At 30.2% G+C, this 84,852-nt stretch carries 64 protein-coding genes and 1 pseudogene; 49 read left to right on the top strand and 16 right to left on the bottom strand.

The window, feature by feature from the left end; all coding sequences use genetic code 11:
• The first annotated feature begins 476 nt into the window (after positions 1–476).
• The 6 genes from ACJDTP_RS17880 to ACJDTP_RS17855 all read left to right on the top strand — a co-directional run bounded on the left by ACJDTP_RS17880 (position 477) and on the right by ACJDTP_RS17855 (position 8,498).
• Complete coding sequence (locus tag ACJDTP_RS17880; protein WP_406762002.1) at positions 477–2,084, top strand: xylulokinase; 1,608 nt, start codon at positions 477–479, stop codon at positions 2,082–2,084.
• Between the two features lie 661 nt (positions 2,085–2,745).
• Positions 2,746–3,018, top strand: coding sequence for a hypothetical protein (locus tag ACJDTP_RS17875; RefSeq protein ID WP_012060607.1), 273 nt, complete (start codon positions 2,746–2,748; stop codon positions 3,016–3,018).
• Positions 3,019–3,225: 207 nt separating this feature from the next.
• On the top strand, positions 3,226–4,365 hold the full coding sequence (gene chvE / locus ACJDTP_RS17870; protein WP_406762001.1) for a multiple monosaccharide ABC transporter substrate-binding protein: 1,140 nt from the start codon (positions 3,226–3,228) through the stop codon (positions 4,363–4,365).
• A 70-nt stretch (positions 4,366–4,435) separates the two neighbouring features.
• A complete protein-coding gene (gene mmsA / locus ACJDTP_RS17865; RefSeq protein WP_012060605.1) occupies positions 4,436–5,971 on the top strand; it encodes a multiple monosaccharide ABC transporter ATP-binding protein in 1,536 nt (511 codons plus the stop codon).
• A 12-nt stretch (positions 5,972–5,983) separates the two neighbouring features.
• Entirely contained in the window at positions 5,984–7,180 is a 1,197-nt protein-coding gene (mmsB, locus tag ACJDTP_RS17860; RefSeq protein WP_406762000.1) for a multiple monosaccharide ABC transporter permease, read from the top strand.
• A gap of 484 nt (positions 7,181–7,664) precedes the next feature.
• On the top strand, positions 7,665–8,498 hold the full coding sequence (locus ACJDTP_RS17855) for a DegV family protein (protein ID WP_017210077.1): 834 nt from the start codon (positions 7,665–7,667) through the stop codon (positions 8,496–8,498).
• 203 nt (positions 8,499–8,701) lie between these two features.
• On the opposite strand, the gene ACJDTP_RS17850 is transcribed toward ACJDTP_RS17855, so the two are convergent.
• On the bottom strand, positions 8,702–9,562 hold the full coding sequence (locus tag ACJDTP_RS17850) for an AraC family transcriptional regulator (RefSeq protein ID WP_023973618.1): 861 nt from the start codon (positions 9,560–9,562) through the stop codon (positions 8,702–8,704).
• A gap of 450 nt (positions 9,563–10,012) precedes the next feature.
• On the opposite strand from ACJDTP_RS17850, the pseudogene ACJDTP_RS17845 reads away from it, so the two are divergent.
• From ACJDTP_RS17845 to ACJDTP_RS17810, 8 genes and pseudogenes are all read left to right on the top strand, one after another.
• Positions 10,013–11,305, top strand: a pseudogene (locus ACJDTP_RS17845) (ABC transporter substrate-binding protein).
• Between the two features lie 73 nt (positions 11,306–11,378).
• Positions 11,379–12,299, top strand: coding sequence for an ABC transporter permease subunit (locus tag ACJDTP_RS17840; RefSeq protein WP_023973616.1), 921 nt, complete (start codon positions 11,379–11,381; stop codon positions 12,297–12,299).
• Positions 12,300–12,315: 16 nt separating this feature from the next.
• Positions 12,316–13,146, top strand: a complete 831-nt coding sequence (locus ACJDTP_RS17835; RefSeq protein ID WP_023973615.1) for a carbohydrate ABC transporter permease — start codon at positions 12,316–12,318, stop codon at positions 13,144–13,146.
• Positions 13,147–13,204: 58 nt separating this feature from the next.
• A complete protein-coding gene (locus ACJDTP_RS17830; RefSeq protein WP_238858934.1) occupies positions 13,205–15,418 on the top strand; it encodes an alpha-galactosidase in 2,214 nt (737 codons plus the stop codon).
• 209 nt (positions 15,419–15,627) lie between these two features.
• Positions 15,628–17,724, top strand: coding sequence for a glycoside hydrolase family 36 protein (locus ACJDTP_RS17825; protein ID WP_406761999.1), 2,097 nt, complete (start codon positions 15,628–15,630; stop codon positions 17,722–17,724).
• A 350-nt stretch (positions 17,725–18,074) separates the two neighbouring features.
• Complete coding sequence (locus ACJDTP_RS17820) at positions 18,075–18,326, top strand: TM1266 family iron-only hydrogenase system putative regulator (protein ID WP_012060596.1); 252 nt, start codon at positions 18,075–18,077, stop codon at positions 18,324–18,326.
• Between the two features lie 135 nt (positions 18,327–18,461).
• The gene (gene hydG, locus ACJDTP_RS17815; RefSeq protein ID WP_017210084.1) at positions 18,462–19,880 is read left to right on the top strand and encodes a [FeFe] hydrogenase H-cluster radical SAM maturase HydG; all 1,419 of its coding nucleotides are present in this window, start codon (positions 18,462–18,464) and stop codon (positions 19,878–19,880) included.
• A gap of 274 nt (positions 19,881–20,154) precedes the next feature.
• Positions 20,155–21,867, top strand: a complete 1,713-nt coding sequence (locus tag ACJDTP_RS17810; RefSeq protein ID WP_406761998.1) for a methyl-accepting chemotaxis protein — start codon at positions 20,155–20,157, stop codon at positions 21,865–21,867.
• 83 nt (positions 21,868–21,950) lie between these two features.
• Here ACJDTP_RS17810 and ACJDTP_RS17805 read toward each other — a convergent pair whose 3' ends face one another.
• The gene (locus ACJDTP_RS17805) at positions 21,951–22,550 is read right to left on the bottom strand and encodes a tyrosine-type recombinase/integrase (protein WP_017210085.1); all 600 of its coding nucleotides are present in this window, start codon (positions 22,548–22,550) and stop codon (positions 21,951–21,953) included.
• A 390-nt stretch (positions 22,551–22,940) separates the two neighbouring features.
• Here ACJDTP_RS17805 and ACJDTP_RS17800 point away from each other — a divergent pair, with 390 nt between their 5' ends.
• The 12 genes from ACJDTP_RS17800 (at position 22,941) to ACJDTP_RS17745 (ending at position 40,265) form a co-directional block, all read left to right on the top strand.
• Positions 22,941–24,359 (top strand): putative bifunctional diguanylate cyclase/phosphodiesterase, encoded by a 1,419-nt coding sequence (locus ACJDTP_RS17800; RefSeq protein ID WP_051144781.1) that lies wholly within the window; start codon positions 22,941–22,943, stop codon positions 24,357–24,359.
• Positions 24,360–24,387: 28 nt separating this feature from the next.
• Entirely contained in the window at positions 24,388–26,094 is a 1,707-nt protein-coding gene (locus ACJDTP_RS17795; RefSeq protein WP_023973610.1) for a methyl-accepting chemotaxis protein, read from the top strand.
• Between the two features lie 675 nt (positions 26,095–26,769).
• Positions 26,770–27,840 (top strand): galactose ABC transporter substrate-binding protein, encoded by a 1,071-nt coding sequence (locus ACJDTP_RS17790; RefSeq protein ID WP_012060590.1) that lies wholly within the window; start codon positions 26,770–26,772, stop codon positions 27,838–27,840.
• A gap of 88 nt (positions 27,841–27,928) precedes the next feature.
• Positions 27,929–29,428, top strand: coding sequence for a sugar ABC transporter ATP-binding protein (locus ACJDTP_RS17785; protein ID WP_077856089.1), 1,500 nt, complete (start codon positions 27,929–27,931; stop codon positions 29,426–29,428).
• A 223-nt stretch (positions 29,429–29,651) separates the two neighbouring features.
• Positions 29,652–30,878 (top strand): galactose/methyl galactoside ABC transporter permease MglC, encoded by a 1,227-nt coding sequence (gene mglC, locus ACJDTP_RS17780; protein WP_017212605.1) that lies wholly within the window; start codon positions 29,652–29,654, stop codon positions 30,876–30,878.
• A 336-nt stretch (positions 30,879–31,214) separates the two neighbouring features.
• A complete protein-coding gene (locus ACJDTP_RS17775; RefSeq protein WP_406761997.1) occupies positions 31,215–32,831 on the top strand; it encodes a response regulator in 1,617 nt (538 codons plus the stop codon).
• Between the two features lie 11 nt (positions 32,832–32,842).
• Complete coding sequence (locus ACJDTP_RS17770) at positions 32,843–34,651, top strand: sensor histidine kinase (RefSeq protein ID WP_406761996.1); 1,809 nt, start codon at positions 32,843–32,845, stop codon at positions 34,649–34,651.
• Positions 34,651–35,631, top strand: a complete 981-nt coding sequence (locus ACJDTP_RS17765; RefSeq protein WP_406761995.1) for a substrate-binding domain-containing protein — start codon at positions 34,651–34,653, stop codon at positions 35,629–35,631. Before ACJDTP_RS17770 ends, ACJDTP_RS17765 begins: the two co-directional genes overlap by 1 nt.
• A 77-nt stretch (positions 35,632–35,708) precedes the next feature.
• A complete protein-coding gene (locus ACJDTP_RS17760) occupies positions 35,709–36,767 on the top strand; it encodes a galactose ABC transporter substrate-binding protein (RefSeq protein ID WP_406761994.1) in 1,059 nt (352 codons plus the stop codon).
• Between the two features lie 655 nt (positions 36,768–37,422).
• Positions 37,423–38,484: a galactose ABC transporter substrate-binding protein gene (locus ACJDTP_RS17755; protein WP_406761993.1), complete on the top strand. Its 1,062-nt coding sequence runs from the start codon at positions 37,423–37,425 to the stop codon at positions 38,482–38,484.
• 56 nt (positions 38,485–38,540) lie between these two features.
• A complete protein-coding gene (locus tag ACJDTP_RS17750) occupies positions 38,541–39,584 on the top strand; it encodes a galactose ABC transporter substrate-binding protein (protein WP_406761992.1) in 1,044 nt (347 codons plus the stop codon).
• Between the two features lie 108 nt (positions 39,585–39,692).
• Positions 39,693–40,265, top strand: a complete 573-nt coding sequence (locus ACJDTP_RS17745; protein WP_078114473.1) for a beta-class carbonic anhydrase — start codon at positions 39,693–39,695, stop codon at positions 40,263–40,265.
• A 23-nt stretch (positions 40,266–40,288) separates the two neighbouring features.
• On the opposite strand, the gene ACJDTP_RS17740 is transcribed toward ACJDTP_RS17745, so the two are convergent.
• From ACJDTP_RS17740 to ACJDTP_RS17705, 8 genes are all read right to left on the bottom strand, one after another.
• Positions 40,289–40,498, bottom strand: a complete 210-nt coding sequence (locus ACJDTP_RS17740; RefSeq protein WP_078114474.1) for a hypothetical protein — start codon at positions 40,496–40,498, stop codon at positions 40,289–40,291.
• A gap of 563 nt (positions 40,499–41,061) precedes the next feature.
• Positions 41,062–41,808, bottom strand: coding sequence for a TIGR03915 family putative DNA repair protein (locus ACJDTP_RS17735; RefSeq protein ID WP_406761991.1), 747 nt, complete (start codon positions 41,806–41,808; stop codon positions 41,062–41,064).
• Between the two features lie 2 nt (positions 41,809–41,810).
• Positions 41,811–43,235: a putative DNA modification/repair radical SAM protein gene (locus ACJDTP_RS17730; protein ID WP_406761990.1), complete on the bottom strand. Its 1,425-nt coding sequence runs from the start codon at positions 43,233–43,235 to the stop codon at positions 41,811–41,813.
• A 515-nt stretch (positions 43,236–43,750) separates the two neighbouring features.
• On the bottom strand, positions 43,751–44,764 hold the full coding sequence (locus ACJDTP_RS17725) for a LacI family DNA-binding transcriptional regulator (protein WP_406761989.1): 1,014 nt from the start codon (positions 44,762–44,764) through the stop codon (positions 43,751–43,753).
• A gap of 12 nt (positions 44,765–44,776) precedes the next feature.
• Positions 44,777–46,276 carry a UDP-glucose--hexose-1-phosphate uridylyltransferase gene (gene galT, locus ACJDTP_RS17720; RefSeq protein WP_406761988.1) on the bottom strand — a complete coding sequence of 500 codons (1,500 nt, stop codon included), beginning with the start codon at positions 46,274–46,276 and terminating at the stop codon, positions 44,777–44,779.
• Between the two features lie 183 nt (positions 46,277–46,459).
• Positions 46,460–47,452 carry a UDP-glucose 4-epimerase GalE gene (galE, locus tag ACJDTP_RS17715; RefSeq protein ID WP_406761987.1) on the bottom strand — a complete coding sequence of 331 codons (993 nt, stop codon included), beginning with the start codon at positions 47,450–47,452 and terminating at the stop codon, positions 46,460–46,462.
• Positions 47,453–47,559: 107 nt separating this feature from the next.
• The gene (locus ACJDTP_RS17710; RefSeq protein WP_012060575.1) at positions 47,560–48,729 is read right to left on the bottom strand and encodes a galactokinase; all 1,170 of its coding nucleotides are present in this window, start codon (positions 48,727–48,729) and stop codon (positions 47,560–47,562) included.
• Positions 48,730–49,026: 297 nt separating this feature from the next.
• Entirely contained in the window at positions 49,027–49,470 is a 444-nt protein-coding gene (locus ACJDTP_RS17705) for an RNA-binding protein (RefSeq protein WP_077842123.1), read from the bottom strand.
• A 361-nt stretch (positions 49,471–49,831) separates the two neighbouring features.
• Between ACJDTP_RS17705 and ACJDTP_RS17700 the strand changes: the two genes are divergently transcribed.
• The 10 genes from ACJDTP_RS17700 to nspC all read left to right on the top strand — a co-directional run bounded on the left by ACJDTP_RS17700 (position 49,832) and on the right by nspC (position 60,280).
• Positions 49,832–50,659 (top strand): hypothetical protein, encoded by an 828-nt coding sequence (locus tag ACJDTP_RS17700; RefSeq protein WP_077842122.1) that lies wholly within the window; start codon positions 49,832–49,834, stop codon positions 50,657–50,659.
• A gap of 249 nt (positions 50,660–50,908) precedes the next feature.
• Positions 50,909–51,472 (top strand): HDIG domain-containing metalloprotein, encoded by a 564-nt coding sequence (locus ACJDTP_RS17695; protein ID WP_173709045.1) that lies wholly within the window; start codon positions 50,909–50,911, stop codon positions 51,470–51,472.
• Between the two features lie 393 nt (positions 51,473–51,865).
• The gene (locus ACJDTP_RS17690; protein WP_406761986.1) at positions 51,866–52,468 is read left to right on the top strand and encodes an HAD family hydrolase; all 603 of its coding nucleotides are present in this window, start codon (positions 51,866–51,868) and stop codon (positions 52,466–52,468) included.
• A gap of 200 nt (positions 52,469–52,668) precedes the next feature.
• The gene (locus tag ACJDTP_RS17685; protein WP_406761985.1) at positions 52,669–53,013 is read left to right on the top strand and encodes a DUF3892 domain-containing protein; all 345 of its coding nucleotides are present in this window, start codon (positions 52,669–52,671) and stop codon (positions 53,011–53,013) included.
• 222 nt (positions 53,014–53,235) lie between these two features.
• The gene (locus ACJDTP_RS17680) at positions 53,236–53,928 is read left to right on the top strand and encodes a hypothetical protein (RefSeq protein WP_065419008.1); all 693 of its coding nucleotides are present in this window, start codon (positions 53,236–53,238) and stop codon (positions 53,926–53,928) included.
• Positions 53,929–54,216: 288 nt separating this feature from the next.
• On the top strand, positions 54,217–55,035 hold the full coding sequence (speD, locus tag ACJDTP_RS17675) for an adenosylmethionine decarboxylase (RefSeq protein WP_170816507.1): 819 nt from the start codon (positions 54,217–54,219) through the stop codon (positions 55,033–55,035).
• Between the two features lie 18 nt (positions 55,036–55,053).
• Positions 55,054–56,511, top strand: coding sequence for an aminotransferase class I/II-fold pyridoxal phosphate-dependent enzyme (locus ACJDTP_RS17670; RefSeq protein WP_406761984.1), 1,458 nt, complete (start codon positions 55,054–55,056; stop codon positions 56,509–56,511).
• Positions 56,512–57,366 (top strand): polyamine aminopropyltransferase, encoded by an 855-nt coding sequence (gene speE / locus ACJDTP_RS17665; RefSeq protein ID WP_406761983.1) that lies wholly within the window; start codon positions 56,512–56,514, stop codon positions 57,364–57,366.
• Positions 57,367–57,509: 143 nt separating this feature from the next.
• Positions 57,510–58,712 carry a saccharopine dehydrogenase family protein gene (locus ACJDTP_RS17660; protein ID WP_077838883.1) on the top strand — a complete coding sequence of 401 codons (1,203 nt, stop codon included), beginning with the start codon at positions 57,510–57,512 and terminating at the stop codon, positions 58,710–58,712.
• Between the two features lie 428 nt (positions 58,713–59,140).
• Positions 59,141–60,280, top strand: coding sequence for a carboxynorspermidine decarboxylase (gene nspC / locus ACJDTP_RS17655; protein WP_406761982.1), 1,140 nt, complete (start codon positions 59,141–59,143; stop codon positions 60,278–60,280).
• A gap of 86 nt (positions 60,281–60,366) precedes the next feature.
• Here the strand turns inward: nspC and ACJDTP_RS17650 are convergent, their stop codons facing one another.
• Positions 60,367–61,584 carry a DUF5105 domain-containing protein gene (locus ACJDTP_RS17650; protein WP_406761981.1) on the bottom strand — a complete coding sequence of 406 codons (1,218 nt, stop codon included), beginning with the start codon at positions 61,582–61,584 and terminating at the stop codon, positions 60,367–60,369.
• Positions 61,585–62,468: 884 nt separating this feature from the next.
• Here ACJDTP_RS17650 and ACJDTP_RS17645 point away from each other — a divergent pair.
• Together ACJDTP_RS17645 and splB are read left to right on the top strand one after the other, a co-directional pair.
• Positions 62,469–62,987: a hypothetical protein gene (locus ACJDTP_RS17645; protein ID WP_406761980.1), complete on the top strand. Its 519-nt coding sequence runs from the start codon at positions 62,469–62,471 to the stop codon at positions 62,985–62,987.
• Positions 62,988–63,117: 130 nt separating this feature from the next.
• Positions 63,118–64,140, top strand: coding sequence for a spore photoproduct lyase (gene splB / locus ACJDTP_RS17640; RefSeq protein ID WP_406761979.1), 1,023 nt, complete (start codon positions 63,118–63,120; stop codon positions 64,138–64,140).
• 269 nt (positions 64,141–64,409) lie between these two features.
• Here the strand turns inward: splB and ACJDTP_RS17635 are convergent, their stop codons facing one another.
• Entirely contained in the window at positions 64,410–64,730 is a 321-nt protein-coding gene (locus tag ACJDTP_RS17635; RefSeq protein WP_171772576.1) for a YddF family protein, read from the bottom strand.
• A 274-nt stretch (positions 64,731–65,004) separates the two neighbouring features.
• Here ACJDTP_RS17635 and gtfA point away from each other — a divergent pair, with 274 nt between their 5' ends.
• Positions 65,005–66,423 carry a sucrose phosphorylase gene (gene gtfA / locus ACJDTP_RS17630; protein ID WP_406761978.1) on the top strand — a complete coding sequence of 473 codons (1,419 nt, stop codon included), beginning with the start codon at positions 65,005–65,007 and terminating at the stop codon, positions 66,421–66,423.
• 124 nt (positions 66,424–66,547) lie between these two features.
• Here the strand turns inward: gtfA and ACJDTP_RS17625 are convergent, their stop codons facing one another.
• A complete protein-coding gene (locus ACJDTP_RS17625) occupies positions 66,548–67,408 on the bottom strand; it encodes an AraC family transcriptional regulator (RefSeq protein ID WP_171772574.1) in 861 nt (286 codons plus the stop codon).
• Positions 67,409–67,651: 243 nt separating this feature from the next.
• Here ACJDTP_RS17625 and ACJDTP_RS17620 point away from each other — a divergent pair, with 243 nt between their 5' ends.
• The 5 genes from ACJDTP_RS17620 (at position 67,652) to ACJDTP_RS17600 (ending at position 74,198) form a co-directional block, all read left to right on the top strand.
• Entirely contained in the window at positions 67,652–69,838 is a 2,187-nt protein-coding gene (locus ACJDTP_RS17620) for an alpha-galactosidase (protein WP_406761977.1), read from the top strand.
• A gap of 481 nt (positions 69,839–70,319) precedes the next feature.
• Positions 70,320–71,603 (top strand): ABC transporter substrate-binding protein, encoded by a 1,284-nt coding sequence (locus tag ACJDTP_RS17615; RefSeq protein ID WP_077869579.1) that lies wholly within the window; start codon positions 70,320–70,322, stop codon positions 71,601–71,603.
• A gap of 90 nt (positions 71,604–71,693) precedes the next feature.
• Complete coding sequence (locus tag ACJDTP_RS17610; protein WP_077869580.1) at positions 71,694–72,626, top strand: carbohydrate ABC transporter permease; 933 nt, start codon at positions 71,694–71,696, stop codon at positions 72,624–72,626.
• Between the two features lie 17 nt (positions 72,627–72,643).
• Positions 72,644–73,471 (top strand): carbohydrate ABC transporter permease, encoded by an 828-nt coding sequence (locus ACJDTP_RS17605; RefSeq protein WP_077842397.1) that lies wholly within the window; start codon positions 72,644–72,646, stop codon positions 73,469–73,471.
• 112 nt (positions 73,472–73,583) lie between these two features.
• Positions 73,584–74,198, top strand: a complete 615-nt coding sequence (locus tag ACJDTP_RS17600; RefSeq protein WP_406761976.1) for a YczE/YyaS/YitT family protein — start codon at positions 73,584–73,586, stop codon at positions 74,196–74,198.
• Between the two features lie 278 nt (positions 74,199–74,476).
• Here ACJDTP_RS17600 and ACJDTP_RS17595 read toward each other — a convergent pair whose 3' ends face one another.
• Positions 74,477–75,307, bottom strand: a complete 831-nt coding sequence (locus ACJDTP_RS17595; protein ID WP_171772569.1) for an AraC family transcriptional regulator — start codon at positions 75,305–75,307, stop codon at positions 74,477–74,479.
• A 251-nt stretch (positions 75,308–75,558) separates the two neighbouring features.
• Between ACJDTP_RS17595 and ACJDTP_RS17590 the strand changes: the two genes are divergently transcribed.
• Both ACJDTP_RS17590 and ACJDTP_RS17585 read left to right on the top strand, forming a co-directional pair.
• Positions 75,559–77,745, top strand: a complete 2,187-nt coding sequence (locus tag ACJDTP_RS17590; RefSeq protein ID WP_406761975.1) for an alpha-galactosidase — start codon at positions 75,559–75,561, stop codon at positions 77,743–77,745.
• Between the two features lie 37 nt (positions 77,746–77,782).
• The gene (locus ACJDTP_RS17585) at positions 77,783–79,216 is read left to right on the top strand and encodes a PTS transporter subunit EIIC (protein ID WP_406761974.1); all 1,434 of its coding nucleotides are present in this window, start codon (positions 77,783–77,785) and stop codon (positions 79,214–79,216) included.
• A 70-nt stretch (positions 79,217–79,286) separates the two neighbouring features.
• Here ACJDTP_RS17585 and melA read toward each other — a convergent pair whose 3' ends face one another.
• Positions 79,287–80,612 carry an alpha-glucosidase/alpha-galactosidase gene (gene melA, locus ACJDTP_RS17580; protein ID WP_406761973.1) on the bottom strand — a complete coding sequence of 442 codons (1,326 nt, stop codon included), beginning with the start codon at positions 80,610–80,612 and terminating at the stop codon, positions 79,287–79,289.
• A 525-nt stretch (positions 80,613–81,137) separates the two neighbouring features.
• Between melA and ACJDTP_RS17575 the strand changes: the two genes are divergently transcribed.
• The 3 genes from ACJDTP_RS17575 to cysK all read left to right on the top strand — a co-directional run bounded on the left by ACJDTP_RS17575 (position 81,138) and on the right by cysK (position 84,025).
• Positions 81,138–81,977: an AraC family transcriptional regulator gene (locus tag ACJDTP_RS17575; protein WP_406761972.1), complete on the top strand. Its 840-nt coding sequence runs from the start codon at positions 81,138–81,140 to the stop codon at positions 81,975–81,977.
• A 149-nt stretch (positions 81,978–82,126) separates the two neighbouring features.
• Positions 82,127–82,648, top strand: a complete 522-nt coding sequence (locus ACJDTP_RS17570; RefSeq protein WP_041899835.1) for a nitroreductase family protein — start codon at positions 82,127–82,129, stop codon at positions 82,646–82,648.
• Between the two features lie 441 nt (positions 82,649–83,089).
• Positions 83,090–84,025, top strand: coding sequence for a cysteine synthase A (cysK, locus tag ACJDTP_RS17565; RefSeq protein ID WP_077838876.1), 936 nt, complete (start codon positions 83,090–83,092; stop codon positions 84,023–84,025).
• Between the two features lie 76 nt (positions 84,026–84,101).
• Here cysK and ACJDTP_RS17560 read toward each other — a convergent pair whose 3' ends face one another.
• The gene (locus tag ACJDTP_RS17560; RefSeq protein WP_406761971.1) at positions 84,102–84,512 is read right to left on the bottom strand and encodes a hemerythrin domain-containing protein; all 411 of its coding nucleotides are present in this window, start codon (positions 84,510–84,512) and stop codon (positions 84,102–84,104) included.
• Between the last annotated feature and the right edge of the window lie 340 nt (positions 84,513–84,852).

The following is an 84,852-nucleotide window of genomic DNA, read 5'->3' as shown; positions in this document are numbered from 1 at the left end:
ATTAATCTATAAATATATTAAAACCAATTTATTCATTATTATAAAAGTTAAAATTATTAAAAGATATGTATAAAGATATGTATAAAGATGTGTGAAAAGAATAGTGTGAAATTATGTAATTACAATAATAAATCATTGGTTAGAAATATATTTATAGATTTTTTATAAATGTATATAAAATTAATATGATAATGAAGCAGTTTTAGAAGTTAATAAAATCATTTATCTAATGTCTAGTCATTATTGCATTCCGATCTTACATTAAGCTGGAGACGGTGATGGTATCAGGGCGGGACATTAGGTGATTATAAGAGTTATTTTGTATTAGATTTAGTAATATTACAATGGAATGATATTCGGAAGAAATTAGAAATTATTTTAAAATTAAAATTTATTTAACTTAACTATAATAAGAATATAAATTTATCACATAATAAGTAAACGATTTAAAAAAATTACACGTAGTGGAGGTTTTTATGGGATTAGAGATGAATAATATAAAAAATGCCATTATTAATGGTAAGACAGTGCTTGGCATTGAACTAGGTTCAACTAGAATTAAAGCAGTTTTAATAGATGAAAATAATACTCCAATAGCTTCAGGTAGCCATGATTGGGAAAATAAATATGTTAATAATATTTGGACTTATGGTTTAGATGAAATCTGGACTGGTGTTCAAGATAGTTATAAGAAGATGGCTGAGGATGTCAAAGAAAAATATGGAGTTACTATTCAAACAATAGGCGCAATTGGATTCAGTGCTATGATGCATGGATATATGGTTTTTAATAAAGAGGGAGATCTTTTAGTACCGTTCCGTACATGGCGTAACACTATTACTGAAAAAGCCTCAGAAGAATTAACAAAATTATTTAACTACCATATCCCTCAAAGATGGAGTATTGCTCATCTTTACCAAGCAATATTAAATGGTGAAGAACATGTGGCTGATATAGATTTCCAAACAACTTTAGAGGGATATATTCATTGGAAATTAACAGGTGAAAAAGTTATAGGTGTTGGAGAGGCATCTGGAATGTTCCCTATTGATATAGATACAAAGAATTATAATGCACGTATGATTGATCAATTTGATGAGTTAGTAGCTCCTAAGAATTTTTCGTGGAAACTTGGAAATATTTTACCAAAGGTATTGTTAGCTGGAGAAAATGCAGGTGTACTTACTGAAGAAGGTGCAAAGCTTTTAGATGTTACAGGACAATTAAAAGCAGGTATTCCATTCTGCCCTCCAGAAGGCGATGCAGGAACAGGAATGGTTGCAACTAACAGTATTGCAAAGCGTACAGGTAATGTATCAGCAGGAACATCTGTTTTTGCAATGATCGTACTTGAAAAGGAATTATCAAAAGCATATGAAGAAATAGACTTAGTTACAACTCCTACTGGTAATTTAGTAGCTATGGTTCATTGTAATAATTGTACTTCGGATCTTAATGCTTGGGTTGGATTATTTAAAGAATTTGCAGAGGCATTTGGTGTAGAAGTTGATATGAATAAGTTATTTGCAACTCTATATAATAAGGCACTTGAAGGGGATTCGGATTGTGGCGGATTATTAGCTTATAATTACTTCTCAGGTGAGCATATAACTGGTTTTGAAGAAGGACGCCCACTATTTGTACGTTCAGCAGAGAGTAAATTCAATCTAGCTAACTTCATGCGCGTACATTTATTTACATCATTAGGAGCACTAAAAACTGGTTTAGACCTTCTTCTTAAAGAGGAAGGTGTTAAGGTCGATGAAATGTTAGGACATGGCGGTTTATTTAAGACTAAAGGTGTAGGACAAAAGATAATGGCAGCAGCTATAGATGCACCAGTTTCTGTGATGGAAACTGCTGCCGAAGGCGGAGCGTGGGGAATTGCAGTACTTGCATCTTATATGATAAATAAAGATGAAAATGAGACATTAGACGATTATCTTACAAATAAAGTGTTTGCAGGACAAATAGGTACAAAAATAGATCCAGATTCTAAAGATGTTGAAGGATTTAATGAATTTATAAAACGTTACACTAGTGGGCTTGCTATTGAAAGAACAGCTATAGATAGCCTTAAATAGAAAGTATGATTAATAAGGTTGAATTCAATAAAAAGGATTTAACCTTATTATCTATTTCCTATAAATAATAAATGTATGGACAAACAATATAGAGTTTATGTTTATATTATAACTCACCTCAATTATAGATATTTGGATTCATAAAAATTGTAAAAATATCATTGAAGTGGCTAAGAATCAGTTTATATATACTTTATCATGCTCTGATTTCTAGTTTAACAAGTTAAAATTGAACAGTCTATTGCAATGAATCGTAGATGTATGCACATTGGTAAAGAAATATAATAAAATTGTACATACAATATAAAAAAAACTATTGCTATACTGATGAAAACAATATATAACAAATACATGAAGTACGTACAACGTATTAACAAGTGCTATCTTCTAAAATTATAGTACATTAAGAGTTATAGTATGTGTATCATATAGAAGTGACAAAATAAGTTATTCTTAAATTGTACAAGCAGGATACATATATAAATAAATGTTAATGTAAATTTTTATTATGATAATAAAGAAGAATATTGCTGTACTTACAAGATATATATCATAGAGCATATATAGGAAAATGTATTTTCCATGATATATATTCAAATTATATGAATAATATCAATCAAACATTAAACAATAATATTTACTAGGATAGGGGAGGAATTTTATGAATGAAAAGCACATTACTTTATGTAACAAATTATTATACTATCTAGTAGCTCCTGGCTTATTACTATATTTTATTTCTATCGATTCAGGAATAATTACTTCTTCTTTTGGTGTACTAGCTATATTTGGATTAGCCATTTTACTTGGAGTAGGAATACCAATGATTTATAAGAGAAAGAATCCAGAGTATAAATTCAATATTAGTAGTAAATATGCTAATGCTATGGCTATATTAGTTATTCTTGAGTTAACTTACAATATGTCAAAATAAATAAGAATATGACTAGATTTGATGAAAACGTATTGATAAGGTTGAATTTTTGTTTATAAGCATATTAAAAAATTATATTGTTTTTAATAATTTAGAATATTAACTTTTAGTCCACTTTAATTTATCAGAAATGATAACGATTAAGCAGATTAAAAGAAAATATAAATTTATAATTTATTATATGGGAAGTTGAAGGGAGAAAATATTATGAAGAAAAAATTAATGGCTATGTTATTATCAATGGCATTACTAGGTTCTATCGGTGGATGTAGTGTAACAACTAGTGCTCCAAACTCAGATGCAGATAATTCTAAAACAGAGTCACAAACAAAAACTGACGGGGGATCAGGAAGCGGAAAAACAATAGGTATTTTAATGCCAACTAAATCTTCTGAACGTTGGATAAATGATGGAAATGATATGGTAAAACAGTTAAAAGATCTTGGCTATAATACAGATCTTCAATATGCTGAAGACGTTGTAGAAACTCAAGTATCACAAGCAGAAAACTTAATTACAAAAGGTGTTAGTGGTTTAGTAATTGCAAATATCGATGGTGAATCTTTAACTGATGTTTGTCAAAAAGCTAAAGATGCAGGAATTCCTGTTATAGCTTATGACCGTTTAATTAAAAATACTCCAAATGTAGACTACTATATTTCATTTGATAATAAACTTGTAGGAACTCAAATGGGTCAATATATCGAAAAGAAATTAGATTTAAAAAATGCACAAAAATCATTTAACATAGAATTATTTGCTGGATCTCCAGATGACAATAATGCTCATATGTTCTTTGAAGGTGCAATGGAAGTACTTCAACCATATATAGATTCTAAGAAATTAACTGTAGTTTCAGGTCAAACTAAATTCGATGAAATCTGTACATTAAGATGGGATGGAGCTTTAGCACAATCAAGAATGGAAAATATATTAACTGGTAACTACTCAGGTGGTAAAAAAGTTGATGCTGTATTATCTCCTTATGATGGTATAAGCCGTGGTGTTGTAGAAGCGTTAAGAAGTGTTGGATATGGTTCAGGGGATCTTCCATGGCCAGTAATTACAGGGCAAGATGCAGAAACAGCTTCAATTAAATCTATAATTGCAGGAGAGCAAACATCAACAATATTCAAAGATACAAGAAAATTATCAGCTCAAGCTGTTAAAACAATCGATGCAGCTATTAAAGGTCAAAAAGCTGAAGTTAATGATGAGAAGACTTACAACAATGGAGTAAAAGTTGTACCATCTTACTTATGTCAACCTGTATCTGTAGATAAAACAAACTACAAAGAAGTTCTAATTGATTCAGGATATTTAAAAGAAGCAGATCTTTCTAAATAAGATTAACAGCAGTAATGATAGTGCGGACAACTTTGTTCCACTATCATTCAAATAAGGAGGGGCGTGACGTATGTTAAAAGACAATGATATTATTCTTGAAATGATAAATATAACTAAGACATTTCCTGGTGTAAAAGCACTAGATAATGTTAATTTAAGAGTGCAATCAGGAGAAATTCATTCTCTTTGTGGAGAAAATGGAGCAGGTAAATCAACTTTAATGAAGGTATTAAGTGGAATATATCCTCACGGATCATACGAAGGTGCAATTCTATATAATGGAAAGGCATGTAAATATAAAGGCATAAAAGACAGTGAGGCAGATGGAATAGTTATTATACATCAAGAATTAGCTTTGAGTCCACATCTTAGTATAGGAGAAAATATATTTATAGGAAACGAAATTGCAAGTCATGGAGTTATAGACTGGCAAGAGGTAAGAATTAGAACTAAAGAATTACTTAAAAAGGTCGGATTAGATGAAGACCCAGATACAATAGTTAACACACTTGGTGTTGGTAAACAACAATTAATTGAAATTGCAAAGGCATTATCAAAGAACGTAAAATTATTAATTCTAGATGAACCGACTGCATCATTAAATGAAGATGACAGTGAAAATTTATTAAAATTAATGTTAGAGTTAAAATCACAAGGAATTACATGTATTTTAATTTCACATAAGTTAAATGAGGTTTCAAGAGTATGTGACTCTATAACAGTACTACGTGATGGAGCTAGTATTGAAACATTAGATGCCTCTGGAGGGCAAATCTCAGAGGATAGAATTGTTAAAGGGATGGTTGGTCGTGAACTTACAGACCGTTATCCAAAAAGAACTCCTAAAATTGGAGATGTGATGTTTGAAATAAAGGATTGGAATGTATATCATCCAGATTATCCGGATAGAAAAATGGTTGATAATGTAAATATAAAAGTTAGAAAAGGCGAAGTACTTGGAATTGCAGGGCTTATGGGTGCTGGAAGAACTGAACTTGCAATGAGCATTTTTGGTAGAACATATGGACAAAAGATTTCTGGTAGCATTTTAAAAGAAGGTAAAGAAATTCATATTAAGACAGTTAAAGATGCAATTAATGCAGGTATTGCTTATGTAACTGAAGATAGAAAAGAAGCAGGTTTAAACCTAATTGATGATATTCGTCACAACATTTCAATAGCATCATTAGGCAAAATTTCAAATAATGGTGTTATAAATGAACAAGTTGAAATTTTAGCTGCAGAAGAATTTAGAAAATCAATGAAAATCAAAACCCCAAGTATATTACAAATTACAGGAAACTTAAGTGGTGGAAATCAACAAAAAGTAGTACTTTCAAGATGGGTTTATGCAGAGCCAGACTTACTAATTCTTGATGAACCTACTAGGGGAATTGACGTTGGAGCAAAATACGAAATATATACAATTATAAATGATTTGGTAGCTCAAGGAAAAGCAGTTATTGTAATTTCATCCGAATTACCTGAAGTCCTTGGATTAAGTGACAGAATCTATGTCATGAACGAAGGAAAGATTATTGGAGAATTAGATAAGAAAGATGCTACTCAAGAAGTTATCATGAGTAAAATTGTTGCATCAAAATAGGGAGGTAGTAAAATGAGTGAAGCAAGAGTTGAAGAAAAAAAAGTTGCAAAAAATACATTTAATAAATTTATGAAAGACAATGGTATGCTAGTTGCATTATTGGTGGTAGTAGTTATATTCTCGATTTTAACTAAGGGAGTTATGTTAAAATCACTTAACATAACAAATTTAATTCAGCAAAATGGTTACGTACTTATTCTTGCAGTTGGAATGCTTTTAGTAGTTATTGTAGGTACGGTCGATCTTGCGGTTGGTTCAGTGTGTGCCTTTGTTGGAGCAATAGCCGGTGTTCTTATGGTTAATAAAGGAATGAATCCGGTAGTATCTGTTGTTCTATCACTTTTAATAGGTGCAGCTGTTGGAGCTGTACAAGGATATTGGATTTCGTATAAAGCAATTCCAGGATTTGTTGTAACATTAGCGGGACAATTAATCTTTAGAGGATTCTCAATGATAATATTAAATGGTAAGACAATAGCTCCATTCCCAAATGAATTTGCGAACTTAGGATCTGGATTCATACCTCCACTATTCTACTTTAAAATGGGTGATATTTACTTAGTAGGATCAGCAATGATTATAGGTGTTATACTATCAGCAATCATGGTGTTTAATAATATAAAAGGAAGAAAGAAACTTCAAAAATATAATTTCAATGTTGATCATAATTCAATGTTCCTTGCTAAAAATATAATATCAGTTGTAGTAATTATGGGTGGAAGCTTTGTATTAGCATCTTATAAAGGTATACCAAATATATTAATAATAGCAGGAGTATTAATAGCAATTTACTCATTCATTACTACTAAAACAGTATTTGGTAGACAAGTATATGCAGTTGGTGGTAATAAAAAAGCAGCAGCTTTATCAGGTGTAAACGTTGATAAGATTACATTCTTAGTATTTGTAAATATGGGATTGATGGCAGCATTAGCAGGACTCGCTTATGCAGCACGTGTTAACTCAGCACAACCTAAAGCAGGTGTTAACTTCGAATTAGATGCTTTAGCAGCTTGCTATATGGGTGGTGCATCTACAGCAGGTGGTACTGGAAGAATTTTAGGAGCAGTTGTTGGTGGACTTGTAATGGGAGTACTTAATAATGGTATGTCTTTAATGGGAGTTGATAATAACTGGCAACAAGCTATCAAAGGATTTGTATTATTATTCGCTGTAGTATTCGACTTATATTCAAAGAAAAAGAAATAAATATAGCAGCAATATAATAAATGGTTTCTTCAAACTTTAAAACATAGTCTGTTAATAAAATGTGTTAAATAAATTAAGGAAAAGAAAATGTATGAGGTTAAGGCAAGTTTTGCACTAAATATTTTATATATAGTGCAGAACTTGCCTTTTACTATTACGTATAATTTGAAAGATATATCGTTAAGAGTAAGTATTAGATAGTACTACTTATAATACTTTGTTTTTAGATATGTATATGTGTTGAAATTCACAATTCACATTTCAACGATTCACAATTGCGGCTAAAATTCTTGTGATATTTTTAGAATTATAATGAAGGATTACTTTTTCAATATATATGTTAAGAAAAAAAGAACTACTAATAATAGTAAAATTAATATATAATTTAGTGGACAATTATATATTAATTTAGGCAAGCGTTATTAATTAAATGAGTTGATAGATAAAGTATTAGAACTACAAATGAAAAAGATGGAGGAATAAAATGAATACTAGAATAATAGTAGACAGTTGTGTTGATTTTAATAATGAAGTTTTTGGAAATGAAGAGTATATGGAAAGAATTCCATTTAAAATTATTATTGATGATGAAGAAATCGTTGATAAGAATGTAAATATAAATGATCTACTTGAAAAAATGAAAAGCAGCAAAAACAAAATTAAAACAGCATGCCCATCGCCACATGATTTTCTAGAAGCTTTAAAAAAGTGTAAAAATAATTTTGTTGTAACCATTTCTGGTAAATTAAGTGGATCACATAATAGTGCTGTATTGGCAAAGGAAATGTTTCAAGAAGAGTTTCCAGAAAGTTTCGTTCATGTATTCGATTGTAAGACAGCAGTATCTGGAGCTGATCTAGTTGTTTTAAAAATAAAAAAGTTAATTGAAGAAAAAGCACATAATTCTCAGATTGTAGAGCAAGTTACTGAATACATAGAAAATATGAAGACATTATTTGTTTTAGATAAATTGGACAACCTAGTTAAGAATGGTAGGATAAGCAGTGCAAAAGCTTTAATGGGATCACTTCTGCAAGTTACTCCAATTATGACTGCTAACGATGGAGAAATTGTGCTAAAAGAGCAAGTAAGAGGGAAGAAAAAGGCATTTAATAGACTAATAGACCTAATAGGTGAAGAAGGCAGCGATTTTAAAAATAAGGTTCTAGGAATAGGGCATATAAATGCAAGAGAAAAAGCAGAAAAGCTTAAGGAAGAAATAAAAAACAAATATAACTTTGAAGATATAATAATTTTTGAAGGAAGCGGATTAAGTACTGTTTATGCTGATGATGGTGGGATTGTAATTTGCTACTAACGCTAAATTATAAAATATTAATTATATAATTTCACAGTTAGCTATTTTGATTTATGAGAATGTCATTACATAAAATATTTAGATGAATGATATCAGTAGATAATCCTAAGAAAATATTTAATAAAATAAGAAATATAAAGAAAGCTTTGCATTAGTTAATATAGTTAATGTAAAGCTTGCTTATTTTTTGAATATAGAAGAAGTTATAACTTAGTTTTATTTTGATTTCTCCATTGCCTAGGAGATATATTATAGAATTCTTTGAAGGATCTAGAAAAGTGAAACTGATTTGGATATCCAGTTAGTTCAGAAATTTCTCTAATAGATATATTATTATCCTTCAACATTTCGCATGCTTTAGATAACCTATACTTAATTAAAAACTCCTGAGGAGTAGTTTTCATAGAGTTTTTAAATATTTTACCAAAGTAACTTCTATCTAAGTTACACCATTTTGCGATATTTTCAACAGAAATATTATTGTTATAATTCTTTTCAATGTAATTTATAGCTTCTCTTACATAAAATTCTTGAAGATTACTAGCACTTTTGGTGTTATTAAAACTTGAATTTTCTAGTAGAGCATAGAAGAATAAATAAAGATGACCTAAAATAGCTGAATCAGGAGCACTTGGGTTATTTAATAAAAACATTAGATTGTCCTTTATAGAATTATCATCATTATTATATTCTTTAGGTGTAAAAATTGGATTTTTGCTTGATAGACCTATTTCTTCAAGATATCGTTGGGCTTTTAAGCCTTCAAATTCTACCCAAACATAATTCCAGGGATCATCTTTATCAGCCTCATAAGTGTTAATTATATTTGGGGTTAATAAGAAACCTTCCCCCGCTTTTATAGTATAAATGGAGGAGTCATTTTGTGTTCCTTTATTAAATGAGTAGAGTCTTCCTTTTCCAGATAGAACATAATGGAAAAGAAAATGATTTTTAACCGTGGGGCCAAATGAATGTAGGGGATCACAACGTTCTGAGCCAAATTGATAAAGTATAATATCTACATAATTTATGTTATTAAAAATATAACTTTTAAAATCGGCCAAATGGTATACCTCCTTTTGAAAACGTTAAATGGATAAATTTTCTTCCATTATAACATAAAATATATACTTTTGCGTTTATAGTTGAACAATAACTAAGTAATATAGCAAAAGTATATATTATTAGCTTGTTTATTCTATGTATTCCGGAATTTTTTAATGATAATATTTAATTATAGAAAGTGAATAAAGTCCAAAGAACGCTTTATACTGCAGTAATAGCATCTGATGTGCAAAACAACAAAATTATATAGAAATTCTATATAATTCGTTTTTAGCTAATTTTTGAAAAGCTTTACTTAAATCCTTTTAACGATAATAATATATATATTTGCTTATAATTTGAACAAATTAAAATGATGAATGTGATTTTAATATTAGTGTTGCAAACTACATATTAAAAATATATTTGTTTACAAAATCGAATATGTACAAAAATAGGAGGGAAATTTAATGAAAAAGAAAATTGTTTCTTTAATCTTAGCTAGTATGATGGCTGTTACAGGACTTGCTGGGTGTGGTAGTTCAAATTCTGCAGCAACTGGTGGACAAGACACAGCTAAGGGATCTAGTGGGGGAGATGTACACATTACTTATGGAATTTGGGATTCTAATCAGGAAAAAGGTCTTAGGAAAATGGCAGATGAATTTGAGGGAAAAAATCCAGGGATAAAAATTGATATACAAGTAACGGGTTGGAGCGATTATTGGACAATGTTAGAGGCGGCAGCTACAGGAGGATCTCTGCCAGATACCTTTTGGATGCATTCAAACGAAATTTATAGGTATGCATCAAATGGAATGCTTATGGATTTAACAGATAAAATTAACAAAAGTGATGATGTGAAATTATCTAATTATCCAGAAGGGTTGGTGAAGATATATAATTTGAATAATAAACAATACGCTATTCCAAAGGATTATGATACTATAGGTCTTTGGTATAACAAAACAATGTTTGATAAAGCTGGTATTTCATACCCTGATGAAACATGGAACTGGGATAAGCTATACGAAGCAGCAAAAAAATTAACAACAGGTGATGGAAAGCAATATGGATTCCTAGCACCTTTACACAATCAAGAAGGATATTATAATTTTGTATATCAAAATGGCGGAACAATCATAACTGATGATAAAGTATCAGGATATGATAACCCTAAGACAATAGAATCAATGAAATATTATGTGAGATTTGTTAGTTAGGGATTGTCACCTAAAATTTTTGATGATGCAGCACGTGCAGAGACACTACAAAATGGACTATGCGCAATGGGATTCTTTGGTTCTTGGAATTTAAGTGGATTTGCAGCAAATGACTATATGACTAAGAATTTTAATGTTACAGTGTTACCTTCAGCAAATGATGGAAAGAGAGCTAGTATCTTCAATGGACTTGGAAATGCAATTTCTGCTAATACAAAACATCCAGAAGAAGCTTGGAAATGGGTTCAATATTTAAGCTCAAAGGAGGGACAGACAAAGCAAGCTGAACTTGGAGTTGCAATTTCTGCGTATAATGGCACAGCAGATGCATGGATAAATTCAAACAAAACATTTAATATAAAATGCTTTGTTGATATGGTTAAATATGCACAAATAAGACCATATTCTAATACAACTGCAAAATGGGAAGATAAGGCATATGAAATGTTAAAAGGTGCATTTACTGGAGAAAAGACAGTAGAAGATGCTTGTAAAGATACTGCTAAAATGATGAATGATGCATTAAAAGAGGAAAAATAAAATAATTATTTATGATTACGGCAGCAAGTATGTTGCCGTAATCTTTAAAATAAATATGATAGGAGATGAATATATGGCAAAAAATATAACAGTAAATATAGGAAAACCATCAAAACGAACAGTTAATGAGTGGAAATGGGCATATTTTTTAGTCGCTCCTACTATTATTGGACTTATAATATTGAATATTATTCCTATTATTGAAACCCTATATTTAAGTTTTTTCAAGAGTGGAGATTTTGGAAAGGGAAATATATTTGTTGGCTTAAGTAACTATAAAAAGATGCTTGGAGATGTCCAAGTATGGTACGCAGTAGGAAATACTTTAAAATATACAATTATAGTTGTACCAGTAACAGTAATAATAGCAATGGTCTTAGCTGTATTATTAAATTCCAAGATTAAGGGAAAAGGTATTTATAGAACAATATATTTCATTCCAATGGTTGCTGCACCGGCAGCAATAACAATGGTTTGGAAATGGTTATATAATAATCAATTTGGTCTTATTAATTATATTCTATCTAAAATTGGAATTGGACCTGTAGATTGGATCGATAACCCTAATATTGCTCTTTATTCTATAGCTATTATTGGAATATGGAGCACAGTTGGATATAGCATGGTTTTGCTTATAGCAGGCCTTCAGGAAATACCAAAAGACTATTATGAGGCTTCAAGTATTGATGGTGCAAAACCAGTACGACAATTCTTCAATATTACCTTACCCCTTGTGTCTCCAACCTTATTTTTTGTTGTTGTTACTAGTATAATTCAGGCAATGCAAGTATTTGATGTCATTTATATGATGATTGATGTAGCTAGTCCTGCATATGATAAGACAGTATCGTTAGTTTATTTATTTTATAATAGCTCATTTAAGTATGCAGATAAAGGATATGGTTCAGCTATAGTAATGTTACTTCTTGCTATTATTATGATAATTACAGTATTTCAAATGAAAGCACAGAAGAAATGGGTTAATTACATGTAGAAAGGGGAACTATATTATGAAAATGAAAAGAGATGCTTCAAAATTATTTATACATTTACTTCTATTGCTTGGAGTAGTAATTATGATATTGCCATTTGTTTGGATGATACTTACATCATTTAAAACTGTATCAGAGTCTACTTCAATGAATCCATATGTAATTTTTCCATCAGATTGGAAGATTGAAAATTACTTTGAAGCAATAAGACAAAACGATTTTCTTATATTATATTTTAATACTTTTGCAATGATGTTTTTAAGGATATTTTGTTCAGTGGCTTTTAGCGCTATGGCAGCTTATGCCTTTGCGAGATTAAAATTCCCAGGAAGAGATTTTTTATTTGGAATTGTGTTATTTCAAATGATGGTTCCAGTTCAACTTTTTATAATTCCACAATATTTGATGGTAGATAAAATTGGAATGAGAAATTCAATATTTGCGCTTCTTTTTCCAGGACTTGTAAGTGCATTTGGTACATTTTTGTTAAGGCAATTCTTTATGGGATTGCCAAAAGAATTAGAAGAATCTGCAAGGCTTGATGGTTGCAATATAGGACAAACCTTTTTAAAAGTTATGTTACCCTTAACTAAGTCTGGCCTGGTTGCACTTGGGATATTTACAGCATTATTTGCATTTAAGGATTTAATGTGGCCGCTAATTATTAATTCTAGTGCTGATTCCGCAACTTTATCATCGGCACTTGCAAAAATTCAAAGTGCATATTCTGTTAATTATCCTCAATTGATGGCTGCGTCTGTACTTGCCATTTGGCCAATGCTTGCAATTTATATTGTATTCCAGAAACAATTTATAGAGGGTATAGCAACTTCAGGTGGAAAACTTTAATTCAATAATTCTAATGAACAAAGATAATTTGCAGAAATACATGGGGAGGAGTAGTAACATGGCAATTAAATTCAACGCAAAATCAAAGGAATTTCATTTATACAATAAAGAGATAAGTTATATCATAAAAATACTAGATAATAATGAGCTGGGAAATTTATATTATGGGAAGAGGATACATCATAAAGAATCATTTTCATATCTTTTTGAAGGAGGGATGCGTCCTTTAGCAGCATATGTATTTGAAGGGGATACTTTCTTCTCATTGCAACATACTAGGCAGGAATATCCTTCTTATGGGACAACAGATTTTCGGTATCCTGCATTTGAGATAAAGCAGGAAAATGGAAGTAAAATTACTAATTTTCAATTTCAATCCTATAATATTTTTCAAGGTAAAAAGAAGTTAGAACAACTTCCAGCTACCTATGTGGAAAATGAGAAAGAAGCACAAACTTTAGAAATAATATTATATGATGATTTGATTAGTACAAGATTAATATTAAGTTACACCATATATGAAGATTTTCCAATAATAACAAGGAATACAAAGTTTATGTATGAAGGAGAAGATAAAGTTACATTAACAAAGGCGATGAGTTGTAGTATAGATTTACCAGATTATGATTACGAAATGGTGCATCTTTCTGGAGCTTGGAGTAGAGAAAGACATATAAGAAATAAAAAATTAGACCATGGAGTTCAATCAATTTACAGTTTAAGAGGGACAAGTAGTGCAGAGCATAATCCATTTATAGCCTTGAAGAGACCAAGCACAACTGAGTTTGAGGGCGAAGTGTATGGATTTAGCTTGGTTTATAGTGGGAATTTTTTGGGTGAAGTTCTTGTTGATACGCATGATACATCTAGAATTATGTTAGGAATTCATCCAAGTATGTTTGAATGGATACTAAATAAAGATGAAAGTTTTCAAACTCCAGAAGTTGTAATGGCCTATTCAGATAAAGGAATAAACGGAATGAGTCAGGCTTACCATAAATTATATAGAACCAGACTTGCTAGAGGCTATTGGAGAGATAAGGCAAGGCCAATTCTAATAAATAATTGGGAAGCTACAACATTTGATTTTGATGAAGAGATAATATTAAATATTGCAAAAACAGCAAGTGAATTAGGCATAGAGCTATTTGTGTTAGATGACGGATGGTTTGGAAGTAGAAATAATGATAAAGCAGGGCTTGGAGATTGGTATGTAAATACTAAAAAGCTTCCAGATGGAATAGTTGGACTTTCAAAGAAGATAGAAAACATGGGTATGAAATTTGGACTTTGGTTTGAACCAGAGATGGTAAATAAAGATAGTGATTTATACAGAGCTCATCCAGATTGGATTATCCATACACCAAATAGGACGGCATCCCATTGTAGAAATCAGTATACATTAGATTTTTCTAGAAAAGAAGTTGTAGATTATATTTATAATGCAATGTCAAAGGTATTCAGAGAGGCATCAATATCATATGTAAAGTGGGATATGAATAGATATATGACTGAATGTTATAGTGTATCTGCAATTGCGGAAAATCAAGGAAAGGTAATGCATGAATACATTTTAGGAGTGTATGCATTATATGAAAGATTAACATCTGAATTTCCACACATTTTATTTGAATCATGTTCGAGTGGTGGTGCAAGATTTGATCCGGGGATACTTTATTATGCACCACAAGGATGGACAAGTGATAATACCGATGCAGTTGAACGTATGAAAATACAATATGGAACTTCATATGTTTACCCAATAAGCTGCATGGGGGCTCATGTATCTGAAGTTCCGAACCAACAAGTTTTTAGAATAACGCCACTAGAAACTAGAGCAAATGTAGCTTATTTTGGAGCTTTTGGATATGAGTTAGATTTAAATCATTTATCCGAAGAAGAAAGAACGATTGTGAAGAAACAAGTTAAATTTATGAAAGAAAATAGAGAATTAATACAAAAGGGAACTTTTTATAGGCTTATAAGTCCTTTTGAAAATAAATTAAATTCTTGGATGGTTGTCTCAGAAGATAAATCCGAAGCAATAGTTGGTTATTATAAAATACTTAACACAGCTAATGAAGGTTTTAAGAGGATAAAGTTACAAGGATTAGATGAAAATAAAAAATATTATATAAATAATAATAAAGAAGAATCTTTTTTTGGAGACGAATTAATGTTTGCTGGAATTCCAGTAAGATCAGAAGATTTTTGCGAACATGGTGGAGATTTCACTTCAGCAATATATCATTTGAATGAAATAAATAATTAGTTTAGAAGCAGTAGATATGCAAGTTAATCGTGATTTTTTATCTACTGCTTATTTATATAGTAATTTATACACAATAACAGGATGGAATGCGAATGATAATTATATGTAGAGTATGAAGGATCTAAAAACTAGATAAGGAAATAAGCATCTCTGATTAATTACTCCATTGTGTTTTTTAGGGAGCATGTTTAGGAAATGGGGAAAGATAGATGAGTAAATATATAAAAATTAATGAGAATAATTTAAATATTGTATTAGAATTAACTAAAGATAGAGATATAAGATTGCTACATTTTTCATATCTTCCTTTTGAACAGTTTAATAAATTAAGTGAAGATGAAAAAGAAAAATGTAGATTATTAGAATTGCAATTTACAGGAGAAAATCAATTAAATCATAGAGGAGTAAAACATACAGGAACTCTGCCCGGACATAGGATGATTTATGAGAGTCATAATGATGAAATTCTAAAAGAAGGAAGAAGAATTACTATTAACTTAGTTGACAAGATTACAAAAATTGAAGCAAAAGTAATATTTCAATTTTATAATGATTTACAAATCGTTAGAACATGGAGCATTTTAGAAAATAAAGGTGAAAGAAGTGTTGGAATAGAGTATATAACTTCATTTGCTTTAACTGGTATTGATAGAGGCGGAGTATTAGACAGAGAAGATAAAATGAAGATATATATTCCTCATAATGAGTGGTGTGGTGAAGGTATGTGGGAGAAATATTCATTAAAAGATGTTGGAATATTCCATGTGGAAGACGAATCAACAAATAGATTGTTAGTTTCTAATACAGGAAATTGGTCAACCTGTCAGTATGCGCCTCTAGGATTTATAGAAAATACAGAAATAAGTAATGGTTACATGTGGCAAATAGAGCATAATGGTTCATGGAATTGGGAAATCAGTGACATAATGAATATGTTGTATTTAAAATTGAGCGGGCCTTCAGAAGCAGAAAATCATTTCTGGAAAGAACTAAAACCTAATGAAAGCTTTGAAACAGTACAAGTCGCAGTTACAAGCATAAGTGGAGGATTGCAGGCAGGAATAGAAGTTATGACTAAATATAGGCGTAGAATAAGAAGAGAAAATGATGATAATAGAAAATTACCAGTTATTTTTAATGATTATATGAATTGTTTATCTGGTGATCCTACTACAGAAAAACTAATTCCTCTTATTAATACTGCATCACTAGCTGGTTGTGAGTATTTTTGCATAGATTGTGGATGGTATAGTGATGGACCTTGGTGGGATGGTGTTGGAGAATGGCTGCCATCTAAAGAGAGATTTAGAAATGGTATTAAAGAACCTCTAGACTATATAAGAGAGAAAGGAATGATTCCAGGGCTTTGGCTTGAACTTGAGGTAATGGGGATAAATTGTTCATTAGCAGACAAATTACCTGATGATTGGTTCTTTATGAGGCATGGAAAGAGAATAAAGGATCATTCAAGATATCAATTAGATTATAGAAATCCAGAAGTTAGAAAGTTTGCAACTGGAATTATAAAGAGAGTTGCAGAAGAGTATGGTGTTGGATATATAAAGATGGATTATAATATTAATATGGGGATTGGTACTGATAACAAAGCTGATAGTGCAGGTGAAGGACTATTGGGTCATAATAGAGCATATTTAGTTTGGTTAGACGAAATATTTAAAAGATATCCTGACTTAGTTATTGAGAATTGTGGTAGTGGTGGACTTAGAATGGATTATTCCCTATTGCAAAGACATAGTATACAATCAAGCAGTGACCAAACAGATTATAGAAAAAATGCAGCAATTGCAGCAGCGGTACCATCTTTAGTTACTCCAGAACAATGTGCAGTTTGGTCTTATCCATTGCGAGATGGGGATAAAGAAGAAGTAATATGTAACATGGTAAATTCTATGTTATGTAGAATTCATCAGAGTGGGCATTTAGCAGAAATAAATAATGAATCCTTTAAATATATCCAAGAAGGAATTAAATATTATAAAAGCATCAGACATGATATACCAAATGGAATACCATTTTGGCCAATAAAAATGCCATCTCTGGACGATGAATGGATAGCATATGGACTGTTATGTAGCAGGGTATGTTATCTTGCTTTATGGAGGATGCAAAGTGAAAATGATATTATAGAGATTCCATTGGAAAAATTTAATGGAGAAAATATATCTGTAAAAATGGGTTATCCTGAAGACGTAGATTTAAGTTGGAATATAAATAAAATTAAGAATATTTTAATCATTAGAAATAAACATAATTATAGTGGAAGAATTCTCGAGATAAGGTGGTGAAAATGGTATTTATATAGTTTATTGGAAATATATAATTAATAAAGGAGCTATACCTGATAATTTAATTTTTTATAGAAATGATGACTATTGCTAAAATATACTTTTATGATAAAATATATATGTAGTCTGACTTTAAAGGGAAATCCCAAGAAGAAAGACTCTTAACACATGATCGTTCTGAAACACATGAGGGTTCGTCCCAAATGACAAGGCGGTATTATAGATAGAGATATGTACGCTATCCCTGCGCCTTTTTGTGGCACGGGGATTTTTTATTGCAATTGAAAATAGTAATTGCTAATTAATACGGTGAATTTAAAAATATTTTCTTCTTGAAAGGAATAAAGAATATGGATACAAGAATCGCATTGATAGGAATTATAGTGGAAGATATGAATTCAACAGATAAGCTCAACAATATTTTGCATGAATATTCGCAATATATGGTTGGGAGAATGGGTATACCTTACAGAGAAAAGAATGTAGGTATAATAAGTGTAGTGATAGATGCTACCAATGATATAATAAGTTCATTATCAGGTAAACTTGGAATGATCGAAGGAATAAATGTAAAAACAATGTATTCTAAAACTGCTAAATAAATATTAAATATAGTAATAAGTAGATTAGCTTTAATTAATATTTTAGCCTTTGCCAAAATTGGATGAAGAAAGCATTAATCAGAACGAATTAAATTCAAAATTTAAAAATCCAATTATAGAAAGAAGAGTAGAGTAATGTATAATGTTAAATCAAAAATAGCAACAGAATTTATTGATAACGAAGAGATATTAGAAACCCTTGAGTTTGCTAAGAAAAATAAGAACAATAGAGAATTAATTAATGAAATTCTAGAAAAGGCTAAAGAGTGTAAAGGAATTTCACATAGAGAAGCAGCGGTTTTACTTGAATGCGAATTAGAAGATGAAAATGAAAAAATGTATAAACTTGCAAAAGAAATCAAGCAAAGATTTTATGGTAACAGAATAGTAATGTTTGCGCCACTATATCTTTCTAATTATTGTGTAAATGGATGTACATATTGTCCATACCATCACAAAAATAAACATATAACAAGAAAGAAGCTTACTCAAGAAGAAATTAAAAACGAAGTAATTGCACTGCAAGATATGGGACATAAAAGACTTGCATTAGAAACAGGAGAAGACCCAGTAAACAATCCTCTTGAATATGTTCTTGAAAGTATAGAAACAATTTATAGTATAAAACACAAAAATGGAGCAATTAGAAGAGTTAATGTAAATATCGCAGCAACAACTGTTGAAAATTATAGAAAGTTAAAAGACGCAGGAATTGGAACATATATCTTATTCCAGGAAACATACCACAAGAAGACATATGAAGAACTTCATCCAACAGGACCAAAGCATGACTATGCTTATCATACAGAAGCTATGGATAGAGCTATGGAAGCTGGAATTGATGATGTTGGTCTAGGTGTATTATATGGCTTAAATATGTATAGATATGATTTTGTAGGCTTATTAATGCATGCAGAACATTTAGAAGCAGCTATGGGAGTTGGTCCACATACTATAAGCGTACCTAGAATAAGACCGGCTGATGATATAAATCCAGATGAATTTACAAATGCTATTTCAGATGAGATATTTGCTAAAATAGTTGCAGTACTTAGAATTACAGTTCCATATACAGGTCTTATTGTTTCTACAAGAGAATCTCAAAAAACAAGAGAAAAAGTGCTTGAACTTGGAGTCTCTCAAATAAGTGGTGGATCATCTACAAGTGTTGGTGGATATGTTGAAAAGGAAAATGAGGAAGAAAACTCAGCACAATTTGATGTAAGTGATACTAGAACTTTAGATGAGATAGTAAACTGGTTGCTTGAAAGAGGTCATATTCCAAGTTTCTGTACAGCTTGCTATAGGGAAGGAAGAACTGGAGATAGATTTATGAGCCTTGTTAAATCAGGACAAATAGCTAACTGCTGCCAACCTAATGCATTGATGACATTGAAGGAATATTTAGAGGATTATGCTTCTGAAGATACACGAAGAAAAGGTGAGGAAGTAATTAAAAATGAAATTCCAAATATTCCAAATGAAAAAGTTAAGAAGATAGTATTGGAAAATCTTGAAAACTTACATGAAGGAAAACGTGATTTTAGATTTTAGATAGATTAAATTAATTAATAAAGCTATATGCATAGTTAAAGTAGACTTGTGTATAGCTTTATTATTTTTTCTATAATTAAGTTTATAGTTAAAAATGATTAGCAAATACTCAACATTTCGATATAAGAGTAGATTTTTTAGTTGATTATATAAATTAAAAATATTATCATAATAATTAGCAATATATGTTAATTTCAACATCTTGGTAAAACGTTTTCTATTGCAAAAAGGTTAATAAATGGTCGAGATTATAAATTTAGAGAGGGGAAAAGTTATGTTTTTGAGAAGAAGCCTGCCTATAAAATTTAAATTAACTTTATCATTTTTGACGGTAGCAATTTTAATTGGCGTAGTAGGAATAATAGGAGCACTGTCTTTGAAAAATGTAAATAATAAAGCATCAGGAATGTACAATAGAAATTTTAATCATGTCAATGAGATCCTATCTATAAAATCAAATATGACAGAAATTAAAAGTAACATATTAATCATGATGTATGAAAAAGATAAATATAAGGTAGAGGAAGCACAAAAAAATGTTATTACTGCACTTAATGAGAATGATAAATATATAAATGATTATGAAAAATCACAAATGACAAGTAGTGAAACAAAATCTTGGAAGGAATTTAAGGATAATGCGAAGGAATATAATCAGGTTAGAGACAAGGTAGTGAATGCTGTAAAATCAGAAGATTTAGAAGAAGCAAAAAAGAGGTATTTAGAAATGGTTCCTCTACAGACAAAAATGATGTATAGCCTGGATAAAGTTATAGATATAAATATATCTGATGCAAAATCAGCTAATGAGGATATATCATCTACTTATATTAATTCTAATAAAATTATGATTACACTTACTATCTTTGGATTAGTGGTAGCAATTATATTTGGGGCACTAATATCAAAGGCTATAAATATACCATTAAAAAAAATCAAAGGATTTGCAGAGAGATTAGCGTTATATGATTTTTCAACTCCAATTTCAATTAAAAGAAAGGACGAACTTGGACAAACAGGAAGTGCATTAAATAAAGCACAAGGAAATGTGAATAAACTAATTAGAGATATTATTCAAAATTCTCAAGATATAAGTACATCTAGTGAAGAACTTTCTGCAACAGCTGAGGAGCTTTCATCAAAAGCTGCGAGTATAGATGAAGCTGTAAGTACTATTTCATTAGGGATGGAGGAATCTTGTGCTGAGGCAGGAATTATAAGTACGACAGTAGATGAAGTAAACTCAAATATAAATGATTTATATAAAAAAGCTATGGAAGGAAGCCAGAATGCTAATAGATCCAAAGAGAGAGCTATAGAAGTCAAAAACAATAGTAAAAAGTCTATAGATGAAATGGAGAAATTATCAAAGGAAAAACAAAAGAACATGTTAATTGTTATTGAAAATGGAAAGATAGTTGATAATATTAAAATTATGGCTGATACAATTGGAAGTATATCTGAACAAACAAATTTATTAGCACTGAATGCAGCAATAGAAGCAGCAAGGGCAGGGGAACAAGGTAAAGGATTTGCAGTTGTAGCAGATGAAGTAAGAAAGCTTGCAGAACAATCATCAGAGGCTGTAACAGCTATCAAAAATACTATAATTAAAGTTCAGGATGCATTTAATAACAGCATTAACACTGGAAATGATATATTGAAATTTATAAATACAGAGGTGCATGAACAGTTTAATGCCTATGGAAATACAGGAAATATATATTATAGCGATTCTGAATTTGTAAGTAAAATGTCAGAGAATATTGCAAACATGTCAGAAGAAATTACAACCACTGTAGGGAAAGTTAATAAGTTAGTACAAGAGATGGCATCGACAGCGCAGGAATCAAACGATCAAGTAGCTACGATAAAAGAAAGTGTGGATGAAACTTCAAAAGCCATAGAGCAAGTTGCTTTAACAGCACAAAACCAAGCAGGGCTTGCGCAAAAACTCAATGAAATGATACAAAGGTTTAAAATCTAAAGAAGATATGTGATGAAAAATAAAAGACTTATTTTAGTTATTTAGCAGCTAAAGTAAGTCTTTTTTAATTAATTAAGTAAATTTTATACCATTTCACTTTTTCCCTCTAGTTTTGCATACATCTTTTCTTGTTGTTTTGTAGTAAATTGAAAATATATTTCTGTATTGGTAACAGATTTGTGGCCAAGCCACCATTGAAGCTCTTTTATATCCATATCACATTCAGCAAGGTGAACTGCTGTAGTATGTTTAATGGTATGAAAATGGTGCTTTGACTTATCTTGAATACTTGCCATGGAGAAATATTGCTTCGTTAGGTGGTCTAGGGTTTGCCTTGAAATTGGCTTATTCTTTTGACTTGTAAATATAGTTTGAGCTTCAGATGTAATTTCATTTTCAGTAATGTATTTGTCTAAAACGCTTTTTGTTTTCTCATCTAGCCGCAGAGTATTATTCTTACTACCCTTTAATCTTTTACAATATATTTCTCCTTTATTAATATTATAATTCTCCAATTTTAACATTGATATTTCGGAAGCTCTAAGACCGCATCTATAAGCTAATCTAAATATTGCTAAATCACGTGTTGAATGCAGCTTTCCAGAATTTTCAATTGCATTAAATAGTGATAATACTTCTTTTTGCGTTAAATATTTAATTTCAGTTTCATTAGATGCCCTCATATGCACTCTCCTCTAGAAGTAATGATACATAATAAATATTTTGTCCAATTTTATTATATTATAAGTTGTAGTATATGTAAATATTGTATAAAAAAGCTTAAAAAATGTACAAATATAGGTTAAATTGTATTCTTATGACACATTAATATGCAATATTTGTATATTTGCAAAGCTATAAATACATTATTACATAAAATAATAGGACAAAATATTTATTATGTTCAAATAAATGATATATTTAATTTTTTAAAAAGTCAAAGTTTAAAAGTTTGTAGAATAATTACGCAAAAATTATTATTGAAGATGTCATATTTTATTATTAAATAATAGGAGCGAGGTGGAGAGGTTTTACACGTGTTGAGTTGTACTAATTTAAAAAAGGAAGTTATTATGAATAAAATTAATATGCCCAAAAAAGAACTTAAACTTAAGATAAAAATGGTAAATACCACAAGAGGAAAATTAAACAAGGATATACATAGGAGAAAAAAAAGTAAGCCTAATGAAGAATTCTCAAGGTATGATATTCTTACTGGGCTACCAAATAGTACTTATTTTTTTGAAAAGCTTAATAGGAGTTTAGAGATATCAAAAGTTAATTGTAGAAAAGGTGCGATTATTTATATTGATGTTGATGACTACAAAATCATAAATTATAATTGGGGCTATTCTTTTGGTGACTTTATATTAAAATGTTTTTCTGAAAGGGTAAGTAAATGTATTAAAGGAAAAGGGAAACTATTTAGATTAAATGGTGATGAATTTGCAATTTTGATCTATGAATTTAAATTTATAAGTGAAATAGAGGAAATTTGCAAGAAAATTTATGAAAATTTGTCAGTACCTTTTAAGATAGCAGATGATGAATTAGACATTTCTGTAAGTATGGGAATATCTACTTTCCCGGATGATAGCATAAATTCTGATGAGTTGTTAGAGTTTTGTAATTTAGCTATGTACAAGTCTAAGAAAACTGGAAAAAACAATTATACAATCTTTAATAACGAAATATTTGAGACATATTATAGGGACGTATTGATTAGAAGGGAATTAAAGAATGCTATTAATAAGCATGAGCTAAATATTAATTATCAGCCACAAATTGATTTGTCTAATAATGAGATTGTTGGAATTGAAGCTTTATTAAGATGGAATAATGATAAGCTTGGAAATGTTTCACCAGCAGAATTTATTCCTATTGCTGAAGAAAGTGGAGATATAGTTCAAATTGGCGATTGGATAATGGAAAAATCCATAGAGCAAGCGAGTTTGTGGAAGTGCATGGGGTACAAGTTTAATAATATAGCAATCAATATATCACCAATTCAAATCAAGGAAAAAGATTTTAAGGATAAGTTGTTAAAATGCTGTAATAAGTATAATATTTCTCCAAACTTTTTAGAGATAGAAATAACAGAGAGTACTTTATTAGATATATCAGAAAAAAATATAGAAGTATTAAATGAACTTAAAGGGATGGGAATAAATATTGCAATAGATGACTTTGGGACGGGATACTCTTCTTTAAGCTATTTAATTAATATTTCAGTAAGTACATTAAAGATTGATAAAACATTTGTAGATCATGTAGAAAATTATAAGAACATGGTATTAATAAAGAACATAGTTAACTTATCAAAGGACTTGAAATACAAGGTAATAGTTGAGGGAGTTGAAACAAGAGAGCAGATAGAAGTACTTGCTGACTTAGGTTGTAAGATAATTCAAGGTTTCTATTTTAGCAAACCGCTTACAGAAGATGGTATGAAAACTTTATTGGATAGTAATAGAAAAAATAATATGCAATAGCATTTTAACAGTGGGAGGAAATTTTAATATGAATTTATTAAACCAAGTAAGAGCTAAGTTAATATCAGCATTTTTATTAGTGGCTATATTAATTGCAGTTGTAGGCACAATTGGTGGAATAGAAGTAAAAAGAGTAAATAAAAATGCAGAAACAATGTATAGCGTAAACTTACAGAGTGTTAATGAAATTTTGTCAATAAAATCAAATATGTCACAAATAAAGAGCGAAGTTTCAGTTATAATGTATGATCAAAATAAAAAAGAAACGGATCAAGCAAAAAAATATATTACTGACATGGTAGCTGCAGATAACGAATATATAGCTAAATATGAGAAATTAATTACTACAACAGAGGAAAAAGAAAATTGGACGAAGTTTACCGATAATGTAACAAAATATAGAGATGCTAGAAACAGGATAATAGATGCAGCTGATCTAAATGATCCAAATGAAGTGACGAAACAGTACATGATTTTTTTGCCTATAGAAGAAGAAATGATGGCAAGCCTTGACAAGGTTATAGAAATAAATTTGGCGGCAGCAAAAGTAGCAAGTGATAACATTAATATAGCATCTGCACGGACAAACATAATTATGACATTGATGAGCATTGCAGGGGTTATAATTGCCATTTTACTTGGAATATTTATTTCAAGCCATATAAATAAACCTTTAAGGAAGATAAGAGATTATGCAGAGAGATTAGCAATGTATGATTTTTCAACTCCAATTACTATTACTAGAAAAGATGAATTTGGACAAACAGGTATCGCTTTAAATAAGGCACAAAAAAATGTAAATATCTTAGTTAAAGAGATCATGGAAAATTCTCAAGATATAAGTGCGTCGAGTGAGGAACTATCTGCTACGGCTGAAGAATTATCTTTGAGAGCTAGAAGTATTGATGATGCTATATCAAATATTTCTGATGGTATGCAAGAATCTAGTGCGGCAGCCGAGGAAATAAGTGCATCGGTAGAAGAAGTGGATTCAAGCGTTAATGAACTTTCAGGAAAGGCAATGGAGGGAAGTAGTAGTTCAAGTAAATCCAAAGAAAAAGCAACAGAGGTAAAGAATAGCGGTAAAAAAGCTATAGAAGAAACAAGAAATCTATATGCAGAAAAAGAGAACAAAATGTTAGAAGTTATTGAAGATGGCAAAGTAGTAGATAATATAAAAGTTATGGCAGATACAATAGGAAGTATAGCCGAACAAACAAATCTATTAGCTTTAAATGCAGCTATAGAGGCTGCAAGAGCAGGAGAACAAGGTAAAGGTTTTGCAGTTGTTGCCGAAGAAGTAAGAACACTTGCGGAACAGTCATCACAAGCTGTAACGTCTATACAGGAAACAATAAATAGAGTCCGTGATGCTTTTAAAAATAGTATTGATACTGGCAATGATATACTTTCATTTATTAATACTGAAGTACATAGACAATTTAATGCCTATATGCAAACCGGTGACCAATATTATAATGATTCAAATTTCGTCAGCATGATGTCAGAGGAAATTGCAGCTATGTCAGAAGAGATAACAGCTACTGTAGGTCAGGTTAGTGAAGTTGTACAAGATATGGCACAAACTACTCAAAAGTCTAGTGAAGAAGTAGCTACAATCAAAGAAAGTATGGATGAGACAACTAAATCCATAGAGCAAGTTGCACTAACAGCACATAGCCAGGCTGAACTCGCTCAGAGGCTCAATGAAATGGTACAAAAGTTTAAAATTTAGGTATCAAGATGCAAGAAAGAATGATTTTATTCTTATACAAATTTCATTGAGAGAAATATAATTATACATATAATTTATAGAGGATATAAGTTTTGAATTTATATCCTCTTTTTATATATTAATTAAATGTATGCTAAATTGGATTCAACCTGCAATTTAGAACCTTCAGTGATTTTTCATAGTTTTTCGGAATCAAAATATTTATGATTTAGGTAAGTTATCCCATAAGTATAAGTTATATGTTGTTTATAGATAACACAATCATAAACTATATAGGATATGAAATATATCAAAACTAGAAATGGGTAATATACTTTTGTGGAATGTTTCATTGGTAATTTTGAGGGATGTGATTCTTTGGCTATAAGTTGTTCCAAATGTGCTAGTTCAAAGCTAGTTCTTTGAGGCTAGCACTTTGGGGGCAACTTTATGGCATTAGAATCACCCATCAGAATTGCCTAGAAACTGGAATAAAAGTATATTATTCATTTCGGTGTGGTATACGCATAAGTATAGATTATAGTTAGTCCATCTATAACATCTAAGAAATTCGATAAAAAAGTGAAGAATTTCGTATGGAGACTAATTGATAAAACCCCTATAATTAGTAATGTAAACGAAGAACAAATTTGAGTCTTTGTTTTAGGATTTAGATAAGAATATGGAGGGGTAAAAATGAAAAGGTTTAAGAGTCTATTAACAATTGTAATGTCAGCAGCTATAGTTGCAACAATGGCAGGATGTGGAGCAAATAAGAGTGCAAGTTCTGGAGGGGATGCACAAACAAGTACTAAATCTTCAAATACTTTAATTGGTTCTGCAATATATAAATTTGATGATACTTTCATGACAGGAGTTCGTACTGCTATGGAAGGTGAAGCTAAGGAAAAAGGATCAACTATTGAACTAGTGGATTCACAAAATAAACAACCTACTCAAAATGAGCAAGTTGATACATTTATTACAAAAGGTGTAAACGCTTTAGCAATAAATCCAGTTGATAGAACTGCAGCAGGTCCTATCATTGAAAAAGCAAAAGCTAAGAAACTTCCAATCGTATTTTTAAATCGTGAGCCAGAAAAAGCAGATATGGATAGCTATGATAAGGTTTGGTATGTAGGTGCACATGCAGAACAATCAGGAACTTTATCAGGTCAACTTATAGCTGACTACTTCAAAGCACATCCAGAAGCAGACAAAAATCATGATGGAGTGGTACAATACGTAATGCTTCAAGGAGAACCAGGACATCAAGATGCTACTCTTCGTACAGAATATTCTATAAAAGCTATTGAAGCTGCAGGATTAAAAACTCAAAAACTTGCTGCTGATACAGCAATGTGGGACAAGGCAAAAGCTACTGACCTTATGAAAGCATTTATGACAGGGCAAGGCGTTGATAAGATAGAAGCAGTTCTTTGTAACAATGATGATATGGCTCTTGGTGCAGTAGAAGCATTAAAAGCTGAAGGATATAACAAAGGTGATGCATCTAAATATATTCCAGTAGTTGGAGTTGATGCAACAGCACCAGCATTACAAGCTATGAAAGAAGGATCACTTCTTGGAACAGTTCTAAATGATGCACAAAACCAAGGTAAGGCTACAGTTAATATAGCTTTAGCAGCTGCTCAAGGTAAAGAAATTAATAAAGAAAATGTTGGATTTGATGTAACTGATGGAAAATATGTATGGATTGACTATGTAAAAGTTACTCAAGATAACTACAAGGATTATTTAAAATAAGATATATCTGACATAGAAATTGTCAGGGATGCGAGATTATAAAAAATCCCCATCCCTGAATTATTATTTAGAAAAGGAGGATGCTTGTATGGGTGAATATGTACTGGAGATGAATAACATAACAAAGGTATTTCCAGGAGTAAAAGCATTAGATGGTGTAACATTGAAGGTTCGCAAGGGAAGTGTCCATGCATTAATGGGAGAAAATGGTGCTGGGAAATCAACCCTAATGAAATGTCTATTTGGTATTTATCATGAAGATGGTGGAGAGATCATATTAGATGGAAAGAAAATGGAGATAAATACTTCAAAACAAGCATTGGATTTAGGTGTATCAATGATACATCAAGAATTGCACCCAATTCGTTTCCGTCCAGTTATGGAAAACATTTGGCTTGGCAGATTTCCAATGAAAGGAATTGCTGTTGATAAGAAAACTATGATTAAGAAAACAAAGGAATTATTTGAAGAAATTGAGTTAGATATAAATCCTGAAGCATTAGCGGGAACACTTTCACCATCTAATCTTCAATTAGTTGAAATAGCAAAGGCTGTTAGCTATAATTCTAAAATTATTATTATGGATGAACCGACTTCATCATTAACAGAAAATGAAACTAAGCATTTATTTAAGATAATAAAACAACTTCAAAATAAGGGCTGTGCAATTATATACATATCCCATAAGATGGAGGAAATTCTTAAGATATCAGATGAAGTAACAATTATGAGAGATGGTCAGTATGTAGGAACTTGGGATGCTAAGGATCTTACAACAGACTTAATTATAAATCGTATGGTTGGTCGTGATATGACTAATAGATTTCCACCAAGAGAATATACACCAAGTAAAGATGTTGTATTAAGGGTAGAAAATCTTTGTTCTCCAATTAAAAAATCATTCCAAAATGTAAGCTTTGATTTACATAAGGGTGAAATACTAGGAATAGGTGGTCTTGTTGGGGCACAACGTACAGAATTAGTCGAAGCTTTATTTGGACTTCGTGAAGTAGTCTCTGGTACTGTAGAAAAAGATGGGAAGATTATAAAAATAAAAATCCCCAAAGATGCAAAAGAGTATGGTTTTGCACTGTTAACAGAAGAAAGACGTGCTACTGGTATATTTGGAATTCTTTCAGTACTAGATAATACTGTAATTGCAAGTCAAAAAGAATATGCTAAAGCAGGAGTTTTGCAAGAAGCAAAGAGATATAAAGCTGCAAAGCAGTCAAATCAAGAACTTAGAACTAAAACACCAAGCATGGAACAATTGATTCAAAATCTTTCAGGTGGAAATCAACAAAAAGTTTTAATTGCACGTTGGCTTCTTACAAATCCAGATATTCTTATATTGGATGAGCCTACAAGAGGTATTGACGTTGGAGCTAAGTATGAAATCTATTCGATCATGCATGAATTGGTTAAGAAGGGCAAGTCAATTATTATGATTTCTTCTGAAATGCCAGAATTGCTTGGTATGTCAGATAGAGTTATGGTCATGTGTGAAGGTAAGGTTACTGGAATTTTAGATCAAAGTGAAGCAGATTCAGTAAAAGTTATGAATCTTGCTACAAAATTTATGCAATAAGAAATATCTCCTTTATCAAGTGGGACTTGATTCAGGTAGGGGGAATCCATAGCTGAATTTTAGTTGAACTTATGTCCTTAAGTGGCCCAATGTCCATGAGTGTGCAGTCGTTATTTTATCCTACTTATAAAGAGGTGAAAATATTACGGATGCTAGGTATTGGATAAATGAATTTTTATAACAAATGATTTTGGTAGGAGAGAAAGAAAGTGAGGTATGTAATATGAGTGGAGAGAAGATAGTTTCACGAAAAGGCTTTGGAAAAATATTTTTAGGTATTGGTGCTTTTTTGGTGGCTTTAGGAATTGTTTTTAATTTTATTTTAGATCCAAGTGTATTTTATGATTTACCAATTTATGTAGGTGGAGTTGGTATAGCATTACTTGTTTATGGCGCAAAACAGTTTTTAGATAAGAAGAATGCAGACATGGATGTTATTTTTTCATCAAAGACTGTAAAACATTTCTTTACAGATAATGCGATTATTATAGCATTATTATTACTAGTAGTTGTAATTATGATAATTCAACCACGTTTTATGCAATATGCTGTATTTCTAGATATTTTGACACAATCATCAACAAAAATGATTGTTGCTTTAGGAATATGTTTTACATTATTAATTGCTGGTACTGATTTATCAGCAGGACGTATGGTAGGTCTTGCAGCTGTAATATCAACTTCAATGTTGCAAAACCCTGATTATGCAAATAGATTCTTCCCTAATATGCCACAATTAGCAGTTATTATTCCAATATTATTAGCAATAGTTGGATGTGCTATATTTGGAGTTCTTAATGGTTTCTTAGTTGCAAAATATGATATGCATCCATTTATTGCAACATTGGCATCTCAAGTTATAGTATATGGTGTAACATCTCTATACTTTGACTTACCTCCAAACAAATCACAACCTATTGGTGGTATTCGTCAAGACTTTATAGATCTTGGACAAACAAAATTATTTCAAATTGGAAGTTTCCCAGGAATATCAATTCTAGTTCCAATTGCTGTAGTATTCATAATTCTAGTTTGGTTTATTTTAAATAAAACTGTATTTGGTAAGAATGTATATGCTATTGGTGGTAACCGTGAAGCAGCAGTAGTTTCTGGAGTAAATGTATTTGCAACTATTATGGGTATATTCATCTTCGCATCACTTTTATATGGTGTTGGTGGCGTACTTGAAGCAGCTAGAACAGCTGGTGCAACAAATAACTATGGTAATGGTTATGAGCTTGATGCAATCGCAGCGTGCGTTGTTGGTGGTGTTTCATTAAATGGTGGTGTTGGTAAAGTTGGTGGAATAGTAAGTGGTGTTTTAATCTTTACTGTTATCCAATATGGATTACAATTTATAGCGGTAAGTCCTATGTGGCAACAAGTTATAAAAGGTATCATCATAGCAGTTGCAGTTGCAATAGATATGGCAAAATACAGAAGAAAATAATTATTAAATAAATAAAATGCAGGCAAATCATTAGTTTTTTAGCTAGAGATTTGCCTGTATTTTATTTATTTTCTAAATAATAATCAAATTGGTAAGCTTTAGCACTCGTGCTAGTAATAATTTAATACATAATGTATAATAGTATTTAGGCATAATCAAAAAATAACAAATCTATCTGTCAGTATTTTTAAATCATACTTTGTTGCTAAAGTGCCCTAATAGAGCTGATATGAGAGCAATTTGTCTTATTGGCTGATAAAAAATATTCATGGCAGTTCTAATTGTTATTTATTTTAATGTGCCTTATTAAATAATTCATCTATCGGAGGTAGTTAAATGAATTTATATAGAATTATGATTGTAGACGATGAAGAAGAAATACGTCTTGGAATCATAAAAAAGATTGATTGGGAAGCCAATGGATTTATAGTTGTTGGTGATGCTGAGAATGGACAAGATGCCTTGGAAAAAGCAGAAAAACTACAGCCAGATGTTATAATGACGGATATTAAAATGCCATTTATGGATGGGTTGGAACTAGGAAAAAGGTTGGTAGAATTAATGCCATCTACAAAAATTATTGTATTTTCAGGATGTGATGATTTTGAGTATGCTCATAAAGCAATAAAGATAAATGTAGTTGAATATGTTTTGAAACCGATTAACTCCGCAGAACTTATAGAAGTTTTAGTGAGGTTAAAAGAACAGCTCGATCGTGAATATAACGAAAAACGAAATTTAGAAACACTTTATAAGCATTATATTAAAAGTCTACCAGTAATTAGAGAACAATTTTTAGTTGGTGCAATTGAAGGTAGGATAAATGAAGAACAATGGCATGAACAAATGGAGGAGCTGGGAATAGAATTCAAGTATAAGCATTTAACAGTAGGGATTATTCAGGCAGATGGAACACTATCCTTTGAAGAAAACTTAAATAGTTTTTCGGGGCAAAAGGAATCAGCACTTACACCAATTTCTATTAAGAAAATTGTAGATGAAAATATGGATAAGTATTGTAAATTTATTAGTTTTATTTATTCTGGTATGGTAATAGTTATGGGTAACTTTGAAAAAAAGGAAGATATATTATTATTTATAAAAGGTATAAATGAGGTTTGTAAGGTTTATAAGAGAATTATGAGTTTAACAATATCTGCAGGAATAGGGTATGTTTATAGTAATCCTTCGCAAATACGTTTTTCATATAGAACTGCACAAAATGCATTAGATTATAGATTTATATTAGGAGCTGGAAAGGCTATTTATATTGATGATGTAGAGCCAGATAATTCAATCCAGCTACAACTTGATGAGAAAGAAGAACGATCAATGTTAAATGCAATAAAAATTTCTTCAGAGGATGAAATTTCAGAGGCAATTGATAGTTTGTTTAAGAAAACAGAAGATTTATTATTGCCTTTTAATCAATATAGAATTTATCTTATGGAAATTATGACGTCACTTTTAAAACTTGTTCAAACATATGCATTTGATATAGAAGAAATTTTTGGTGAAAATTTTAATGCATATAGTTATTTAGAATCCTTTAATTCTATTCATGAAGTCAAAAAATGGATTATAGAAAAAGCTATTAGGATAAATAGTTATATTAAAAGAGAGCGAATCAATTCATCTATGATGCTTATTGAAAAAGCAAAACAATATATAAAAGAAAATTATAGTGATTATGATGTTTCAGTAGAAAAATTATGTTCTAAATTGCATGTTAGTCCAACATATTTTTCTACAATGTTTAAGAAGGAAACAGGAACAAGCTTCGTAAATTATCTCACAGCAACACGTTTAGAAGAAGCAGTTAAACTTTTGAATACAACAGATGATAAGACATACATGATAGCGGAAAAAGTTGGATATCCAGAAGCTAATTATTTTAGTTATGTTTTTAAGAAACAGTTTGGAGTATCTCCATCAAAGTATAGAAAGAATTGAGTTGATTTACTATGCTTAATTTATTTAAGAGAAAAATACAGAAGACAATAAATTACGTTAACAGCGGAAGTATACAACATATAATATCAATTTCTTTTACCGTAATAGCAGTTATAGGAATGGTTACTGTTGGAGGGGCTCTATATTTTCGTTTTATAACTTCCACTGAAGAAATGGTATCAGAGCATAATAAATCTATGTTAGATCAAGTAAATTTGAATTTAGATTCTTATCTGAGGAATATGATGAAAGTGTCTGACACCACTTATTACAATGTAATTAAGAAGAAAGATTTGGCTACAGATACCATAGATAAAGAAATGGACTTATTGTATGAAACAAATAAAGATTCACTTATAAGCATATGTGCCTTTTCGCAAGATGGGGAAGTTATAGCGGCATCTCCTGTAAAACAATTAAAAAGCTCTATTGATCCACGAGTGAGTGATTGGTTTACTAAAGCGATAGATAAGAAAGAAAATTTACATTTTTCAACACCTCATGTTCAAAATTTATTTGTAGATCCAGATTATAAATATCGTTGGGTCGTATCATTAAGTAGGGCTATTGAACTTACTAATAATAAGAAAACAACATCTGGAGTATTGTTAGTTGATATAAATTTTAGTGGAATAGAGCAGATATGTAAAAATGCAAATATAGGAAAGTCAGGATATGTTTATTTAGTTGATAGAGAAGGCGAAATTATTTATCATCCTAGGCAGCAATTGATTTATTCAGATTTAATAGATGAAAATAATAAAATTGAAGCAGCTTATGATGATGGAAATCATATAGAAACTTTCAGAGGAGAAAAAAGATTAGTTACAGTTAAGACTGTTGGATACACTGGATGGAGAATTGTCGGAATTACACCGATGTTAGATATTACTTCAGATTATTATCAAATGAGTATATTTGCTGTGTTCATTATGTCTTTCGCTATATTTATACTTGTATTTCTTAATATGTTTGTTTCTTCGAGAATAGCTAACCCAATACGATTGTTAGAAAAGTGCGTGAAGAAATTGGAAAATGGAGTAAAAGATGTAGATATTTCGATAAGTGGATCATATGAAGTTCAGCATTTAGGAAAAGCAATTCGTTCTATGGTCAACCAAATGCATACACTTATGGACAACATAATGATTGAACAAGAATCAAAAAGAAAAAGTGAGCTTAATGCTCTTCAAGCACAAATTAATCCCCATTTTTTATATAACACATTGGATTCAATCATATGGATGATAGAAAATGAAAATTATGATGGGGCAATAATTATGGTAACTGCTTTAGCAAAACTTTTTAGAATAAGCTTAAGTAAAGGCAAAAATATAATAACAGTGAGAGATGAAATTGAGCATGCACGAAATTATTTGACCATACAAAATATACGGTATAAAAATAAATTCACATATAATATTGAAGTTGATGAGAAAGTTCTTAATTATGGAAGTATTAAATTAATTATTCAACCGTTAATTGAAAACGCAATTTATCATGGTATGGAATTTATGGGGGGAGATGGTGAGATTTTAGTAAAGGCATATGCAAAAGATAATGAGTTATATATTGATGTTGTAGATAACGGACTTGGAATGCTTCAAGATGTTGCAAATAGCCTTTTAACAGGTGAAAGCAAGATTGAAAAGAAGAGCTCTGGTATAGGTTTGAAGAATGTTAATGAAAGAATACAATTATATTTTGGAAAGAGATATGGACTCGAAATTTATAGCGAGCCAGATGAAGGGACAACAGTTCGCATTCATATGCCATGTGTGGACTTTTATGAAATTAGAAAGAGGGAGGAAGATAAATAGTGAAGAGAAAAAGGAAGCAAATTTTTATTACTTTATTTTTGCTATTAATATTATCTTTCTTACTTTTCTTAAATAATACATTGTGGCATGAAAAAGATATAAGGATATACAACATATCAATTATAACTAGAGGAAGAAACAGTGAAAGCTTAATGATAATGAGACAGGGGATAGAGCAGGCAGCTTCAGAAATGAATGTTAATGTAAGTTTTGTTACTTTGTCGGAAGATAATAGTATTGACGAACAGAAAGAACTTATAGAACGAGAGATAAAAAATAAGGCAGATGCAATAATTATATCGCCTGCAGATTATGAGAAAATGGCAGAACCAATAGAAAATGCTAGAAAAAAGATACCAATTATATTATTTGATTCTACTATAAAATCAGAACATGCTCAGCCCAGTATTTCTTGTGATAACTATAAGCTTGGATCTAGCTTGGGGGAAGAATTAATAAAGAACGGAGATATGAATAAGAATATTTTAATAATCAAAAACAACTTAGAGTGTAGCAGTGTAAAGGAACGATATAATGGATTCATGAGTGTTATGAATCGAACATATAACAAATGTACATTTTGGGATTTTTCAGAAGATAAGCAGACTACTTATTATAATCAAGCTAAAAGTTTGTTAGAGAACAATAATATTGATGTTGTGGTTACATTTGATGCAGGATTATTAGAGAATGTTTCTCAAGCTAAAAAGGATGTAATTGGTATTAACAAAGAAAAAGCATCAATAGAGATATATGGGACAGGAAGTACAAGCAAAATTCTTTCTTTTTTAGAAGATAAGGTTATTAGTGCAACAGCTATTCAAAATGAATTTAATGTAGGATATCTAAGTATAAAATCAGCAGTATATAAGATTAATAAAAAAGATATGCCCAATAACATTATCTCTTCAACAGTTATAAATACAAAAAATATGTATTCGGAAGAAAATCAAAGATTATTATTCCCATTTGTTAGATAAGCACTATAAATGCAAGAATGAACTTTTGTATAAATGTATTGTTGTGCTTGATGGAATCATATGGTGGAGGGATTGTAGTGAGATTAATTAAGAAATTATCAGGGCTTTTAACAGTAGTCTCAATTTTTAATGTATTGTCATCTTGTAGTGCAAATGTGAAATCAGCAAATTATAGTAATGATATTAAGGAAATAAAAATAGGTGTAACCTTATATAAACAAGATGATGCATTTATATCAGAAATTGCAAAGAATATTGAGGATATAGCAAAAGAGAAGGAGAATCAAGGTAAATATAAGATCATTGTGAATGTTGCAGATGCTAAAGGAAATTTAATTAACCAAAGCAATCAAGTAGATAAATTTGTTGCGCAGAATTACGATGTTATATGTGTAAATATGGTTGATCGTACAGCAGCATCTATGATTATTGATAAAGCAAAATCAGCTAATATTCCAATTGTTTTCTTTAATCGTGAACCAGTAGAGGAAGATATGGAAAGATGGAATAAGCTCTATTACGTTGGAGCAGATGCTCAGCAATCGGGTGAGATGCAAGCAAATATCATTATAAATGCTTATAAAAAAGACAATAGAATGGTAGATAAAAATGGAGATGGTAAAATCCAGTATGTAATGCTTGAAGGAGAACAAGGACATCAAGATTCTTTAATTAGAACGGAATATTGCATTAAAACTATAACTCAAAATGGAATTGAATTAGAGAAATTAGCTGATGATACGGCAAATTGGCAAAGTGCTCAGGCAACAACAAAGATGTCACAATGGATTAAAAGTTTTGGAGATAAAATTGAAGTTGTATTTAGCAATAATGATGAGATGGCACTTGGAGCAATAAATGCAATAAATGATGCTAATATAAGCGGTAAAAAACCACTGGTTGTAGGAATTGATGGGCTTCCTAAAGCGTTAGAGGCAGTTAAAAATGGATCTATGATAGGAACTATTTTAAACGATTCGAAAAAACAGGCAAATGCGATCTTCAATCTTGCATATACATTAGCTTCTCATGGAAATGTAAATTCCATTGAGGGACTTGAGAAAGGAAAGTATATTAGGACTCTTCATGCTGAGGTTACTAGTGATAATGTTGATTTATATATAGAAAGCAAATAAAATTATGAATAAACGAACTATAATCTATGCTTATGCGTATGCTACACCGAAATGAATAATATACTTTTATTCCAGTTTCCGGGCAATTATGATGGGTGATTCTAAGACTATAAAGTTGTACCCAAAGTGCTAGCCTCAAAGACAAGCTTTGAACTAGCACATTTGGAACAACTTATAGCCAAGGAATCACATCCATCAAAATTGCCAATGAAACATTCCACAAAAGTATATCACTCATTTCTGATTGGAATATATTTCATAGTCTGAGTATAGTTTATGATTGTGTTATCTATATGTATGAATAATGTAGAAGTATATTTATTACAAAAAAAGAAGTAAGTCTTTTTCGATTTACTTCCTTTTTTGTATAAGCATACTTCTATTTTTATAAATTTTTATCAGAAGAATCTATATTTATAGTTAGATTATATTCAATATGCTTTATACCAGTATAAAGTTATTTATTAGACACATAATAAAATAAATGATTTAAAAAATAAATAATAAATTTAATGTGTTTTTTATATATAGAAACTGACTATGAGGCAAAGTCTTCACAAAGTCCTATGAAAATAGGTCTATCTTCATAGGAACCTTAAGTATCGAGATGCTAGGAAGAGTAGGGAGCTATTTGATAAATAAACGGAGGATAAAAATGAGAAATTCTAAAAAGATATCGGTATTGTGCACTATTATAATTATGATAATAAATTTATTTCTAAATTCTAGTAAAGTAGCTGCTAATTCTAGGTTAACAGCTACTGAAGGAAGGCCAGTAAGAGCAAGCATATTATTACGTACTTTAGAGGATCCATACACCGCATTACTTAAGCAAAGCTTTGAAGAAATTCAGAAAAATAATCCGGGGAATATTGAATTTACTTTTTATGACTGTAAGAATGATCAATCATTACAAAACAGAAATGTTAATTCAATACTTAATGCAGGAAATGCAGACATTATATTACTGAATCTAGTAGATCCAACAGGAGTGAGTACAATTGTAGATAGAGTTAAAGAAAAAAATATACCATTAGGTTTATTCAATATAGAACCACTAAATATGGAACCTGTAAAATCCTATGGCAAAGCTTATTTTGTTGGAACAAATCCGGCAGAAGCAGGAATACTGCAAGGCGAACTTCTTACTAACCTATGGAATAAAGATAAAAACATTATTGATAAAAATGGAGATAATATAATGCAATATGTTATGCTTATGGGACCGCGTAATAACTTGGAGGCAATTGGAAGAACTAAGTATTCTGTTTTATCAATCGATGATGCAGGAATTAAAACAGAAGAAATTGCTTTGAGAGTTTGTAATTGGGAAGAAAACTTAGCTAAAGATGCTATGGATGCATTATTCTTATCAAATGCAAATAAAATTGAAGTTATAATTTCTAATAATGATGCTATGGCAATAGGTGCAATTGAGGCATTGCAAAAGTATGGATATAATAGAGGCGATAAAAATAGGACAATACCAATTGTGGGCGTAGATGGGATACCGAAAGCAATACAGCTCATTAATCAAGGAATTATGACTGGATCTGTTCCTCAAGATGCAGCTAGCATGGCAGAAGCGACTTATCTCATAGGAATGAATTTAGTTAATGGTAGACCTCCACTTGATGGAACTTCGTATAAGTTTGATGATACAGGAGTTTCAGTACGTATTCCTTACAAAGGATATATAAGTAATGATAATATCTAAGGTTATTTAAGTTGATTAAATAACTTGTAGTAAACAGTATGGAGGACTAATAAAAGATGTATAAAAAAATAATTACAACAATTGTTATCATGATTACAGCAGCTACACTAATGAGCATTAATCAAAGTGATATTATGGTGAGTTCAAGAATTGCTGAAGCGAAACCTATTAAGGTAGCTGTACTATTATATAGATTTGACGATGCTTACATTTCTTTAGTTCGTGAAAATCTAGAAAAGATACAAAAAGAAAACGAAGGAAACATTGAATTTATTTTTTATGATGGGAAGAATGATCAATCTATACAGGATAAAGATATTAATAATTTAATTGAAAAGCAAGATGTTGATCTTTTGCTGGTAAATCTAGTCCAAACAACGAGTACACAGTCAGTTATTAATAAAGTAAAGGGAATTAATATTCCAGTAATTCTATTTAATAGGGAACCAGTTGCGATAGATTCTGTAAGATCTTATAATAAAGCTTGCTATATAGGAACAGAGGCGGAGGAAGCTGGACTATTACAAGGAAAAGTTATTATAAATGCATGGAATAAAAATAAAACAGCAATGGATAAAAATAAAGATGATATACTTCAATATGTCATGTTAATGGGAGAGCAAAATAATTTAGAAGCAATTAAAAGAACAGAATACTCCATATTAAAAATTAATAATTCAGGGATAAAGACTCAAGAAGTCGCATTAAGGGTTTGTGATTGGAATGAGGAAGAAGCTAAGAATGTCACTAAAACATTGTTTTTACAGTATGGAAATAAAATTGAAGCTATAATTGCAAATAATGATTCCATGGCTATAGGCGCAATTAAAGCACTGCAAGAGTATGGTTATAATAAGGGGGGGAAGACTCCTAATATATCAGTTGTAGGAGTTGATGCAATCCCAGAAGCACAGGAATTAATTAAACAAGGAGTAATGACAGGGTCTGTTCTACAGGATCCTTATGAATTGGCCAAAGCCCTTTACAGTGTTGGAATTAACCTTGTTTCTAATAAAAACCCGCTTTATGATACTGATTATAAATTTGATCAGACAGGAGTTTCAATTCGTTTGCCTTATCATGAATATATGGGTAAGTAAGAATTAAAAGGTGTATAAAATAACTTTACAATTAAACCAACTTAACTTAATATTAAGTTAATAAAAAAAACGTATTATATTATTAAATTTACGAGGAGTGGGGCTAAAATGAGTAAATTAGAAGAAATAATAAAGTATAATGAAAGTTTTGTGGGGAACAAAGATTATCAGGAATATGTGACAACTAAGATACCTAAGAAAAAGATGGCGATATTATCATGTATGGATACAAGACTAACAGAATTGTTGCCTAAAGCCATGAATATCAAAAATGGTGATGCAAAAATAATAAAAGATGCAGGAGCAACAGTTATGCACCCATTTGGTGGCGTAATGAGAAGCATATTAGTTGCAGTATATGAATTCGGAGCAGAAGATGTTTTTGTAATAGGACATCATGGCTGTGGAATGAGTAATCTAAATACAAAAAAACTTGTTGATAAGATGTTAGATAGGGGAATTAAAGAAGAAACTATTTCAACTTTAAATAACGCAGGAGTTAACGTTGAGAGATGGCTTCATGGTTTTGAATCTGTTGAGGAATCAATAAAAGAAAGTGTTAAAATGATAAAAGATCATCCTCTTTTACCTAATGACGTAAGGGTACACGGTCTCATTATGAGTCCTGAAACTGGAGAACTAGAAATCATAGTAAATGGAGATATTAAAGACGCAAACTAAAGGTATGGCGAAACGCTAGATATCTAGAGTGAACTTAAAGTTATATATGTAAATACCGAAAGGAAGGTCATGCATTTATTCCAGGTTGCTAGAGTATTTAACTGCGAATTTCCAATAGAAGAAGTTGCATCATTTCTGCATGATCCCGAGGCAAGCTCGTGACAAGCAATAAATGAAACAACTTCTGCTAAGGAAATATCTACAGTTAAATACTCAATGCAACACTTCCACAAAAGCATGACCTTCCTTTCTGGTATACTGCAATATATAAAATATTGTTTAACTTTACACTTGGTATCTATGTTAGAAATAACCGAAGGTATATGTGAAATACTTAAAGTGATAGTAAAACAAAGAAGTAGAATACATATATGTGAAGCCAGGAATTGAAAAATCAGCTGTTGGTATGCCTTTCTTGGGAGTTATTACATTTTGCTTGTCCAAATAAATTTGGACAAGCATAAATGGGCGCAACTTACCATTTAGATGTAACAGCGAAGTTTTTCTAGTCCTGTGAAATTTATATGTATTATATTTCGGATGTCTATAGTTTTCATTTCAAATTTACTTCTAATGAAAAGAAAGGGAATATATGCTTTTGTGCAACGTTCATTAGAAGATTTCGCTGGATGTGAATCTTAGAGTAGAAGTTGTTCCAAATGTGCTTGTTCAAAGCTGTGCTTTGAGGCTAGCACTTTGGGCACAACTTGTGCTCTTAGAAATCACCCAGCGAAATCTTCAAAGAACTGAAACAAACGCATATATTCCCTTTCGAGGGTTCAGCAGTAAACCTAAATTATATTTTTGTTTCTAGTATGTGCTTCCAATATCGTTTAGGCATCATTCTACACTGAAGTTTAAGATTTTTTCGTTCCTCTATGGTAGTAGACTTAAAATATGTTTTCCAAAGATTTGTATATTCATCATTATGAAATTTTAGTTTTTCATAAGTTTCCATATCCATATCTATTATTTCGTAAAAATTTGTATTATATATTAAAGCCTTTTGTCTAGAAATATCGTGTATAATAAAATATTCCCTAGGAAATCTATTTTTAAAATGATCTCCAATAAGCTCTAAAATATCATTATCTGGTTCAATAGAAGAGTATAAAAGTTTCTCCTCAATCTGATTAAATCTAATAAACCCTTCAAATCTATGACATTCATTTAAAACTTTTTTTGTAATATTATCTACAAGCCTTATTACATCTAGATTTAAAAAATCATGAACATCTGGTCCGAGTTTAAAGGCTATCTTTAAATAATTAAATATTATTATTCCTTTGTCCTCATAATTACTTAAAAATGCAAAGTATATTTTTTTTAATGAGAGGAAATTAATTTTATTTATAATGGCATTTTTTACTTTTTTGAACTTATTAATATCAGTAGAAATTTCAACTATATTCCCTAGTAGAAGGGGAGTATTTGTTTGGCTTTTTCCATATATAGATGTTGGAGGTGATCCATTTGAGTAGAAAGCATCATATATGGAAGTTAATAGGCCTTCAAAAGTATCATCATATAAATATATTTTCATAATCAAAACTCTCCAGTTAAAGAAGTAATTTTATCACCTAATGTTAATATATTTGATTTAGGAATTATATTATTTAAAGAATTTTCAATTTTTATAGGTGATATATGTGATAAAGAAATATTATCCTTAGGTAATATAATTCCAGAAGGAAGCTTTACGTCATTAAATGAAATATTATCAAAAAATGATATTTGATTAGGATTTACGCTGCCACTTTTAGAAATATCTTGTTCTAGAAGTTTATTTTTTATTTTAATAGTATCAAAAAGAACATCTCCATGATATTTTCCGTTACAGGTAATAAAATATTTAGCTCTTTTAAGTACAACCCTTAGATTTCTCAAGTCATCAAAGGTCAGATTATGAACTCTTCTTATTTTTAAAATTTTCTTAGCAGAAGTAACTCCTATACCAGGTATTCGTAATAATTTTTCATAAGAAACTTTGTTAATTTCAATAGGAAATTCATTCAAATTGGATAATGCCCAATGTGTTTTTGGGTCAAAATCTAAATCAAAGTTATCATCATCATTCTTCAAGAGTTCATTAGCTTTAAATCCATAATATCTAAGAAGCCAATCGGCTTGATAAAGTCTATGTTCTCTAAGCATTGGTGGATGCGTAATGTCAGGAAGCAGGTTATTGTCCTTAATTACAGGGACATAAGCAGAGTAGTACACTCTCTTTAGACTATATTTATTGTAAAGAGCTTCAGAGAGTTTTAGGATTTTTCCATCACTTTCAGGAGTTGCGCCAACGATTAATTGAGTACTTTGACCACCTGGTACAAACAATGGTGTACTTTTTATGCTTTTTTTCATTTCACTATAATTAATTATTGAATTTTTTATAGTTTTCATAGGTTGTAAAATTTTTTCTTTACTCTTTTGAGGTGCTAAAAGTTTAAGACTATTGCTAGAAGGAAGTTCTATATTAACACTCATTCTATCAACAAATTTTCCAGCTTCCTCAATTAAAGCATTATCAGCGCCAGGTATAGCTTTTAGATGAATATAACCATTGAACTTATTTTCTATACGCAGTTTTTTCACAGTTTTAAGTAGAAGTTCCATAGTATAATTAGGATTATAAATAACAGCGGAACTTAAAAAGAGGCCCTCTATATAATTACGCCTGTAAAAATTAATAGCAAGACTGCATATTTCATCAGGAGTAAAGCTTACTCTTAAAAAATCTCTAGATGATCCATTAATGCAATATTTACAATCAAAGATACAATCATTTGAAAATAATATTTTAAGGAGAGAAATGCAACGTCCATCCGGAGTAAAGCTGTGACAAATACCAGCTTCTGAAGCATTGCCTATTCCATTTTTAGCATTCTGTCTCTTTGAGCCAGAAGAGGAACAAGAGACATCATATTTTGCGGCATTAGATAATATTTTTAATTTTTCCATTAAATCCATTTTGATTACACTTCCTTATAAAATGAAACTTTAAAATTAAAATATATGCTCTGACAAAACTTGAATGGTGTATTGGAATTTAGTTTTTGTATTTTTGCATTAACTAAGCACGTAGGGAATAGAATTTTAAAGTTAAATTAATTATCATAAAATATACACGCTCTAAAAAATTTAATTCATAGAAGTTTATTTTAAAATATAAGATAATAAAAAAATAGGTAATTCTATAATGATTGAATCATATTATTTAGAACATATACAAATAGAAAAAGAACATATATTCGTTAAAAATATTATATACGAATATATGTTCTGTGGCAATGAATTCATTTTAAAGTTTTGATAAAAAAACTAAAATGAAAAGTTAAATTCCGTATGTAAGAGTAAATTCTATGTAAATAGAATTCAGTTATAAACTTATTTATGATTAAATTAAAAAAATAATGCTTTGGTATATGTTACATTAAAAATAATCAGTAACTATAACAAATGCATTATTTATTTTAATAAATATATTAAATAGAGGTTACAGTATCGCGCTCAATTAAAGTATTCATAAGAATAATTCTCTTGCTGCAAGAATTATCACATTCTATTTTTTCTAATAGCAGTGTTGCTGCATTTGAGCCAAGAAGAAACATGTTTTGATCTATAGTAGTTAACTTAGGTTCTACAAATTTACTCAAATCTATATTATCGAATCCTATAATAGATAATTTATTTGGTACATCTATATTTAGTTTTTTGCAAGCGTTAAGTACACCAACAGCCATAAGGTCATTGCACGCAAGAACTGCAGTTGCAGTAGATGCTTCAAGGATATTTAGGAAGATATTAACAGTGTTATCAACAGTTTCACTACTATTTCCATTTCCTATGTTGATAATATTTTGTGGATTAAAATTATTTATGTCTTCCATTATTTCTGTATAAACTTTTTCCTTTATGTCATAAGAATAACTATCTTTTCCTCTAACAAATAGTATGTCTTTATGATTTTTTTCTAATAAATAATTTAAAGCCATACTTGCGCCCATAGCCTCATCATTTACAACAGATGAAATATTTGTGGACACTGAATGTCCATTAACAAAAACAATGGGAGTTTGTTTCGAAATATTATGAAAAAATTTAGATTTAATATTTTCTGTATTTGGGTCAATAACTATTATTCCAGATACATTCCTAGATAATAAATTGTTAACGCATAATTTTTCTTCTTCACTATCATTATTACTACATGCTAGAACTAAAGACAAATTATTTGCTTTTAAGCTGCTTTCAATCCCGTTTATAACTTCTGGGAAAAACATATTATTGATACTAGGAACAACAACACCTATAGTAGCTGACTTCTGCTTAGTAAGCTCACGTGCTTGCATATTAGGAATATATTTAAGTTCTTCTATTACTTCAAGTACTCTTTTTCTTGTTTCTTCTTTCACTGGATAATTACCATTCATTACCCTTGAAACAGTCGCAACAGATACATTAGCTTTTTTAGCTACATCTACTATGGTTAATTTCATAATTATTCCACCTTATAATATATTTATAAATTTATCAAAGGCAGCAAATCCTTTTTCATTTCTTTTAAATACTCCAGAGTGAAATAATACTTCTAAGAATTTAAATCCAACTTCTTCTTTTAGAATAGAATCAACGTTTTCTTGAGATATATTAGAGTATTTTTCTAGAAGATATTTATACCAATCAGAATGTTTTGCCACCATTTCATCATCTAAAATGTTGTCTTTTCTATTAATTAAGTATTCCTTTAAAACATTTAATTCTTCTTTTAATCTTGCAGGAAGAACTGCAAGTCCCATGACTTCTATAAGTCCTATATTTTCTTTTTTAATATGATGAACTTCACTATGAGGATGGAAAATACCAAGAGGGTGCTCAGTACTTGTTCTATTATTCCTTAAGACTAAATCTAGCTCATATTTATTATTCCTTTTTCTTGCAATAGGAGTAATAGTATTATGCGGTTCATCCATTGTATGACTTAATATGTTTACAGATTCATCTGAGTAGCTTCTCCATGAAGTTAAAATATGGTCAGCTAAATCTAATAATTTATCTTTATCATTACTTGAAAGCCTAACAACAGACATAGGCCATTTGACTCTACCTATTTCAACATCTTCATGATTTTTAACGGAGTAGTTTTTTTCTATTGGAGCTTTCTCCATAGCAAATGTGTAGTGACCACCTTGATAATGATCATGAGATAGTATTGATCCTCCAACTATAGGCAAGTCAGCGTTAGATCCAGCAAAGTAATGAGGTAGTATATCAGTAAAAATCAATAAATTACTAAAAGTATCCTTATTAATTTTCATAGGTATATGTTCGCTATTTAGAATTATACAATGCTCATTATAATAAGTATAAGGGGAATACTGCAAGAAATATTTTTGTTTATCAAAATCCAAAGGTATAATTCTGTGAGTCTGTCTGGCAGGATGATTTATATGGCCATAAAATCCTTCATTTTCTTTACATAATAAACATTTAGGATATGAACTAGATTTAACTAATTTAGCTTTTGCTATATCCCTAGGATCTTTTTCTGGCTTTGATAAATTAATTGTTATATCTAAGTCTCCATATTCCGTTGGTGCTTTCCATATTATGTTCTTATCAATTCTATCTTTTCGAATATAGTTAGAAGAAATGCTTAAATCATAATAGTACTCAGTAGCTTTAGTTGGAGAGATATTATATAAATTATTAAAGTTATTTATAACCTCAGAAGGTCTTGGCATTACGCAGTTCATAATTAAAGTATCAAATAAGTCTCTTTCAGTTACTGTATTTTCTATTAAATTATTATCACATGCGTAATCTAAGATATTTTCTAAGATAGGAGTTGGAGTTTCTAAAGTTTCATCAACTTCACAAACTTCAAATTCATTTAAGCTTAATACTCCAAGAATCATATTGGTAGAGTAAATTATATCATCATTATTTATAAGATTTTTTTTCAATGCAAAGTTTATAAGTCTACTTATTTCATGATTTATATTTATCATGCTAAAACCTCCTCAATTTTAACAAAAGGTATTAATCTAAGACATATCTAAAAAATAAGTCCATGTTATTTTATTTCATAGACTTATTTTTTTCTATGTCTAGGTGGCGGAAACTTGAACCATATAAGTTTTTGGGTTAGCTCTAGTTTCCCAAGATAAATTTTAAAATTCTATATGATTTTACTATTTGTCATCATATCCGTTAGGATTATTTTTATGCCATGTCCAAGCTGTTTTGATTATAGCTTTTACATCAGTGTACTTAGGAGTCCAGCCTAGAATCTTTTGAGCTTTTTCATTAGAAGCTATTAATCTTGCAGGATCACCAGCACGTCTTTCGCCGACAACAACTTTAATTTCTTCACTAGTTGCTTCTTTAGCTGAATCAATCATTTCTTTAACGCTAAAGCCAATTCCATTACCTAGATTGAAGATGTTACTTTCATTTCCGTTTTGTAAATACTCAACAGCTTTTATATGCGCGTCTGCTAAGTCTAGTACATGAATATAATCTCTTATACAAGTACCATCAGGAGTATCATAATCTTCTCCAAAAACAGTTATAGCTTCTCTTTTTCCAAGTGGAACTTGAAGTATTAGAGGTATTAAGTGACTTTCAGGAGAGTGATCCTCACCGATGCTTCCATCTTCCAGTGCACCAGCTGCATTAAAGTATCTTAAAGAAACGTAATTTATTCCGTTAGCTTTGCTAACCCATTTCATCATTTTTTCCATAGTCAGCTTTGTTTCACCATAGGTATTAGTTGGATTTGTTTCATCATCTTCAGAGATAGGAATTTTCTTTGGTTCTCCATATACTGCTGCAGTTGAAGAAAAAACTATATTCTTAATATCATGTTTTACCATACTTTCAAGTAATATTTGCATACCATATACATTATTATTGAAATATAGTAGAGGTTTTACCATACTTTCGCCAACTAAAGAATTAGCAGCGAAATGTATAATAGCATCGATTTTATTTGCAGAAAAAACTTTATCTAAAAACTCAGAATCTCTTATATCACCTTTATAAAATTTTGCTTTTGGATTTACAGCTTTCATATGACCTGATTGTAAGTTATCAACTATTATTACGTCTTTATTTTGTTTTATAAGTTCATGAACTGTATGAGAGCCGATATATCCAGCACCACCACAAACTAATATTGACATATTAACATCTCCCTTATTTTTATTGATTTGGTTTAAAGACTTATACTTTAAATTTAAACTAAATCTTTCTTATAATCAACTTAATAAAATCTTAAGTAGTAAATCTTTTATCCAATTTTTCTTGTTCCATCTGAAATGCTAACTACATAGAAGCTAGGTTCATAGCCAATTTTGCTTGTATATTCGGCTTTAACTTTTTCTACAAATGAATCTATGCAGTCTTCTTTAACAATATTAACTGTGCAGCCTCCAAAACCAGCGCCTGTCATACGAGCTCCAATTACACCTTCACTTTTCCAAGCAAGAGAAACTAAAGTATCTAATTCTATTCCAGTAACTTCATAATCATCTCTTAGAGAAATGTGAGAATCATTCATAAGTTTTCCGAATAGAGTTAAATCATTTTCTTCTAGAGCTTTTACAGCCTTTAATGTTCTTCTATTTTCATATACTGCATGTTTTGCTCTTTTTGCTTTAATAGGATCTGAAATACAAGATTTAACTTCTTCAAATTCTTCTTCTGTAAGCTCACCTAAAGCATTAATATTCTTAACTTTTTGTATTTCAGCTAAGGCAGTTTCACATTCACTTCGTCTTTCATTGTACTTAGAGTCAGCTAGACCACGCTTTTTATTTGTATTGGCAATTACTATCTTGTAGCCATCCATAGCAATAGTACTGTATGAATATTTCAAGGTATTACAATCTAAAAGAATCGCACAATTTTCCTTTCCCATGCCAATAGCAAATTGATCCATTATTCCACAATTTACACCGATAAATTTATTTTCAGCTTCTTGACACATTTTTACTATATCAACCATGTTGATATTTAAATTGAACAAATCATTTAATATAGTTCCCATCAAAACTTCTATTGAAGCAGAAGAGGACAATCCAGAACCATTTGGAATATTTCCATAGAAAAGTATTTCAAATCCGTTAGGAATATTATAACCATGATTTTCAAAAGTTTTAATTACACCTTTAGGATAATTGGCCCAATCGTGTTGTTTTTCATATATCATATTCTCTAAACTAAATTCTAAAATTCCTAATTCTTTAAAGTTTAAAGAGTTAACTAATACATTTTTATCTTCTCTTTGTCTAACTAAAGCATAAGTTCCAATAGTAAGAGCGCAAGGAAAGACATTACCTCCATTGTAATCAGTATGTTCTCCAATTAAATTAACTCTTCCAGGTGAAAAGAAAACACTTTCAGCATCTTTTGCAAATAATTTTGTGAAATCACTTTTTAATACATTAATATTCTCCATATTTAATACCTCCCTTTTAATTTAATAGTAAGCGATTACTATTAAAAAGTAAAGAGGTAATTAAGAAAATTTAGAATTTTTTAGATATATACAAAATCTGTGGATATACTCCATAGATGAAGGCTTAATAGGACAAGATGGAGAAGCGTAATCTTTCATGAGAAAGATTACAAATAATAATTATTTCTGAAGTGATTATTTGAAAATATATAAATCTAGAATATTTTTATAGAAAAGGCTTACTATTATAAAATTTAATAGGTAGCCTAAATTTTAAGCTACCTATTAGAATGTCCACTATTTTTTTGAATGGGAATGTCTATTTGAATTATTGTTCATATTATTCATCATGTTATTCATATTATTCATAGGCATATTGCCTTGATTTCCCATTAGCATACTTAATAGGGAATTAATATCGTTCATATTTCCCATATTATTCATATTTGGACCATTGCTATTCATATTATTTGCATTATTCATGTTAGGGTTGTTATTTGGATTATTAAATGGAGAACCGTTAGATCCGCCCATATTTCCCATCAACATGTTCATTAATGGATTTCCATTCATAGGGTTCATGCCGCCACCCATGCCACCCATAAGCATGTTTAATAAAGGATTACCACCCATTTGATTTGGACCGCTGCCACCATTTTGGTTAGGCATCATGGGATTTCTAAATCCGCCACCCATTCCATTAAAAAGGGAACTGAGTATCATACTTAATAAAGGATTCATTTTACCACCTTTTTGTTAATTGCTTTATTATAGTTTATTACAGAGGCATATAAAAGGATACTAAAATTTAATCTATAATAAAATATATATGTTGCAATTCACAATGCACATTTCGCAATTCACAATTGCAACTAAAATTATTGCAATATTTTTAGAATTATTATGAAGAATTATTTTTGAAATATATATATTAATGAAAGAAAATATTTTATGTTTAGAATACAGAATAAAAGAGGAAAAAATGAATAAAATAAACACAAGAACGAGGGCTGAGAATTGTAATCTTAGTTCTTTTTTATGTTTGTTGATGAAATAATAAAGACAACTAGAGAATATAAGCTAAGGAACTTAGGAGAATTTTATGAGAATAGGAGAACTAGAGATAGCAATAATAGATATAATTACATTTACTGGAATATTGATAACTCTTTTAACAGGAGTACTTAATTTATTTCAAAATAAGAAAACTCTTTACATAAATAATATTACAAGATTTAGAGTCATATGGATAACTACATTAAGAGCGCATATTGCAAGCTTGAAAGAGCTAAGCAATATAACTAACTTATATATCAGAACTAAAGATGGAAGTAATAAGGTTGAATATAGAAGAGAGTTAGATAAAATAGTATCGTTGATTAAAATGCATTTGAATTTTACAGGAAAACTAGATATTGAGCTAATATCAAAAGTAGAAGAATTAAAAGCTACACTTAATAGTTATTTATTAATATATTATTGTAAAAATGCAATAAAATCTGCAGAAAGAAATGAAGATATAACAACAAAATTTTATGAAGCTATAGATGTGATAAGTGAAAAAAAAATATTAAAGGAATTTTTGGCTATGGCAAATAGTTATAAGAATGTTGAGCATAAAAATAATACACATTTATTAAATTTACTAGAGCTTAAAAATGAAGTCAAATCTGTATACAGAGATGATTTGCAATTAATAAATAATATAGTTGAAAAAAGCGATTATATAGTAAGTAATTATGAAAATGAAATTGAAAGCCTAAATAGAGATATAGATGAGCTTGTGCAAATATGTTTAAAAGCTGAGTGGATTAGATGTAAAGTAGAAACTAGAATATGGCCGTATAATAAATATAATGAAGAAAGAGTAATTACTAAGCTAAAGGATGAATATAAAAATATTAGCCATAAAATGCAGACTTACAAATAGGAAGTCTGCATTTATAAAGTTGAATAATAAATTTACATTTAAAAATGCTAGTAAGAAGGATTCTTACATTTGGGTTAGAATTTAGAAATTTAAGTATAATATATATAATTTTATAACTTAAGTCCTAATAATATTGATTATAAATTTTCATAGTGATATTATGTTTATTAACATGGATATAATTTCATATATAGAAATAAATGTTAATAAAAATAATTTTATATACATATGTTAAGGGGGCTATATAATATGGAAGAAAAAATTGATAGACAAAAGGCATGGGATGCACTTTGTAAGTATAACAAAAGTGATGCACTCAGAAAACATGGACTAGCAGTAGAAGGGGCAATGAGACACTTTGCTAAACTCTATAATGAAGATGAGGATATATGGGGAATAATTGGATTACTTCATGATATAGATTATGAGATGTATCCAGATGAGCATTGTGCTAAATCTCAAGAAATAATGAGAGAAGAAGGATTTACGGAGAGTTATATACGAGCGGTTGCATCTCATGGATATGGAATAGTAAATGAAATAAAGCCTGAAAGTAATGCTGAGAAGGTACTTTATACAATAGATGAACTTACAGGACTTATAGGGGCGGCTGCATTAATGAGACCATCTAAAAGCGTAATGGATTTAGAAGTTAAGTCTGTTAAGAAAAAATTTAAGGCAAAAGGGTTTGCGGCAGGTGTAGATAGAAATGTAATATTAAATGGTTGCAAGATGATAGATATGGAATTAGACAAGGTTATAGAAAATACAATTTTAGGAATGAGAAATGTAGCAGAAGATATTGGCCTTTAGTATGGAATATTAATAGTTAAATTTATCATACAAATATAAAATTATATAGATATCCAAAACAAAACTTAGACTTATGCAATAACTTACCGAAATCATAAATATTTTGATTCCGAAAAGCTATGAAAACATCGCTGAAGGTTCTAAGCAGCAGGTTATACCCACTTTAGCATGCTCCAACTTTCAGTTTGACAAGCTAAAATGGAACAACCTACAGCTAAGAACCTTTAACAGCTCATTTTCAAATGTTTTCTACACAAATATATTTATGATTTCTAGTGAAGATATGAATTTAAATTTTTAGCAACCTTGTAAATATGTCCATCTAATAAGTCCAATTCTTGAATTGTATATCTATAGTTAATAAAATACATTATTAAAATTAGGAGAATTTTTATGATTAAAAATATAATATTTGATCTTGGAAATGTTATTTTAGATTTTCAGCCAAAGATATATGTAAAATCAAAAATTGATGAAGAAAAAGTAGAAGAAATATATAAATGTATATTTCAGAGTGATGAATGGCCGATGCTTGATAGAGGAACAATTTGTGAAGAAGATGCTAAAAGAAATATAATTAATAGAAACACTGAAAGTGAAGAGTTAATTAATAAAGTCTTTGAAAATTGGTACGATATACTGATTCCAATAGAAAGCAGTGTGAATACATTAAAAAAACTAAAGCAAAAAGGTTATAAAATTTATTATCTATCTAATTTTCATCTAGCAGCTTTTGAATATATAAATAATAAATACGACTTATTTAAATTATTTGAAGGAGGAGTGGTTTCTTATAAAGAGAAATTACTTAAACCTGAAAAAGAAATTTATGAGAAGATACTATATAGATATAACTTAGAACCAGGTGAAACTTTATTTATAGATGATATGGAGCAAAATATCGAAGCTGCTATTAAGCTTGGATTAAAAGGAATAGTTTTAAAGGAACCAAGGAAACTGGAAGATGAATTACAAAAATTTGATATCAATATTTAAATAGTAAATAATAGAATGCATTAAAGTATTTTTATTGGACAATATAACACTAAAGGTTTTTAGAATAGGCATATAAAAGAAAATATACTAAAATACTGACTTGCTATATTTTAATTATTCAGCAAGTGTATTTTAAAAAATTAAAAAACAGGGTTTAGAAATATACCCATATGCTTATATAGAAAATAGGAGGTGTTTGTATGGAGGATAAATATAATGTATCTTCAATGGGATTAACATATGACTTTATTCATAATGCTGCTGTAGCAAATACTGACATAAAGTTAAGTGATAATGAAGATTCACAGTCAAATGTGGAAAAAAGCTCTATAAAGGCTATAATAAAGCATTCGGGTGAGATAACAGGATATGAACTTTCAAATGGAGAGAGAATAACTAAAGAAAGAGGCGTGGAACTAGCTAAAGAGGGGGCTATATCTGGAGTATCTGTCTCGACATCAAGAAAAGGTGAGGAATATTTAAGGAGCTTAAGAGATGATGATGAGTCAAACAATTTAAGCGTCTTGCCAGTAGTAGAAGAATAAAATGCTTTTTAAAATAAAATTTGCTTATAAACTCTATGAAATATTTTACTATTAAAATAAAGAAAGAATATTTTTAACTAGAAAACTCATATCATTGAATTCAATGATATGAGTTTTTTCTTAAAAGTGTTAAAATAGTAAAAGAAGCATAATAATGAATAGATATGTGCTTAGAGGAAAAAAATAATAATTATAAGTTGATTAATGTAAGGAGATGTATTCATGAGTGATTTAAGTGACTTAAAGGAAATGACAAAAGCTAAGGCAGCAAAAGAAATGCAAGAATTGAAAGATAAGATATTAGAAAGATTGAGCTCGATTAAAAGAGATGGGATAGATGAATTAATAAAATATCTTTTAGAAAGAACCGATTATTTTACAGCCCCAGCATCTACTAAGTTTCATTCAAACTTTGATGGAGGATTAGCACTTCACTCTGATAATGTTGTTGAATTATTAATTCAAAAAAACAAGCAATATAAGCTAGGTTTGAGTCATGATACAATGTATTTAACAGGATATCTGCATGATTTGTGTAAGTGTAATTTTTATGAGAAAACTATGAGATTAAAAAAAGATGAGATGACAGGAAAGTGGATAGGATATGCAGCCTATGAATTTGACGATAAAATTCCTTTAGGGCATGGAGAGAAAAGTGTAATTTTACTTCAACAATTTGTCAAGTTATCATTAGAAGAATGTTTAATGATAAGATGGCATATGGGTGCTTATGTTCCAAAGGATGAATATAGAGACTACAATAAGGCAATAGAAATGCATAAGTCAGTTTTGGCATTTAGTAATGCAGATGCAGAGGCTTCACATTTCTTGGAAGAAGTAAGAGAACCAGAAGTTTATTCAATAGAAGAATATAATCAATATGTAAAAGAAAGAGCTTTAAGAAAAAATAGTTAATTATTACTTTATTTATATACATGAGAAATAAGAAGGATTTTAAACCAAAATAAAGCATAAGGGACTTTAAATAAATTTATCAAGTATATTAAAGAAATATTGTCATAAATAGTAGCAATTTTAAAGATAATATAGTAAAATGTCAATGTTGTATAATAAAGATGTTTCAAGGTAAACTAGAAGTTGAGTATTTGAAGGTTATAAACATTAGAATATGTATGATTTTAGTGAATAAGTTTTTGAAACAAATTCTAATGCAACTATAATTTAATTTGGGTCAGAAAGGTTGTGATGTTAGGGTTGGAAAACAAGCTGAAGTTATACGGCTTTAACAACCTCACCAAAACACTTAGCTTTAACATCTATGATGTATGCTATGCAAAAAGTGAGCGCGAGCAAAAGGACTATATTGCTTATATTGATGAGCAATACAATTCAGAAAGACTTACAAGAATTCTGTGTGATGTAACGGAAAGTATCGGTGCGCATGTACTTAATATTTCGAAGCAAGATTATGATCCTCAGGGAGCAAGTGTGACTATTTTAGTATCAGAGCAAACGCTAGCAGTCAAAGAAATAGATGCATCTTGTAATAAAGGTGAAATTGACATTTTAAAAACTAGAGATACAGTAGTAGGGCATTTAGATAAAAGCCATGTTACTGTGCATACTTATCCAGAATATCATCCAGATAATTCAATTGCTACTTTTCGTGTTGATATTGATGTAGCCACTTGTGGAGAAGTTTCTCCGCTAAATGCACTAAACTATCTTATAGGAAGTTTTGATTCAGACATCATAACGATAGATTATCGTGTCAGAGGTTTTACCCGAGATGTTGATGGCAAAAAATTATTTATAGATCATAAAATAACATCAATACAAGATTATATTGATGAAAATACCTTGAAAAAGTATGATGCAATGGATATAAATGTATATCAATCAAATATATTTCACACTAAAATGCTAATTAAAGAAATTGAACTTCAAAATTACCTTTTTAATAGAGATGTTTATGAAATCAAGCCAAAGCAAAGACTTGAAATTGAAAACAACTTAAGAAGAGAGATGATTGAGATTTTTAGTGGAACTAATATATATTAACGGGGAGGGATGTATACGATGAAAAACAAAGAATCCCACTCAAGAGCACCAATCTATGAGGCATTAATAGAATATAAGAAAGCTAGAGTGGTTCCATTTGATGTACCGGGTCATAAGCAGGGCCGAGGAAATGATATGCTTAGAGAATTCTTGGGAGAGCAATGTCTTTCAGTAGATGTAAATTCAATGAAACCACTCGATAATCTTATTCACCCGGTATCGGTTATAAGAGAAGCTGAGGAACTTGCGGCTGATGCATTTGGTTCTAAACACGCATTTTTAATGGTTAATGGAACAAGTTCTGCAGTTCAGGCTATGGTTATGAGTGTATGTAAAAAAGGTGAAAAGATTATAATGCCTCGTAATGTGCATAGAAGTGCTATAAATGCTTTAATAATTAGCGGAGCAATTCCGGTTTATATAAATCCAGGAACCAATAAACAACTTGGAATACCACTTGGGATGTCAGTTGAAGATGTAAAAAAAGCAATTAAAGAAAACCCAGACGCAAAAGCGATATTTGTAAATAATCCTACTTATTATGGGATTTGTTCAAATTTAAAAGAAATTACGAAACTTGCCCATGAAAATGGAATGTACGTGTTAGTAGATGAAGCTCATGGAACACATTTTTATTTTGGTGATGATATGCCTTTGTCAGCAGTTGATGCAGGGGCAGATATGGCAGCAGTCAGTATGCATAAGACTGGAGGATCTTTAACTCAAAGTTCTTTTCTACTCTTAAATTGCGATTTAGCAATAGGATATGTTCGTCAAATAATTAATTTGACTCAGACAACAAGTGGTTCATATCTTTTAATGTCATCACTTGATTTGGCAAGAAGAGATCTTGTATTACATGGAAAAGAAATTTTTGATAAAGTAAAGAAAATCTCTGAATATGCTAGAGGGGAAATAAATAAAATAGGCGGGTATTATGCTTTTTCAAAGGAATTAATTGATAATGATGCTGTTTATGACTTTGACATAACGAAGTTATCTGTATTCACTAGAGAAATAGGTCTCGCCGGAATAGAAGTATATGATCTATTAAGAGATGAGTATGGTATACAAATTGAATTGGGAGATATCGCAAATATTTTAGCTATTATTTCTGTTGGAGATCGTAGTCTTGCAATTGAAAGATTAATCTCTTCATTATCTGAAATTAAGAGATTGCATTCAAAAGACAAAATTGGAATGTTTGATCATGAGTATATAGATCCTGAAGTTGTACTAACTCCTCAGGAAGCATTTTATTCTCAAAAAACTTCAGTGCCGCTAAATGAAAGCAATGAGAAAATATGTGCTGAATTTGTAATGTGTTATCCACCAGGAATACCAATTCTTGCTCCAGGAGAAAAAATAACAAAAGAAATATTAGACTACATAAATTATGCAAAAGAAAAAGGCTGCTTTTTAACTGGAACAGAAGACACTAAAATTGAGAATATTAATATTGTGGAGGACAAGTAAATGGAATTATGGTATACAGAACAACACACAGAAAATGTAAGATTTTCAATTAAAGTTGAAAAAGAAATACATACTGAAAAAACTGAATTCCAAAGAATAGATGTACTTGAAGCTAAGGAATTCGGAAGGTTTTTTACATTAGATGGATTAATGATGGTAACTGAAAAAGATGAATTTATTTACCATGATATGATAGTTCATGTACCAATGGCAACCAATCCAAATATTAAGAATGTTTTAGTTATAGGCGCTGGTGACGGTGGAACAATAAGAGAACTTACAAGATACAGTACAGTTGAAAAGATAGATATGGTTGAAATTGATAAAAGAGTTGTTGATATTTGCAGAGAATACTTTCCGGTAACATCATGTAAGCTTGATGATAAAAGGGTTAATGTATTCTATGAAGATGGTTTGAAATTTATAAGAGATAAAGAGAATGAATATGATTTAATCATAGTTGATTCAACAGATCCGTTTGGACCAGGAGAAGGATTATTTACTAAGGAGTTTTATGGAAATTGCTATAAAGCGTTAAAAGAAGATGGAATTTTAGTTAATCAACATGAAAGTCCATACTATGATAATGATGCAGCTGCAATGAAAGAAGCTCATGAAAAAATAACGAAATTTTTTCCAATCATTAGGGTCTATCAAGCACATATTCCAACATATCCATCAGGACATTGGTTATTTGGATTTGCTTCAAAAAAGTATCACCCTATAAAGGATTTTGATGCAAAAGCTTGGAATAAGTTAGGGATAAAAACAAAATATTATAATACAGATCTTCATGTGGGGTGCTTTGCACTTCCAACTTACGTTAGAGATATGTTAAATGGACTTACTGATTAGAAAAATTATCAGATAGGACAATTAAATTTTTTGTTCATGACTTGAAAATAATGAAAAAATAATAAGTCAATATTCTAAATTCAGCTGGAGCATAAAGCTCCATCTGAAAAGTTTCATTTTATAAAGAAATTGGAGGAATTGGAATGGGAAAAGCTTTAATTATTGGCGCTGGTGGTGTTGCTAGCGTTGCTATTCATAAATGTTGTCAAAATTCAGAGGTGTTCGAGGAAATTTGTATTGCTAGTAGAACTTTATCAAAGTGTGATGCAATAAAAGCTTCATTAGAAGGAAAAACTAAGACAAAAATACAAACAGCAAAGGTAGATGCTGATAATGTACCAGAATTAGTAGCACTTATTAATAAATTTAAACCAGAAGTTGTTATAAATCTTGCACTTCCTTATCAAGACTTAACAATTATGGATGCTTGTTTAGAAACAAAAGTTCATTATGTAGATACAGCTAACTATGAACCACTTGATACAGCAAAATTTGAATACAAGTGGCAATGGGCATATAGAGAAAAATTTGAAAAGGCAGGTTTAACTGCATTACTTGGAAGTGGATTTGATCCAGGGGTTACTGGTGTGTTTAGTGCTTATGCTCAAAAGCATTATTTTGATGAAATAAATTATATAGATATATTAGATGCTAATGCTGGTGATCATGGTTATCCATTTGCAACTAACTTTAACCCAGAAATCAATATTCGTGAAATTACAGCTCCAGGAAGCTATTGGGAAGAAGGAAAATGGATAGAAACAGAACCTCTTGAAATAAAGAGAGTTTATGATTTCCCAGAAATCGGACCAAAAGATATGTATTTATTACATCATGAAGAATTAGAATCTTTAGGTATAAATATTAAAGGAATTAAGAGAATAAGATTCTGGATGACATTCTCACAAAAGTATATAACACATTTAAATGTACTTGAGAATGTTGGTATGACTTCAATTGAACCAATTGAATTTGAAGGAAAGCAAATAGTACCATTACAATTCCTTAAAGCAGTATTACCAGATCCTGCATCATTAGGTCCAAGAACAAAAGGAAAGACTAATATAGGTTGTATCTTCCAAGGTAAAAAAGATGGAAAAGATAAAACATATTATGTTTACAATGTTTGTGATCATGAAGAATGTTATAAAGAAGTTGGATCTCAAGCAATTTCATATACAACTGGGGTTCCAGCTATGATAGGTGCAAGCTTAATCTTAAGAGGATTATGGAAGAAACCAGGAGTATATAACGTAGAAGAATTTGATCCAGATCCATTTATGGAAGAGTTAAATAAATGGGGATTACCATGGAAAGAAAGCTTCGATCCAACTTTAGTTGAATAAATTTCAGACTTCTTAACTATGTGACAACTAACCGAACTGGTAGGTACTCTGTTGTTTCGGTTGCTATAGAATATAGATGCTGATTTCTAACAGTAAAAGTGGCACAAAAATGCTAGCCTCAAAGATAAACTTTGAACTAGCATTTTTGAACAACTTTTACTGAAGAAATCTATGCATCTATATTCTAAATGCAACACTGCACAAAAGAGTACCTACCAGTTCTAATATTATTTATATTTCAATATATAAACTTAGTTCGTAATTTTATCCGTTTAACTAATTTGCTTGACCAATTAAATTTGAACCATTAAAGGGTTGTTATATTGGGGAAAAGTATAAAATGATGGAAAAGAGACAAAATTATCAAGTGAAAAGAGATTGGAATCTGTGATTGAAGCTTGTAATTAGAAAAAAGGTTTGGTGATTTAATGAAAGATATAGATTTAAGCAAATTACCATCACCATGTTATTTGGTTGATGAGAGACTCCTTAAGAAGAATTTGGAGACTTTAGATTATGTTCAAAAGGAAACAGGTGCCAATATTATTCTGGCAACTAAAGCGTTCTCTATGTACTCAACTTTCCCGCTGATTGGAAAGTATCTAAAAGGAGTTACTTCAAGTTCTCTTCATGAAGCTAGACTTGGATACGAAGAGATGGGGAAGGAAGTACATATTTATTCTCCTGCATATAGAGAAGACGAATTTGATGAGATAATGAAATATAGCGATCATATAGTATTTAATTCATTTAGTCAATGGAGAAAATATAAGGATAAAGTCAAAAACTTTAAAGGAAAGAAAATCGAATGTGCTATTCGTATTAACCCTGAGTATTCAGAGATAGAAACAGATATATATAATCCATGTTTTGAAAATTCAAGAATGGGAGTTACTTTGGCTAACTTTGAAGAAGAAGATCTTGAAGGTATAGATGGATTGCATTTTCATACAATGTGTGAACAGAATTCAGATACCCTTGAACGTACAATAAAAGTGGTGGATGAAAAATTCGGAAAATACATCAAGAAAATGAAGTGGATTAACTTTGGTGGTGGTCATCATATTACTAGAGAAGATTATGATATAGAAACACTAATAAGATCTATTAAATTCATAAAAGATAAATATGGAGTACAAGTATATCTTGAACCAGGTGAAGCAATTGCTCTAAATACAGGATTCCTTGTATCAACAGTATTAGATACTATGAAAAATGGAATGGATATAGCTATACTAGATACTTCAGCGGAATGTCATATGCCAGACGTACTTGCAATGCCATATAGACCTAATATAATAGGTGCTGGAAAGCCAAATGAATTCGAATTTACTTATAGATTTGGAGGGCCAACTTGCCTTGCAGGTGATATTATAGGAGATTATTCATTTAAAGAACCTTTAAAGCCAGGAGATAAACTTGTATTTTGCGATATGGCTATTTACTCAATGGTTAAAAATAATACCTTTAATGGAGTTAATCTTCCTGCAATTGTAAAATATAGTGAAGAAAAAGGTATTGAAATAATAAAAGAATTTGGATATGAAGATTTTAAGGCTAGATTATAGCAGAAAAAAAATAAGCGATTCAGAATAGAGGTAAAATCCTATTCTGAATCGCTTAAGTTTGTTAAGGCTTTTTATGATATTTCTGATTATTTCATAACCATTTTGGAAATGATTTCAGTATAATTAGTAGTATCTGATGGCAACCATATATTTCCGACTTTGGTGAAGCTGAATGTATTTTCAGTTGTTGTTGAGCTTATTTGGCCCTTATTAATTGAATCTATTAGGTTTGCAACGTAAGCTTCTGTAAGCTTTTGTTTATCTCTAATACCATTTGATAGTGCCTGAGATGTAGTAATATTTACAGCATCTTTAGAGATTTGATTTCTATCTATAAATGTTGATGATACTTTAACTTGTGCAGAATTATCTGTTTTAGACACTTCTTCAAAATTAACCGAGTTTTTACTTATAGCACTTCTTAGAGCAGTTATCATTCCTTGAAGTTGATCATCTGATAATGAAATACCAGATTGTCCAGATTCTTTTTTGAAAGTTTTAAAATCATTTTTATTTATATTCCTAATTATTCTTTCGCCAAAAGCTTTGCTGTAACCAAGTTTCTCCATGCCGCTACTATCTTCCTTAATTACTAAGTTCCAAAGAACTTCAGCACTTTCTTTTGGTGAGATACTTTCTTCATCAATATTAAGATTAGGATTATCTTTATTTACTGCTAATTCAACTAACTTGTACCCGAAATTAGTTTGATCATCTGCAATCCAATATCTATTAACTTTTTTAAATTTAAATGTATTTGAAGATTTATCAGAGCTCACTTCTGCATTTTTTAATCCTTCTGCAAGCTTGTTTAAATATATTTCACCAAATTTTTTATTTTCCTCTTCATTACTTGTAAAGTCCATCTTATCCGTTTCATCTAAAGCATCCATTGCTGCTTGTTCATCGATTTTTTTAATATCAAAATTAGTAGTTGAAATTTCTACTTCGGCTTCGTCACCAGATTTAGAAATTTGCTTTGTTTCATAGGTAATCTTTGAAAGTGCTTCTTTATATGCTTCACATATAGAATTTAATTGTTCATCTGAAGCTGAATATTGCATCAAAAGAACATTTTTTCTCAATTGATCCTTAATTTTATCTTCGTATTCTTTTACTATATTGTCTTTCTCAGAGTCAGATACCCCTATCTTTTGAATATCTTTAGCATCAGATTTAAATATTAGTGAACAGTAAATGTCAGCTGAATTTTTTGCTGCATTACTATCAAAGCATCCACTAAATAAAAAACTAAATAGTAACGCCACCAATGCTAAAAAACCAATTATTCTTTTTTTCTTCATTATTTTTTACCCCTATCATTTTAAGTTATAGTAGTTAACAAAGTACATTATATCATCCAATTAAAGTAATTTAAAGTTGTTTTTTACTAATATGGATGCTATTATAAAATAGAATTGGGGTAAAATTTCGTATCTATCTTTTTAGGCAAATGTAAAAGAGTGATTTAAATAATAAGGGATAGATTAAAGGAATATTTACACTTTAAGAAGATTAGGTTTAGTTTATGTAAAAGAGTTACTTATTTTGTTCAAAAGAACCAGGGAACAGATATACCAACTTATCAAGTTACATTCCTTAATGATGGTAAGTCTTATATATTTACAATTTCAGCTGTGAAAAAGATTTCGGATGAAAATATGAAGTCATTTGAAGATATGCTAAATACAGTTGAATTTCAGAGGTAACTAAACTTTTAATTAATATAAAATATTTTTAAGTAAAGTTTATATATAATTTTAAAGACCACTGTTCTAAGTCATCTTAGAATAGTGGTCTTTGTGTAGAACTTTTATTATAAATAATGCTTATTATGTAAAAGGATTTTATAAAATGAAAATGTATACAAATGTTTTAGATTAATTGTATCCAATGGTAAAAATACAGTATAATTACATATTTAATTTATTAATTAAGTTTATTATTTATGTTATAATAAAGCTGAAACAAGTATTCTACAGATTATTTTTGTAGAAAGGAGCAATAAACTCAAAATGTTTAACGTTAACAATGACACTATGAAGTCATATTTAGATATGAATACTAAATCGGGATAGAATTAAATTTCTTTATTTGAATAAAAAAAATTAAAACTCTTAAAATAAGAAAAATCTTTATAAATAGAGTATTAGAATTTACATTAAAATATAAAAAAGGGAGAATAAATATGAAACAAGATAAAAATTATCTATCAGCAATTTTAATTGTGGCAGCTACTGGTTTTAGTTTATTTATTATTATGCAGAATTTTTTAACTAAAACAAATGAGAGAGGAGTTAGTGCTGGATTGCCATTAATGATTCCAACTTTAGCATTACTTATTCCTTTAGCGATAATAATTATAACAATGATTTCAAGGGAAGTAAGATATAAGAAAGCTCTGGCTAATGGGGTTAAAAGTGTGGGACTTATTAGAAAGGTAACAGAAACAGGAAAGAAGCATTCAAGAAAATTAGAAGAAGTCAAATTGGAACTTGATGTTTTAGAGCAGAATGGAAGTAAATTTTTAGGGGAAGTAACAACAGTTATTCGTTATGCAGAATTAGCGTTCTTAAAAGAAGGGGAGCCAGTTCCTGTTATTTATAAATCGGATAATAAGCAAGAAATATCAATAGATAGGAAACCTAATGTAAACGAGCTTAAGGATAGAATAAACAATTATAAAACACAAAATAATATCAAATAATTAAAAGTAAATTTAGGTATATATAATATAATTTTTAGCAAATACTAGCTTTATATAAACAAACACATAATATAAATATAAAGAGAGGAGAAAAGGAACCAGCGTATATATGCTGGTTTTTTGAAAAAATATGTTTATACCTAAAAGAGTTATATTTGAAAAAGATTCATTAGATTATGAGGCAGCTAAAAATATTTTGAATAAGTTTAAAGATAAAGAGGATGTTGAGATTATCAATATTACTTCAAATAAATTAAAACAGCATATTCCTGGAGAAGATTTTTATGCCCAGTATAGGGAAGGAAAAAAGACTTTAGTGGTTGGAACAAAGAAGAGTCTGAAATTTCAATCCTGTAAGCCTTCGGCCCATTATCAATTACCACTAATATCAGGGTGCATGGGGCAATGTGAATATTGTTATTTAAATACAAAACTCGGAGATAAACCTTTTGTGAAGGTACATGTAAATATTGATGAGATTTTAAGTCAAGCTCAGAAGTATATAGATGAAAGGTTGCCTGAAATAACCATATTTGAAGGTGCAGCTACATCAGATCCAATACCAGTGGAACCTTATACTCATTCACTTGAAAAGGCTATCGTATTTTTTGGTAAGTATGAAAATGCTAGATTTAGATTCGTGACAAAGTATAATGATATAGATTCACTATTGGATTTAGAACATAATGGTCATACTGAAATGAGATTTAGCATTAATACATCATCAGTTATTAATAAGTATGAGCATGCAACAGCTTCTCGTGACTTAAGGATAGAAGCTAGTATAAAGGCGGCTAAAGCAGGATATCCAATTGGTTTTTTAGTTGCACCTGTGTTCATTTATCCAAATTGGAAAGAAGAATATCATGATTTATTGTTAAGTTTAAGTAAAAATCTGCCAAAGGATTTAAAAACTCCAGTGACCTTTGAGATAATATCGCATCGTTACACATCAACAGCAAAAAATATAATACTTCAGGTTTTTCCAGAAAGTGAATTACCAATGAGTGATGAAGAGCGTAAATTCAAATATGGTCAATTTGGATATGGAAAGTACGTCTATCCAAAAGAAAATATAGATGAAATGAAACAATTCTTTATAAAAGAAATAGAGGACTTATTTGAAAATAAAGAAATTAAGTATGTTATATAGATAAATAGCAGAACGTAGATTTAAGTTTATCTACTGAAATGTGTGGGTTTCATATCAAATAGGTATAATGTTCTATAGGACTACTGGAATATAATTGAAGGCACTGAAAAGCAGGTATCATCCAATTCATCATACTTAATTTTATTTTAACAAGCTAAATTGGAAAGAACTGCTTTTTAGAATATTTGGCGATACCATTTATCTTTTCAGAGTAAGAGTATCTGTAGATACAATAAACCAATTACAATTCTAAGTTGAAAATTTTCTATTCATTCTAATCGCTCCATTAACTTAAATGAATAGCCTATTTTTTCTATTTCATCCCTCGACAAGACTGATCCCTCTGGAGGCCTCACATTTAATTTAAAAACTATAGCTTTTTGCCCTACTTCTTGTTTAAAATTTATACGATTCATTTTAATATCCATATTAAGTGTATCTGCGATAGCCTCTGCTGTTGATTCGTGCCCTATTGCAGATATGAATCCGTTCTTAGATAAAAGCTTTCTTGCAGATTCAACATCTATATCACTTATCTTATAAACACCATTTGTTGTAGCAACAGTTCCATTAAATATAGCAACCTTCATGTTCATCACCTCTAATAATATATTACTACATAAATCCTATATTTGTCAGTCATTTAATTTATATTTCAAAATCAATATATTTTCAAGGATTATTAGAATGATGTTTGGGAATATAACATTTCTCCATACTTTTGCTACATAATAATATATTATTATTGAAGTAGTATATATATAATCTAGTTAGAATAGTTATCGTTTCCACATTAATTTCTAGTTTCAAATTTTAATGTTTTGGAAGAGGTAACCCTAATTAGAGAATAGGAGAGAGTATATTATGAGTAAAATCAAAAATGAAATTATGCTAATAACTTATGCAGATAGTTTAGGAAAGAATTTAAGGGAATTAAAGGATGTTTTAGATGAACATTATTCTGATGCAATAGGAGGTGTTCACATACTACCTTTCTTTCCGTCATCAGGAGATAGAGGCTTTGCACCTATGAGGTATGATGTGGTAGATGAAGCCTTTGGTACAATTGACGATGTTAAAGAAATAAGTAAGGATAAATATTTAATGTATGATTTCATGGTGAATCATATTTCAAGGCAATCTGAATTATTTAAGGACTTTCAAGAAAAGAAAGATGAATCAAAATATAAGGATTTTTTTATAAGATATAAAGACTTTTGGGAAAATGGTGAGCCAACCGATGAACAAGTAGGTGCAATTTATAAAAGAAAACCAAGAGCACCTTACTATGAAGTTGAATTTAAAGATGGAAGCAAGGAAAAACTCTGGTGCACTTTTGCAGAGGAACAAATTGATTTAAACATGGATTCAAAAGTTGCAAGAGAATTTATTAAAGATACACTAATATCAATGTGTAAAAATGGAGCATCAATTATTCGTTTAGATGCTTTTGCATATGCTATAAAGAAATCGGGGACAAGCTGTTTCTTCATTGAGCCAGAAATGTGGAATTTACTTTATGAAATTCAAGATACGGTTAAAGAATATGGGGTAGACATATTACCAGAAATTCATGAACACTATACTATACAACATAAGATTTCAGAAAAAGGTTTTTGGATTTATGATTTTGCTCTTCCAGTTTTGGTTTTAAATGCTTTATATTCAGGGAAAGGTGATAATTTAAAGAGATGGCTTGATATGAGTCCAATGAAGCAATTTACAACTTTAGATACTCATGATGGCATTGGTATTGTTGATGTAAAGGACTTAATGACAGATGAAGAAATAGAAGAAACTAAGGAAGCTATGTTCACAAAAGGTGCAAATGTTAAAAAGATTTACAATACAGCAGCTTACAATAACTTAGATATTTATCAAGTTAATTGTACTTATTATTCAGCATTAGGAAATAATGATAAAGCATATTTATTAGCTCGTGCAATACAATTCTTCGCACCAGGTATACCGCAAGTTTATTATGTAGGAATGCTTGCAGGTGAAAATGATATTGAGCTAATGGAATCAACTAAGAATGGAAGAGATATAAATCGTCATTATTACTCAAAGGAAGAAATCAGAGAAAATTTTAATAACAGAAAAATAGTAAATGATATGAGAGATTTAATGAAATTTAGAAATAATAATCTTGCTTTTGGATTAGAGGGAGAATGTATTACTGAAGTTGATGGAAGTAAACTTGTAATAACTAGAAAATGCGGAGAACACATTGCAATTATAAAAGCTGATTTAAAAACTCATGAATTCACTATTGAAGCATAGTAGTAATTTCTAAGTTTATATCATTGTAGATAATCAATAGTTATTATTTAATGAGGAATAATTGCCCTAATCCGGAAAAAATACGTCATCTAATTTTTAGAATGGCGTATTTTTAGCTAAATAACTATATTTTATTGGGAAAAGCACTTTCCCTATAACTTTTTGGGTTATTACCTATAATTTTTTTGAATATCTTAGAAAAGGTTAGTGGATCAGTGTAACCCACTGAGGCAGCAATAGCCTTAATTGATAAATCTGTACTTTTTAGAAGCTCGCAAGCCTTATCTATTTTATAGTTTACTAAAAATTCTTGTGGTGACATATTAATATTTCTCTTAAAAATGTTTGCAAGATAGCTTCTGTTTATACCAATATAACTGGCGATATCATTTATTTTTATATTGTTTGAGTAATTATTTTCTATAAATTCTATAGATTTTTCTAAATATAATTCAGTACTTTTATAGGTTTTTATATTATAAGAGTCTTTTCTTGTTTCAGCTAATGCAGACATAAAGAAATATAAAAGTCCTTCAAGTTTTAATTCATTCGAATAATCCATTTCTTTTAATTTAAGCATTTCAGAAATGTAGTTTTTTAAGGAGTCGTCTTTTGAATATTCAAATATAAGATTTTCTTCATTTAGATTTGCATAATTTAAATAAGTTTGAGCTTTAACACCATTAAAACCAACCCACATATAGGTCCAAGGATTATTCTCATCTGCTTTATAATAAGTTAAAACATTTGGACAAATCAAAAAGCCTTGGTTTTTCTTAAGTTTATATGTTGTGTTATTAACAGTGTAGGAACCTTCCCCGTCAATTATATAGTGAATTAAATATTGAGGCCTTATTGCTGGACCATATGAATAACCAGGAGTACAATTTTCTGAACCGCAATAGCACAGAAACAAGTCTACAGATTGTTTCTTTTGTGGTTCAAGATATTTTGATTTGTTACTTTCTTCATATTTAATTTCCATGATATTTACACACTCCTTAAGTTGGTAGTCGCAAAACATAACATTTCTACATAAGCAACATACATAACACCATATAATTCGCTCTTTCATGTAATTATAATGAATACATAGATAAACTTAGTCTAAAAAAATCTATGAGGAAATGATAACATTAACAGAATTATTTATCAACTAGTTTACTAAAGTAAATATGTTCTGAAAATAGTTGTATCCAAAGAGTATATATTAAATGGAGGAATTAATATGGCAATTATTTATGAAAAGAATACAAGAACATTTCATCTAAAAACCCAAAAAACAAGTTATATAGCAAAAGTGTTAGAAACTAACCATTTAACTTACCTATACTGGGGGAGAAAAATAAATACTAATAATTTAGATTACCTTATTGAAAAAAATTTATGGGGAAGTTTTCTTACTAATACAGATAGTATAGGGACTTTTCAATTGGAAGCGGTGTCTCAGGAATACCCTGGATATGGAAGTACTGATTTACGTTCACCAGCAATAGAAATTCAGTTTAAAGATGGAACTTCAGCTACTGATTTTAGGTATGATGGCCATAAAATTTATAGAGGAAAGCCTTTTCTTAGAGGATTACCATCAACCTATGTTGAAGCTGATGATGAAGCAGAAACTTTAGAAATATATTTACGAGATGAACTAAAAAATGTAAAGGTTATATTAACATATAGTGTTTTTGAAGAATTTGATTCAATAACAAAATCAGTTAGGATAGTAAATGAGAGTGAAGAAAATATAAATATATTGAGAGTTTTAAGTGCTAATGTTGATTTTAAAGAAGATAATTTTGATTTTATACATTTATCAGGTGCTTGGGCAAGGGAAAGACATATTGTTAGAACAGGCCTTAGGTCTGGAATGCAGTCAATAGAAAGTAGAAGGGGAGCAAGTAGTCATGCTCAAAATCCTTTTATGGCATTAGCACGAAAAGGTGCAAGTGAACAAAATGGAGATGTTTATGGATTTAGCTTAGTTTATAGTGGGAATTTTTTAGCTGCTATCGAAGTTGATATGTATAGTAAAGCCAGAGCTCAGATTGGTATGAATCCTTTTGATTTCAATTGGATATTAGAAAAAAATGAGGAGTTTCAGGCTCCAGAAGCGGTACTCGTATATTCTTCAGATGGATTAACAGGAATGTCTCAAATATATAATAATTTATACGGTAAACGCTTATGCAGGGGTAAATATAGAGATGAAGTAAGACCAATTCTTATAAATAATTGGGAAGCCACTTACTTTGATTTTAATGAAACTAGTATAAAGGAAATTGCTAGTGAAGCAAGTGATTTAGGAATAGAACTTTTTGTTCTTGATGATGGCTGGTTTGGAAAGAGAGATGATGATACCACATCTTTAGGTGATTGGTTTGTTAATGAAGAAAAAATAAAAGGTGGACTTGGAAAGCTTTCTAAAGAAATAAATGAAATAGGATTACAATTTGGATTATGGTTTGAACCTGAAATGGTATCTCCAAACAGCGAATTATATAAAAATCATCCTGACTGGTGCATTCATATACCAGGTAGAAATAGGTCAACTGCTAGAGAACAGCTTATATTAGATCTATCAAGAAAAGAGGTATGTGATTATATAATAGAAACAGTTAGTAGTGTATTAGAGAATGCATCTATTTCATATGTAAAATGGGATATGAACAGAAATATGAGTGAAATAGGTTCACTTGGACTGCCACCTGAAAGACAAAGAGAAACAGCACATAGGTATATGCTAGGTTTATATAGAATACTCGAGGAAATAACAGCAAAGTTCCCAGAGATATTATTTGAAAGCTGTTCTGGAGGCGGCGGTAGGTTTGATCCAGGAATGCTGTACTATATGCCACAAACTTGGACAAGTGATGATACCGATGCTATAGAAAGACTTAAGATACAATTTGGAACATCCTTAGTTTACCCAAGTGCTTCAATGGGCTGCCACGTATCAGCAGTGCCAAATCATCAGGTTGGAAGGGTTACTCCTATAGGAACAAGAGGAATTGTTGCTATGTCAGGAAATTTTGGGTATGAGCTTGATATTACTAAGTTGACAGAAGCAGAAAAGGAAGCAATAAAAAATCAAGTTGAGTTATACAAGCAAATAAGGGAAACAGTTCAGTTTGGAGACACTTATAGATTAATAAGCCCTTTTGAAAGTAACGAAGTTGCATGGATGAATATCTCAAAAGATAAAAAGGAAATTGTCATAAGCTACATTAAGCAATATGCCGAGCCAAATAAATGGAATAAACCGCTAAAGCTCACAGCCTTAGAAAATGATGCGAAATATCAAATAATTGATGAAGAGATAGTTTTTGGCGGAGATGAATTAATGAATATTGGATTAGTTATACCAGAGCTTAAAGGTGATTATGCAGCTAAACAGTGGATATTGAGAAAAATATAAAATTTTATTATTATAAATAATCAGTTATGAATTTTATAATAATAGAGATATGAAGATAAATTGTTTTTGTTAAATATGCATGAAAGCAAAGAAAGTACATTAATGTTTATTGAGAAGTATGTGAGAATTAATTGAAGAGAACATTTAACGGCAGGTTGTTTCGCTTTTGCTTGAACTAATAAAATTAAGGGCAGGTAGGGAAGTGGGACCGCCTGCCATTTAACTTTATCTATTAGAAGTATTACTGGTTTCACTGAATTAAACATATATCGAGTTTAAGTTTAAATATTAGTAACTAAAATTTACACAGGTATCCGGAGAAAATGTTTTCACTTGTACACATTTAACCATCAAACGATTACATTAAACCATTTGAATTAGAAGTACAATATAATATTATTTATGTATGGCAATTGAATAAATAACAGTGCTAAGAATTAGGATATGTATTCAAACATAATTAAAAACAGGGGGTCAAATAATGAAAAAGAGCATTAAGAAATTTATAAGCATTATTGCAGCAACTGTGGCTGTAAGTACTTTAGTTGTTGGGTGTGGTGGAACCAATTCCACTGGTGGGGGCTCGAAAGGTGATGTTACTTTAACTTATGCAATCTGGGATAAGAATCAAAAACCAGGCATGGAAGCAATTGCAGCAGCTTTCCATGAAAAAAACCCTAACATTACTGTAAATGTTGAAGTCACACCATGGGATCAATATTGGACTAAGTTAGATGCTGGAGCTTCAAGTGGAACACTACCAGATGTTTTCTGGATGCATTCAAGTAATTTCTTGAAATATGCTAACGGCGACGCGCTAATGGATATTACTGATAAGCTAAAGAATAGCAGCGATGTAAATCTAGATAATTTTCCTAAGGATCTTGTAGATTTATATACTGCGAAAGGAAAGAATTATGCAATACCAAAAGATTATGACACAATAGCTCTATGGTATAACAAGACTATGTTTGATGCCAAAGGTATACCTTATCCAGATGGAACATGGGATTGGAACAAGCTATTAGAAGTAGCTCAGAAATTAAACGATCCAGCAAACGGAGTATATGGATTCTTATCGCCTGTGGATACTCAACAAAATTATTATGACTTCATCTATCAAAATGGAGGAGAAGTTTTATCTGCAGATAAGAAAAAATCAGGTTATGATAAACCAGAAACTAAAGAGGCAATGCAATTTGCAGTTGATTTTAGTCAAAAGTATAAGGTTTCTCCAACAGTACAACAATTCGCAGATACGAGCCGTGATCAATACTTTGAATCAGGAAAAGGTGCTATGGCATTTTTTGGATCATGGATGGTAAGTGAATTTAAAGCAAATGAATATGTAGCTAAAAATTGTGATGTAGCTATTCTTCCTTTTGGAAAGAAAAAAGCAACTATGTATAACGGATTAGGAAATGCGGTTTCAGCAAAAACAAAGAATCCAGATGCGGCTTGGAAGTTCTTAGAGTTCATGGGTACAAAAGAGGCAAATGCTATTCAAGCTGAAAAAGCTGCAGCAATTCCAGCATTCAAAGGAACTGAGCAAGCATGGATAGATAATAACAAACAATTTAATGTAAAAGTATACCCGCAAATGTTAGAATATGCACACATATTCCCTAATTCTGAAACAAGATCAAAATGGGATCCATTAGAAACACAAATATTCTCTAAAATGTGGTCAGGTGACATATCAGTAGAAGATGGGTGTAATCAAATGGCTAAGGAAATGAATGATCTTTTAGCTACAGAACAGTAGGAATTTAAATGATAACAGTCAGTAAACTAGTTGTTGGCTGTTATCGATCCAAGATATAAATATTATAAAGAGGAGGCGAAATATAGAATTATGGTTATTGAAAGAGACACACGAAAAGTTACAGATGAAGTTAAGAAAACAAATAGAAAGAACTTACGTGATTATGGTTGGGCTTATTTAATGATAGCTCCAACCATATTAGGACTTATTGTATTAAATATATGGCCATTAATTCAAACGTGCTATTTGAGTTTTACTAAAACTAGCGGTTTCGGAAAGAATCAGTGGGTTGGCTTAGATAACTATATACGTATGTTTTCTGATTCAAGTGTGATGCATGCAGTTATAAATACCCTTGAATATACAGTTATTTCAGTTCCAGTAGGTGTAATTATTTCTTTATTCATTGCTGTATTATTGAATTCAAAGATTAAGGGAAAAACTATCTATCGTACAATTTATTTTCTTCCCATGGTTTCAGCTCCAGCAGCTATAGCTATGGTTTGGAGATGGTTATATAGTTCAGATTATGGTTTGTTTAATTATTTACTTTCATTAGTAGGAATATCGGGAGTAAAATGGCTTACTGATCCCAATATTGCTCTTATATCTGTAATAGTAGTAGGCATATGGAGTACTATAGGCTATAACATGGTTATTTTACTTGCAGGTCTTCAGGAAATACCAAAAAGCTTCTACGAAGCTGCTGATATTGATGGGGCGGGACCTATAAGGCAATTTTTCGCTATCACATTTCCCTTAGTATCTCCAACAATGTTCTTTGTTGTAGTTACAACGATGATAAGTTCACTTCAAGTGTTTGATTATATATTTATGATGATTGATAAAACTAATATTGCAATGGAAAAAACTCAGTCATTGGTTTATTTATTCTATAAGTATTCCTTTATTACCAATGATAAAGGTTATGGTTCAGCAATAGTTATGTTATTGCTAATAATAATTTTAATAATTACAGTGATTCAGCTTAAGTTACAGAAGAAGTGGGTTCATTATCAATAGTTAGGAGGTGCAGTTTTATGAAAGAAAGTCTGAAATCAAAAAAAATCATAATTCATGGTATATTAATAATAGGTTCCTTAGCAATGTTACTTCCATTCATATGGATGATAATAACATCTCTAAAGAATCTAACTGAGTCGACACAAGTCCCACCTACAATTATTCCTAGACAGTTCAAGTTTAGCAACTATAAGGATGTATGGGACTTACTACCTTTTGGGCGATTCTATATAAATACAATTCTAATGCTTATATTTAGAATACTAGGTTCAGTATTTTTTAGTGCAATGGCAGCATACGCTTTTGCTAGAATAAAATTTCCAGGTAAAAATTTCTTTTTCATGATTGTACTTATTCAAATGATGATACCAGGACAATTGTTTATCATCCCTCAATATAACATAGTTTCAAAGTTGGGATTACTAAATACAATTTCAGCCTTAGTTATTCCTGGAATAGTAAGCGCATTTGGTACCTTTTTGCTTAGACAATTTTTTATTGGAATACCAAACGAGCTTGAAGAAGCCGCAATATTAGATGGGTGTAATAGATGGCAGATATTTTGGAAGATTATGATGCCTTTAACTAGATCAGGGTTAATAGCTCTTGGAATATTTACTGCATTATTTGCTTGGAAAGATCTAATGTGGCCTTTAATAGTAAATGTTTCGATAGATAAAATGCCGTTATCATCAGGTCTTGCATCACTACAAGGCCAATATTCAACAAACTTTCCGCAACTAATGGCAGGTTCGATGATAGCTATATGGCCAATGCTTTTATTATTTATCATATTCCAAAGACAGTTTATTGAGGGGATTGCTAGTACTGGTTCAAAGAGCTAAGAATGATTCATATAGAAGAGTTACAGCTATTTGGAAAAGCGCAAGAAGCAATAAATATACCTAATATCTGATTATCAAAGTAAAATCTTAAGAATATCGGATGGCAAAGAATATGAAATATAATGTAAAACAATTTATGGTATTTTTGAGTGGGATTGTATTAATGACGTTAGGAGTATCATTGACAGTTAAATCAGAAGTTGGAGCGGGAGCATATGATTCTATAAATTTTGGATTAGCTAACTTGCTAAAGGTTAATGTTTCAATAGCAATATGGATAACATCTTTTGTTGTTGCTGTTATTTCGTCAATGGTAAGAAAAAGGTTTCTAAAATTCACTACATTTTTAACTTCAATACTAGTAGGGATTTTTACAGATATGTGGGTAATGATGACTGAAAGAATAGTGTTTAGCACAACCTATGAGAAAGTAGTTATATATTTCATTGGAATATTCCTAATTGCAACTGGAATATCAATATATATTATTCCGAAGTTGCCTGTGAATCCAACAGATGACTTAATGGTAGCACTTACAGAAGAAAAGAGTATAAGTTTAATGAAAGCAAAACTTTCTATAGACGGAATATGTATTATAATTGCATTTATTTTGAAAGGGCCTATAGGAATTGGCACTATAACTGCTACACTTTTTGTAGGTCCGTTAATAGATATTATAAATAAAATAATAACACGTATTTGTTCAAAGAGTTTATCTTTTAAATAAATATTATCTTAATATATTTGCGTAAGAATGTATAAAAATATTTCAAATCATTAATTTGCTCATATAATTAAATTACATAGATATATCCAAATTGAGCAGTAGAAAATATCCTATTTAAAGAGTTTGATTAAAGGTTGCTTTACTTTTACCTGTCCCAATTGATAATTAGGATAAGATAAAGTGGAGCAGCCTTTAATTGAGTATATAAATATTCATATGAATATCTATATCTATATTATGTGGCAGAGAACGACTATTAAATAAAAAAATATAAAATATTATTCTAGATTTGAGCATTTATACCGAAAGTCAGAAGGGCTTAATCCTTTTGATTTTTTGAAGGTTTTAGAAAATAAAAGTGGATCGGAATAACCGACAGAACGAGACACATCGCTAATTCTCAACTCAGTGTTTTGAAGTAATGAAGCTGCTTTTTCCATCCGTAGGGAAAGAAGATATTCCTGCGGAGATTTATTTGTGAAATTTTTAAATATTCTATGTAAATAAGAACGATCGATGCAGATATGAGCGGCAATGTCCTTAATAGCTATTTTATCTGCATAATTTTGATGAATGAAAAATAAGGCTTCTTCAATATAATTTATTGGTCGATCGGTTGTTATCACTTCATGATTTGGGAAGTTCTCGCATAGAAGATATAAAAATTCATAAAGCTTAGATAAAATAATTAAATTTCTATTAGAGGTTGTTTTTGATGAATCAACAATATTACTAAGTGAATTAAGCAAATTACTGTTTTCGGGAAAAGAGAAGATAGGATTATCTGAAGATAGAGTCGTTCTCTTTAAATAATCTTTTGCTTTTATTCCATTAAATCCAATCCAAGTGTACTTCCAAGGAAATGCTCTATCAGCTTTATAATATATTAGAACATTTGGTTCAATTAGAAACCCTTGATTTTTTTCTAAGTTATAGGTTTTTCCATTAACTTTATATGTACCTTTTCCATCAAGTACATAGTGAATCATATAGCCACTTCGTACAGCAGGGCCATAGGAATGTTCACTTTCGCAAGATTCTATGCCACATGTATAAAGGTTAAGTTCAATGTTTGAGTAATCATTGTTATTAGAAAAAACAAAAGCCATTTTTTATACCTCTCATTATTAAAATCATATCTTAGTTTATATATTTTTAAGATTTTGAATAAAAATATTAGTTGTCACAGGAATGCTTTTTGAGTCTACATTTTTCTATATAAATATATCATGTAAACAATTAAAATTAAAGTATAAAATATTTAATTCCATATTGCTTTAAAATTAGTGCACAATTTTAAAATAATATATTTTGAATATTTAAACCAAATAGAATTTTAAAGATAGATTAGGAGATACATATGAGTATAAAGATAAACGAAGAAAAATTACTGTTTCATTTGCAGGGGAAGAATACTAGTTATGTAATGCAAGTAATAAGAGATGGGTATTTAGCACATTTATACTGGGGTAAAAGAATCAATAAATATAGAGGAAGTAATAAAATAGTATTTATGGATAGAGGATTTTCTCCCAATCCAGACGATAAAGACAGAACTTTTTCCCTTGATACTATCCCTCAAGAATATCAAGCATTTGGAAATGGAGATTTTAGAATTCCAGCGTATCAGGTCAGAATTAATGATGGATATAGAATTTCAGATCTTCGATATAAGGGATATGGATTATATAAAGGAAAACGAGAGCTTGAAGGTTTGCCTGCTACTTATGCAAATTATATAGATGAAGCGGAAACTCTTGAAATTATTATGGAAGATGTTGTGATTGGGTTAGAAGTTACTTTAAGTTATACGTTATTTAAAGAACTAGATGTAATAACTAGGAGTGTTAGCTTTAGTAATAAAGGAAAAGAGAGTATAAGGCTTCTTAGAGCATTAAGTATGAGTGTTGATTTTAGAGATGATGATTTTGAAATGATAACTCTATATGGAGCTCACAATAATGAAAAGAATATAGCAAGAAGAAAGATTGTACCAGGAGTACAACTTATAGATAGCTGCAGAGGAGCAAGCAGCCCACAGCAAGCTCCTTTTTTAGCATTAATTAGGAAAGACACAACAGAAGATAGTGGAGAAGTATATAGTTTTAATTTGGTTTATAGTGGAAATTTTACAGCCCAAGTGCAAGTAGATTCTTATAATAATACTAGAGTATCTATGGGAATAAATCCTTTTGATTTTTCATGGCTTCTAGAAGTTGGAAAAGGATTCCAAACACCAGAAGCTGTCATGGTTTATACACAAAATGGAATAGGAGAAATGTCTAGGATCTACCATAAATTGTACAGTCAAAATTTATGCCGGGGAAAATTTAAAAATAAAGTAAGGCCTATTCTCATAAATAATTGGGAGGCAACGTATTTCGACTTTGATGAAGAGAAGATTGAAAGTATAGCTAAAGAAGGAAGAGAGCTTGGAATAGAACTCTTTGTATTAGATGATGGATGGTTTGGAAGGAGAGATGATGATAATAGCTCTTTAGGAGATTGGATTGTAGACAAACGTAAGCTTCCAAATGGATTAGAGGCACTGGCAAATAAAATAATAAGTATTGGAATGGAGTTTGGAATTTGGTTTGAACCAGAAATGGTATCTATAGATAGTGATTTGTATAGAAAACATCCAGATTGGTGTATACACGTTCCAAACAGACCTCATATATTAGGAAGGAATCAGCTTGTGTTAGACCTATCGAGGGATGAAGTTTGTAGCTATATTATAGAATCAGTCTCAAATATATTATCAAGCGCCCCAATAACTTATGTAAAATGGGATATGAATCGTCATGTTACAGATATTGGCTCAGAAATATTGACTTGTGAAAGACAGGAAGAAGTAAGTCATAGGTACATCTTAGGTTTATATAGGGTAATGGAGGAACTAGTAAGTAGATTTCCTAATGTACTGTTTGAAAGCTGTTCGAGTGGTGGTGGAAGATTTGATGCAGGAATGCTGTATTATATGCCACAGACTTGGACAAGTGATAATACCGATGCAATATGTAGAACAAAGATTCAATATGGCACGAGTTTTGTATATCCAGCAATAACTATGGGAGCGCATGTTTCAACTGCTCCAAACCATCAAGTTGGAAGAATAACACCACTTGAGACAAGAGGACATGTAGCTATGACAGGAAATTTTGGGTATGAATTAGATTTAACAAAGCTTACAAATGAAGAAAAAGAAATGGTTAGAGAGCAAGTTAAATTATATAATGATATAAGAGAAATAGTACAGTTCGGAGAATTATATAGAATATTTAATCCTTTTGATGGAAATGAAGCTGCATGGAATTTTGTGTCTAATGACAAAAGTGAATTTGTAGCAACATATGTTAGAATACTATCACTTCCAGCGGCGCCAATTAGAACAATAAAATTTAAAGGGTTGAACTCGGAATATGATTATCAAGATATTTCAACAGGAGAGATATTTGGTGGAGATGAATTAATGAATGTCGGGATTACCATTGAAAGGGTAAAGCAAGATTTTCTTAGCATTCAATGGAGATTCAAAAAGATATAAATTCTGCAAGATGTATAATACGAAAGGAAGATAAATTATGGGTAAACAAGAGAGGTATCTAAAAATTTCTGAAGAAATTATACAGAATATCGGTGGAAAAGATAATATACAAGGTGTTGCTCATTGTGCAACAAGACTTAGAATAGTTTTAGATGATAATATTAAAGCTAAGATGGATAAACTAGACAATATTGAATTAGTTAAAGGAGTATTTATAGTTGGAGACCAGCTTCAAATTATTTTTGGAGCTGGACTTGTAACTGAAGTTTACGAGGTTTTTTCTAAATTAGTAGGAATAGAGAATATGTCCTTATCTGACGTAAAGAGTAAATCAGCTCAGAAGCTTAATCCATTACAAAGAGGAATTAAATCCTTATCAGATGTATTTATTGATATTATGCCGGGAATACTTGCAGCAGCATTACTAATGGGATTATCAGGATTACTTGGACAGGCGGGACTATTTGGAGAAAAATCAATTATTCAAATGTATCCAGCTTTATCAGGTGTAAATAGGTTTGTTAGCATAGTTTCATCTAGTGTTTTTAGTATTCTGCCATTAATAGTTGTGTATTCTGCTACTAGAAGATATGGCGGAAAACCAGTATTAGGATTGGTTATCGGAGCAGTTATGTTAAATAGCAATTTAGCAGATGCCTATGAAGCCGCTAAAGGTGCTGTAAATCCAGATATCATAAATGTCATAGGACTTAATATAAAATTAGTTGGCTTTCAGGGTGGAATAATTATTGCTTTAATGATGGGATTTGTGGTTGCAAAACTTGATACCTTCTTTGATAGAAAAGTTCACAACAGCGTTAAGTTACTAGTATCACCAATGCTTACAGTCTTTGTTGCTTCGTTCTTACTATTCACAATTATAGGACCAGTAGGACGTGCTTTGGCTAGTGGAGTAACAATGGGATTACTATGGATAACTCAAAGTTTTGGCATTTTTGGATATATGTTTTTTGCAGGAGTACAGCAAATAATAGTTATTACAGGAATACATCATATTTTAGGTGCTATTGAAAGTCAACTTTTAGCAGATACAGGCACAAACTTCTTGAATCCATTAATGTCAGTTGCAGTAGCAGCTCAAGGTGGAGCGGTTTTAGGATACTTAGCACTGCATTGGAAAGACATAAAAATAAGAGAACTTGCAATTCCAGCATTTACTTCAACATTATTTGGAATATCAGAACCAGCAATTTTCGGTGTGAACTTAAGAAACAAATTTCCTTTAGTTGCAGGCTGCTTGGGAGCAGCAATTGCAGGAGGTTATGTTTACATTAGTAAACTAGTTTCAATGGGATTTGGAACTACAGGTGTTCCTGGTTTTGCAATAGCATCAAGTGCAAATAAGGGGTATGTAAATTACATAATAGCACATTGTATTGCAATATCATGTGGAGCATTATTTACAATATTATATGGAAAAATAATATTAAAAGGGAAAGTCTCTAAATAAGTTAAGAAGAAAGAAAATCCCCTAAAAGGATTAGGTGAATGTTTTTAGGGGATTTTTAATAATATAGTGTTTAAACATTAAAGTCTTTCATATAATCTCCGTGAGCTTCGATCATTTCATCACACATTTTTATAATATCATCAATGGATAGTTCAGCAGCTGTATGTGGATCCATCAGGGCAGCTTGATAGATTTTACGTCTATCTTTTGTAACTGCTGCTTCAATTGTCAATAGCTGAGCATTTATATTACTCATATTCATAGCAGCAAGTTGAGTTGGAAGTTTTCCTACATGAGTTGGATGAATTCCCATAGCGTCGACCATACAAGGAACTTCTACACAGGCATCAGTTGGTAAATTATCAATGAGTCCAGTATTTAGTACATTACCACCAATTTTATAAGGGGTATTAGTCACAATTGCCTCCATAATATAAGATGCATATTCTTTTGAACGTTCATGTGTAACTTTACCATCACGTAATATTTCATTTTTTTCTTTTTGCCAACCCTCAATTTGTTCAATACATCTTCTTGGATATTCATCTAGAGGGATATTAAATTTATTAATTAGTTCTGGATATTTTGATTTAATGAAAAAAGGATTATATTCTGCATTATGTTCGCTTGACTCAGTGCAATAGTATCCAAGGTGTTTGATGTATTCATAACGAACCATGTCTTTATGTTTTTCTTCACCAGAATTTTTTAGCTCAGCTCTTTTTCTAATCTCAGGGTATAAATCATTGCCTGCTTTATCATATATTTCTAATAACCAACCCATATGATTAATACCAGCAATTAATTCTTTTCTACCTTCTAATTTATCTTCCATGCCTAAATCTTTTAACAAATGTTCTGAACATACTTGCACACTATGACAAAGTCCAATTGTTTTTACTTTAGTGAAACGTTGCATAAAACCTGTAAGCATAGCCATTGGATTAGTATAGTTTAAGAAATATGCATCAGGGCATACTTCTTCCATATCTTTTGCGAAGTCAGCCATTACAGGAATTGTTCTTAGAGCTCTCATAATTCCACCGATTCCAATTGTATCTGCAATAGTTTGTTTTAATCCATATTTTTTAGGAATTTCAAAATCTGTGATTGTGCAAGGATCATATCCTCCAACCTGAATAGCATTAACCACAAAAGTTGCATCTTTAAGTGCTATCTTTCTATTTTCAACGCCTAAAAAACATTTTATATTAGCTCTGCCATTATTTATATTTTTGTTGATTGCATTTAGGATTATTTCACTTTCCTTTAATCTTTCCTCATCAATATCATAAAGTGCAATTTCACTATCTCGTAGTGCTTCTGTGCACATACAATCACCTAACACATTTCTTGCAAATACAGTACTTCCAGCTCCCATAAATGTAATTTTCATATAATCATCCTCCTTGAGTAATTTTGATATAATTATAAATAAATTATATAATTGTAAATGTATGCTTTCTATGTTTTATGTTTCTAAAAATTGTGGTTATGTTGAATGTTTGTATACTTTTATTAATAAAAATTAAAAGTGGATTTATGATTTTGGTAATTTATTACATAAATTTAGTTTTAAAGTTGGATAGCTATATTCATAAAGTATAGATAACCCAACTTTAAGTTAGATTTATACTATGAAATATATCCCAACTAGAAATAAGAATTATGCTTTTGTGAAATGTTTCATTAGGAATTTGATGGCTTTGATTCTTAGATTAAAAGTTGTTCCAAGTATGCTAGTTCAAAGCTTGCCTTTGAGGCTAGCATCTTGGGTGCAACTTGTGAGCTTAGAATCATCCATCATAATTTCCTTAGAAACTGGAACAACAGCATAATTCTCATTTCGGCGAGATATATGCATAAGTCTAGGTCTTAGTTGGTTTATCTATATGTAAGTACCATAGAGGAGGATTAATTAATGGAAGCAAAGTTAGAATTTACTTCAAAATATAGATCAATCAGTACTTTAACAATATACTATGGAGGCCATGAGGTCTGTGCGCCATCCCATTCTTTTGGGCCTGCCATTCGTCATCACTATCTTTTGCATTATATTTTAAATGGAAAAGGGAAATATTATGTAAATAACAAATGCTATGAATTACAAAGAGGAGAGGCTTTCTTAATTTGTCCAGGTGAATCTACCTATTATAAAGCAGATAAAGAAGAGCCTTGGGAGTACTGTTGGGTAAGTTTTGATGGGAATGATGCTAGCACTATTCTAAAAAATTGTGGATTATCAAAAAATAATTTGATTTTTAAGGATAATAGTAATGGAATTTTCAAAGAAAGGCTACTTTCACTAATACATAATTATGAAGAAGATAGTCACAATGAGTATGCTCTCATTGGTCAGTTGTATATGTGTTTTTCAACCATGTATGATCAGGCGAATATAAAAGAAAAAAATACTTGTGAATCATATGCTGATAAGGCCCGCGATTATATTTATAATAACTTTGGCTATGATATCAAAGTTAGCGATATAGCTAAATACGTTGGAATTGATAGAACATATTTATATAAAATATTTATGGATGAATATAAAATTTCACCTCAAAAATATCTTATTTCTTTTCGGTTAAATACTGCCGTGAATTTACTTGAAACCACGAAAATGAATATAACAGAAATTTCTTATTCTTGTGGATTTAAGGATACTCCTACTTTTTATAAACATTTTAAGAAACAGTTTAATATTACACCTGTGCAATATAGAAAAAGTAACATTGACTATATTAAACTACCTAATGAATAGAAAAGATGATATTAATAAAACCAGATTGGTGTAATTAGTCATAAAATTGATATAGTGGTATAATTTAAATATAAGAATTATAATTAATTATCTTCAAATTAAATGGAAAAATAACGTATAAACATTTTTGTGTAAAAGGAGATGTTATCATGAATGAAGTATTACAAAACATATTAACAAGAAGAAGTGTGAGAGCTTTTAAGGAAGAACAATTAAAAGATGAAGAATTAGATTTAATTTTACAGGCAGGAGTAAATGCGCCAAGCGGAATGAACAAACAAAGTTGGCAATTTACAGTTGTTCAAAGCAAAGAAAAGATGGAGCAGCTTGCAAAAGTAGTTAGAGAAGCTTTGAAAAGGGATGCTGGATATAACTTTTATGCGCCTCCAACTTTAATTATGTTGTCTAATGATAGAGAGAATACAAATGGACTTGCAGATTGTTCTTGTGCATTAGAAAATATATTCTTAATGGCAAATTCACTAGGAATAGGTTCATGTTGGGTTAATCAATTAAAGAATATTTGTGATGAAAAAGAAGTAAGGGAAGTATTAAATAGCTTTGAAATACCTGAAAATCATATTGTTTGGGGAATGGCAGCTTTAGGGTATCCGGCTAATACACCGAAGGCACACGGAAGAAAAGATGGAGTGATTAAATTCATAAAGTAATATCTATTAAAACAAATATCGGAATCAAGATGTGTTTCAATATAGAGAAAAATAAGCAAAATATCCTGAGTCTAGGAATTTGCTTATTTTTTATTCTGTAGGAAATCTACATATATAAAAAGAGTTTGAAGCACAATACAGAATTTATCTAAAGTTACCTGAAACTTTGTTCTTTAAAAATTAGCAATAATTGAATTATGAATAAATTACTATAAATAGTTAGAAAATAGAATGTTATAATATATCAAAAATAAAATTTACTATTTTATTTTTTAAAATAATTATTAATATGTATATTTATCATCAATTGCATATATATGTAATTTAGGCAAAACTTTTTAAAATATACAAAAAAGTATTGACTATATAAAAGTAGAGGAATATACTTATAACATAGTAAACTGATAAGAATTATATGAGAAAGTTTAAGGAGTGGTTGGAATGTCAAAGATATATAAGAATTTAGCAGAATTAGTAGGTAGAACCCCATTACTAGAAGTTGCAAATTATAGTAAGGGAAAAGATTTAAAAGGAACAATATTAGCTAAGTTGGAGTATTTTAATCCAGCAGGAAGCGTTAAAGATAGAATTGCAAAGGCTATGATAGAAGATGCTGAAAACAAAGGTTTATTAAAACCAGGATCAGTAATAATTGAGCCAACTAGTGGTAATACAGGAATCGGTATTGCATCTGTAGGTACTGCAAAAGGGTATAAGGTTATAATTGTTATGCCAGAAACAATGAGTGTAGAAAGACGTAGTCTTATAAAAGCTTATGGAGCTGAAATAGTTCTAACTGAAGGAGCAAAGGGAATGAAAGGGGCTATAGCTAAAGCAAGTGAGTTAGCAAATGAGACTCCAAATTCATTTATACCAGGACAATTTGTAAATCCAGCCAATCCAGAAGTTCATAAAAATACAACTGGTCCTGAAATATGGGAAGACACAGATGGAAAAGTAGATATATTTGTTGCAGGTGTTGGTACAGGTGGAACTGTTACAGGAGTTGGAGAATACTTAAAATCTAAAAATCCAGATATTAAAATTGTTGCAGTAGAACCAGCAGATTCACCAGTTTTATCAGAAGGTAAATCAGGCCCTCACAAAATACAAGGAATTGGTGCTGGATTTGTACCAGACGTTTTAAATACAAAAATATATGATGAAATTATAAAAATAACAACAGAGGAAGCATTTTCTGCTGCTAGAGAATTATCTAAAACAGAAGGCTTACTTGTTGGTATTTCATCGGGAGCTGCTGCATATGCTGCAACAGAATTAGCAAAACGTCCGGAGAATGCAGGAAAAACAGTTGTGGTATTATTACCAGATACAGGAGAACGTTATTTATCAACTGCATTATTTGAAGATAAATAAGAATATATAGGAAAAGCATTTATAAACTCAATTCGCTTAGCTTTAAGTGAATCGAGTTTATTTTAATTATACAAATCTATCTAATTAATTTATATAACTCACTTTCTTCTTTACTAATTCTCTTTTCTATAGCAACTAAGATTTTTTTTGTTTCGCTTATAAAAACTTCATTGCCTTCAGATATTATTTTACTCTTTGTATTAAATTTATTTTTATAATTTGTAAATGTATCTGAAATTCCACCCATTTCATTAATATATGAATTTGCTAGCCTTTTAAGTTTATTATCATCTCCATTAAGTAGATTAGGGTATAAAAATTTGTCCTCTGAACTTAGATGAATTTTCAACTTTCCAGCAAGTTTGTTTATATGAGTAGTTATATCCAAAAGATCAGATTCGAATTTTTTATTATTAATTGACTCATTTATATAATTTATTTCCTCAAAAATACCTTTATGTTCTCTCATCAAATTATCTATATTCATAATTAACACCTCATTAATATTTGTAATTCATTAACTAAAGTATAGTTTTTATATGATAATAAGTATGTAACAAAAGTTACAATATTTATTTGTTTATGAATATTTATCTTATAAATGAGGAATTTTGGCATTAGCACTGAAATAACAAGAAAATTATTAATTGTCCAATGTGCACTAAATTATTGTCTATAAAATTATAGAATATATATTGCCAATATGGTATTATAGTTTTGACAAAGATGTCTTTATTATTAATAAAGGCATTTTTTTATTGTATAGGAAATTATAGAATTTCGAAGAGTCTAAAGCTAGATGGGATCTAGCTTTAGACTCTTCGGTA

The organism is Candidatus Clostridium helianthi (assembly GCF_045310795.1).
GTDB lineage: Bacteria > Bacillota > Clostridia > Clostridiales > Clostridiaceae > Clostridium > Clostridium helianthi.
This window is presented reverse-complemented; position numbering and strand designations above follow the sequence as displayed.

Excerpts from the sequence above, each read along its gene's own strand:
- ACJDTP_RS17880 (WP_406762002.1), top strand. The coding sequence starts at position 477 with ATGGGATTAGAGATGAATAATATAAAAAATGCCATTATTAATGGTAAG.
- ACJDTP_RS17875 (WP_012060607.1), top strand. The coding sequence starts at position 2,746 with ATGAATGAAAAGCACATTACTTTATGTAACAAATTATTATACTATCTA.
- chvE (WP_406762001.1), top strand. The coding sequence starts at position 3,226 with ATGAAGAAAAAATTAATGGCTATGTTATTATCAATGGCATTACTAGGT.
- mmsA (WP_012060605.1), top strand. The coding sequence starts at position 4,436 with ATGTTAAAAGACAATGATATTATTCTTGAAATGATAAATATAACTAAG.
- mmsB (WP_406762000.1), top strand. The coding sequence starts at position 5,984 with ATGAGTGAAGCAAGAGTTGAAGAAAAAAAAGTTGCAAAAAATACATTT.
- ACJDTP_RS17855 (WP_017210077.1), top strand. The coding sequence starts at position 7,665 with ATGAATACTAGAATAATAGTAGACAGTTGTGTTGATTTTAATAATGAA.
- ACJDTP_RS17840 (WP_023973616.1), top strand. The coding sequence starts at position 11,379 with ATGGCAAAAAATATAACAGTAAATATAGGAAAACCATCAAAACGAACA.
- ACJDTP_RS17835 (WP_023973615.1), top strand. The coding sequence starts at position 12,316 with ATGAAAATGAAAAGAGATGCTTCAAAATTATTTATACATTTACTTCTA.
- ACJDTP_RS17830 (WP_238858934.1), top strand. The coding sequence starts at position 13,205 with ATGGCAATTAAATTCAACGCAAAATCAAAGGAATTTCATTTATACAAT.
- ACJDTP_RS17825 (WP_406761999.1), top strand. The coding sequence starts at position 15,628 with ATGAGTAAATATATAAAAATTAATGAGAATAATTTAAATATTGTATTA.
- ACJDTP_RS17820 (WP_012060596.1), top strand. The coding sequence starts at position 18,075 with ATGGATACAAGAATCGCATTGATAGGAATTATAGTGGAAGATATGAAT.
- hydG (WP_017210084.1), top strand. The coding sequence starts at position 18,462 with ATGTATAATGTTAAATCAAAAATAGCAACAGAATTTATTGATAACGAA.
- ACJDTP_RS17810 (WP_406761998.1), top strand. The coding sequence starts at position 20,155 with ATGTTTTTGAGAAGAAGCCTGCCTATAAAATTTAAATTAACTTTATCA.
- ACJDTP_RS17805 (WP_017210085.1), bottom strand. The coding sequence starts at position 22,550 with ATGAGGGCATCTAATGAAACTGAAATTAAATATTTAACGCAAAAAGAA.
- ACJDTP_RS17800 (WP_051144781.1), top strand. The coding sequence starts at position 22,941 with ATGAATAAAATTAATATGCCCAAAAAAGAACTTAAACTTAAGATAAAA.
- ACJDTP_RS17795 (WP_023973610.1), top strand. The coding sequence starts at position 24,388 with ATGAATTTATTAAACCAAGTAAGAGCTAAGTTAATATCAGCATTTTTA.
- ACJDTP_RS17790 (WP_012060590.1), top strand. The coding sequence starts at position 26,770 with ATGAAAAGGTTTAAGAGTCTATTAACAATTGTAATGTCAGCAGCTATA.
- ACJDTP_RS17785 (WP_077856089.1), top strand. The coding sequence starts at position 27,929 with ATGGGTGAATATGTACTGGAGATGAATAACATAACAAAGGTATTTCCA.
- mglC (WP_017212605.1), top strand. The coding sequence starts at position 29,652 with ATGAGTGGAGAGAAGATAGTTTCACGAAAAGGCTTTGGAAAAATATTT.
- ACJDTP_RS17775 (WP_406761997.1), top strand. The coding sequence starts at position 31,215 with ATGAATTTATATAGAATTATGATTGTAGACGATGAAGAAGAAATACGT.
- ACJDTP_RS17770 (WP_406761996.1), top strand. The coding sequence starts at position 32,843 with ATGCTTAATTTATTTAAGAGAAAAATACAGAAGACAATAAATTACGTT.
- ACJDTP_RS17755 (WP_406761993.1), top strand. The coding sequence starts at position 37,423 with ATGAGAAATTCTAAAAAGATATCGGTATTGTGCACTATTATAATTATG.
- ACJDTP_RS17750 (WP_406761992.1), top strand. The coding sequence starts at position 38,541 with ATGTATAAAAAAATAATTACAACAATTGTTATCATGATTACAGCAGCT.
- ACJDTP_RS17745 (WP_078114473.1), top strand. The coding sequence starts at position 39,693 with ATGAGTAAATTAGAAGAAATAATAAAGTATAATGAAAGTTTTGTGGGG.
- ACJDTP_RS17735 (WP_406761991.1), bottom strand. The coding sequence starts at position 41,808 with ATGAAAATATATTTATATGATGATACTTTTGAAGGCCTATTAACTTCC.
- ACJDTP_RS17730 (WP_406761990.1), bottom strand. The coding sequence starts at position 43,235 with ATGGATTTAATGGAAAAATTAAAAATATTATCTAATGCCGCAAAATAT.
- ACJDTP_RS17725 (WP_406761989.1), bottom strand. The coding sequence starts at position 44,764 with ATGAAATTAACCATAGTAGATGTAGCTAAAAAAGCTAATGTATCTGTT.
- galT (WP_406761988.1), bottom strand. The coding sequence starts at position 46,276 with ATGATAAATATAAATCATGAAATAAGTAGACTTATAAACTTTGCATTG.
- galE (WP_406761987.1), bottom strand. The coding sequence starts at position 47,452 with ATGTCAATATTAGTTTGTGGTGGTGCTGGATATATCGGCTCTCATACA.
- ACJDTP_RS17710 (WP_012060575.1), bottom strand. The coding sequence starts at position 48,729 with ATGGAGAATATTAATGTATTAAAAAGTGATTTCACAAAATTATTTGCA.
- ACJDTP_RS17705 (WP_077842123.1), bottom strand. The coding sequence starts at position 49,470 with ATGAATCCTTTATTAAGTATGATACTCAGTTCCCTTTTTAATGGAATG.
- ACJDTP_RS17700 (WP_077842122.1), top strand. The coding sequence starts at position 49,832 with ATGAGAATAGGAGAACTAGAGATAGCAATAATAGATATAATTACATTT.
- ACJDTP_RS17695 (WP_173709045.1), top strand. The coding sequence starts at position 50,909 with ATGGAAGAAAAAATTGATAGACAAAAGGCATGGGATGCACTTTGTAAG.
- ACJDTP_RS17690 (WP_406761986.1), top strand. The coding sequence starts at position 51,866 with ATGATTAAAAATATAATATTTGATCTTGGAAATGTTATTTTAGATTTT.
- ACJDTP_RS17685 (WP_406761985.1), top strand. The coding sequence starts at position 52,669 with ATGGAGGATAAATATAATGTATCTTCAATGGGATTAACATATGACTTT.
- ACJDTP_RS17680 (WP_065419008.1), top strand. The coding sequence starts at position 53,236 with ATGAGTGATTTAAGTGACTTAAAGGAAATGACAAAAGCTAAGGCAGCA.
- ACJDTP_RS17670 (WP_406761984.1), top strand. The coding sequence starts at position 55,054 with ATGAAAAACAAAGAATCCCACTCAAGAGCACCAATCTATGAGGCATTA.
- speE (WP_406761983.1), top strand. The coding sequence starts at position 56,512 with ATGGAATTATGGTATACAGAACAACACACAGAAAATGTAAGATTTTCA.
- ACJDTP_RS17660 (WP_077838883.1), top strand. The coding sequence starts at position 57,510 with ATGGGAAAAGCTTTAATTATTGGCGCTGGTGGTGTTGCTAGCGTTGCT.
- nspC (WP_406761982.1), top strand. The coding sequence starts at position 59,141 with ATGAAAGATATAGATTTAAGCAAATTACCATCACCATGTTATTTGGTT.
- ACJDTP_RS17650 (WP_406761981.1), bottom strand. The coding sequence starts at position 61,584 with ATGAAGAAAAAAAGAATAATTGGTTTTTTAGCATTGGTGGCGTTACTA.
- ACJDTP_RS17645 (WP_406761980.1), top strand. The coding sequence starts at position 62,469 with ATGAAACAAGATAAAAATTATCTATCAGCAATTTTAATTGTGGCAGCT.
- splB (WP_406761979.1), top strand. The coding sequence starts at position 63,118 with ATGTTTATACCTAAAAGAGTTATATTTGAAAAAGATTCATTAGATTAT.
- ACJDTP_RS17635 (WP_171772576.1), bottom strand. The coding sequence starts at position 64,730 with ATGAAGGTTGCTATATTTAATGGAACTGTTGCTACAACAAATGGTGTT.
- gtfA (WP_406761978.1), top strand. The coding sequence starts at position 65,005 with ATGAGTAAAATCAAAAATGAAATTATGCTAATAACTTATGCAGATAGT.
- ACJDTP_RS17625 (WP_171772574.1), bottom strand. The coding sequence starts at position 67,408 with ATGGAAATTAAATATGAAGAAAGTAACAAATCAAAATATCTTGAACCA.
- ACJDTP_RS17620 (WP_406761977.1), top strand. The coding sequence starts at position 67,652 with ATGGCAATTATTTATGAAAAGAATACAAGAACATTTCATCTAAAAACC.
- ACJDTP_RS17615 (WP_077869579.1), top strand. The coding sequence starts at position 70,320 with ATGAAAAAGAGCATTAAGAAATTTATAAGCATTATTGCAGCAACTGTG.
- ACJDTP_RS17610 (WP_077869580.1), top strand. The coding sequence starts at position 71,694 with ATGGTTATTGAAAGAGACACACGAAAAGTTACAGATGAAGTTAAGAAA.
- ACJDTP_RS17605 (WP_077842397.1), top strand. The coding sequence starts at position 72,644 with ATGAAAGAAAGTCTGAAATCAAAAAAAATCATAATTCATGGTATATTA.
- ACJDTP_RS17600 (WP_406761976.1), top strand. The coding sequence starts at position 73,584 with ATGAAATATAATGTAAAACAATTTATGGTATTTTTGAGTGGGATTGTA.
- ACJDTP_RS17595 (WP_171772569.1), bottom strand. The coding sequence starts at position 75,307 with ATGGCTTTTGTTTTTTCTAATAACAATGATTACTCAAACATTGAACTT.
- ACJDTP_RS17590 (WP_406761975.1), top strand. The coding sequence starts at position 75,559 with ATGAGTATAAAGATAAACGAAGAAAAATTACTGTTTCATTTGCAGGGG.
- ACJDTP_RS17585 (WP_406761974.1), top strand. The coding sequence starts at position 77,783 with ATGGGTAAACAAGAGAGGTATCTAAAAATTTCTGAAGAAATTATACAG.
- melA (WP_406761973.1), bottom strand. The coding sequence starts at position 80,612 with ATGAAAATTACATTTATGGGAGCTGGAAGTACTGTATTTGCAAGAAAT.
- ACJDTP_RS17575 (WP_406761972.1), top strand. The coding sequence starts at position 81,138 with ATGGAAGCAAAGTTAGAATTTACTTCAAAATATAGATCAATCAGTACT.
- ACJDTP_RS17570 (WP_041899835.1), top strand. The coding sequence starts at position 82,127 with ATGAATGAAGTATTACAAAACATATTAACAAGAAGAAGTGTGAGAGCT.
- cysK (WP_077838876.1), top strand. The coding sequence starts at position 83,090 with ATGTCAAAGATATATAAGAATTTAGCAGAATTAGTAGGTAGAACCCCA.
- ACJDTP_RS17560 (WP_406761971.1), bottom strand. The coding sequence starts at position 84,512 with ATGAATATAGATAATTTGATGAGAGAACATAAAGGTATTTTTGAGGAA.